73 protein-coding genes, 1 tRNA gene and 1 pseudogene (1 of these 75 only partly in view) are annotated in these 94,744 nt (G+C 43.2%); 60 read left to right on the forward strand and 15 right to left on the reverse strand.

Features of this window, described 5'->3' with window-relative positions; all coding sequences use genetic code 11:
• Window positions 1–3,382: the 5' portion of a hybrid sensor histidine kinase/response regulator transcription factor gene (locus BLW31_RS09150; protein WP_010535910.1), read on the reverse strand. It extends 650 nt beyond the left edge of the window; the window shows 3,382 of its 4,032 coding nt (coding positions 1–3,382); its start codon is at window positions 3,380–3,382; its stop codon lies beyond the left edge, outside the window.
• 177 nt (window positions 3,383–3,559) lie between these two features.
• Between BLW31_RS09150 and BLW31_RS09155 the strand changes: the two genes are divergently transcribed.
• From BLW31_RS09155 to BLW31_RS09195, 9 genes are all read left to right on the forward strand, one after another.
• The gene (locus BLW31_RS09155; protein WP_029425150.1) at window positions 3,560–5,989 is read left to right on the forward strand and encodes a glycoside hydrolase family 95 protein; all 2,430 of its coding nucleotides are present in this window, start codon (window positions 3,560–3,562) and stop codon (window positions 5,987–5,989) included.
• 440 nt (window positions 5,990–6,429) lie between these two features.
• On the forward strand, window positions 6,430–7,791 hold the full coding sequence (locus BLW31_RS09160; RefSeq protein ID WP_010535912.1) for a DUF4998 domain-containing protein: 1,362 nt from the start codon (window positions 6,430–6,432) through the stop codon (window positions 7,789–7,791).
• A 19-nt stretch (window positions 7,792–7,810) separates the two neighbouring features.
• Window positions 7,811–9,184, forward strand: coding sequence for an IPT/TIG domain-containing protein (locus BLW31_RS09165; RefSeq protein WP_010535913.1), 1,374 nt, complete (start codon window positions 7,811–7,813; stop codon window positions 9,182–9,184).
• Window positions 9,185–9,213: 29 nt separating this feature from the next.
• Window positions 9,214–12,336: a SusC/RagA family TonB-linked outer membrane protein gene (locus BLW31_RS09170; RefSeq protein WP_010535914.1), complete on the forward strand. Its 3,123-nt coding sequence runs from the start codon at window positions 9,214–9,216 to the stop codon at window positions 12,334–12,336.
• Window positions 12,337–12,341: 5 nt separating this feature from the next.
• Window positions 12,342–14,345, forward strand: a complete 2,004-nt coding sequence (locus BLW31_RS09175; RefSeq protein ID WP_010535915.1) for a RagB/SusD family nutrient uptake outer membrane protein — start codon at window positions 12,342–12,344, stop codon at window positions 14,343–14,345.
• 30 nt (window positions 14,346–14,375) lie between these two features.
• Window positions 14,376–15,326, forward strand: a complete 951-nt coding sequence (locus BLW31_RS09180; protein ID WP_010535916.1) for a BT_3044 domain-containing protein — start codon at window positions 14,376–14,378, stop codon at window positions 15,324–15,326.
• A 21-nt stretch (window positions 15,327–15,347) separates the two neighbouring features.
• Window positions 15,348–17,891, forward strand: coding sequence for a glycoside hydrolase family 3 C-terminal domain-containing protein (locus BLW31_RS09185; RefSeq protein WP_029425151.1), 2,544 nt, complete (start codon window positions 15,348–15,350; stop codon window positions 17,889–17,891).
• Window positions 17,892–18,146: 255 nt separating this feature from the next.
• Complete coding sequence (locus BLW31_RS09190; RefSeq protein ID WP_022301313.1) at window positions 18,147–18,824, forward strand: SGNH/GDSL hydrolase family protein; 678 nt, start codon at window positions 18,147–18,149, stop codon at window positions 18,822–18,824.
• A 34-nt stretch (window positions 18,825–18,858) separates the two neighbouring features.
• Window positions 18,859–20,883 (forward strand): glycoside hydrolase family 97 protein, encoded by a 2,025-nt coding sequence (locus BLW31_RS09195; protein WP_010535919.1) that lies wholly within the window; start codon window positions 18,859–18,861, stop codon window positions 20,881–20,883.
• A gap of 155 nt (window positions 20,884–21,038) precedes the next feature.
• On the opposite strand, the gene nadA is transcribed toward BLW31_RS09195, so the two are convergent.
• Window positions 21,039–21,977, reverse strand: a complete 939-nt coding sequence (nadA, locus tag BLW31_RS09200) for a quinolinate synthase NadA (protein ID WP_010535920.1) — start codon at window positions 21,975–21,977, stop codon at window positions 21,039–21,041.
• Window positions 21,978–22,469: 492 nt separating this feature from the next.
• Between nadA and BLW31_RS09210 the strand changes: the two genes are divergently transcribed.
• Entirely contained in the window at window positions 22,470–22,997 is a 528-nt protein-coding gene (locus tag BLW31_RS09210) for an RNA methyltransferase (RefSeq protein ID WP_010535922.1), read from the forward strand.
• 391 nt (window positions 22,998–23,388) lie between these two features.
• On the opposite strand, the gene BLW31_RS09215 is transcribed toward BLW31_RS09210, so the two are convergent.
• Window positions 23,389–23,964 carry a DUF4294 domain-containing protein gene (locus BLW31_RS09215; protein ID WP_010535923.1) on the reverse strand — a complete coding sequence of 192 codons (576 nt, stop codon included), beginning with the start codon at window positions 23,962–23,964 and terminating at the stop codon, window positions 23,389–23,391.
• A 145-nt stretch (window positions 23,965–24,109) separates the two neighbouring features.
• Between BLW31_RS09215 and BLW31_RS09220 the strand changes: the two genes are divergently transcribed.
• The 3 genes from BLW31_RS09220 (at window position 24,110) to BLW31_RS09230 (ending at window position 31,188) form a co-directional block, all read left to right on the forward strand.
• The gene (locus tag BLW31_RS09220; protein WP_010535924.1) at window positions 24,110–26,158 is read left to right on the forward strand and encodes a helix-hairpin-helix domain-containing protein; all 2,049 of its coding nucleotides are present in this window, start codon (window positions 24,110–24,112) and stop codon (window positions 26,156–26,158) included.
• A gap of 80 nt (window positions 26,159–26,238) precedes the next feature.
• The gene (locus BLW31_RS09225; protein WP_010535925.1) at window positions 26,239–27,012 is read left to right on the forward strand and encodes a radical SAM protein; all 774 of its coding nucleotides are present in this window, start codon (window positions 26,239–26,241) and stop codon (window positions 27,010–27,012) included.
• 291 nt (window positions 27,013–27,303) lie between these two features.
• Window positions 27,304–31,188, forward strand: coding sequence for a TIM-barrel domain-containing protein (locus BLW31_RS09230; RefSeq protein WP_010535926.1), 3,885 nt, complete (start codon window positions 27,304–27,306; stop codon window positions 31,186–31,188).
• 238 nt (window positions 31,189–31,426) lie between these two features.
• Here BLW31_RS09230 and BLW31_RS09235 read toward each other — a convergent pair whose 3' ends face one another.
• Both BLW31_RS09235 and BLW31_RS09240 read right to left on the reverse strand, forming a co-directional pair.
• Window positions 31,427–31,723: a hypothetical protein gene (locus tag BLW31_RS09235; RefSeq protein WP_010535927.1), complete on the reverse strand. Its 297-nt coding sequence runs from the start codon at window positions 31,721–31,723 to the stop codon at window positions 31,427–31,429.
• An 897-nt stretch (window positions 31,724–32,620) separates the two neighbouring features.
• On the reverse strand, window positions 32,621–34,054 hold the full coding sequence (locus BLW31_RS09240) for a sialate O-acetylesterase (RefSeq protein ID WP_010535928.1): 1,434 nt from the start codon (window positions 34,052–34,054) through the stop codon (window positions 32,621–32,623).
• 261 nt (window positions 34,055–34,315) lie between these two features.
• Between BLW31_RS09240 and BLW31_RS09245 the strand changes: the two genes are divergently transcribed.
• Window positions 34,316–35,446, forward strand: coding sequence for an acyltransferase family protein (locus BLW31_RS09245; RefSeq protein WP_010535929.1), 1,131 nt, complete (start codon window positions 34,316–34,318; stop codon window positions 35,444–35,446).
• Between the two features lie 251 nt (window positions 35,447–35,697).
• Here BLW31_RS09245 and BLW31_RS09250 read toward each other — a convergent pair whose 3' ends face one another.
• The gene (locus BLW31_RS09250) at window positions 35,698–37,377 is read right to left on the reverse strand and encodes a SulP family inorganic anion transporter (protein ID WP_010535930.1); all 1,680 of its coding nucleotides are present in this window, start codon (window positions 37,375–37,377) and stop codon (window positions 35,698–35,700) included.
• Window positions 37,378–37,622: 245 nt separating this feature from the next.
• Here BLW31_RS09250 and rbr point away from each other — a divergent pair, with 245 nt between their 5' ends.
• A complete protein-coding gene (gene rbr / locus BLW31_RS09255; protein ID WP_010535931.1) occupies window positions 37,623–38,201 on the forward strand; it encodes a rubrerythrin in 579 nt (192 codons plus the stop codon).
• Window positions 38,202–38,282: 81 nt separating this feature from the next.
• Here the strand turns inward: rbr and BLW31_RS09260 are convergent, their stop codons facing one another.
• Both BLW31_RS09260 and nadB read right to left on the reverse strand, forming a co-directional pair.
• Entirely contained in the window at window positions 38,283–38,558 is a 276-nt protein-coding gene (locus BLW31_RS09260; protein WP_029425154.1) for a DUF4884 domain-containing protein, read from the reverse strand.
• Window positions 38,559–38,560: 2 nt separating this feature from the next.
• Window positions 38,561–40,132 (reverse strand): L-aspartate oxidase, encoded by a 1,572-nt coding sequence (gene nadB / locus BLW31_RS09265; protein WP_010535933.1) that lies wholly within the window; start codon window positions 40,130–40,132, stop codon window positions 38,561–38,563.
• 106 nt (window positions 40,133–40,238) lie between these two features.
• Between nadB and BLW31_RS09270 the strand changes: the two genes are divergently transcribed.
• The 7 genes from BLW31_RS09270 (at window position 40,239) to BLW31_RS09300 (ending at window position 47,456) form a co-directional block, all read left to right on the forward strand.
• Window positions 40,239–40,634 (forward strand): PH domain-containing protein, encoded by a 396-nt coding sequence (locus BLW31_RS09270; protein ID WP_010535934.1) that lies wholly within the window; start codon window positions 40,239–40,241, stop codon window positions 40,632–40,634.
• 11 nt (window positions 40,635–40,645) lie between these two features.
• Entirely contained in the window at window positions 40,646–41,989 is a 1,344-nt protein-coding gene (gene lpdA / locus BLW31_RS09275) for a dihydrolipoyl dehydrogenase (protein ID WP_010535935.1), read from the forward strand.
• Window positions 41,990–42,128: 139 nt separating this feature from the next.
• Window positions 42,129–43,529: a D-alanyl-D-alanine carboxypeptidase/D-alanyl-D-alanine endopeptidase gene (gene dacB / locus BLW31_RS09280; RefSeq protein WP_022301305.1), complete on the forward strand. Its 1,401-nt coding sequence runs from the start codon at window positions 42,129–42,131 to the stop codon at window positions 43,527–43,529.
• Between the two features lie 148 nt (window positions 43,530–43,677).
• Window positions 43,678–44,859: a hypothetical protein gene (locus tag BLW31_RS09285; RefSeq protein WP_010535937.1), complete on the forward strand. Its 1,182-nt coding sequence runs from the start codon at window positions 43,678–43,680 to the stop codon at window positions 44,857–44,859.
• A 21-nt stretch (window positions 44,860–44,880) separates the two neighbouring features.
• Window positions 44,881–46,221: a hypothetical protein gene (locus tag BLW31_RS09290; protein WP_010535938.1), complete on the forward strand. Its 1,341-nt coding sequence runs from the start codon at window positions 44,881–44,883 to the stop codon at window positions 46,219–46,221.
• Window positions 46,218–46,808 carry an RNA polymerase sigma factor gene (locus BLW31_RS09295; protein WP_010535939.1) on the forward strand — a complete coding sequence of 197 codons (591 nt, stop codon included), beginning with the start codon at window positions 46,218–46,220 and terminating at the stop codon, window positions 46,806–46,808. The genes BLW31_RS09290 and BLW31_RS09295 overlap by 4 nt, the downstream gene beginning before the upstream one ends.
• On the forward strand, window positions 46,809–47,456 hold the full coding sequence (locus BLW31_RS09300; protein ID WP_010535940.1) for a hypothetical protein: 648 nt from the start codon (window positions 46,809–46,811) through the stop codon (window positions 47,454–47,456).
• Window positions 47,457–47,564: 108 nt separating this feature from the next.
• On the opposite strand, the gene BLW31_RS09305 is transcribed toward BLW31_RS09300, so the two are convergent.
• The 3 genes from BLW31_RS09305 to BLW31_RS24445 all read right to left on the reverse strand — a co-directional run bounded on the left by BLW31_RS09305 (window position 47,565) and on the right by BLW31_RS24445 (window position 50,352).
• A complete protein-coding gene (locus BLW31_RS09305) occupies window positions 47,565–48,290 on the reverse strand; it encodes an energy transducer TonB (protein WP_010535941.1) in 726 nt (241 codons plus the stop codon).
• A 3-nt stretch (window positions 48,291–48,293) separates the two neighbouring features.
• Complete coding sequence (locus BLW31_RS09310) at window positions 48,294–49,793, reverse strand: butyryl-CoA:acetate CoA transferase (protein ID WP_010535942.1); 1,500 nt, start codon at window positions 49,791–49,793, stop codon at window positions 48,294–48,296.
• Window positions 49,794–49,896: 103 nt separating this feature from the next.
• Complete coding sequence (locus BLW31_RS24445) at window positions 49,897–50,352, reverse strand: hypothetical protein (protein ID WP_010535943.1); 456 nt, start codon at window positions 50,350–50,352, stop codon at window positions 49,897–49,899.
• A 334-nt stretch (window positions 50,353–50,686) separates the two neighbouring features.
• Here BLW31_RS24445 and miaB point away from each other — a divergent pair, with 334 nt between their 5' ends.
• Window positions 50,687–52,054 (forward strand): tRNA (N6-isopentenyl adenosine(37)-C2)-methylthiotransferase MiaB, encoded by a 1,368-nt coding sequence (gene miaB, locus BLW31_RS09320; protein WP_010535944.1) that lies wholly within the window; start codon window positions 50,687–50,689, stop codon window positions 52,052–52,054.
• A gap of 127 nt (window positions 52,055–52,181) precedes the next feature.
• Here the strand turns inward: miaB and BLW31_RS09325 are convergent, their stop codons facing one another.
• A complete protein-coding gene (locus BLW31_RS09325) occupies window positions 52,182–52,892 on the reverse strand; it encodes a helix-turn-helix domain-containing protein (protein WP_010535945.1) in 711 nt (236 codons plus the stop codon).
• Between the two features lie 440 nt (window positions 52,893–53,332).
• Between BLW31_RS09325 and BLW31_RS09330 the strand changes: the two genes are divergently transcribed.
• The 17 genes from BLW31_RS09330 to folK all read left to right on the forward strand — a co-directional run bounded on the left by BLW31_RS09330 (window position 53,333) and on the right by folK (window position 72,881).
• Window positions 53,333–53,653, forward strand: a complete 321-nt coding sequence (locus BLW31_RS09330; protein WP_029425157.1) for a hypothetical protein — start codon at window positions 53,333–53,335, stop codon at window positions 53,651–53,653.
• A 61-nt stretch (window positions 53,654–53,714) separates the two neighbouring features.
• Window positions 53,715–54,773, forward strand: coding sequence for a DUF4373 domain-containing protein (locus BLW31_RS09335; RefSeq protein ID WP_010535947.1), 1,059 nt, complete (start codon window positions 53,715–53,717; stop codon window positions 54,771–54,773).
• Between the two features lie 179 nt (window positions 54,774–54,952).
• Window positions 54,953–55,447, forward strand: a complete 495-nt coding sequence (locus BLW31_RS09340; RefSeq protein ID WP_022301302.1) for an HU family DNA-binding protein — start codon at window positions 54,953–54,955, stop codon at window positions 55,445–55,447.
• Between the two features lie 170 nt (window positions 55,448–55,617).
• Window positions 55,618–56,133: an N-acetylmuramoyl-L-alanine amidase gene (locus tag BLW31_RS09345; protein WP_010535949.1), complete on the forward strand. Its 516-nt coding sequence runs from the start codon at window positions 55,618–55,620 to the stop codon at window positions 56,131–56,133.
• A gap of 5 nt (window positions 56,134–56,138) precedes the next feature.
• Window positions 56,139–56,234 (forward strand): smalltalk protein, encoded by a 96-nt coding sequence (locus BLW31_RS24450; RefSeq protein ID WP_149931992.1) that lies wholly within the window; start codon window positions 56,139–56,141, stop codon window positions 56,232–56,234.
• 103 nt (window positions 56,235–56,337) lie between these two features.
• On the forward strand, window positions 56,338–57,027 hold the full coding sequence (locus BLW31_RS09350) for a hypothetical protein (protein ID WP_010535951.1): 690 nt from the start codon (window positions 56,338–56,340) through the stop codon (window positions 57,025–57,027).
• A gap of 2 nt (window positions 57,028–57,029) precedes the next feature.
• Window positions 57,030–63,164: an FG-GAP-like repeat-containing protein gene (locus BLW31_RS09355; protein ID WP_083377997.1), complete on the forward strand. Its 6,135-nt coding sequence runs from the start codon at window positions 57,030–57,032 to the stop codon at window positions 63,162–63,164.
• Window positions 63,165–63,343: 179 nt separating this feature from the next.
• Window positions 63,344–64,066: a hypothetical protein gene (locus BLW31_RS09360; RefSeq protein WP_109115110.1), complete on the forward strand. Its 723-nt coding sequence runs from the start codon at window positions 63,344–63,346 to the stop codon at window positions 64,064–64,066.
• Window positions 64,067–64,286: 220 nt separating this feature from the next.
• Entirely contained in the window at window positions 64,287–66,059 is a 1,773-nt protein-coding gene (locus BLW31_RS09365; protein ID WP_074759530.1) for an RHS repeat domain-containing protein, read from the forward strand.
• 1,239 nt (window positions 66,060–67,298) lie between these two features.
• Window positions 67,299–68,198: a methyltransferase domain-containing protein gene (locus tag BLW31_RS09375; protein WP_010535954.1), complete on the forward strand. Its 900-nt coding sequence runs from the start codon at window positions 67,299–67,301 to the stop codon at window positions 68,196–68,198.
• A gap of 3 nt (window positions 68,199–68,201) precedes the next feature.
• Window positions 68,202–69,083: a cell division protein FtsX gene (locus BLW31_RS09380; protein ID WP_010535955.1), complete on the forward strand. Its 882-nt coding sequence runs from the start codon at window positions 68,202–68,204 to the stop codon at window positions 69,081–69,083.
• A gap of 49 nt (window positions 69,084–69,132) precedes the next feature.
• Window positions 69,133–69,375 carry a DUF3098 domain-containing protein gene (locus tag BLW31_RS09385; RefSeq protein WP_010535956.1) on the forward strand — a complete coding sequence of 81 codons (243 nt, stop codon included), beginning with the start codon at window positions 69,133–69,135 and terminating at the stop codon, window positions 69,373–69,375.
• A 2-nt stretch (window positions 69,376–69,377) separates the two neighbouring features.
• On the forward strand, window positions 69,378–70,232 hold the full coding sequence (locus BLW31_RS09390; RefSeq protein ID WP_010535957.1) for an undecaprenyl-diphosphate phosphatase: 855 nt from the start codon (window positions 69,378–69,380) through the stop codon (window positions 70,230–70,232).
• Window positions 70,232–70,954 carry a tRNA pseudouridine(55) synthase TruB gene (gene truB, locus BLW31_RS09395; protein ID WP_010535958.1) on the forward strand — a complete coding sequence of 241 codons (723 nt, stop codon included), beginning with the start codon at window positions 70,232–70,234 and terminating at the stop codon, window positions 70,952–70,954. The genes BLW31_RS09390 and truB overlap by 1 nt, the downstream gene beginning before the upstream one ends.
• 17 nt (window positions 70,955–70,971) lie before the next feature.
• On the forward strand, window positions 70,972–72,030 hold the full coding sequence (gene queA / locus BLW31_RS09400) for a tRNA preQ1(34) S-adenosylmethionine ribosyltransferase-isomerase QueA (RefSeq protein ID WP_010535959.1): 1,059 nt from the start codon (window positions 70,972–70,974) through the stop codon (window positions 72,028–72,030).
• A 14-nt stretch (window positions 72,031–72,044) separates the two neighbouring features.
• Window positions 72,045–72,374, forward strand: coding sequence for a hypothetical protein (locus tag BLW31_RS09405; protein WP_010535960.1), 330 nt, complete (start codon window positions 72,045–72,047; stop codon window positions 72,372–72,374).
• A gap of 12 nt (window positions 72,375–72,386) precedes the next feature.
• Entirely contained in the window at window positions 72,387–72,881 is a 495-nt protein-coding gene (gene folK, locus BLW31_RS09410) for a 2-amino-4-hydroxy-6-hydroxymethyldihydropteridine diphosphokinase (RefSeq protein WP_010535961.1), read from the forward strand.
• Here the strand turns inward: folK and BLW31_RS25055 are convergent.
• On the reverse strand, window positions 72,843–73,034 hold the full coding sequence (locus tag BLW31_RS25055) for a hypothetical protein (RefSeq protein WP_022302414.1): 192 nt from the start codon (window positions 73,032–73,034) through the stop codon (window positions 72,843–72,845). The two genes, folK and BLW31_RS25055, sit on opposite strands and share 39 nt — an antisense overlap.
• A gap of 266 nt (window positions 73,035–73,300) precedes the next feature.
• On the opposite strand from BLW31_RS25055, the gene metK reads away from it, so the two are divergent.
• The 3 genes from metK to BLW31_RS24065 all read left to right on the forward strand — a co-directional run bounded on the left by metK (window position 73,301) and on the right by BLW31_RS24065 (window position 76,427).
• A complete protein-coding gene (metK, locus tag BLW31_RS09420) occupies window positions 73,301–74,593 on the forward strand; it encodes a methionine adenosyltransferase (RefSeq protein WP_010535962.1) in 1,293 nt (430 codons plus the stop codon).
• A gap of 364 nt (window positions 74,594–74,957) precedes the next feature.
• The gene (locus BLW31_RS09425; protein WP_010535963.1) at window positions 74,958–76,091 is read left to right on the forward strand and encodes a Fic family protein; all 1,134 of its coding nucleotides are present in this window, start codon (window positions 74,958–74,960) and stop codon (window positions 76,089–76,091) included.
• Between the two features lie 159 nt (window positions 76,092–76,250).
• Window positions 76,251–76,427, forward strand: a complete 177-nt coding sequence (locus tag BLW31_RS24065) for a hypothetical protein (protein ID WP_010535964.1) — start codon at window positions 76,251–76,253, stop codon at window positions 76,425–76,427.
• Window positions 76,428–76,522: 95 nt separating this feature from the next.
• On the opposite strand, the gene BLW31_RS24455 is transcribed toward BLW31_RS24065, so the two are convergent.
• Window positions 76,523–76,675: a hypothetical protein gene (locus BLW31_RS24455; protein WP_010535965.1), complete on the reverse strand. Its 153-nt coding sequence runs from the start codon at window positions 76,673–76,675 to the stop codon at window positions 76,523–76,525.
• A 1,624-nt stretch (window positions 76,676–78,299) separates the two neighbouring features.
• On the opposite strand from BLW31_RS24455, the gene BLW31_RS09435 reads away from it, so the two are divergent.
• The 17 genes and pseudogenes from BLW31_RS09435 (at window position 78,300) to BLW31_RS09520 (ending at window position 93,042) form a co-directional block, all read left to right on the forward strand.
• Window positions 78,300–79,955, forward strand: coding sequence for a tetratricopeptide repeat protein (locus BLW31_RS09435; protein ID WP_010535966.1), 1,656 nt, complete (start codon window positions 78,300–78,302; stop codon window positions 79,953–79,955).
• A gap of 126 nt (window positions 79,956–80,081) precedes the next feature.
• The gene (locus BLW31_RS09440) at window positions 80,082–80,462 is read left to right on the forward strand and encodes a DUF3244 domain-containing protein (RefSeq protein ID WP_029425159.1); all 381 of its coding nucleotides are present in this window, start codon (window positions 80,082–80,084) and stop codon (window positions 80,460–80,462) included.
• A 33-nt stretch (window positions 80,463–80,495) separates the two neighbouring features.
• Window positions 80,496–81,035 carry a hypothetical protein gene (locus BLW31_RS09445; RefSeq protein WP_010535968.1) on the forward strand — a complete coding sequence of 180 codons (540 nt, stop codon included), beginning with the start codon at window positions 80,496–80,498 and terminating at the stop codon, window positions 81,033–81,035.
• Window positions 81,028–81,243: pseudogene (locus tag BLW31_RS09450) on the forward strand (DsbA family protein); the annotation flags it as partial. The gene BLW31_RS09445 and the pseudogene BLW31_RS09450, both read left to right, overlap by 8 nt.
• Window positions 81,244–81,266: 23 nt before the next feature.
• A complete protein-coding gene (locus BLW31_RS09455) occupies window positions 81,267–82,268 on the forward strand; it encodes a DUF4249 family protein (protein ID WP_050544905.1) in 1,002 nt (333 codons plus the stop codon).
• 15 nt (window positions 82,269–82,283) lie between these two features.
• The gene (locus BLW31_RS09460) at window positions 82,284–84,548 is read left to right on the forward strand and encodes a TonB-dependent receptor (RefSeq protein ID WP_010535970.1); all 2,265 of its coding nucleotides are present in this window, start codon (window positions 82,284–82,286) and stop codon (window positions 84,546–84,548) included.
• A gap of 110 nt (window positions 84,549–84,658) precedes the next feature.
• The gene (locus tag BLW31_RS09465; RefSeq protein ID WP_010535971.1) at window positions 84,659–85,246 is read left to right on the forward strand and encodes an LOG family protein; all 588 of its coding nucleotides are present in this window, start codon (window positions 84,659–84,661) and stop codon (window positions 85,244–85,246) included.
• Complete coding sequence (locus BLW31_RS09470; protein WP_010535972.1) at window positions 85,243–85,965, forward strand: DUF4271 domain-containing protein; 723 nt, start codon at window positions 85,243–85,245, stop codon at window positions 85,963–85,965. The genes BLW31_RS09465 and BLW31_RS09470 overlap by 4 nt, the downstream gene beginning before the upstream one ends.
• Before the next feature lie 4 nt (window positions 85,966–85,969).
• On the forward strand, window positions 85,970–86,716 hold the full coding sequence (locus BLW31_RS09475) for a uroporphyrinogen-III synthase (protein ID WP_010535973.1): 747 nt from the start codon (window positions 85,970–85,972) through the stop codon (window positions 86,714–86,716).
• A 5-nt stretch (window positions 86,717–86,721) separates the two neighbouring features.
• Window positions 86,722–87,111, forward strand: coding sequence for a ribonuclease P protein component (gene rnpA / locus BLW31_RS09480; protein WP_032836609.1), 390 nt, complete (start codon window positions 86,722–86,724; stop codon window positions 87,109–87,111).
• Window positions 87,112–87,143: 32 nt separating this feature from the next.
• Window positions 87,144–87,383 (forward strand): membrane protein insertion efficiency factor YidD, encoded by a 240-nt coding sequence (yidD, locus tag BLW31_RS09485; protein ID WP_373169247.1) that lies wholly within the window; start codon window positions 87,144–87,146, stop codon window positions 87,381–87,383.
• Window positions 87,384–87,410: 27 nt separating this feature from the next.
• The gene (locus BLW31_RS09490; RefSeq protein WP_010535976.1) at window positions 87,411–88,067 is read left to right on the forward strand and encodes a TatD family hydrolase; all 657 of its coding nucleotides are present in this window, start codon (window positions 87,411–87,413) and stop codon (window positions 88,065–88,067) included.
• Window positions 88,068–88,151: 84 nt separating this feature from the next.
• A complete protein-coding gene (tyrS, locus tag BLW31_RS09495) occupies window positions 88,152–89,444 on the forward strand; it encodes a tyrosine--tRNA ligase (protein WP_010535977.1) in 1,293 nt (430 codons plus the stop codon).
• A gap of 108 nt (window positions 89,445–89,552) precedes the next feature.
• Window positions 89,553–89,623 (forward strand) — tRNA-Gln (locus BLW31_RS09500).
• A gap of 336 nt (window positions 89,624–89,959) precedes the next feature.
• The gene (kduI, locus tag BLW31_RS09510) at window positions 89,960–90,802 is read left to right on the forward strand and encodes a 5-dehydro-4-deoxy-D-glucuronate isomerase (protein ID WP_010535978.1); all 843 of its coding nucleotides are present in this window, start codon (window positions 89,960–89,962) and stop codon (window positions 90,800–90,802) included.
• A gap of 39 nt (window positions 90,803–90,841) precedes the next feature.
• Entirely contained in the window at window positions 90,842–91,645 is an 804-nt protein-coding gene (locus tag BLW31_RS09515) for a gluconate 5-dehydrogenase (RefSeq protein ID WP_010535979.1), read from the forward strand.
• Between the two features lie 152 nt (window positions 91,646–91,797).
• Window positions 91,798–93,042, forward strand: a complete 1,245-nt coding sequence (locus BLW31_RS09520; protein WP_008762841.1) for a BT3233 family polysaccharide utilization protein — start codon at window positions 91,798–91,800, stop codon at window positions 93,040–93,042.
• Between the two features lie 278 nt (window positions 93,043–93,320).
• Here the strand turns inward: BLW31_RS09520 and BLW31_RS09525 are convergent, their stop codons facing one another.
• Complete coding sequence (locus tag BLW31_RS09525) at window positions 93,321–94,523, reverse strand: hypothetical protein (RefSeq protein WP_032836613.1); 1,203 nt, start codon at window positions 94,521–94,523, stop codon at window positions 93,321–93,323.
• Between the last annotated feature and the right edge of the window lie 221 nt (window positions 94,524–94,744).

Below are 94,744 nucleotides of genomic sequence, written 5' to 3' on the forward strand. Positions count from 1 at the left end.
TTACAGGCATCATGATATCACTGATGATCAAGTCTATATGGCTGCTCCGCAATATTTCCAGCGCTTCTACCCCGTTCATCGCTGTCTCTACGGTAAAGCTTTCCTGCAAGCGTTCGTGAATAAAGGTCAGCATGCTTTCATTGTCTTCCACCAGCAGGAGGGTATATCCATATATATCTGTCGTGACGGGGGTATGTTCATCCAGTTCGACAATGTCCTTCTGTATGGTTTTATGGTTTTCCAGTTTCATGCCTTCCATATTCAAAGGAATGGTCAGTACAAAAACATTATTCTCCTGATTGGTATCCAGATAGATGGTACCTTTGTGCAATGACGCCAACGAACGTGCCAGAGACAATCCGATTCCCACCCCGTTGCGAGGCTTTTCTTTTCTGTCCACCTGATAGAAGGGTTCGAATATATACTGGCTGACTTCTGCCGGAATCTTGTTTCCGTCACTGGTGACACGAATCGTAAAGCTGCCCTCTCCCTTTTCCAGTTCCACAAGTACATTCCGGCTGGCATATTTCAACGCATTATTGAGCAGGTTGCTCAGTATCTTGGTTATCGCTTCTTTATCCACAGCTGCCCATACCTGCTCTTCTGTCGATTTCAACTGCAATTCTTTGCGGTTCAAACTGAACGTCACTTCAAAGCGTTCCACGATTCCGGCAAGAAGTTCGGTAATGTCCACACTCTCAAATTTCATGGTCAGCTTGTTGGCGCCAATCTTCTGGAAGTCCAGCAGTTGCCCGGTAAGTTCCAGCAGGCGTTTGGTGTTCTGAACCATCACACTGATATATTTCTTCATCTTGGGTTCCTGTATTTCCATTTCCCCAATGGCTTCAAGGGGACCGTTGATCAGGGTCAAAGGAGTGCGTACTTCATGCGCTATCTCTGTGAAGAAGTCTACTTTGGATTCGTACAGTTCTTTCTCCTTTTCAATCTCGAACAGCTTTTGCCGCTCTTCCAGTTGTTTCTCCTTGCGGCGTTTGTACCATAAGATGACACCTACCACAATGAGGATAATACATACGGTATATACAACGTACGCAATGACAGACTGCCACCACGGAGGAAGAATGATAATAGACAGAGAGCGTGTGGACGACTCGGACTTATTGCCGTGAGTAGCCTGCACCCGGAAGGTATATTTTCCCGGCGGAAGTTTGGCATACGAAATATTCTGGTTGCTGGCTGCCCGTACCCAGTCCCTGTCAAGTGGTTCCATACGATAATAGTATTGGTTGGACTCGGCAGTAGAGTAACTGAGCAAAGCCACGTCAAAACTGATATTGGACTGGTCGTAAGGCAATACAATTTCATCCGTATGTACGATGCATTGTTTTAAGGGTGAGGCGGGAGTATGAACCGTTACCTCCTTATTATATATACTAAACTTGGAAATGTAGACAGGAGGGAGCGGCTTCTCTTCTTCCTGAACCGTAGGGTCAAAAGCGATCAATCCGTCCACCCCGCCAAAATAGAATCGTCCATCCTGAGCTTTCAACGCCGACTGATAATTGAACTGGTTGCCCAACAGCCCGTCTTTGTTGGTAAAAACACGTATATCCTTACTCTCGGGATTAAACTTGACCAATCCTTTATTGGTGCCAAACCACAGATTTCCGGCATCGTCCTCCAAGATGTTATAAGCGACATCGTCCGGTAGTCCGTCTTCGATACTGAAAGTCGTAAAGTCATCCTGTGCTTCATTATACCTGCATATACCGCCACGGTCGGTAGAGAACCATATATTCCCCTTGCTGTCCTGCATGATGGAGCTGACGGAGTTCGAACTTAGAGAGTTGTCCACTCCTTCTTTATAAGAATAATTCTTATAAAAATTGGTTTTAGGATCACATTTCCATACACCATTTCCCATAGTAGCAAGCCAAATTATGCCATCTTTGGACTCCATTATATCAAAAACCCAGTTATATCCTACTTCTTCCACACGACGAAACTTCCTTTCCTTAGGTTGTGACACATATAATCCCCATCCAGGTCCTATCCAGGTACGACCTTTACTATCTTTTAAAAAACTATATACACTTCCTTCTTCAATATTCAATTCCTTATCACTGATATATTTAAGATGTTCACCAGGTATACTGATATCATTCATTCCTTGTTTAAATAATCCAACATATATATGATTTTCATAATGTTTTACTGATAGTGTAATGAGACGACCTGGAACATTATCATGTATCTGATGTACTTTACCTGTTCGAGGGTCCAATACATTAACACCATTATCTTCAGTACCTATCCAAATACACCCATTATTATCCTCTGCTAATCCACGGATACGTTTGGTATTCAAAGAATGTGAATCGCTCCCCGGTACGTATTTATCAAAAGTCAAGATACGATTAGGCAGATAGTTGACACCTCCAAACATTGTCCCGATCCAAATTCCTCCTTCATGATCTTTGTAAATAGAATAAATACTATTATCCGACAGGCTAAATGAACGCATCAAGTCTTCTTTCAAATGAATAACATTATTTTCTTTCTCATTAATAATGAAAATTCCATGAAGAGAGCCTACCCAAATTTCATCTCCGAAACACATCACATCTCGCAAAAATGTCTTTTTCTCACCAAGGAACGAAACTTCACTCAATTCATCTGTTCGAGTATTATATTTCAGCAAATCTCCTTCATGTATTCCCAAGATAGCATTCTCCTTCTGAAAACAAATACTTATAATTGTTTTGCCAATTAACGAACGTCCCATTCGGTCTGCCAGATATTGTTCAAACTTATCATCCCGATAATTATAATTGAATAAACCCACTCCTGAAGTGCCTACCCATACTTCACCCTGCTCATTGATACAAATACATTCCGGATTATTATTTTTTAAATTGTCTTTATCTAACAAAGAATAATGATGAACCTTTCCGTCTTTATAACGAAAAAGTCCCTGATCAGGAATCAACACCCAAATATTATCTAGTGAATCAGATAGGATTTCCGCTACCCAGTTATCAAGAGTTATTCCTTCTGATGAAGCTATTTTGAAACGTTTAAATACATCGACCGCCGGATTATATATATAAACTCCTCTGTCTGTACCAACCCATAAATTCCTTTCTTTATCCTCAAAAAGAGCACCAATATTATGATTACCCGTACCCTCCTCCAAATCATCACAATCAAATTGAAGAATGGAAGTTCCGTCATAGCGGTTGAGTCCGTTTTTTGTCCCAAACCACATAAATCCATAGCTATCCTGCAAGATTGCTTTTACATTACTTGCCGACAATCCATTTTCTCCATTGACATGAGTGAAATAAAAATCGGAACGTTCCTGCGCACGAACGACACAGATAGAGAGTAACAACAAATAGTTCAGGAGGAACAATCGCATCAGGTGTTTTTTCATATATTATAGAGCTATTATATTTGCTATGCGGGCAAATATACGCCAAAAAATGGTACACAGAAAGCAGTTGACGCATTTGTTTCAGTAATAGCCGCATTTGTGCATTTTTTAAATAACCTTCCCGGATACCTTTGCAGCATCATTGAATAACTATTTTATAACATGAGAAACATAACGAGATCATTAGGCCTGATTATCGGGGCCGCACTTCTGTTTAGTGGTTGCCTGCCATCGGAGGCGACCGAAGATACGATGAAATTATGGTATGACAAACCCGCCGACAAATGGATGAAATCTCTTCCTTTAGGAAACGGTCGTCTCGGAGCAATGGTATATGGTGGCGTGGAAACGGAAACCATCGGCCTGAACGAATCGACTATGTGGTCGGGAGAGTACGACGAACATCAACAACGCCCGTTGGGAAGAGAAAAACTCGACCAGATACGGAAGCTGTTTTTTGAAGACAACCTCGCCGAAGGCAACCACATTGCCGGAAACACGATGGCAGGAAGTCCTCATTCCGCCGGAACGCATCTTCCGATCGGTGACTTGAAACTGAATTTCACCTACCCGGAAGGAGAATTATCGGACTATCATCACGAACTGGACTTAACTACCGCCACCAATACCGTCACCTACAAAGTAGGCGATACAGAATATACCCGCCAGTGCATCGCCTCCAATCCGGATGACGTAATTGCGATGCATATAAAAGCCAGCCGTCCGGAATCCATCACAGTGGAACTGGAACTGCAGCTACTCCGGAATGCGGAAGTCGTAGCTTCCGGCAATCAACTGATTTATACCGGCAATGCCGAATTTGAAAAACACGGCAGAGGAGGCGTATTGTTTGAAGGACGCATCGCCGCAGAGATAAAAGGAGGGACCATCAAAGCGGACGGAAAGAAACTTCTCATCGACAAGGCTACGGAAGTACTCTTACTGTCTGACGTACGTACCAATTATAAGAATACGACATTTGCAGGATACGACTATCAGCAAAAATGCAAGGAAACAATTGAAGCAGCCTCCAAAAAGAGTTTCAAGACACTGAGAAATACACATGTAGAAGACTATACCCCACTTTTCTCCCGGGTAGCCCTCTCGTTCGGAGAAAATGGAAAATTCAGCCATTTACCAAACGACCAGCGCTGGGCACGAGTGAAAGCAGGAGAATCTGATCCGGGACTGGACGCTTTATTCTTCCAGTATGCCCGTTATCTGCTGATTTCGTCTTCACGTCCCAACTCTCCGCTACCCGTAGCACTGCAAGGGTTCTTCAATGATAATCTGGCTTGCCACATGGGCTGGACGAACGATTATCATCTGGATATCAATACGGAACAGAACTACTGGATCGCCAATGTAGGTAACCTGCCCGAGTGTCATCTCCCGCTTTTCGACTATATCAAAGACCTGTCTGTACATGGTTCAAAAATAGCTCAGGACTTATATGGCTGCAAAGGATGGACCGCCCACACTACATCGAATCCGTGGGGATACGCAGCCGTATCAGGCAGTATTCTCTGGGGACTGTTCCCGACCGCCTCTTCGTGGATCACTTCTCACGTGTGGACACAGTACGAATATACACAAGACAAAAACTTCCTGAAAGAAACCGCTTATCCTTTATTAAAGAGCAACGCTGAATTTCTGCTGGATTATATGGTGACAGATCCCCGGAACAATTACCTCGTGACGGGTCCCAGCATCTCACCGGAGAACAGTTTCCGCTATCAGGGGCAAGAGTTTTGCGCATCCATGATGCCGACCTGCGACCGTGTACTGGTTTATGAGATATTCTCCGCATGCCTGAAATCTACGGAAATATTGAATGTCGATGCTGCATTTGCCGACAGCCTCCGTACCGCCATCAGCAAACTCCCTCCTTTCCGCATCAGTGCCAACGGAGGAGTACAGGAATGGTTCGAAGACTACGAAGAAGCACATCCCAACCACCGTCACACCACACACTTGTTATCGCTCTATCCTTATTCGCAGATTACATTAAATAAAACACCCGAACTGGCGAATGCAGCCCGCATCACTATTGAAAGACGTCTGGCCGCCAAAGACTGGGAAGATACGGAATGGAGTCGTGCCAATATGATTTGCTTCTATGCCCGCCTGAAAGATCCGATAAAAGCATACAACAGTGTAAAGCAGTTATTAGGACCATTATCCCGCGAAAACATGTTCACTGTCTCTCCTGCCGGAATTGCCGGAGCAGGTGAAGATATCTTCGCCTTCGACGGAAACACAGCCGGAGCCGCAGGCATCGCAGAAATGTTGCTGCAAGGCTACGATAACCGGATTGAACTGCTTCCCTGTCTGCCGGAAGAATGGAAAAACGGAAGCTTCAAAGGACTTTGCGCCCGCGGTGGAATCGAACTGGATGCAAGCTGGAAAAATGCTCAGATAGAACAGACAGAATTAAGGGCATCCGTCCCGGCTGAATTCTCTTTCCGCATTTCAAATGCAAGTGCATATAACTGGAAAATGAACAAGAAAACATTCACACCGGAAATAAATGCGGACGGTTCGGTACAGATCAGTATGAATGCGGGAGATAAACTCACTGTTTCGCTGTAAAGGGAGTACTTGATCAATTAGTTTCTAGTACCGGAGTTGTCCGTTCCTAGTATGCGACCAAACGGAACAAAGTAACAGCCTTGCTTGTGCCAAGCCTTTGGCACAGTTATGCCACCCTATTGGCACGGTTATGCCAAGCCTTTGACACAGTTGTGCCAAAGGGATGGTACAAGCAAGAGCATACTATAAACTAATTTCAATAGCCTGTCGGCTACTCTTTAAAAAGAGCTTTTGCGGCAGACAATAGCGCGATATGGAAATAGTACGAGTTAAAACCTGCAGGACTCATAAAATAACAGGTATTATTCCCTATTTTGGCGCATTCTGACTAAAGTTTGCAGCATTCGTACTCAGATTTAAACCAGCTTTATCGTACGTTTGCAACACCAGATAACTAAAAAAAGAATAGATTAACCTTAAAAAATTAGGAGGAATTTACTATGAGTAAATATGTAAGTAAATTATCGAAAGTGGGTATATCGCTGTTTGCAGTCTTTTGCATGATGGCATGTCACACCGGAGAAATCGATCACAATTATGAGAACATGGTTTATGTCAATCAGAACTCATTGAACCTGTTCTTCGGAGATACGGAGCAACTGACCGCAAGCCCCACCGAAAGTACGTTTGAATGGACAAGTGAAGACCCATCTGTCGCCACAGTAAACAATAAAGGACTGGTAACCGCTACCGGAGTCGGCAACACACAAATCATCATTACGCAAGGAGAATGGACCCAAACAGTAGATGTAACCGTAAGCTTGCCCACATCCAAAGAAGTACTGGCACGCGCAGGAAATAAACGTGTTTTGATAGAAGTGACTATCGACAACGAAAAAGTTCAGAAGATGAACGTCGTATGCAACAACAACGACAGCTCTATCGAAGAAGATGTAAACTACAAAAGCGGCGTATTCAAATTCTATTATGACGACCTGGAAGAAAATAAAAAGTACGACTTTACAGTGACCTGTATAGACCGGTATGGAAATCAATCAAAACCGATCAATGTCTCTGCCAATGTGTACGGCGAATCATTCCAATCTACGCTGAGCAACCGTACGGTAGAAGTAGCTACCCGCTTCGGTAACGGACTGGTGGTGAAATGGAAAGACAAACCGGGAAGCTGTGTACTGAACTACAAAGACGAAGCAGGAAAAGAAGTAACCAAATACATCACTTCCGGTGAAGCAAATTCTTATTTATTGGATTTCGGTTCCGACTTATCATACGCAACTTATGCAGTTCCCGAAAGTAACGCCGCAGATACATTCTATGTGGCCCCTGCCATACTGGACAATTATGAGGATCTGCGTTCCATCCTTTCCGCTTCTGAAACCCGCGAGATTTCCGTTTTCAATTTCGACTTGGGAGGTGAAGGCATAGGTTATCATGACAACAGCGCTAACAATGAAGCCGGCTACAACTACCGGTCGGAAAAAGGTGATGACAACAGTCCCGGTGTGGATTTGGAATTCGGTATGAACATCGGATACACCGGCGAAGGCGAATGGCAGATGTTTACTCTCGACGTACAAGACGCAGGTACATATGCGTTCGACCTGTTCCGTTCTGTCAACAACAGTAACGGCGGATACTATTCGCTGGAAGTGGACGGCGTGCCAACCAATTCCGTATATATGATAAATGACAATGACTGGAGCGCCTTCAAATGGCAACATGATACTTATCCCGAAAATCAACCCAAACTTCACTTCACGAAAGGAAAACACACAGTGAAACTTGTCATTGGCGAGGGAGGTAACTTCAACTATAAATTCATACGTTTCACTTACGAATAATTAATGTTATATCAATATTATGAAGAAAAATTTAATACACCAAATTCTTTTTTTATTGTGCATAGGAGGATGTGCCCTGACAATCATCATCGCATCTTCCTGTGAAGATAAAACATCGGCTCAGGTACACAATCCCAATGAACCGATCACAGTCACTAATTTTTATCCGGACTCAGGTGGCATCGCTACGCAAGTGATTCTGAACGGGGAAAACTTCGGAACTGATTTGGAAAACATTGAGGTTTATTTTAATAATAAGAAAGCGGCATTAGTCGGCTCCTTGGGAAATAAGCTTTATGTCATTACTCCGCGCCGTCCGGGCGACGGTATGCCGGATGACGGTGATCCGGATCACGATCAGGTGGAAATCACCGTTAAAGTAGGCGAACAGTCGGCTGTATACGATAAGAAATTCGATTATCACATTCAGACGGTAGTTACCACATTGTGCGGACGTCCCGGCACAAGTGGCGTCAAAGTAGGTACACTGGGCGAAACGGAATTCCCTGAAGTCGGTTTCCTGGCTATTGATGCCGAAGATAATCTCTTTGTATGTCCGCGCGAACTGTGGGGAGCCAACAAACTGATTCTGATCAATGAAAAAGAAAACCAGTCTTCTATCATTATCGACAACGCAGGCCAATATCCGCTGAACCAGCCATGTATCATAGACAACGGATTAGGATTAGTGATTCCTACTGACGGTGGTAATACATTCTGGTCGGTCAACTCGATAGACTTCTGGACGCCCCGAAGAAGGGATTACATGGCAGCCGATGGAGAAGATGCAAGTAAAGTGAACACTACTTACAAACACTCATTCGCTTATTGCGAACTGGACAATCACTTCTACTGCCGTACCAAAGATGCCAACTTCTTCCTGAAGATTGACGGAAAAACAGGATATGCCTGGGTAATAGAAGTAGGCAATAATGATTTGTTAGCTACCTCTGACTGTTATATGACTTTCAGCCGGAAAGATCCGAAAAAACTCTACATGGCATTTACCAACCAGCATTGTATCGGTGTGTTTGAAGATATCACCGACCCGACCCGTGAAGGAAACTTCAGAATATATGCAGGAGACAAAGGACGTGCAGGACACGCTGACGGACAGGAGACAGAAGCACAGTTCAACAGCCCCCGCCAATTAGTATTGGACGAAGAAGAAAACCTTTACATTGCTGACTCCGGAAATCATTGTATTCGTAAAGTGACTCCCGAAGGTGTAGTCAGCACAGTAATCGGTAACCCGAACAGTTCGGGATATAAAGACGGAACGCCGGAAATCGCACTCTTCACCGAACCGTGGGGACTTGCCATCGACAGCGAAGGTACTATCTACATCGGCGACAAGGACAACCGTTGTGTCCGCAAACTCTCTATTGAATAACGCAGTAGGTCATTATAAACAATAACACTATGAAACATTTATATATTATAACCGCTTTTCTGCTCTGCTGCCTCTGCATCAAAGCACAAGAGCCAACCCAAAAAGAAAGTACAATCACCATTTCAGGTACGGTACTCGATGAATTCAACGCCCCGATTCCGGGTGCCAACGTCTTTTTGAAAGACCGTCCCGGTGTAGGTACCGTTACCAACATGGACGGTAAGTTTACCATCAAAGGAGCACAAATGGGCGATGTGATCACTCTGTCATTCCTTGGCTATGAAAAACAAGAAGTGAGAATTGACTCCAGACTGGACCGGAAAAACGCACAATTCAAACTGAAGCCTTCGACCAATACACTGGAAGAAACGGTGGTTGTCGGACTCGGCTCACAACGAAAAGTCAGCGTAGTAGGTGCCATAACGAATGTAGACGTAAAAGACCTGCAAACACCGGCTACCTCTATTCCCAATATGTTAGGCGGACGTGTACCGGGTATTATCTCCCTGCAAAACAGTGGTGAACCGGGAAAAAACATCTCTGAATTCTGGGTACGTGGTATCGGAACTTTCGGTGCCAACCAAGGTGCACTGGTACTGATTGACGGACTGGAAGGCAGTTTAAGTCAAATTGATCCGGCGGATATTGAGAGCTTCTCGGTATTGAAAGATGCTTCCGCCACAGCCGTTTACGGTACACGTGGTGCCAACGGTGTCGTACTGGTCACTACCAAACGCGGTGAAGTGGACAAACTGAAAATTACGGGACGTGCCAACCTGACCGTTTCCCACTTACAGAATATGCCCGAATACCTCGGTGCCTATGACTATGCAACGCTTGCCAACGAAGCAAAACTGGCTCGCGGCGAAGAAGCACTTTATTCGCCGATGGCGCTCGACCTGATCAAGTATCAGCTGGACCCCGATCTTTACCCGAATGTAAACTGGCGCGACCAGATTCTGAACAAGAATTCCCTGCAACAGACCTACTATATGAGTGCCCGTGGCGGCGGTAGTGTGGCCCGTTATTTCTTCAGCTTGGGTATGTCCAATGAAAACGCTGCCTACAAACAGGAAAAAAACTCTAAATACAGTACTGACGTAGCTTATCGTACTTATAACTATCGTAGTAATATCGATGTCAACCTGACTAAGACAACTACTGCCTATCTGGGTACGGAAGGTTATCTGTCTGAAAAGACCGAACCGGGAAACGTTTCGACTGACGCACTCTGGAGCGCCCAGCAAAGACTGACTCCGTTGACGATTCCTCTGCAATACTCTACCGGAGAACTGCCGGCATGGGGAGCAAACAACGAATACTCTCCCTACGTCATGCTGAACCACACCGGAAAAGCGAAATGGCGCAGATTCACAAACAAAGTGACACTGGCTGTTACTCAGGATTTGCCTTTCATCACCAAAGGACTGAAGTTAAGGGCACAGATTGCTTACGACTCGGAAAGTTATCTGAAAGAAATACGTAAAGTACTGCCGGAAATGTACTATGCCAGCGGACGTACTGTAGATGGTACTTTAATTATGCGCAAAGTAGTAGATGCCCAAACTGCCACCTATAATAAGGATGAAGAGTCACAATGGAATAAGCTGCATTTTGAATCTACTCTAAACTATGACCGTGCATTCGGTGATCATCGTGTCGGCGGTTTGGTTTACTATTATATGAGCAGCTATCAAAGCACATGGTGCGATATACACGGTTATAATTGTAATGTAAATGTAGATAATGTACCTAAACGCTACCAAGGCTTATCCGGTCGTTTAACATACGGATTCCGTGATACATATATGATTGATTTGAACTTCGGTTATACCGGTTCCGAGAATTTCCAGAAAGGACGTCGTTTTGGCTTCTTCCCCTCCGTTGCCCTTGGTTGGGTACCGACCAATTATGATTTCGTACGCGAAACATTGCCTTGGTTGAGTTTTTTGAAAATCAGAGGATCATGGGGTTCGGTAGGTAACGACCGTATTACCAACAAACGTTTTCCCTATCTAACTATTATGAATGAAAATGCTAATAAAGGATGGAACGGAAGCAGTGGTGTAACGGAGCAGTCAGTCGGTGCCGATAACCTCCAATGGGAAAAAGCTATCAAACTGGATTTGGGTATTGAAGGAAAATTATTCAACGAACAGGTAGACTTTACAGTAGACTTTTTCCGCGATACCCGCAACGACATCTTCCAACAACGCACGATGGTACCCGACTATATCGGATTGGCAGAACAACCTTTCGGAAACGTGGGTAGCATGGTCAGCTACGGAGCCGACGGAAACATTTCATTCACACAGGATATTGGTAAAGACTTCTCGTTTACCCTTCGTGGTAACTTTACGTACACAGCCAATATGGTGAAAAACTGGGAAGAAGCTTTCCAAAAATATTCTTATCAGGAAAGAGCAGACAAACCTTACGAATATTATGCCGGCTACATCGCATTAGGATTGTTCCGCGATGAAGACGATGTGAAGTTCAGTCCCGACCAGAGCGGAATTGCCGGACGTAAAGTACTCCCGGGTGATATCAAATACAAAGATGTGAATGGTGACGGTGTTATCAACTCCGACGACCAGGTGCCTCTTTCTTACAAGGCGAACTATCCGCGTCTGATGTACGGATTCGGTGGAGAAGTACGCTGGAAAAAACTGACACTGGGATTCTTATTCAAAGGAACAGGCAATGTAGACAACTTCTGTGTGGATGGCTACAAAGCATTCGGATTCCTCCCATTCTCTTCCGGAGAAACAGGAAATACACTGGCTATCACCGCCAATCAAGCAAACCGCTGGACACCGCGCGAAATATCGGGCGATGCGTCCACCGAAAATCCGAACGCTATGTTCCCGCGTCTTTCTTACGGAAATGACCACAACAGTACACAGCCTTCTACGTTCTGGAAAGCCAATGTCCGCTACTTGCGTTTGCAGGAAATCAACCTCAACTACAACCTGAGTGCCGGCAAGATTCTGAAACAACTGGGTGTTTCGTCACTCGACTTACAGTTTGTAGCTTCCAACATCTGCGTATGGAGCCCATTCAAACATTTCGATCCGGAACAGGCATATTACAACGGAGGAGCCTATCCTATACCGGCCCGCTATGCTTTTCAGATGTATATTAACTTCTAAAAATAATGAATCGTATGAAAACCAAAATAAGCCAGATTATATCGAAGGGGCTTCTCTTCGCATTTATCGTCCTGTTAGGCTCTTGCAATTACCTGGACGTAGACCAATATTTCGACGATACACTGAAGTTTGATTCCGTATTCACACAGAAACGTTATTTTGAAGCGTACCTGTGGGGTGCAGCCGGACAATTGCCCGACGAAAGCAGAATCTTCGGTCACGAATATGCACCGGGCATTACTGCCGGCGATGATATCTTCACTGTAATGAGCAGCGACATCTTCCGCGGATCAGCTTTTGCACTGGGATATGTGAATCCTGATAATCTGAGAGGTATGAACGTCTGGAGTGACATGTACAAAGTAATCCGTAAAGCCAACCTGATGCTGGCACGTATGGACGAATGTCAGGATATGACAGCACTCGACCGCCGTAATTATACCGGCTATATTCACTTCCTGCGCGGTTACGCCTATTATCATATTCTGATGACTTGCGGTCCTGCAATTCTTGTAGGCGACGAAATATTCGAAAGTAACCTGGACGGCCCTGCTTACAACACTTATCGTGCCACTTATGACGAGACAGTAGAATACATCTGCTCGGAACTGGAAACAGCAGCGGCATACCTTCCGTTAAAAGCCTCTATCGCACAGTTTGAACGCCCCACAAAGGGAGCCGCTTACGCGCTGATAGCCCGTCTCCGCCTGCATGCCGCTTCACCGCTTTTCAACGGAACATCCACTGCCCGTCTCTACTTCGGCAACTGGAAACGTACTTACGATAAAGCATATTACATCAATCAAAACTATAGCGAAGAAAAATGGGCATTAGCTGCTGCTGCCTGCAAACGGGTGATTGATATGAATGTCTACGAACTGTTCACAGTGAGCAAAGACCAGAACACTCCGCAACTGCCGGCAGGTGTTCCTACAGAAAACTTCCCGAATGGAGCCGGAGGCATCGACCCGTTCAAGTCCTATTCTCACATGTTCACAGGAGACGAACCGTTCAAGAACAATAATGAAGTTATCTGGGGACGTATCTCCGAAGAGGTAAAAGGATATACACAACAATCGTTCCCGCAATATATGGGTGGATACAACGGTATGGGGCTGACACAGAAAATGATCGATGCTTACCGTATGGAAGACGGAAAAACAATCGAAGAAGCCATGGCAGTCGGAGAATATAAAGAAGGCCCTAACGACTTTACTTCCGGACCTCGTGATTTCTCGGACTATCATCTCAACGGCAATATCTGGCAGATGTATGCCAACCGTGAAATGCGTTTCTACGCCTGCGTAGGTTTCAACGGATGTTATTGGCCTGCTACATCGACTACCGACGGTTCTTACCGTCTGCAAACCGTGAAATACTGCATGGACGGTAATGCCGGCAAATATGCAGGTACAGTGGGTAGTGACAACTACACTCCTACAGGTTATGTGATCAAGAAATACATTTCTTCTTATGACGCATGGCGTGGCAACAGCAGCGAACGTTACGAAAAAGGATTCCCTATCATCCGTTATGCTGAAATATTGCTGTCGTATGCCGAAGCATTGAACCAGTTGACCACCACTCATGCCATCACACTGCCTACCGGCGAATCATACAGTTTGTCACGTGATGTGGACGAAATGGCCAAAGCGTTTAATCAGGTACGCTACCGTGCCGGATTACCGGGACTTACTCAGGCCCAACTGGAAAGTCCTACGGAAATGTTCGAGCAAATCAAGCGTGAACGTATGGTAGAGTTCCTGGGTGAAGGACGCCGGTTCTACGATGTACGTCGCTGGGGTATTTATGAAGATGTGGATTCAGAACCTATCATGGGCCTCAACATCGCAGCCAACGAATTCGGTGGTTTCTACCAACGTACTGTTGTGGACGAGAAAAATTACCGTGACCGTGTAGTACACAGAAAACTGTTGTTCTTGCCTATCAGCAAATCCGAATTGAGAAAAGTAGAATTACTAGACCAGAATCCGGGATATAACAACTAATTTTGAATCATCAGTAAAACAGATAATCAAATGAAAACAATGATAAAAAAAGCCGGTTATTTTCTGGCATTGCTTGCCCTGACAGCCTGCGAATCTTTCGACTTTGAACAGGAAATGGGACAAAAGATAATTTGTATCATCAGTGACAACGATCTGGTATATACCGGTATGCACGACCTCAACGAAACAGAAAGTACCGGATATATCTCCATCAACTGCGGCGGTTCCCTTCGAATCGACCGGGATGTGGACGTAACACTGGAATATGCTCCGGAAGTATTGCAGAATTATAATAAAATAAAGTACGACATTGACCAGTCAAAGTATGCCAAAGAACTTCCTTCAAAGTATTACTCCATCGCTCAGATGGGAGTCACTTTGAAAGCCAGCAGCCCTGACACATATAATGTGATGCCGATTCAGGTAAAACCTGAAGGGCTGTCACCCGACTCGATTTACCTTATTCCAATGCGTATCAAGAGTGTGTCGGCTTATTCTGTCAATCCGAACAAGTCTCAGGTACTTTATCAGGTACAGATGAAAAACCTCTATGCACGTACTGACGAATCTACTATCTACAATGCTGCCGGAAAGCTACAGAAAGAAGGGGAATCGCAACGTGACGCAGCCGCTTCACAGACATTCCACCCGCTTACGAAAAACTCATTCCGTATCTTTGCCGGTATCAAGGGATATGAGAAAAATGAAGAAGTCATCAAAAAGAACGGTATCATAGTTACAGTGAACGAGGACAACAGTCTGACCATGAAACCATACAACGCAGACTTTATCGAAGTGGCTTCCATCGATGAAGAACAACCCGATTATTATGGAAATTATGAATTGTCGGATGTTTACGGCGGAAAGAAACGCCAACGTTTCAACTTCAAATACAAATACCGTTTCAAAGGCGAATCAAAATGGGAGATTGTCGATATACGTTCTTTACGCAGTGTCACACTCGACTTGATAAACGAATAAATAACACTAAAATAACATAGAATGAAGAAACTAATTTTACTTTTAATTTTCATGCAGTTAGGGGCGGCAGTATCAAAGGCTCAGGATTTATATAAAAATATGAATGCCCCCATACACGAAAGAGTACAGGATCTGTTATCGAAACTGACAATAGAGGAAAAGGTCTCTTTGCTTCGTGCTACTTCCCCGGGAATCGAGCGTATGGGAATTGATAAATATTACATGGGAAATGAAGCGTTACACGGAATCATCCGCCCGGGAAAATTTACAGTTTTCCCGCAGGCAATCGGACTGGCCAGTATGTGGAATCCCGAATTACATCATATCATTGCCGGCGTCATTTCGGACGAAGCCCGTGCCCGCTGGAATGAACTGGAACGGGGAAAGAAACAAAAAGACCAGTTCAGTGACTTATTAACATTCTGGTCACCGACTGTCAATATGGCTCGTGACCCGCGTTGGGGACGTACCCCGGAGACGTATGGAGAAGATCCCTATTTATCCGGAGTATTGGGTACCGCTTTTGTGAAAGGATTACAAGGAGACCATCCGCGTTATCTGAAAGCTGTAGCTACTCCCAAGCATTTTGCCGCCAACAACGAAGAACATAATCGTTTTTATTGCGATGCAGCTATCACCGAAACGGACTTAAGGGAATATTATTTCCCGGCATTTGAGAAATGTATCCGCGAAGGAAAAGCGGAATCCATCATGACAGCTTACAATGCCATCAATGGGGTGCCATGTACTGCCAACAACTGGTTATTGAATAAAGTATTGAAACAGGACTGGGGTTTCAACGGATACATCGTATCCGATTGCGGTGCTCCCGGACTGTTAATGACTGACCATCGTTATGTGAAAACTCCGGAAGCGGCAGCCATGATAGCTATCAAAGCCGGACTGGATGTAGAATGTGGAGACTATGTTTTTGCCAACCCACTATTAAACGCTTACAAACAATATATGGTCAGTGCTGCCGAAATAGACAGTGCAGCCTACCGTGTACTGCGTGCACGTATGCGTTTAGGCATGTTTGATGATCCGGAAAAGAATCCGTATAATCACCTGTCCCCTGAAATCGTAGGTTGTAAGAAACATCATGACCTGGCTCTCGAAGCTGCCCGTCAGAGTATTGTATTGCTCAAAAACCAGCAAAATACTCTCCCGCTGAATGCACAGAAAATCAAGTCAATAGCTGTGGTAGGTATCAATGCCGCCAACTGCGAATTTGGTGATTACAGCGGAACTCCGGTCAATGCTCCGGTATCTGTGCTGGATGGTATCCGCAACCGGGTAGGCAATGAAATAAAAGTAGTACATGCACCATGGGTATCTTCGGAAGAAGGTTATCAGCTTATTTCTCCGACCCATCTTCCTAACGGACTAAAGGCTGAATATTATGACAATCCTACTTTCCAGGGAACTCCTAAAACCCGTGTAGACAAAGGAATCAACTTCGAACCGAAAAATCAGGCTCCGGACCCGTTCCTGCCTAAATCTCCGCTTTCTATTCGCTGGACAGGTGAATTAGTTCCGAATATATCCGGTGAATACGTGTTCAGCTTCACCAGCGACGATGGTTGCCGGTTGTACATCGATGATCAATTGGTCATAGACGACTGGAATGTACACAGTGTACGTACAGAAAAAGGTTCTATCTCACTGGAGAAAGGAAAGAAGTATCAGTTGAAAGCCGAATATTTCGACAATGGAGGTGAAGCGATCGCCAGACTTCATTGGCGTGTACCCAGCACAGATCAGTATGACATGCTGAATATGTATGGAGATGCCTCAAAAATTATCCGTGAATCTGATGTTGTCATCGCAGTAATGGGTATCAACCAATCCATCGAACGTGAAGGACAGGACAGAAACTCCATTGAATTACCCAAAGACCAGCAAATCTTTATCCGTGAAGCTTATAAAGCCAATCCGAATACAATTGTTGTATTGGTTGCCGGCAGTTCTATGGCAATAGGATGGATGGATCAGCATATTCCGGCTATTATTGATGCCTGGTATCCGGGAGAACAAGGTGGAACGGCTATCGCTGAAGTTCTGTTTGGAGACTATAACCCGGCTGGTCGCCTGCCGTTGACTTTCTACAACAGCATTGAAGATCTTCCTGCTTTTGATGATTACAATGTAAAGAACAACCGTACTTATATGTATTTCGAAGGCAAGCCTTTGTATGCCTTCGGCTATGGACTCAGCTATACTAAATTTGATTACCGCAATTTGAATATCAAGCAAGATACTCAAAACGTTACTTTAAACTTCTCTATAAAGAACAGTGGTAAATACAATGGTGACGAAGTAGCTCAAGTATATGTGAAATTCCCCGATCAGGGAATCAAGACTCCATTGAAACAACTCAAAGGATTTAAACGTGTGCACATCAAGAAAGGAGCTACCGAACAAATATCCATAGAAATTCCGAAAGAAGAATTACGTCTGTGGGATGACCAGAAGAAACAATTCTATACACCTTCGGGAACATACCATTTCATGGTCGGCAAATCTTCTGATAATATCTGTTTGCAAAAGACAGCGGAACTATAATTGTTCCATAAGAAGGCAGGCTGATAGTATTAATAGTCACCTCAATACTGTAAATGCGGAGATACTGATTCTAAATAAAGAACGGTATTCTCCGCATTTCTCTATCATCACAGTCAGATTAAAAATAGATACTGTAAAACGCGGAAATAAACCGTTTGCTGCAAATGTTTCATTTTTTGCTCTGTTTATATATACTTTCCAGCTTATTCTTGACTACTTTTGACACATCAAATTTATTCATTTATTCTAATTATCATGAAACACGTAATTACATTCATCCTATTGTTTTTGTGTATCCCCGTATTTGCCCAACAAAAGATTGCACGCGAATATATCGAATGGTCTGACATCTGGATTCCCGGAGCCAACAAAACAGACCTTCCCCATGTATTGCTTATCGGTAATTCCATCACACGCGGATATTACGGAAAAGTAGAAGAAGCACTGAAAGAAAAGGCATATGTAGGACGGCTTTCCAATTCGAAAAGTGTAGGAGATCCGGCTTTAATCGACGAACTGGCAGTGATACTCAAAAACACCAAGTTCGATGTTATCCATTTCAATAATGGCTTGCACGGATTCGATTATACCGAAGAAGAATATGATAAAAGTTTCCCTCAATTAATCAAAGTCATCCGTAAATATGCCCCTAAAGCAAAACTGATCTGGGCAACTACCACTCCTGTCCGCACTGGAGAAGGTATGAAAGAATTTGCTCCCATCACCGAACGATTAAAAGTCCGTAACCAAATTGCACTGAAACATATCAATCGTGCCGGCATAGAGGTGAATGACTTATGGAAAGTGGTCATCGATCATCCCGAATATTATGCAGGCGGAGACGGAACACACCCGGTCGATGCAGGATATTCAGCTTTAGCTGCCCAAGTCGTTTCCGTTCTGAAAGACAAGTTACAACAAACTCATAAATAAACAAACTATCTGTCATTGACTAAAACCGAATCATATGGATAAGAAAAAAATCTGTTATTTAATACTCCTTTGTTTATTCTCTCTGAGCTGTACACTACAGGCTGAGAAATACGAAACTGTTTCTCCTGACGGAAAACTGAAGATTAAACTGAAAATAGACAACGGTACCCAATATGAAGTATGGTACGATCATACACAACTGATACTCCCCTCTTCCATCGGCTTACATCTGGCTGACGGCAGAGTAATCGGTAACGGAAGTGTAAAGTCGGCTAAGAAAAGAAAAGTCGATCAGACCATCGACGTACCTGTCGGGAAAAATAAAGTATTACAGGATGCTTATAATGAACTGACCATTTCTTTTACTGATAACTACGATCTCGTGGTACGTGCTTATGATGAAGGAGTAGCCTATCAGTTCGTTACCCGTCTGGACGGAGAAATAACGATTATCAGTGAAGATGCCATTTTCAATTTCGCTTCTACTCCGACTATCTATTATCCGGAATGCGATGCTAATTATTCCGGCGAAACAGACCAGTCCGGTCGCACCCACCAGATACATCAGGGATACAGGAACTTCGAAAGGCTCTATAAAGTGTACAAAGGTCCGTTGGAAATACCTTACGAACATTTCGCTGTTTCTCCGGTATTATACGAATATCCCGATTCTCCCTATAAAGTAGTCATTACAGAATCGAATACCTATGATTATCCGGCTCTGTACATGGAATCCAACGGCTACAATTCCATGCGGGGAAAGTGGGCTAACTACCCGAAAGAAACAATGGATTCCGATCCGTCAAATCCTTATTACTGGTACTCCAATCATCTGGTTATCTCCAGAGAAAATTACATTGCAAAAACGGACGGAAACCGTAGCTTTCCCTGGCGGGTAATCATTGTCTCGGAAGAAGATAAATCATTGTTGAATAATGAACTGGTATATAAACTGGCCGATCCTTGCCGTCTGACCGATACTTCCTGGATTCAACCGGGCAAAAGTGCATGGGAATGGTGGCATAAAGCAGTTCTGGAAGGGGTTGACTTCCCCAGTGGAAATAAGCAGCTATCGTTCCAGTTATATAAATACTACGTAGACTGGGCTTCAAAGAATCATATCGAATATATGACTTTAGATGCTGGATGGTCCGAAGACTATCTGAAAGAACTATGTTCATACGCCAAAGAAAGGAATGTGAAGATTATCGTCTGGACATGGGCCAGTTGTGCCAAAGAAAATCCCAGCGACTGGATCGCAAAAATGCACAGTTACGGAGTATCCGGAGCAAAAATCGACTTCTTCGAACGAAATGACCAGATAGCTATGCGATGGGGAAAAGAGTTTGCCGAACGTCTGGCGGAAAAGAAAATGGTAGCTGTTTTCCATGGCTGTCCCGTTCCTACCGGATTGCATCGTACATATCCCAACATATTGAATTATGAAGCTGTAAGAGGAGCGGAATGTAACTTCTGGGAAAAGACGTTAACTCCCGAATATCACACCCGTTTCCCGTTCATCCGTTTATTGGCAGGACCGGCGGATTACACTCCGGGATCGATGAGAAGTGTCACTCAAAGTGAATTCAAACCAATGGATATAGATAATACTCCGCCTATGAGCATGGGAACACGTTCGCACGAATTATCCATGTTTGTTATTTACGATCAATGGATGGCTTATTTGTGCGACTCACCGACCGAATACAATAAATATCCGGATGTGCTCGACTTCCTTTCTAAAGTTCCTGCCGTATGGGATAAGACCTTGCCATTGCAAGCAAAATTAAGCGAATACATCGTGACAGCCAAACAAAAAGGCAATGACTGGTATGTGGGCGGAATGACCAACTGGGATGCCCGTTCCACGGAAATAAACCTCAACTTCCTGAAAGACAATCTCTCCTATCAGGCAACTATCTTTAAAGACGCTCCAAATTCCTATGAGCAACCTAAAGAATATATGGTAGAGAAAAGAACAGTGGATAATAAAACTATATTGAATATGGATATGGCAAAAGGCGGTGGATTCGTTATCCGTCTGGAAGCAGAAAACTAATATCGCTATGAATGAAATTTAAATGAGATAATTACATCTCAAAGAACGGTACCATCTGATGCACGGAATGGTACACTTCAATACATTAAACGGTACCTTCCGACATACTGGATGGTACCGTTTGATGTATTGGAAGGTACCGTTTGTATATCCTATCATAATCCCAACTTTGCAGAAATCTCCAGCATCCGCTGAATAGGCTTTACCGCCTTCTCCGCTATCTCAGGATCAACGGTAATCTCCGGTGACTCATTCTTCAGACACTCATAGAGCTTCTCTAACGTATTCAACCGCATAAAGCTACACTCGTTACATCCGCAGGTACTATCGTTCGGCGGAGCAGGGATAAACGTTGTTTGGGGACACTTCTTCTGCATCTCATGCAAGATACCTGATTCGGTAGCCACAATATACGTATTTTCCGGATGGTTCACTGCATACTTCAGCAGTGCAGCTGTAGATCCTACCACATCTGCCAGTTTCAACACAGTACTTTTGCATTCGGGATGTGCCAGAACCAACGCTTCCGGATGCTGCGCTTTCAGTTCCACAATCTTTTCCACCGAGAACTGTTCGTGCACATGGCAGGCTCCGTCCCAAAGCAACATATTCCTGTTCGTAACTGAGTTGATATAATTTCCCAGATTCCGGTCCGGACCAAAGATTATTTTCTCATCTTCGGGGAAACTTTCCACGATCTGCCGTGCGTTGGTGGAAGTCACCACCACATCCGTTACCGCTTTCACAGCAGCTGTCGTGTTAACGTATGAAATAACGGTATGCCCCGGGTGCTCTTTGACAAACTGCGCAAACTGGTCCGCCGGACAACTGTCCGCCAACGAACACCCTGCTTCCATGTCAGGCACCAGTACTTTCTTATCCGGACAAAGCACTTTCGCCGTCTCACCCATAAAGTGAACGCCACACATCACAATGATGTCCGCCTCCGTCTTGGCAGCCAGCTGGGCCAACGCCAGACTGTCACCAACGTAATCAGCGATATCCTGTATTTCACCCTTCTGGTAGTAGTGCCCCAGAATGATTGCATTCTTTTCTTTCTTCAGCTCCTTAATAGCCTTTATGAGATTATTCATAATAATATTCTTTTATTTCTTCCTTTTAAAAAAAAATCCTTTGTTAGTGATGATAGCCTGTTAATAATGTTAGCAAATAAATACGATTTTCCTTGCCGGATAAGTTATTAGTCTATCCTTCTGTTTTATGAGTCCGTTATGAACGGATGTAAAGCAGAAGATTTACTATTTATTATCTTCATTATCAATGTAAGCCTTGTCAAATGGGAGAATACTATTAACTCCCTGTTGATAAAGTGCAAAGTTAAAAACTTTATGGATATAAACAGGCAGATAAGTGCTGAAAAATATGTTGATGGATGCATAGAAAGTTTAGGCTTAGTTTTTTGGAATGTTCATAAGGAGTGTCCCTTATACCTTCTTTTGAATAATGCAAGAATTATTTTTCAAATTCTTTCCCGATTGTTTTGACAGGTTTTAAACCGTTATCAACACCTCTGTTAACAGAAAAGAACTACCTTTGCAACCGAAATGTAATAGAAGGAAGAACGTATGCGAAAACTGAAAATAACAGAGCTGAACCGTATCAGTGCCGAAGAGTTTAAACAGGCAGAAAAACTGCCTCTGGTAGTAGTGTTGGATGATATTCGTAGCCTGCATAATATAGGTTCCGTGTTTCGTACCTCGGATGCTTTCCGTATCGAGTGTATCTATCTGTGTGGAATAACGGCTACTCCTCCCCACCCCGAAATGCATAAGACGGCTTTGGGCGCAGAGTTCACTGTTGACTGGGAGTATGTTAATAACGCTGTTGATGCTGTTGATAACCTCCGCAAAGAAGGATATATTGTCTATTCGATAGAACAGGCGGAAGGCAGCATTATGTTGGATCAACTCGAACTGGACAAGACGAAAAGATACGCTATCGTAATGGGAAATGAAGTGAAAGGGGTGCAACAGGAAGTGATTGATCATTCGGATGGCTGTATCGAGATTCCCCAATATGGTACCAAGCATTCTCTGAACGTGTCTGTAACAACGGGTATTGTCATCTGGGATTTGTTCAAAAAGCTGCGTTGACAGTATAAAATCAGTCGGTTAATAATTAGTTAATAAGTGGTTGATATCGTAGTTAACTTGCTATTAATCAATATTCTTTTTCTGTTCATAATTGTGTGGGACGATAAGAGAGTATTGTAGCAACCTACTCTTAGATGAGTCTGATTGATTCAGTGTTTATTAACCATCCTGTTTCAAGCTGTTATCAGATGGCATCACAGCTATTAATAGCTGACTTCTCAGCTGTTAATACTTGTCATGCAGTGTATTAACACCTGAGAAGTCAACTGTTAATACCCTGAAAGTCAGATAAAGCGGGGTAATTTTCCTATGGTGATAGTGGAATTAGATTTAATAGAAATATGATGGTTAATAAGGACGTTGATAACCTTATAACTTATAACAAGGTGAATCAGATTTGTCCGTTCTCTACCAGCAGCACGACTCTTTCCGTCAGTTTATCTTCTCCCAACGGATCATATTCCTTTTTCAGACTGGCACCGAACAGTGCAGCGAACGTCTGATAGAATCCTGCTTTGAAAGGTCCCATAAAGGCTTTCACCAGTTCATAACTGGTGGAATTACTTTGTCGGTCTATCAATTTAATCAAGAGTTTACCCTGTGCAAAAGAGAGTTTCTTCATCCGTGCGGTATATTGTTCTTTCAATCCTTTTTCCACACGTTTCAGATGTTTCTGACGTGCCTTCTCGTTGGGTAATGTCTGAAGATATTCGTAAGTTTCGATGATAGCCTGGTTAATTTCTTTGGAGATAGGATATACCTTCTTTACGTTACGTACCAGCCGATAGTATTCCAGACGTTCTTTTTCATTCTTGAATTTAAGTGGGCGGAAGATATAAACAGTTCTTAACTGGATACATGGAATGGTATCTCCGTTGTAGATACACATAGGAACCAGGTATCCGTTGATGCTTTGCTTGTCCTGTGCCTGTATCTTCGATGAACAGACCATAGCAAACGCCATCATTATTACTATGTTAAGCCTCCTTTTCACATTACAAAAATAGAATTAAAATTTTATTATTCAGATATTTCTTTTAGACGTTAACCTATTTAAAGTATCTTTGCGCCCTTGTCTGTAAAAACGTAAGGTACAAACAAATAATTTATTAATGAAAACTACTCAACTATTTCGGTTGATAAGTATTATAAACAGCCTGTTCATTATTCCTGCTTGTAGTGCTCAAAACCCTTCTCAAAGTATTATAGAAGATATTTTTGAAGATTTATCTGTTAATAATAGTGTTGATAATGCTGTTAATGAACCCAACTGGGAGAATGAATTGGAAGAACTGTCCGTCCGTCTTCACGAACCTGTAGATTTAAACCGGGCTACCCGTCAACAACTGGAACAATTTCCTTTTCTCAGTGATATTCAGATTGAACATCTGCTGGCCTATATATATGTGCACGGGCAAATGGAGACCCTTTATGAACTTCAGTTAATAGAGGATATGGACAGGCAGACCATTCAGTATCTATTGCCTTTCGTATGTATCAAAGCTATTAACAATGAGTCGCCTTTTCGGTGGAAAACTATGTTGAAAAGCGCTATGAAGTATGGGAAGAATGAAGTTCTAACTCGCATAGATATACCGTTTTACAAGCGGAAAGGTTATGAACATACCTATTTGGGACCTTCTGTTTATAACTCTGTTAAGTATGCTTTCCGTTATCGCGACCAGCTCTATGCAGGTCTCGTTGCGGAGAAGGATGCCGGAGAACCTTTCTTTGCTCTGCACAATCGTCAAGGGTATGATTATTATTCTTTTTATCTCTTACTCAAAGATTGTGGGCGGTTAAAAACATTGTCTGTTGGTAACTATCGGTTAAGTTTCGGACAGGGGCTGGTGATTAGCACGGATTACTTACTGGGAAAGACCGTATATGCCTCTTCTTTCAACACCCGCAGCGGAGGAATCAAGAAACATTCTTCTACTGACGAAACTAATTATTTTCGGGGAGCGGTGGCAACTGTAAGCATTACAAAACAATGGAGTGTATCCGGCTTTTACTCACACCGTTCGCTGGACGGTGTGCTGACCGATGGCGAAATAACTTCTATCTACAAAACCGGACTACACCGCAGTCAGAAAGAAGCCGATAAGAAGAATCTATTCACCATGCAGCTGACCGGTGGAAACGTAAGTTATCAACAAAACCGTATCCGTCTGGGTATCACCGGAATTTACTATGTTTTCAACCGACCTTATGAACCGCAATTAACAGGTTATTCCCAATACAACATTCATGGAAATCAGTTCTACAATTTGGGGATAGACTATGCCTGTCGCTGGCATCGTTTTTCTTTTCAAGGAGAGACGGCTATGGGAAAACAAGGCAGTGCTACTTTGAACCGTCTTCAGTATTCACCGGTGGAAGGAACTCAGTTGATGATCGTACAACGATACTATTCATATAATTATTGGGCTATGTTCGCCCATTCTTTTGGGGAAGGAAGTACGGTTCAGAATGAACAGGGGTATTATCTGGGATTGGAAACCTCTCCTTTTCGGCACTGGCACTTCTTTGCTTCCTTCGATCTGTTTTCTTTCCCGTGGAAGAAATACCGGATCAGCCAGCCTTCCCATGGCGTAGACGGATTGTTTCAGGCTACGTTTACTCCGCACAGTCATCTGACGATGTACTTAAAATATCGATATAAACAGAAAGAACGTGACTTGACAGATAGCAAAGAAAAACTAACGCTTCCTATTTTTCATCACCAACTCCGATATCGTTTGAACTATTTTGGGGGAGATGTGTTTAGCAGTCGTACAACTTTAGATTACAACCATTTTCATTCTCAAGACAGGGCTGCTAGTAAAGGATATCAAGTTACACAAATGATATCCTCCCAACTGCCTTGGACCAGGCTGTTTGCTGACGTTCAAGGCAGTTATTTTTCTACAGACGATTATGACTCGCGTGTTTATGTATCAGAGAAAGGATTGCTTTATACATTTTACACTCCGTCCTTCCAGGGGCGTGGATTCCGTTGTGCCGTCCGTCTGAGATATGAACTGAATGAACATTGGATGTTGATAACTAAGTTCGGAGAAACGATCTATCTCGACCGGAATGAAATAGGTTCCGGCAACGATTTAATACAGGGAAATAAAAAAGCAGACGTACAAATGCAACTTCGTATTAAGTTTTGAAGTATCTTTGCCCTGCATAGGAGAATATCTGAATAGTGTACATTTAATTGTTAATACTAAATCGTCAAATCGTAAATAAAATGACTATTATTTTTCCTTCCCCCATTTTCGGCCCTGTTCATTCCCGCCGTTTGGGCGTATCTTTGGGAATCAACTTATTGCCGGAAGATGGTAAAGTTTGCTCGTTCGACTGCATTTATTGTGAATGTGGCTTCAATGCCGACCATCGTCCGAAAAAACATCTGCCTGCTCGTGAAGAAGTACGTACCGCTCTCGAAGAAAAGCTGAAAGATATGCAGCAGAACGGTCCTGCTCCCGATGTTCTGACATTTGCCGGAAACGGTGAACCGACTGCTCACCCTCATTTTCCGGAAATCATAGAAGATACACTGGCACTTCGGGATCATTATTTTCCGAAAGCAAAAGTAAGTGTATTGAGTAATTCCACATTTATCGACCGCCCTGCCGTATTCGATGCACTGAACAAGATAGATAACAATATCCTGAAACTGGATACGGTAAACGAAGAATATATTCATCTCCTCGATCGTCCCAATGGAAAATATTCCGTAAGGAAGATTATCGAAAAGATGAAAGAATTCAAGGGCAACTGTATTATTCAGACCATGTTTCTGAAAGGAAGTTATCTGGGAAAAGATATGAATAACACATCCGATGAGTTTGTACTTCCTTGGCTGGAAGCAGTCAAAGAGATTGCCCCGAGGCAAGTAATGATCTATACGATTGACCGGGAAACTCCCGACCATGATCTGCAGAAAGCCACTCACGAAGAGCTGGACCGGATTGTGGATCTGATAAAAGAAACGGGAATTCCGGCAACGGCATCCTATTGACAATTTAACCTGAGAATCATTTTTTAACACGCCTAACAACTAATATTATGAAACACACGAATTTAGTCTTTTATCTTGGCAGGTATTTCCTGAATGCCTGTCACCTTGTTACCCGAATAAAGTGCCATGCTATTGCCCTCCACTTATCCTGATGGGATTTGTGAATAAATAATAATAAAACAGCTCCCGTTTTAGGGTAACTGGAAGATAAAGTGTATTTATCACCGAACGAGTAATATTTTATAATCTGATATTAACAATCTTAATGTCTAATACTTAATAAATAGAATCATGAAAAAAGAAACCCCCTTCTATTTGCGACATTTCAGGCATATTGCCGTTTTACTATTTTTATCTTTGTTTTCCTTTTTATCTATACAAGCATCCGTAACTTCGGATCAGAGTGACGTTTCTTCGGCAGCCGTCCGGCAGGAACAGACATCGGGCATTCTCCGTGCGGAGAAAATAAATCCGACGACGGTTGATGTATTGTTCTCAAACCGGCAACGGATGACTATCGACTTTTACGGAGAAAATATTTTCCGTGTCTTTCAGGACAATTCCGGCGGTGTCATTCGTGATCCCGAGGCAAAGCCGGAAGCACAGATACTTGTCGACCAGCCCCGGCGCAAAGTTTCCGGACTGACGGTGGAAGAGAAAGGAGGAGATATCACCCTGACTACCGCCAGAGTACGGATTGAATTGAATAAGCAGACCGGACTGATGAAAGTCTTTAATCTGTTGACAAATAAATGCGTCATCGAAGAAGTCGCTCCGGTAGCATTCGGTCCTAAAGAAGTGACCGTGACATTGAAAGAGAATCCCGAAGAATACTTCTATGGAGGTGGTGTGCAAAACGGACGCTTCTCTCATAAAGGCAAAGTCATTGCCATCGAAAACCAGAATAGCTGGACAGATGGCGGAGTGGCCTCTCCTACTCCTTTCTACTGGTCCACCAATGGCTACGGAATGATGTGGTACACTTTCAAAAAAGGCGGGTACGACTTTGGAGCAACAGAAAAAAACAAAGTGAAACTATCTCACAATTCTTCTTACCTTGATATTTTTTATATGGTCAACGACGGAGCCGTTTCCTTGTTGAATGATTTCTATCAGTTGACGGGGAACCCCGTTCTGTTGCCCAAATTCGGTTTTTACGAAGGACATCTCAACGCCTACAATCGTGACTACTGGAAGGAAGACGAAAAAGGAATTCTCTTTGAAGACGGAAAGCGTTATAAGGAAAGCCAGAAAGATAATGGCGGTATCAAAGAGTCTCTGAACGGCGAAAAGAACAATTACCAATTTTCGGCACGTGCTGTGATCGACCGTTACAAGAATCAGGATATGCCTCTCGGATGGTTACTTCCGAATGACGGTTACGGAGCCGGATACGGACAGACGGAAACACTGGACGGCAATATTGCCAATCTGAAAAGTCTCGGAGATTATGCCCGCAAAAACGGTGTGGAAATAGGGCTCTGGACACAGTCGGACTTGCATCCGAAAGAAGGTGTAAGTGCCTTGTTGCAGCGTGATATCGTGAAAGAAGTCCGTGATGCCGGCGTGCGTGTACTGAAAACTGACGTGGCATGGGTAGGAGCCGGTTATTCCTTCGGATTGAATGGAGTGGCGGACGTAGGACATATTATGCCTTATTATGGCAGTGATGCCCGTCCATTTATCATCTCTCTGGATGGCTGGGCAGGCACGCAACGCTATGCCGGAATCTGGTCGGGCGACCAGACAGGCGGTGTCTGGGAATATATCCGTTTCCACATCCCGACCTATATCGGTTCCGGTCTGTCCGGCCAGCCGAACATTTGTTCGGATATGGACGGTATCTTCGGTGGAAAAAACGAAGTAGTCAATATACGTGATTTCCAATGGAAAACATTTACTCCTATGCAGTTGAATATGGATGGCTGGGGAGCCAACGAAAAGTACCCCCATGCTTTAGGCGAACCGGCTACATCCATTAACCGCATGTATCTGAAACTGAAATCCGAACTGATGCCTTACGCTTATAGCTTTGCCAAGGAAGCGGTAGACGGAATGCCGCTGATCCGTGCCATGTTCCTGGACTATCCGAATCCGTATACTTATGGTACGGCTACCTGTTACCAGTATATGTACGGTACGGATTTTCTCGTAGCACCTGTCTATCAGGCAACCAAAGCCGATAAGGAAGGCAATGATATCCGTAACGGCATCTATCTGCCCGAAGGTACATGGATTGATTATTTCACCGGTGAGAAATACGAAGGCAACTGTATCCTCAACAATTTTGAAACACCTATTTGGAAGTTGCCTGTATTTGTAAAAAGCGGAGCGATTATTCCCATGACTCATCCCAATAATAATGTCAGCGAGATAGATCCCTCCCTCCGTATCTACGAACTTTACCCGAACCGACACATGGCAACCGTGGAATACGATGACGATGGTGTGACCGAAGCCTACAAACGCGAACAGTCAGTTTCCACTATCATCGAGTCCAACGTAGATAAAAAGAACCGCCTTACCGTTACCATTCACCCGACTGCCGGAAACTTTGACGGCTTTGTGAAAGAAAAAAGGACGGAACTGCGTATCAACGTCACAGAGAAACCGAAGAAACTTTCTGCCCGGATCAATAACAAGACGGTAAAACTGACAGAAGTAAACACCCCCGAAGATTATCGTAAAGGTGAGAATGTGTACTGGTATGAAGCTGCCCCTGACTTGAATAAGTTTGCAACCAAAGGCAGCGAATTTGAAAAAGTAGTCATCACAAAGAATCCGCTGGTGCATGCTAAATTAGCGTCTGTCGATGTGACCGCCAATCAGGTGGTACTGAACATGGAAGGTTTCCGCTTCGAACCGGCTGACCGCCATCGTGTATCGACAGGGGTGCTGACTGCCCCGCAGAATTTCCGTATAACGGAAGAAAATAGAGAAGCATATACCTTGAAACCTACTTGGGACAAACTGGCTAATGCTGATTTCTACGAAATCGAGTTTAACGGAATGCTTTATACTACCATACGTGATACGGAATTGCTGTTTGAAGATCTGGAAGCGGATACCCCCTATTCTTTCAAACTCCGTGCAGTCAATAAAGACGGCGTTTCCGACTGGGCGGAACTCCAGGTGAAGACAAAGACGAACCCGTTGGAATTTGCTATTCAGGGCATTGAAGGAGAATCAACGGCAGCTGCACAAGGCGGAGCCGGTGTGAACCGCTTGTTCGACTTTGCAGAATCCGGAGATAACTGGCACACGAAGTATAATGTAAGTGCAGTTCCGTTCGATTTGATTATCGACCTCAAAACGGTTAACCAACTGGATAAATTCCATTATCTGCCACGTACGGATGCCGGAAACGGTATACTGCTGAAAGGTTCCGTATCTTACAGCATGGACAAGGAACACTGGACGGAAGCCGGAGCATTCGACTGGAAGCGGGATGCTGACGTGAAAGTCTTTGAGTTTACCGCTCATCCTACGGCACGTTACATCAAACTCAGCATTACGGCAGGTGTAGGCAATTATGGTTCCGGTCGTGAGCTGTATGTATTCAAAGTACCGGGAACGGCAAGTTATCTGCAAGGAGACATCAACAATGATGGCAAGATCGACCGCAACGACCTGATTTCGTATATGAACTACACGGGCCTGCGTCGCGGAGATTCGGACTTCGAAGGATACATCAGCAAGGGAGACATCAACCTGAATGACTTGATAGATGCCTATGACATTTCTGTCGTGGCCACTCAACTTGACGGTGGTGTCGACAGGAAAGCTACGGAGAAAGTATCGGGTTCTCTGTCCATCAGTACTCCGAAGAAGCTGTATCAAAAGGACGAAATCGTTGAAATCCGTGTGAAAGGCAATGAGCTGAAGTCGGTGAATGCCCTTAGTTTTGCTCTGCCTTACGACCAGAATGACTATGAATTTGTAGGTGTGGAACCGTTGAACATGAAAGCCATGGAGAACCTGACTTACGACCGATTGCATACGAATGGCGTGAAATCTCTCTATCCTACTTTCGTCAATATGGGAAAACAGGAATCACTCGAAGGTTCGGAAGATTTGTTCATACTGAAACTGAAAGCGAAACGGAAAGTGAAGTTTGAACTGACTTTGAAAGACGGAATGCTGGTTGATAAGCGACTGAGGATGCATTCATTTTAAAATGTGCTTCATGTAAAGCATTGATATATAAAATAAAAAGAGGATGCCTGTGGGGAAACTGTGGGCATCCTCTTTGAGAGACAGACGGGAAGGAGTACTTTCACAAGCAGTCCTTCAGTCTGCTACCTCCACATATTTAATCTGGTTAGGATTATTGAATGGTCTCTTTTATTAATAAATGTATTGAACATCTCTTCTTGGGGGAGTGAGCATCATCTATTCTCTTGGATAATAATCTTTATTCAATTGCACGCAAACTGATTAGTTCCAGCCATTTATTCATACTCAGGTCAATACCTCCTTTGGCTAAATATTGAATAGCTTTTTTATAATGCGGGTTGTCTTGTTCTCCAAATAAATTGTTACTTAGTTCCCCAAGATTATAATAAAGACGTGCCATCTGCATATAGTCCAGCATGGTATAATTTTCATCGACAGCTCCGTCAACCAAACGGTTCAACAGGTTATAAGCAATTCCTTTTTCTTCTTCCGATAATTCGGAGAGTGGAGACTGAAGGAGTTTAGTGGATTGCATTAACCGAATAATGTCCTTTTTGAAATCTGATTGCATGTTTTGTCAGGTTGCCGCATCAGTTTCCTGTTGGTGCGTGATTTATAAAAAAGAGGACGTGGAAACTATCTACTTATGCCACCATAGGTATCCACTACGACCCTTCCACGACATAAGTGATAGTCCCACGCCCAATTTGGTATATAACAAAGTTTATATACAATTGTGCGCGAGACCCGTCACTCATTGTCACTCGTGGATAAAATTAGTGGATTCTATGGTGAGTGCAATAAATAACCGTTCTCAATACAAAATTTAAAAGCTTTCTTTCTACAAGCGAAAGTAAGCATGTGACAAAAGTAGTAATAAATATTTGTAAAGCAAATAATATTGTTTTATAATTTGGGTGTAATAATAAAGAGAAATGATAGTCGGTGTCATTCAATTAATTGATTCTCATTTCAATTTTACTGCAATAGCGGGCAAAACTTTATGGTTCATTGAGCGAAATCATGAGGACGATTTACTTGTTTCTTCCGTATGAATTAATGATTTCTCCTTATCTATTTAGTCATTTCTTCTTCATCTATTCATGTGATGCACTTGTGTAACTGTCGTGTTGCAGAAGTGTAATCAATCAGTTGCACAAGTCTGTCTGAATGATTGCTTAAGTAAAAATAGATACTATCCAGGAATAAGTAATTAATGTGCTGATATCTTGTTTGTTACAGGAAAAGTGCAGTTTTCTCATAGAGAAAGATAAAAACGTCCTATAGTTTTTTGTGAACTTCTCTTAAAAAAGAGGACTTTTGAGGGATAAATAATTGATTAGTAGCTCTGTGACATTTTTGTTTTTCCCTGTATAATACTTAAGATAAAGACAAAAATGTCACAGGTTATTGGAGGCGTTCCGGAGAGTTCTTATTTTACATCATCCCATGTATCCGTCCGGAATGGGAAAGCAGCTATACCCAACGTATTACGTAAGGTGATATGGTCAACATAATTGCGGAAAGCATATCGAACGGCTACCGGTTGGGTAACTTGGTCACTCCATACCTCTACGTTTCTTGTGCGGCCTGCAATTCGTGCTTTTGCCGGATAAAACTTCTTATCGGCTCCTGCAATCTCAAAACCTTCCAATTCACAGTTGCCCGGTGCAAGTCCGTAGGGAGCATTGTCAAGTGTAACAATGGCTTTATTGCCGGAATATTCTACCTTTGTCATCATCGGTCCGGTAGATGGTAATTTATGGAGACCGTATGTTTTGGTCAGTGCGAGATTAGCCAATCGAAGTCCTACTACGTTTTTCTGAGGAGGATGAATGCAGAACTCGTCGCCGACATCTATTGTAGGAATCATTCCGGAGTTGGGAATAGTCTTCAATGCTTTCATTTGTGCTTCCTGCAATAAGGCGGAATTTATGTTCCGGCTGTTTCCGTATTTGTGCGGGGCAATCTGGACATAATAAAAAGGCATATCCGGTGCTTCCCATACATTTCTCCAGAGCTGAACCATTGCTGTCATCATCGGGGCGTAGAGCTGATAGTTGAATATATTCGATTCTCCTTGATACCAAAGGAAACCACGTGCTGTATAGTTTTTCACGGGCAATAACATAATATTATACAGGCATTGTAGCCGGCTGTTCGTATCCAGTTTGGGATTTTTGGCAGCTTCTATGTTTGCACCTTCCACAGAAGCCAGCGTTTCTTCCGTCATCCATGCCTCAATCCGTGAACCTCCCCAGCTATTGATGACCAGTCCTACAGGGAGATGGAGCGTTTCAGTCAATTGTTTGGCGAAGAAGTAACCCGCGGCACTACAATCCATCGTTGTTTCGGGCGAAGAAACTTCCCATTTTGCTCCTTCGAAGTCTGCCCGTTCTTTCACTCCTTTTGTTCTGGGAACGGTGATAAAACGGATACGGTCGCGATAGTTGCCTGCATTCAGAAGGGTTTCTAACGAATGGTCGATAGGTTGCCCCATATTTCCTTTCATAGTCATTTCCATATTGGACTGACCGGAGCATATCCATACTTCCCCTATTAATATATCTGATAGAGTGGTGCGAGTGCCGTCACTGATCGTGATGGAATAAGGCGTGTAACTCCCGGCAGGAGTGTCGACCTTGACCAGCCAGGCCCCGTCCTTGTCTGGTGTTACCTTGTAAGTCCGGTTGTTCCAGGAAGTGGTGACAGTCACTTTTTTACCGTCTGCCCATCCCCATAGTTTGACAGAACTGTTTTGTTGGAGTACCATGTGATCTCCCATCATGACAGGAAGCCTCACTTTGCCTTGTGCAAGTGAAAAGAATAAAAGAGAAAGTGTAAAAATCAGGAAATGTTTTTTCATACTATTGTTTCATTAATTAGAATTTGATAAATACTTTATTTAGGTATGGGACAAAATTACAATCTAATTTGAATATGGAATAATACTATTTAGTCATTCTCTGACAGATTTTGGTCGATTTATTCAAATCTTGCTTTTCTTCCACTGATTCAATTTCCTTCCCCATAGGCTTGCCGGAGAAAGAAGTTTTGAATACATTTGTATTAAGATGCGTTACAGTCCATGTTTCCTGGGATACTAATTGAATAATATATTAATACTATGAGTAAAAAATCAGAGAATAACACATCCAGACTTGCTTCTCTGGATATTCTTCGCGGTTTTGATTTATTTCTTCTTGTCTTTTTTCAGCCGGTGTTTGCAGCATTGGTGCGACAGTTGAATCTGCCATTTCTCAATGATATCCTTTATCAGTTTGACCATGAAGTGTGGGAAGGGTTCCGTTTCTGGGACCTTGTGATGCCGTTGTTCCTGTTTATGACGGGAGCTTCGATGCCGTTTTCACTGTCTAAGTACATCGGGACTTCCGGCAGTTACCGGCCTGTCTACCGGAGGATTCTGAAACGGGTATTTCTGCTGTTTGTATTTGGGATGATCGTTCAGGGAAATCTGCTGGGACTGGATGGCAAGCATATTTATCTCTATTCAAACACCTTGCAGTCTATTGCTGTCGGCTATCTTATTGCGGCAGTCATCCAGTTGCATTTTTCGTTCAAGTGGCAGATAGGAATAACCTTGTTGTTGCTTTTCGTGTACTGGATTCCTATGACATTTTTGGGTGACTTTACACCGGCGGGAAACTTTGCGGAGCAGGTAGACAGATGGGTATTGGGTCGCTTCAGAGATGGTGTCTATTGGAATGAAGACGGAACCTGGAACTTTTCACCCTATTACAATTACACATGGATATGGAGCAGCCTGACATTCGGAGTGACTGTCATGCTCGGAGCCTTTGCCGGAAAAATAATGAAAGAAGGAAAGGCGGACCGTAAAAGGGTGGTGCAGGTATTGTCGGTCGTTGGAGTGCTTCTGATAGGGCTGGCGATGCTCTGGAGTTTGCAGATGCCCGTCATCAAACGTTTGTGGACAGGTAGCATGACGTTGCTGTCCGGTGGTTATTGCTTTTTGCTGATGGCCCTGTTTTATTACTGGATTGACTATAAAGGACACAGCCGTGGGCTGAACTGGCTGAAAATATACGGCATGAACTCTATCACGGCTTACCTGCTGGGTGAAGTGGTAAACTTCCGTTGTATAGCTGATTCGGTTAGCTACGGGCTGAAACAATATATAGGAGATTATTATCCCGTATGGCTCACGTTTGCTAATTATCTGATTCTTTTCTTCCTGTTGAGAATGATGTATAAACGTGGTCTGTTTTTAAAAGTCTGATGAGGTAATGGGTACACAAAAAAGACAGCTGGGTGTCGGGTTGCATTAGCGGATAAATCGGGCGAATGCATTTTTATGGAATAGAATTTTAGTATATTCTCATTCCGGGATGTATTAGTAGAGAAGGTCCGTCTAATAAACGAACCTGACTGTGCAGCTTATAACTTGACACCCCCTCAAATAAAAAGAGCCATCTAACCCGGTCATCAGGTGTAAAATGGCTCTTTCTTTATTTTATCATCTGTCGTTTTTTACTGCATCACTTCTTTGGCTCTGTCCAGTGCTACATAGATATTCGGACAAATGTTCTCTTTTCCCAGCAATTCATAGAATCCTGATTTTTCCAGTACTTTGTGTACCTTTTCATTGACTCCGGAAAGGATGACGGTCGTCTTTTCCCTCTTTGACATTTCGCATAGCGTAGTCAGGTTGTGGATACCGGTAGAATCGATGAACGGTATTTTACGCATACGGATGATACGCACATCCGGGCGGTCGCCCAGTTGCGACATGGTTTCTTCAAACTTTGTGGCGATGCCGAAGAAATAAGGCCCGTTGATTTCATACACTTCCACCCCTTTGGGGATGATGATGTTCTCTTCATTCACGGCAATATCCGATTCCTTGTTCGGGTCGATTTCGTCTGTGATTACGGAGATTTCTGTAGTCTCCATGACACGTTTCATGAAGAGGACACAGGCAATGATCAATCCTATTTCGATGGCGACTGTCAAATCGAAGATAACGGTAAGGAAGAAAGTGATCAGCAATACGGTAACATCCGATTTTGGATTTTTCAGTAATGCCTTGAAGACTCTCCATCCGCTCATATTATAAGATACAATCACCAGTACTCCGGCCAGACATGCCATCGGAATGTATTGAGCCAGCGGCATCAGGAACAGAAGAATCAGCAACAGTACTACTGCATGGATAATTCCGGCAATGGGAGTTTTACCTCCGTTGTTGATGTTGGTCATTGTGCGGGCAATCGCTCCGGTAGCGGGAATACCTCCGAACAAAGGAGCTACGATGTTGGCGGCTCCCTGTGCGATAAGTTCCGTGTTGGAGTCGTGGCGGTCGCCGATCACACCGTCCGCTACGGTGGCGGATAACAAAGATTCGATAGCTCCCAGCACAGCGATGGTAATAGCTACCGGAAACAATTCTCTGATAGCTTCCCAGTTGAGGGCAGGCACTACAGCATCGGGCAACTCCGACTTGATAGTAAACCGGTCACCGATAGTCTGGATGCAGTCGATTCCGCCATAGGTCTTCATCAGATAAACGGCAAGTGTCACCACTACAATGGCGATCAGCGAACCGGGAATTTTTTTGGAGAACCGGGGAGTAATCGCTATAATAATGATACTGACAATGCTGACAATTGTATTCCACCAGTTTATTGTGTCGAAATGGTGGAAATAAATCATCCATTTCCCGATAAAATCCCCCGGTACCTTTTCACCTCCGAAGGACAATCCGAAGATATCGGCGATCTGCGTAGTGAAAATAGTAACGGCGATACCACTGGTGAAACCGACAATGATGGGATACGGAATAAACTTGATGACCGCTCCGAGTTTGAATACACCTAACAGTATCAGGATGATACCTGCCATAAGTGTAGCTACAATCAGTCCGGCTTCACCATATTGCTGGATGATGCCGTAGATGATAACGATAAAAGCTCCTGTCGGTCCGCCGATCTGGACCTTGCTTCCTCCCATCAGAGAGATGATGAATCCGGCAATGATAGCGGTGATAATACCTTTTTCGGGCGATACTCCCGAAGCAATACCGAAGGCAATAGCTAACGGAAGTGCCACGATACCGACGATGACACCTGCCATCAGGTCTGCCATAAACGTTTCTTTCGAATAATTCTTTAAACAAGAAACCAATTTGGGTTTAAATTCAAATAACTTCATTTCTGTGAATTGTTACATGTGCTTTTGCTATTTTGTAAAGTAGAGGTTGCAAAATTACATAAAATAATCGAGATAAGTATGTTTAGCAACATGCTATTTGATTGTTGATAGGTTTTGTCTATGAGTTGATAGTTTTTATTCATTAAGAAAAGGAGACTTATTACGAACAAATCTCTTATATTTGCGTTATAAGTAGTACGACAAGTTACGTTTGGTAATAACCAATTTTAAAATATAATAGAATTATGACTAAGAGTATCAAAGGAACCCAGACAGAGAAAAATCTGTTGACTTCATTCGCGGGAGAATCACAGGCAAGAATGCGTTACACTTATTTTGCAAGTGTTGCAAAGAAGGAAGGTTACGAACAAATTTCAGCAATCTTCACAGAAACAGCTGATCAGGAAAAGGAACACGCAAAACGTATGTTCAAGTTCCTGGAAGGTGGCATGGTTGAAATTACTGCCAGCTATCCGGCTGGTGTGATCGGCAATACACTCGAAAATCTTCGCGCTGCCGCTGCCGGCGAACACGAAGAATGGTCACTGGATTACCCTCACTTCGCAGATGTAGCAGAACAGGAAGGTTTCCCGATGATTGCTGCTATGTATCGTAATATCTCAATCGCTGAGAAAGGTCATGAAGAAAGATATCTGGCTTTCGTGAACAACATCGAAAATATGACTGTATTCGCTAAAGAAGGCGAAGTAGTATGGCAGTGCCGTAACTGCGGTTATATCGAAATCGGTAAGGAAGCTCCTGAAGTTTGCCCGGCATGTCTGCATCCGCAAGCATATTTCGAAGTGAAGAAAGAAAACTATTAATAGAAGCGTTTATTAGATAAAAAAATGCCACTTGCGGAAATTCTGCAAGCGGCATTTTTTTTATGGTTAGAAACTTGTCTTTTATCTGACAGTATCTTCTTTGTGGAACGTTACAGTCCTTTCAGCCGTAGAATCGTTTTTGATGCTGGTCACATCGCCTTTTGTCGTAAAGTATACATCGTTTCCCCTATCCGTAAAGCGATAGACTTTGACTCCGTCATGCTCGAACAGATAACTGATTTTGTAAGTTTCATTATTTTCCGCTTTTCCTTGTTTCAAAGGAATACTGGGAGGATAGCAGGAAGATATCCCTGCCATAATGATTAAAAGAATAAATAGTTTAGTTAGTGTTTTCACGATTACTTTTTTGCATGTGGATAATCAATCGTATAATGTAATCCGCGGCTTTCTTTGCGTTCCATTGCCTGGCGCATAATCAGATAGCCAACATTGACCATATTACGCAATTCGCAGATCTCTCTGGAAGCTACGCTGCGTTTGAACAAACTTTCAGTCTCTTCGTAGATAATATCCAGTCGGTCCCAGGCACGCTTCAGACGAAGATCACTGCGGACAATACCTACGTAGGTACTCATAATCTGGTTGACTTCTTTCATGCTTTGTGTGATCAGGACCATTTCTTCCGGTGAGCGTGTTCCCTCATCGTTCCATTCGGGGATAGCTTCGTTGTAAGCATACTGGTCTACCACTTCCAGGCTATGTTTGGCGGCGGCATCGGCATATACGACAGCTTCGATCAGTGAGTTGGAAGCCAGACGGTTGCCGCCGTGAAGTCCGGTGCAAGAGCATTCTCCCACGGCATAAAGGCGTTCGATGGAAGATTGCCCGTTCAGGTCTACGAGGATACCGCCGCAAAGATAATGGGCAGCCGGAGCTACCGGGATATAGTCCTTGGTGATGTCGATACCCAGGCTGAGGCATTTCTCGTAGATATTGGGGAAATGTTTCTTTGTTTCTTCCGGGTCTTTGTGGGTAACGTCCAGATAGACGTGGTCGTCTCCCCGGTTTTTCATTTCGTTGTCGATGGCACGGGCGACGATATCACGCGGGGCAAGTGAAAGACGTGGATCATATTTCTGCATGAATTCTTTGCCGTCCATTGTACGGAGTACACCACCGTAGCCGCGCATTGCTTCCGTAATCAGGAAAGAAGGGCGGTCGCCCGGATGATAGAGGGCGGTAGGGTGAAATTGTACGAACTCCATGTCCTTTACCGTGCCTTTGGCGCGATAGACCATGGCGATACCGTCTCCGGTAGCGACCAGCGGGTTGGTGGTTGTTTTATAAACGGCCCCTACTCCACCGGTGGCCATTAAAGTCACTTTGGCGAGGTATGTATCTACTTTTCCGGTTTTCGGGTCGAGGATGTAAGCACCGTAACATTTGATGTCCGGTGTCTGGCGGGTAACGGTCACTCCCAAGTGATGCTGTGTCAGGATTTCAACGGCAAACTGGTTCTCAATCACTTCGATGTTCGGATGCCGCTGTACGGCTTTGATCAGGCTGTCCTGAATTTCTGCTCCCGTATTATCTTTATGGTGAAGAATGCGGAATTCGGAATGCCCTCCTTCGCGGTGCAAGTCAAATTCGCCTTTCTCGTTTTTGTCGAAGTCTACCCCCCACTTGATAAGTTCTTCAATTTGCGCAGGCGCTTCGCGCACTACTTTTTCTACTGCTTCACGGTCACTGATCCAGTCTCCTGCAATCATCGTGTCTTCAATGTGTTTGTCGAAATTATCTACCAGAAGGTTGGTGACAGACGCCACCCCTCCTTGGGCGAAGTACGTATTGGCTTCTTCCAGCCCGCTTTTACAGATAAGAGCAACTTTACCTTTGTGCGCTACTTTGAGCGCAAAACTCATACCGGCAATTCCGGAGCCGATAACGAGGAAATCGAATTTTCTTACCATAGTTTTGTTATTTCTCACCGCAAAGCTACAAAATAAGTTACTTCGTTGTTCTTTTCGTTGTCACTAATTCATAAAATTGCTACCTTGCAGGCAAAAAATTGACAAAATGAATCGAATTTTTCATGCCCGCATTGCCTGGTACCACTATTTTCTGTTGCTGGTGCTTACTGTAAATGCCGTCGGCGCTTTGTGGTGTAAATATATCTTGCCGGCAGTGCTGTTGATGCTTCTGCTTATTGTAGTGATCGAACAGATTATTCATACGGTTTATACCGTGTCTGCCGATGGCAATCTGGAGATATCTATGGGACGGTTTATCCGTAAAAAAGTAATCCCCATTGCCGAAATTACCGCTATCAGGAAGTATCATTCCATGAAGTTCGGAAAGTTTTCGGTGACGAACTATGTGTTGATAGAGTATGGAAACGGGAAGTTTGCCTCGGTAATGCCTGTCAAGGAACATGAATTTGTGGAGTTGATTAAAAAGAAAATGGAACAATAAATTCTATATCTATGAAATACCAAGTTATTATCATCGGTGGCGGTCCCGCAGGATATACAGCTGCCGAAACTGCCGGTAAAGCCGGTTTGAGCGTATTGCTGATCGAGAAAAACAGTCTGGGCGGTGTCTGCCTGAATGAAGGATGTATCCCGACAAAAACATTGTTGTATTCGGCCAAGACTTATGACAGTGCGCGGCATGCCTCGAAATATGCGGTGAATGTTTCCGAAGTTTCCTTCGATTTGCCTAAAATCATTGCCCGTAAAAGCAAAGTAGTGCGCAAGTTGGTATTGGGTGTCAAAGCGAAGCTGACTTCCAATAATGTAACGATGGTGACGGGAGAGGCACAGATCATAGATAAGAACACTGTTCGCTGCGGTGAAGAAACCTATGAAACGGAAAATCTGATACTGTGTACGGGTTCCGAAACTTTTATCCCTCCTGTTCCCGGTGTGGAAACGGTGAATTACTGGACACATCGGGATGCGCTGGATAGTAAGGAACTGCCTGCTTCTCTGGTTATTGTCGGTGGTGGAGTAATCGGTATGGAATTTGCGTCATTCTTTAATAGCCTGGGTGTGCAAGTGACGGTGGTAGAGATGATGGATGAGATTCTGGGGGGAATGGATAAAGAACTGTCCGGCCTGCTCCGTGCCGATTATGCGAAGCGGGGTGTTAAGTTTTTGCTCAGCACTAAAGTTGTCGCTTTATCACAGACGGAAGAAGGTGCGGTGGTTTCGTATGAGAATTCGGAAGGAAATGGTAGTGTTACGGCAGAGAAACTATTGATGAGCGTCGGACGTCGTCCCGTGACAAAAGGTTTCGGACTTGAAAATCTGAATCCGGATAAAACCGGGCGTGGTGCTATCAGGGTCAATGAGAAGATGCAGACTTCATTGCCCGGTGTCTATGTTTGCGGTGATCTGACAGGGTTCTCTTTGCTGGCTCATACAGCTGTTCGTGAAGCGGAAGTGGCTGTGCATACTATTCTGGGTAAAGAAGACGCTATGAGTTATCGCGCTATTCCGGGAGTGGTCTATACAAATCCGGAAATTGCCGGAGTCGGTGAGACGGAAGAATCGGCCTCATCAAAAGGCATTACTTATCAGGTAGTGAAACTTCCGATGGCTTATTCCGGTCGTTTCGTTGCAGAGAATGAAGGAGTGAACGGGGTTTGCAAGGTACTGCTGGACGAACAGGAACGGGTGATTGGTGCACACGTACTGGGTAATCCTGCTTCGGAGATTATCACACTTGCCGGAACAGCTATCGAGCTTGGGCTGACTGCTGCCGCATGGAAAAAGATCGTTTTCCCTCATCCTACGGTAGGGGAGATTTTCAGGGAAGCGTTATAATGGTTGCATCGGTTTTGCCGCAAGTTATCAGGCACGGGGGGATTCTTCATTATGTGCTGATAGCTCCTGACGGCAAAAGCCAGGGCATATAGGGGTGGTTATGGAAAAGGACCACCTTTATTGCCATAAATTGTTTAGCATGAAGAAAAGTCTTTTATTAGCTGTTTTGTCAGTATGCCTTCTTCCCTTGTGGGGACAGGCAAATCTTTCCCAAATAGATTCTCTGGTTCGGAAAATGCTTCCCGAAGCGTCCGAAGTCGGCATATCCGTATATGACCTGACGGCAAAGAAATCCCTCTATACCTATCATGATACGAAACTTTCCCGTCCGGCTTCTACCATGAAGTTGCTGACTGCTGTTACGGCGCTCTCCCGTTCCGACGCGGACAATCCTTTCTGTACGGAAGTATGGTATGATGGCGTGATAGAACATGACACGTTGCAGGGCAACCTGTACGTTGTCGGCGGATTCGATCCGGAATTTGATAGTCTGATGATGGATTCATTGATAGAAGAAGTAATCACCTTCCCTTTTTCGGTCATCAGCGGACAGGTATATGGTGATGTTTCGATGAAAGACTCTCTTTATTGGGGACATGGATGGGCATGGGATGATACTCCGGAGGCTTATCAGCCTTATTTATCTCCATTGATGTTCTGTAAGGGTGCTGTAGAGGTGACGGTAGTTCCCGGTTCCCAGCAAGGAGATACGGCGAGTATATCCTGCAAGCCGGCATCTTCTTATTATACAATGACGAATCGGACCAAGACACGTACTCCTTCTGCCGGAAAGTATTCGTTATCGAGAGATTGGCTGACTAACGGGAATAATCTGACCGTAACAGGGAATGTTTCTACGTTTAGGAAGGATCTGGTAAACGTCTATGATTCAGGAAGTTTCTTTATGCATGCCTTTCTGGAACGTCTCCGTGCGAAAGGAATCGTAGTCCCCGAATCGTATGGTTTTACTGAATTACCGGCGGATGGAGTTGAACAAATGGCTCGTTGGGAGACTCCGGTACAGAAAGTGCTGAACCAGTTGATGAAGGAAAGTGATAATCTGAATGCGGAAGCGATGCTTTGCCGTATTGCGTCACAAGCCACCGGAAAGAAACATGTGACGGCGGAAGATGGTATTGTCGAAATTATGAAGCTGATCCGTAAACTTGGACACGATCCGAAGGACTATAAGATTGCGGACGGTTGCGGACTGTCTAATTATAATTACCTCTCTCCCGCCCTGTTGGTCGATTTCTTGAAATATGCTTATTCGCAAACAGATGTTTTTCAGAAACTGTATAAGTCTCTTCCTGTTGCCGGGATAGATGGAACGTTGAAAAACAGAATGAAGAATACTTCCGCATTCAGAAATGTCCATGCAAAGACCGGCTCATTTACTGCTATCAACGCGCTTGCCGGATATCTGAAGATGAAGAACGGACATGAAGTGGCTTTTGCTATTATGAATCAGAATGTGCTTTCGGCAGCTAAGGCAAGGGCTTTTCAGGATAAGGTTTGCGAGGTCATTATCGGGCGTTAATTCCGGTGAATGAAAAAGGCTGTTGATAGAAAAAGTGAATACCTGCTTAAAATAATGCTCTTTTATTTGAACGTTTGCTTTATTGGCGTGTATGCTTTGTCAGAACGGTTCTAATTAAGCAATGTTGAATTAAATAAAAGAGTAAACAATGAAAGCTATCAAATATCTGTTACTTATTATGCTGTGTTTTTACGGCGAACAGATTTATTCTCAAAAAAAAGCGGTCTGGGTGCCAGACTCTATTGCGTCTCAAATTTCTGTGATTCAGAATCAGGCCCGCGAGTGGAAACAGCACACCGATGAAAATCCAAAAGATGAGAAAGCATGGATGCGCTATGTACGAACGATCCAAACACTCAAATCGCTTACTCCCGGCGATAGCATCGAAAAGGAAATCAATGAAATGATGGTCAAAGTGAAGAAATACATACCTAATACTGCTACTTATGCTTTGATACAAAATATGATTTTGCCTTTTAGTAAAAGTGATATGAGTTTCGATGAAATCATGGATAAGTGGCCTGATGCTGTTATGCATTATCCTACTTATATGGCTCTGTCCTTTCATAATAAGAATAGGTTGAAGGATGTTTCTATCCGATGGTATCAATCAGGTACGTACCCTCTCCAGTCTTTGAATTATACCTATAATGAATTGATTTCTGCAGAAAAAGATGCGTTAATATTTACTGATGCTAATTGGACGTTGTTTGCAAGTTATCTGCTTCAATATGGAAAGGGATTGTTTAACGATAAGAAAGTGATCTTCTCTGCTTTGATGCTTACTCCGTTCTCAATGAATGAGCTGACAGAGGAACTGGGCATACCGGAATTCAAAGATGCTGATCCGGAGTTTTATAAAAGTAAAACTCCAACAATGACATTTGCCAATGAAATGAAAAAACGCATAGAACATATTGCCAAATATACCAAACGTCCCATTTATATCTCTGTTTCAACCAACGAAGCTGTGAAGAATTTATTGAAAGACCATTTATATGGTGAAGGGCTATTAATGAGATATTCTTCCAAACCTTATGATAATCTGGCTGTCATGCGTCGTAATTTCGAGAATACCTATTTATTGGATTACTTATATGAAACGTTTTATCCGGAGACACTGACAGATGTTTGTCTTGATCTTAAAGGAGTAAAAATGCTTAGCATCTATTATGTACCGGCTTTCAAATCTCTTCTTCAGTTTTATAAGGAGTCTGGTGATGTGACTCATTATGATAAGCTTTATTCTTTGCTGGAATCTATCGTTAAGAAAGCAGATTATTATAGTGATGAAGTGCGTGAGCGTTATCTGAAAAGTATTAATTTCTAAACTATCCCCATTAAAAAGATTGTGAAACAATTCATTTATATATTATTCCTGTTGGTAAGTTTTGGGCAGGCTTTGTTTGCTCAGTCTGTTGAGACAGAGCTATTAGAAGTTCGTTTGCTCGAAAGAATGCCTTTCCCGTTAGGAAAAGACTGGTATCAAGCTCAAAAAGAAGGTTGGAAAGCAGAAGTGATGAAGGATAAGAAAGATGTGCGGGCATGGGAAAACTATTTGTCTGCATGTGATGCCGAATATTGGGAAGAAACGGATTCACTACAGAAGCAGAAGCTGGATAAAGAACGCCACAAAGCTTTCAGAAAAATGCAGAAGTGTGTGCCCGATACCCGATTTTGTTACCAGCGTTTGCTGGATCAAGCAAAGGATAAAAAGAAGGAAGAGGTTCTTCTGCAAAAGCTTTTTTCTTTGAAGCGTACAAGTGAACTCGATTATGTGAATGATATTATACGTTGTCAGCGTGCAGGTCAGACAGATAAAATAAAGGAAATATGTAAAGAGTGGTACTCTAGCGGTTTATATTCTCATGATCTTTTGTCTTACTGTTATAATGAACTTGTCGGATTGCAGGAAAATGCAATATTTGTTTCTGGTGCTTATGCTACTTTATGTTATCATTATCTGCTTCAATATGGGGCAGGACTTTTTAAGAATGTTCAGATTGTAGATGCGGACGATTTTAATCATCCTTCTTCAGAAAGTGAATTTTGGAGAGAGATAGGAATGGATTCGGAAGAACTTCCTGATTGGAAAACAATGGCAGGTGGAAATTCTAAATCATGTTCATGGGATTCGGAAACTTCTCCTAAGTGGAAAGGAAGAAATAATCCGGGAGCATGGTATCTGACTGTTAAGAAAAACCGTCCGGTATATTATCCGCAGTTTACCTCAACTTCGTATTTGAAAGAACTGAAAGACAGCCTTTACTCGGAAGGACTAGTATTTCGATATTCTACAAAACCTTATGATAACTTAGCTGTGATTCGGAAGAATTATGAGCAGAAATATTTGTTGGACTGTTTGCGGCAACCTTTGGTTCAAAATTCCTCGGTCTATTTTTCCGGCATTAATTATTCAAAAAATTACATCGTATCTCTTTCTCCGCTTTTGCGCTTTTACGATGCAAGTGGCGATAAGAATCAAGCAATAAAGTTGCGGCACTTGTTACAGGGAATTTTAGATAGAAGAGAAGAAGACGAGATTGTGAGTGTGGAGAGAGCTGAGTTTAATAAGTTAATGAAGGCAGTTGCTGATCGTATAAAGAATATGATAAAACAGGGAACTGCTACGGTTACTGTTAACAGTATTAAAGAGGAATACCAGCAACTAATTGATCCAGTGGAACCATGACATTATTCAGTTCTTTCAAACGCGACGAAACAGATGAACAGCTGATGGAACGCTTTGTATTCAGAGACAACGAGAAAGCATTCGAAGAGCTTTATTGTCGCTATGCTCCCCGCTTCAAAGGTTTCTTTATACGGATGCTGTCGGCGGACGGAGCATTGGCAGACGATTTCCTGCAAGAGTTGTTTCTCCGGATTTATGAAGCCAGAGGTAGTTATCAGCATGGAAAGCAGTTTTCTACATGGGCTTTTTCGATGGCATATAATCTTTGCAAAAATGAGTACCGCCACCGTGACATAGTAGACGAGTACCGTTTGCAACAGTCGTATACGAATGAAGAAGATAGTTGCTCTTCACCTGAGTTTGAGGCTGTGCACGATCGGCAGGTTTTCGACCGGCAGTTGAAGAAAGCGCTTGCAGGATTGACAGACGAACAACGGGCGGCATATACGCTCCGTTATGAGGAAGAACTTCCGGTACAGGAGATTGCCCAAGTCCTGTGTTGTCCGGAAGGTACAGTAAAATCTCGCTTATATTATACTTTGAAAGTATTGCAGCGTTCTTTATCAGATTATAATCCCCAAAAATAGATGAATATGAAAAGTGATGATTTAGAAAGATTGGAAGAATCGCAGGAGATGCAACAGTTGATTCGCTCTGCTAAAGAGCAGTATGAGCAGGAAAAGTCTGCCCAGCCTCCGGTTCCTTATTCTGTCTTTGCACGGACTCTTAAAGAAAGGCAGAAAGGTGAAAAGATGGAAGTGAAGCAGAAGCCATTCGGCAGGGGCGTTCTCGGGGAGAAGCATAAATATGGAAAACGTTCGGAGATTTCTCCCTGGTGGTTGGTAGCTGCCTGTTTGCTGGGGTGTATCATTGGTTATGGTGTTTCCAATACCCCGGATAGTCGGGAGACCGATACGGACAGGCTTGCTGTAACAGATACGGTGATCATTGTGCATGAGCGGGTGGATACCGTTTATCGGGAGGTAAAAGTGCCTTCCCAATCTTTGGTCGCTTCGCAAGCTGCCCCAAGATCTAAGGATACAAAACTTCCGGGAGAGCGTGTCAAGCCGGATCGAATAGAACGGGAATCAGAACCAGCTTTTATCTCTATCGAGTTCTTACAGCAACAACGAAATCTGCCGGACCCGGATAGTGAATGTTATGCTGCAAACGGAATGACGGTTGCCGAAGGCAACTATCCGTTTCACTTGTTGGCAACTGTTCCGTGCAAATAGTGTTTTCCTGTTGGAAGGATGATGTAGATATTATTTAGGTCCGGAGGGGGATGGCTTAAGAGGTAAAAGGAGCTCTATAGGTCCATGTTTCTGTTTGCCGGCTTTTGCTCAATCAATGACTTGGTAGTCTTGCTCAATGACAAAGTTTATAGGAACAGACATACAGACTGCTACAGGACGCCCCAGTTGCATACCCGGTTTCCATCGTGGCATCGATTCGATGATGCGTAATGCTTCTTTATCTAAGCTGGCAGATACGCTTTTGGTAACTTTTGCATCGCTGACATATCCGTTTACGTCGATAGTAAATTCTACGGTGACTTGTCCCTCTTCTCCTGCCTGAAAAGCTTCTTCCGGGTATTGTATGTTTTTCTTGATAAATTCATCGAGCCCGCTTAATCCTCCCGGGAAGTCGGGATTGTTGATTATAACATTAATGAGCGTTTGCTCAGGCATATCTTCGGGCTTCACCTTAATAACTTGCTTTTTTCGAATAAATATATTATGAATTTGAAAAGTGTCCGGCTCCATTCGCACAAAAAGTTCCGATGGAAAATCTTTATTCAATTGTAACAGCACATCTTTCATACCTATATGTGAGAAATGGAGCGTCTCTTTATGTTTGGCTTCAATAGAAAAGCCTCCATTTATATCGGAAGAGGTGCTTCTGTCAGCTCCCGGAATATAGATACTGACATTGCGCACAGGTTCTCCTTTCAGATTGATTACCTTACCTGTGAACTGCTGGAATTCCCTTTTTTGTGCAAAAACGTCGTTTGTATTTGCAACGCAAATACAAACGACGAATGAAAGTATGAACGACAGACGTTTCATGCCTTATCTGGCATATTCAGCCCAATTCGTATTCTTCATATCCCCACTTTTGGCCAGTTCGGCGTGCATGCCAAGTGCAGCCTGAATAGCGTGCGGAGTTTGTGCTTTGCCACCTGCCAGTTTGAGATAATCCCAAAGTAACTGTTTGTAGTCCGGGTGTGCACAGTTTTCGATGATAGCCTGTGCGCGTTCTTTCGGGCTTTTGCCACGAAGATCGGCTACACCTTGCTCGGTGATGATGATGTTCACAGAGTGTTCGCTGTGGTCGAGGTGGGACACCATCGGTACGATAGCGCTGATTTTTCCTTCCTTAGCCACAGACGGACAAGTGAAGATTGAGATATAAGCGTTGCGGGTGAAGTCTCCCGAGCCGCCGATACCGTTCATCATCTTTGTACCGCCGATATGAGTAGAGTTTACGTTTCCGTACAGATCGACTTCGATTGCCGTATTGATAGAGATAATGCCGAGTCGGCGTACCACTTCCGGATTGTTTGAGATTTCCGACGGACGGAGAACCAGCTTGTCACGGAAGAAGTCCATATCATTGTAGATACCTTCCAGACAGTCATTAGTTACAGTCAGCGAACAAGCACTGCCAAACTTGATACGTCCTTCACGGATCAGACCGATCACAGAGTTCTGGATCACCTCCGTATACATTTCGAAAGCAGGAATCGTTTTGTCACGTCCCAGTGCACCGAGTACAGCGTTCGCAATGTTTCCCACTCCCGATTGCAAAGGAAGGAAGGTAGACGGGATGATGCCGCGCTTCATGTCGGCAGCAAGGAAGTCGGCAACGTTCTGGCCGATTTTGTCAGTCAACGGATCGGCGGCAGCGAATGAACGTGCTTCGTCCGGCCAGTTGGTTTCTACTACACCTACAATCTTCTTCGGGTCTACCTGGATATAAGGCAATCCGATGCGGTCACTCGGTTTGTAGATAGGAATTTCGCGGCGGTAAGGCGGGTCGAGCGGTTCGTACACGTCATGCAGACCCATGCAGGATTTGCTGTGTGCGGCGTTCAATTCAACGATGATCTGGTCGGCAAGGCGGCAGATAGTCGGAGAGATACCACCGGCAGCGGTCAGATAAATCTTTCCGTCCGGAGTCAGCTCACAGGCTTCGATGATTGCTACGTTTACCTTGCCCATAAAGCCATAACGTACTTCCTGTGCCATTTGTGACAGGTGAATGTCGTTGTAGGCGATTTCCCCGTTGTTCACGGCTTTACGGAAGTCGGAGTTGGTGGTATAAGGAGCGCGGTAGCGGATCGCTTTTGCACGTGACATAACGCCGTCGCAAGATTCTCCGGTAGATGCACCTGTGAAAATTCCTACTTGAAATGGGTTTCCCTTGGCATGTTCTGCTTCTGCAATTTTTGCGAGTTCAGCTGTAACAGCCTTTGCCGTTCCTGCCGGAGTAAATCCGCTCAGACCGATGTTGTAGCCATGTTTGATCAGGCTTGCAGCTTCTGCTGCCGAAATACGATTGAATGACATAAATAGTATAATTTCGCGTTAAATGCGGTTGATATTTGTTAGTTAATACTCAATGTTCAAAATACTTAAAAACTCATTACCGGTAATCTGGAAAGTTCATTACTTAATACTTGCGTTGCAGGATTTCTCCCCAGATAATAGCGCGTCGGGCTTCTTCTGCAGAATGGATTGAAAAATCTTCCTGGTTGCTGTTGTCCGTTTCGGGATGATCATAATGAGAACCTTGCTTCGTGTTTCGTTTATCTTGTGCGGAACTGTTCGCTATGGATGCGGCTACAGATATTTCTTCTTTTTTCTTCTTGGGTGTCGGTTTGGGAGCCGGTTTGGGAGCGGGCTGTTCCACCGGAAGTGATTGGAGGAAATCGTCCAAAACCTTGCTGCCTCTCCCCCAAAATTCGGGTATGGGAGTAGCATCGGGATCTACTTCGACCGGAGATGGTGTGGGTGGGACGGGGCGTTTATTCTGAGTCTTTTTCGACTTGTTATTTTTGCTCACCTCTTTGAATATTCCCACGAGGATGACACCTGCTATCAAGAGAAATTTCAAAAAATCTTCCATTCTGTTTCACTTCTAAATAGTTATCCGCCAAAGGTAGGCAATAAATCTGATTCGAGCTAACATTTTGTTATGAAAAAAGGGCAGCTTCACAGCTCCCCTTAATTTTTTTAACCTAAACCTTAACTATGAAAAAATCTAATGTTTCTTTCATTGCACAAATGTGAAAAATAAAATTAAATTTAGCAAGGATATGCCCCTCAAATGTTTATTCCATTAACATTAATTACCAAAATAATGCCTGAACTACAAGTTTTTGCGTTATTTTCGTACCATTTTACCACTTATTGAATTCGAAGCCGTATCTTTGCGGACAAATTTAAAACGAGATTTGAATATGAACGAATTAACGGGAGCGGACTTTAAATCCGCAACTGCTGATGACAACAAGAAGTTGTTTATCGAAACTTATGGCTGCCAGATGAACGTGGCAGACAGTGAGGTGATTGCTTCGGTAATGCAGATGGCAGGCTATTCGGTAGCCGAAACGCTCGAAGAAGCCGATGCTGTGTTTATGAATACCTGTTCGATCCGCGACAATGCGGAGCAGAAGATTCTGAACCGTCTGGAGTTTTTCCACTCACTGAAGAAAAAGAAGAAGAATCTGATTGTAGGTGTGTTGGGCTGTATGGCCGAACGGGTGAAGGATGACCTGATTACGAATCATCATGTCGACCTGGTGGTGGGCCCCGATGCTTACTTGACGCTACCCGAACTGATTGCGGCGGTAGAAGCCGGAGAGAAAGCGATCAATGTAGACCTTTCGACGACTGAGACCTACCGTGATGTGATTCCTTCGCGTATCTGCGGCAATCACATTTCCGGATTTGTGTCCATCATGCGCGGCTGCAATAACTTCTGCACCTACTGTATCGTGCCTTATACCCGCGGACGCGAACGCAGCCGTGATGTAGAGAGCATTCTGAATGAGGTGGCGGATCTTGTGGCGAAGGGCTACAAAGAAGTTACCCTGCTGGGACAGAACGTAAACTCTTACCGGTTTGAGAAGCCGACCGGTGAAGTCGTTACCTTCCCGATGTTGCTTCGTACCGTAGCTGAAGCTGCTCCGGGCGTACGTGTCCGTTTCACGACTTCCCATCCGAAGGATATGAGTGACGAAACGCTGGAAGTAATTGCCCGGGTACCGAACGTGTGCAAGCATATCCACCTCCCCGTGCAGAGCGGCAGCTCCCGCATCTTGAAACTGATGAACCGCAAATATACCCGTGAGTGGTATCTGGACCGGGTAGCCGCTATCAAACGTATCGTTCCCGATTGCGGCCTGACAACCGATATCTTCTCGGGCTTCCATTCCGAAACGGAAGAAGATCATCAGCTCTCGCTTTCTTTGATGGAAGAATGTGGCTACGATGCCGCCTTTATGTTTAAATATTCTGAACGTCCGGGGACGTATGCTTCGAAGCATCTCGAAGATAATGTGCCCGAAGATGTGAAAGTCCGTCGCCTGAATGAGATTATCGCTTTGCAGAACCGTCTGTCCGCAGAGTCCAACCAGCGCTGTATCGGAAAGACGTATGAAGTATTGGTAGAAGGTGTTTCCAAGCGTTCGCGCGATCAGTTGTTTGGCCGGACGGAGCAGAATCGTGTGGTGGTGTTCGACAGAGGTACGCATCGTATCGGTGATTTTGTCAATGTGCGGGTGACGGAAGCCAGTTCGGCTACGTTGAAAGGCGAAGAAGTCTAGTATATCATTCTCTATTTAGGCACGGATTTCACGGATTAACACGGTTTCAATAAACTAAAGCCGTGTAATCCGTGAAATCCGTGCCTAAATAATATTATTTGGGGAGAGCCGGAGAGTGGTTGTCAAACTACATCATCATGTGCCTGCGGATGGAGAACTTCACGATTGCCATTGCGTTGATGGTGCTGAAGGGGATATCCATTGGGTCGTGATGAGCGTTGTAGCTTACCAGCTTGAGGTATCCCTCCTTTTCCGAGCGGTTCACATATTTCACTGCCAGATACTCATCCCCTTCGATCGTAAACGAAACCAGGTACATTTCACCGTAAATGAGATTGCTGAAACTGTTGATCTCTTTAAACCCTACAATGTCTCCCGATTTCAATATCGGATACATACTGTCGCCGCTGATATAAACGGCTCCGTCGCATAGGGGAATGCTTGGGATCTGTATCTTTCCTACCATATATTGTTGCTTGTTGGTGAGCAACGTTTTCAGGTTGGCAGCAGCTGTAATATCATATAGGGTAACGCTGCGGTCATCCATTGCTTCTGCTGTTTTAGGATTGTGAATCATCTGAACCTCGCCGCTTACTAAATCGCTTTCACAGAACTTGGTTCGATGTCTGGGGGTACCCTTCCCAACCAGCAGCCAATTAAGGTCTACATCTCTCATTTTGTTGAGCAGCAGATGAAAGTCAATCCGGTTTCTGGCGCACCAGTTGGATAATGTTGCACGTGAAACACCTAAGTAACTGGCCAGTTCACTATCCTTTTTAAAGTTGAGCGCCTGCTTGGCGCGCTTTACTATTCCCGAAACATCTAGAAATGTATCCATATTATTCTTGTTATATTTTTAGTGGTGTGAATAATGTTTATATTATATTGATCTTCAGTTTATTTATTGTTTTAACATTCTTAATTTTAAAAACTATTTGTTTTATGTATAAAACATGTATTATATTTGTGACGATTTAAAATTTAATATGTTTCAAAAATAGGCATAAATTAGGTAATAACTATGAATATGAAGGAGAATTTTATAGAAAATTGTAAAATGGCTGTTTTCAATAGCTCTTAGACAAGGTACACATCGCCTGCATGAATGGTACTTGCCAACCTGTCGGAGGGTACCATTCGGCAGCTTGACCGGTACCGGCCAATAGCCTGACCGGTACTTGCCGGCAAATTGACCGGTATCATTCTAAATAGCTGTTATAGGGGAACATACAAACATACACACCGTCAACATTATGTAATATTTTGATTATGGATAACATGAATAACTTAGAAAACGCCACCGCTCACTACTGCGGACAATGCAAACGCAAGCTCCCTTTGGATGCTTTTTACTTCAACAAACGCCGGCAATGTTTCGACCGCTACTGCAAAGATTGCCGCAAGGAAAGAAGCCGTATCTACTACCAAAAGAAAGAAGATACACAATATGTAAATGAACGTACCGGCTATCCGGTGATCACCCGTACGGAAGATCCTGAAAAGAGAACTGAACTCATTCTTCACGCCATGCAGGTAGTAAGGGCGAGCGTCTTGCAGAAATGTAAGAAGCAACGGGAAGAAGAAGCGATGAGAGAATGAGGAGAAAAGTGATAAGTAACAAGTAATAAGTAACAAGTATAACAATTTAAAACTCGCTGATATGCCACGAATAAAAAAACAGGGACTAGACTATTTTCCCCTTAATACCGATTTTATACACGACCGCCTGGTGCGTCGTATCATGAAGCGCGAAGGTGACGCTTCGCTTTCCGTACTGATAGAGGTACTTTCCTATATCTATTCGGGCGAAGGTTATTATGTGTGTGCCGATGCGCTTTTCTACGAAGATCTGTCGTCCAATCTATACGAGAAAACCAGTGATGATATCAGGCGCATTGTCTCCTTAGCCGTGGAGTACGGAATATTCGACGCTGCGCTCCACGCCAAGTATGGCATTCTGACTTCTGCCGATATACAGCGTCAGTACCTTTTCAGTACCAAGCGCAGAAATGTTTCGCATCTCGACCCTGCCTATTGCTTGATAAGCGAAGAACTGCTTGCTCGTCCGTCCGGGAAGAACGGAGCGGGCAACCGGAGTAGCCAATCCCGTGAAACTGTAAATTCTGTTAATGAAACAAGTATGGAATCATCCGTTACTGCCGATGAACAAGGGAGATCGGACGAATTGGAAGTAAATGTTAACAGGGCTGAAAATGGATCGTTTATCCCCGAAAATGTAACATCCGGTACACATAGCATAGCACAGAATAGCATAGCAGAGCATAGCGTAGCAAAGAATAGAAAAGATTCCCCCTCTCCTTCCTCTCCCGAGGCGGAGTGCGGGAATACGGAAAGCGGAAACCCGAAAGGAGAAGAAGAAAAGGAAAAAGAAGAAAGAGGAGGGAAGGAAGGAGGAAAGGAGGAGAATTTTCTCGAAAAGAACACGGAGGCGCCCCTCCCGTCCAAACGTCGGGAATGGACCAACGAAACCCTCTCCGAACTGCAACCTCCCACTGATGGTATCGGGCGAAACTATGATGGATTACTTTACAACATGCGCCTCTACGGTATACCTCCTATGGAACAGTATGCAATCATCCGAAAAAGCAACTTCGGGGCAATCGGAGAACCTGTCTGGAAAGGATTTTGTGCGTTGCGTGACAGTTGTGGCAAAATCAAGATGCCGGGACGGTATTTGCTAAGTGTGATGAATCGGTAGGACGATAGTTGATGAGTTTAAATATTTGATATATAATGAATTAAATAAAAATATTCATTTGTTTAAGACGGTTCTTGAAAATAATTTCTTCATGTAAAACCATTCCCTTATCTTTGTAGTGTCATTAAGCTTGAGGACAACATAACACAATTTTATTAACAACAAAAACTATTACAATTATGACTGTATTATACAAACCGTACCAATCGAGTGTGGTAAGTAAAAGTGGTAAAAAATTATTCTACCCAAGAGTGGTCCGTACCGGTAATGTCGGTACATCGACCATAGCCGAAGAGATTGCTGAATACTCATCCCTTTCCCGGGGAGATGTAAAGAACACCATCGATAACTTGATTACCGTCCTGACCCGGCATCTGCAATCTTCTCAGACCGTGACACTTGAGGGACTCGGCACCTTCCGGATAGTGATGATAGCGGGTGGCAGGGGTGTCGAAACCGCTAAAGAAGTGTCTGCCTCCCAAGCATCGCTCACAGTTCGTTTCCAACCCTGCACTACCAAGAATCTGGATCATAGCGTAGCCACCCGCTCCATGGTGACAGGGGTGAAATGTATGCGCTTCGATCTTGCTGATGCTGCCGCTCCGGGTGGAGAAGTAAATCCGGACCCGAATCCCGACGATGGCGATGAGGAAGCGCCGGATCCGACAGTATAACGAACCGCCACACGCAACACACATAACGGACGACTAGACTATACTGCATTATGAATTTTTAGAAACAACGACTTAACTAGAAACAACAATTAGACTAAGGCAGTGACTTAACTAAGACAACGACTTAACTAAAAATAATGACTTAACTGTCTGATAAATTATCAATTCACATGAGAACTATCAATTTGATCGTGGTGCATTGTTCCGCTACGCAGGGGAATCGTATGCTCTCTCCGGAGGCTCTCGACCTGATGCATCGCCGCCGCGGTTTCAACGGAACAGGCTATCACTATTACATCCGCAAAGACGGAACGGTGCATCTCACCCGCCCTGTCGAACGTATCGGTGCACACGTGAAAGGCTTCAATGCAAACAGTATCGGAATCTGCTATGAAGGTGGTCTGGACTGCCGGGGACGCCCGGCAGATACCCGGACTCCGGAACAGCGTGCTGCACTTCGGCTACTTGTACATCAGCTGCTTGAGAAGTTTCCGGACTGCCGGGTGTGTGGGCACCGGGATCTCTCGCCGGATAAGAACGGTAACGGGGAGATAGAGCCGGAAGAGTGGATGAAAGCGTGTCCGTGCTTTGATGCTGAAGAGGAATTTAAAGAACTTGTGGCAGAAGGTACGGTAGAAACACAGAGTAAACTAAACTATTTAAAGAACGAGAAAGGAGGTAAATGATGGCAATGAAGAAATCTGTATGGGACATGATCCTGAAGGTGGTTATCGCGATAGCGTCGGCTGTGGCAGGCGTGTTGGGGGCTAATGCGATGAATCTTTGAAAATAGCTTGAGTCAAGATACTCAGTTCCCCGCCACGAAAGTGTGCGACGCTCTCGTGTAGCGGGGATCATTATACATTAATTATTAAAATAAATAGATAACAATGAAGAAACGAATTATATTCTTTATAGTGATGGCATCTCTCATTTATTCCGGATTATTTGCTCAAAGTCCCCCAAAGAATGGAATTGGATTTCTTGACGCAATACCTGTGACTTTATCTGCGGGGCAGTCATCTTTTACTGATACGCGAAATACGAGTGAGCCTGCTTATGGGCAATACCGGTATTTTTCACCGAGAACGGGGTCATATGAGATTACTGATGGGTGTGCAGTGTATTATAGGCTACAAACGACTGCGAGTGGCGATATTAGAATTCATAACTGGGATTCGGAAACTGCATTTACCACTTTATTTTTGGTAGCTCCGCTCCACCCGGGTGATGAGTCCGAATGGGGTTACAATAGCGATGCAATGTACACTGTAGCTATGTTTGATAGAGGAGATACTTATGACTTTGATGAAGCGGGTATTCCCGAATATGCTTCGCACGGAGCGGCATATCTCCATATCCCTAATCTTCCGGCAGGCACTTATTTTCTTATAGCTGCCGGATATAAGGGAAGCAATGGGTCGGTGCGGAACGGAAAGATTAAAACGACTATTATAGCAGATCTAAGTTCAGGTATCCCGGAAGAACCGGATATGAAACCTGAAGAAATTAATACCTGTCCGATACAATACCAATACGATCAGTCAGGAAATCGAATAAAAACTATCAAAACGAAATAATTATGAATATAATATCAAAAATAAGGATTATAGTGGCAGGGCTATTAGTGACTCTACCAATGCAAGCGCATACATCTGTGTCTGAGGATAATACGGATGTGGGAAAAATCCCTGTTCAGTATGCTTTAAGTCCGACAGGTGCCGTTACCTATCAGGTACCTATAAATGTTCATTCCGCCCCGGATGGTTTTCAGCCGCAACTGTCATTTAGCTATAACAGCCAGCAGAATGAAAGCGCACTAGGGTATGGATGGACTATTGGAGGGTTGTCTGCAATCAACCATGTTAGCGGTAGCATTTATTATGATGGAAAAGCTACCCCGTTGTCTACTTCAGAAGATAAATTAATGCTGGATGGTATGCGACTGATGAAGAAAAGCACGGATACCTGGCAATCCGAACAGGGATTTGTCAAAGTGAAGAAATTGGCAGATGGCGCATTGGAAACTCGCTATCCGGATGGAAACACTGTCCTGTTCAAGACTTTTCCGCAGGCTCCTTTCAGCTATGTGATGACTTCCTGTGTAAATCGCAAAGGACAGTCTATAAAATACGAATATATGCAAGTGGATAATATGTCCTATATTAGCAAGATAATGTATGGTGAAACTGGAGGAGTATATAATGACTCTGTTATATTTACCTATCGGAATGTGACTGATGATATCACGCGTTATGCTGACGGAAAGCCACTTAAATATAGCCGTCTGTTAGAAAAGGTAGAGTCTTATTATAAAGGTAGGCTGTGGCGTCGTTATCGACTTTCTTATCAAAACAGGGGAGTGAATCTGCCCGTACAGTTGGATTGTGAGACCGAAAGCCGCAAACTTGCTCCTTTATCTTTCAAGTATGGTGACGGACGGAGCATCGAGTTTTTAAGCGGAAATACTATTTATTTGGAACGGTATTTTCCGAACTCTGCTCAGGGAGGCAGTTCTTACAGGTCTCTTGCCTTGTCGCGCGGCAAGTTCAGCCGGACATCAAAGAGTGACGGACTGATCTCGTATCCGGTATTTTATGGCGAGTATAGTGAAGACCAGCATTTGCTTATATATAAAGATTTATCCGATTATCCAGTTTCTCCCGTAGTTTTTACGGCTGGAAAGGGTTTTAAGCAATTAGTTGCGGCTGATGTAAACGGAGATGGTCTGGAAGTCCCGGTAAAAGTGAATTATTATGAAGAAAACGGTACGGATAGGCTGGTGGCTTCTGTTTATGGAAACGACGTTGATCCCAATCGTCATTCAGACTACGTATATTCGGAATGGGGTGGATATGTGCACGAACGCCAAGTGCTTTTTGGTGACTTCAATGGTGATGGTAAAACGGAGTTGCTGGCTATATCCAGTTGTCATGATTCGGATCGAAACAAATATCTGTCACGCGCCTTACTGGTCGACCTGAATGGCCGAAAGGCTATTTACGACGGAGAATGTTTCGACTTTACACTGTATCAGACGGACAACAAAGCATTGTATTCCGATCGAATGATCCCTATGGATTATAACGGTGATGGCAAAACGGATATCTGTTTGATTAACATAAACGGTCTTTATGTATATGAGTTTACCGGAGACGGGTTCAGGCAACTGGCATATTCGAGTGCTATCAATATCATGTACTTCAACTTTGAAAGTCCTACTATCAAAGATAGAGAACTGATGGTGGCGGACATGAATGGTGACGGGAATATGGATATTATTCTGGGGCCCCGCCGTGTACATTGCAAGGAAGGATTCAAGCATTTGGGAGACGGTATCTGTCATGGCGCATGTAATAGTGAAAGCAATTTGAAAAGCACCAGTGCGGCTGGATACAAGCATTATGTACACTCCTCCGGACAGGAATGTATGGTAGATCCAAGTGTGACCGAACGGGATTTGGTTGTCTTTGACTGGAATGTGGAAAACGGCAAACAATGGAAGTTTCTGATATCTACCGGAAATTCATTTTACAGTGATAGTAATCCGGGATTCAAGGTGCATACAGAGGAGTTGTTCTACAGTTTCTACGAGACAGTGGGAGATAACTTTATGCTGATAGATGTAGACAGCGACGGCCGGCCGGACTTGTTGCGTAACGTGTGTGGAAAAATAGATCTTTATCTGAATGTGAATGGAAAGATTAGTCAGACTCCTAATATACGTTCCTCATTGCAAATGGATAATCTGTCGGCACAGTTTGCTATGGCTAATGTGGCTAAATCTTATTACTGGTCGGGAAGTCTGATTTGTGTGGACAATGAAAAACTCCATGTGTATGATTATACACATAATGAGTCGGAAGCGCGTATGCTGCATGACTTGACCGATAGCTACGGAGTTACTTCGAATCATTATTATATGGATATTATGAAAGTGCCTGAGAGTCGCTATGTGAGTACTCCGGACGCATCGTTGGGATATGTCAGATATCCGTATACCGTAATGACTCCCCATTTGTATGTGTCGGGATGGCTGAAGAAGTTGAAAGGGAATGAGCAGCTTTCGTGGGAATATTATAATTATACGAATGCCGTATTTCACCGGACGGGTTTAGGTTTTCGTGGTTTTAGGAAAATAGAGACAGAAGACATCGTGAATAAACGCACAATGACTTCCGTGTTTGATCCGGAATTGCTGAGTGCCGAAGTGAGAAAAGAAACTCCTACCGATACAATTGTACGCAAATATGTGTTAGAAAAGGCGCAAGATAAGACTGTGCTCCTGAAATTAGAGAGGGAGACAGTAAAGGATGCTCTCAACAAGACGGAAAAGAGTACTGCGTATGAATATAATAATTATGGTCAAATAGTTAGTGCATCTATCTCCTATGATGCCCATAATACGGAAAAGAAGTCATATGGTTATCAGAATGTAGATAGGAGTGATCTGTATCTATTGGGACTTCCGTATTATGCCCATACGAAGAGTTCCCGTAATGACTCAATCATCTTTCAGGAAGTAAGAACGGACTACGACGATCGGTACTTGCCTGTAAGAAAGACTAATTTTTTCAATGGGAATATTACTTCTCAAGAACTCTGTGAGTATAACGATCGTCTGCAATTGACTAAACAGGAGCAATGTTCTTATGAATCAACAGATTGGTTGTCGAAAGAATTTGTTTATAGTTTGGACGGACATTTATTGAGAGACAGTACTTCTATGGGACTGTTTACCGATTATGTTTATGATCCGGAAACCGGTTTTTTACAGAGTAGTACTGACCATAAAGGACGTGCTACCCGCTATGTATATGACGATTGGGGGAACCTTGTAGGAACCCATAATCCGGATGGCAGTGTAAAACAGACATCAGCTGCATGGAGCAAAGAAGGAGAGCCGGGATTGTATGTAATAACTACTGTTGAGACCGGAAAACCTGTGTCTAAAACGTATTATGACTTTTTACAACGGGAAATTCGTATATCACAGATTCGCTTTGATGGTCAGGAAATGAAAACGGATAAGGTATACAATACCAAAACTGGTCTGCTGGAAAAAGAATCGCTGCCCACTACAGGCAATGTGCCTTCACGTTGGAACGATTATACGTATGATAAGTTCGGTCGTCGTACTTCTATACACTATGCATCCGGAAAAGTAGACTCATGCGCTTACGGTGCTTTGACCGATACTGTTATTGAAAATGGTATTCGTCGTATCCGCAAGTATGATGTAATGGGACTGATGACGCAAACTACGGATGCTGCAGGAAGTATTGTCTATTATTATCGTCCTGATGGACAACCAGTGCTTGCGGTGGCTCCGGGAGATGTTCAGACTCGTTTCTATTATGATAAGTACGGTCGCAGAATCGCTATCAAAGATCCAAGTGCGGGAATCAGACGTACAGCTTATGACGATGCGGGAAACATCTGTAAGGAAACGGATGCAGACGGTCGTGAGATAACGACAGAGTATGACTGCTATGGTCGCCTTACGAAGCAAACGACACTGGATTTGACTACTGTTTATACTTATGATGATACAGAAAATGTGTTGCTTTCGGCTGTATCAAATAATGGCAGTGCTCTGCTCAATACCTACGATGAATATGGAAGGTTGAAAATACAGCGTGAAGAGGCTCCCGACGGAAAATGGTTGCAGAAAACATATGCCTATACAGATGATGGAATGCCGGCTTCTGTTTCTTATACATCGCAAAACGGTACTTTGGCTACCGAACAGCTTATCTATCGAAATGGTTTCCTGACGGAAGTCCGTCTGGCAGATGGTACAATAGTTTATCGCCACGATGAAGAGAATCCGCAAGGTCAACTGACGAAGCTTACTTCCGGAGGAATGCAACGCAGTTATACTTTCAATGATTGGGGATTACCTGTGAAGCGTAGCATTACTCGGGCTGACGGTTCTGTCCTTTTCGATTACAGCTATCATTTCAATGCCTCGAATGGTAACTTGGAGAGTCGTATCGATACAAAAAGAAATCTAGCTGAGAACTTTGGTTATGATGCCTTAAACCGCCTTACTAGTTATGGAGGGAAAATAGTGGAATATGATAACCTTGGTAATATTCGTCAGAAAGGTAATGCTGGAGAATTAATGTATACGAATCCTAACCATCCTTATGCAGTGACGGGGTTGACTCCTTTGGCAGAAAGCCCTGTTAAGTCCCATCTTGATATCGTATATACCGCTGCTGAGCGTCCTTCCATCATTACCCACGGCATACAAAAAGCTGTATTGACATATAATGCCAATCATGATCGTATACGTATGCAATATTCCGATAATTCTCGGAATCTGTTGACCCGTTACTATCTTGGTGATAATTATGAACTGGATGTTGACAGTACAGGTGTGCATGAACGTCTTTATCTTGGTGGGGGGTATTATGACGCTTCTGCTGTGTTGATGAAGAAAGGAGACACATCATTGGTTTACTTCATTCATCGTGACTATTTAGGTAGTGTTTTGCAAATCGCAGATGCACAGGGTAACATTGTGGAAGAAAACAATTTCGATGCCTGGGGATGTAGACGTAATCCTTCAACGCTAAAGGCTTACGCTATTGGTGCAGCTCCGAAATTACTGCTGGGCAGAGGCTATACGGGGCACGAGCATTTGGAAATGTTCGGAGTGATTAATATGAATGCCCGGTTGTATGATCCGGTGTTAGGGCGTTTCTTGACTCCTGATCCTTATGTGCAAATGCTGGATTTCACTCAGGCTTTCAATCGGTACAGTTATTGTATGAATAGTCCGTTGTGCTATGTTGATGAGAATGGTGAGTTTTGGTGGGTTGTGGCTGCGGCTGTTATTGGTGGAGTAATCAATGTAGCTACTCATTGGGATAGTATTGATAATGTTTGGCAGGGGCTTGGGTATTTTGCTGTTGGTGGTGCAGCGGGTGCTATTGGTGCAGTTACGGGAGGTGCATTCGCTGGTGGCGGATTTATCGGAGGAGCTATTGGGGGGTTCGTTGGTGGTGGGACATCAGGTTTCGTCCTTGGTTCCGGAAATACATTAATGGGCGGAGGAAATATTGGTGATGCTTGGTCTAATGGATTTAAGGGGGCATTGAATGGTGCTGTAGCGGGGTCCGTCACAGGTGGATTGATTGGCGGTGGTATGTCGTTTGTTAAAGGTCAGAATGTATGGTCTGGACAAGATATTGCTCAAGGAAGAAATGCATTCTCGTTGAAGAATACACCGATAAATGTGATTGAGCATCCTGAAGCTTTGTCTCTTTCTCCTAGTAATGTACTCCAATCATTACCGGATGATCCTTTACTTAATAACATGAATGGCACTTCTATGAGTTCTTATAATAAAGGGCAACTCGGTGTAAAAGAAGCTATGAAAGAGTTTGTAGAAGATGGTGGAACTGTATATCAGACAGAAGTTAGCGTGGATTTACCTCATACTCTTTCTAATGGTAAAACTATTATGGTGCGTAATAGGTTTGATTTTGCTGGTGAGCTAGATGGTAAGTTACATTTGTTTGAAGTTAAAAATGGTGCTAGTGCAGGGTTTACTCCTAATCAGAAAATTAATCTTCCTAAAATGATTTTTAATCATCCACAATTCACGCCTGTTGGACGAAATGCTTTGCAAGTTCCTCATTTTCAGAATAACATAGGAATACCATATACAGGTAACTATGTAATAATAGTAAAACACTATTTCTAATATCCTATACTCGGTCAGATACTTTTTTGTGAAATGTAAAGGCTTATTTGTTTATTGTTATTTGCAAAGAACTTCTGGCTGAGTGTAAATAATAAATGGAAGTATATAAGTTTTGTATATAATCTTCCATGATATTGAAAAAAATAATTATATTTGTAATATTTTATTAGATAATTGATATGAAAGAACAAATGACAAAAATTAAATCTATATTAAATGAGCGTTTAGTTAAATATGGATTTAAAAAAAGGGGGTATGACTATTTTGTGAGAATGGCTGATGAGGATATTATTCAAAATATAGGATTTGGCATTGCTACGTATGGAGAGAAGCATGTCCGATATTTGAATCCTTCTATTGGTGTTATATATAAGGATGTCAACAAATTGGAATTACATCTAAGGAATTTGGAAAAAACAAAATATCCAGAATATGTTGGTCTTATGGTTGGATCTGCTCTTGGCTATTTGATGCCGGAAAATTCTTATAGGGAATGGCGCTTTTCTGATAATGAAGACGTGACAAAAGAGGCGAACAGTATGGCTGATGCCATTATTAACTACGGTTTTCCTTATCTTGATTTACTGTCAGATAGAACAGAATTGATTTATGGTTTGGAAATAGGTAAATATAGTCAAGGAGATGGCTACTTATTACCAATATTTCATTATCTGAATGGTAATAACAAGCGCGCTTTGGAATGCATAGATGAATTCATTAAAAAACTTTCTGCTTCTTCTTACCTTGAAGATTATGAGATAGATATATTAAAAAAATTATCGGAAGAGAATGGAGAGGCTCACATAGTTAATAATAATGGACTAAAGTCTTATCTTGAGTTTGCTGATAATTTTAGACAAATGATAGGGCTTCATGAAAGTGGAATTTCAATGAGCGAATAATAATGAGTGTTTTTACTCTGGTATTCGTTGGCTATTGGGGGCTTTTAGTATTATCTTGGCATGAAGAAACTTTGTTTTCATGCTGAATGATATTGTATATTTTGTTTGTTTTTCTGTCGTTTCTAAAGGTAGTGGCTTGACAACAGAATAGTTATTTGGCTAGAACGATTGCACGACTAAAGTCGCCCCTTGGATAGATCTCATCTTGAATGTTGAAAAAATGTCACTGGAGGAATGCGGCGCAGTTATTCGTTCAATTGTAACAAGAAGTCTGGTCGAGAGCTTTGGTTATGATGCCTTAAACCGCCTTTCCACTTTTGGGGATAAAGTGGTGAAATATGACAATTGTGGTAATATTCGTCAGAAAGGTGATGCGGGAGAATTGGTGTATACAAATCCTAACCGTCCTTATGCAGTGACGGGACTGGCTCCTTTATCGGAAGATCGTATTAATTACGGTATTGATATTACATATACCGCTGCCGAGCGTCCTTCTGTCATCGCACGTGGCACGCAAAAAGCTGTTTTGACTTATAATGCCAATCATGACCGCATACGGATGCAATATTCTGACAATTCCCGGAATCTGCTGACCCGTTACTATCTTGGTGGCAACTATGAACTGGATGTTGACAGTACAGGTATGCATGAACGTCTTTATCTTGGTGGGGGGTATTATGACGCTTCTGCTGTGTTGATGAAGAAAGGTGACATATCATCGGTTTACTTTATTCATCGTGACTATTTAGGTAGTGTTTTGCAAATCGCAGATGCACAGGGTAACATTGTGGAGGAAAATAATTTCGATGCCTGGGGATGTAGACGTAATCCTTCAACGCTAAAGGCTTACACTATTGGTGCAGCTCCGAAATTACTGCTGGGCAGAGGCTATACGGGGCACGAGCATTTGGAAATGTTCGGAGTGATTAATATGAATGCCCGGTTGTATGATCCGGTGTTAGGGCGTTTCTTGACTCCTGACCCTTATGTGCAAATACTGGATTTCACGCAGGCTTTCAATCGGTACAGTTACTGTATGAATAGTCCGTTGTGCTATGTTGATGAGAATGGTGAGTTTTTCTTTAGCATTTTTCTTGGTCCGGTAGGAGCAATATTGGATGGTATTTGTTGGGGAGCTGTTATCGGAGCAGGAGCATCAGCGGTTACTTACTCAGTATCAACCTTGATAAGTGGGCAGCCATGGAATAGTGGAAATTTTTGGAAGTCCGTAGGTGTCGGTGCAGTTGGTGGTGCAATTGGTGGCGGTTTCGGTGCTGTTGGAAGTTTGTCGGCTTTAGGTACTTTTGGAAACTCTGTTGGGTATAATATGCTTAGCGGTGTAGCCAATACTGCGGCGACCAATGCTATATTTGGAAATGATATGAATTGGAGTGATATTTATTCTGTCATAGGTGGCTCTGCTATTGGTATTGTAATTCCTACCTTTAAGGGGGTAAATGGTGGTAAGCTTGCAAACAGTTTGGCTGAAATAGGCTATAATTCAATGAGAGGAACTGCTACGGGGCTTACTTCCGGTGTGGTGAATGCTATCGCATATAAAGACCCGGATCGGATTTGGCAGGATGCTGTTGGGGGAGCTATCAGTGGCGTTAGTAGAAGCATTGCGATGGATGTGATATTTGGTGCTCCGTATAAAGTTGAAAAGTCCTATGGTGCCGAAGGATTATATAGAGGTGGAGGATTATCAACATTACTCATGAAAGGTGGTGGAATCACATTAGGTAGGAATATGTATGTTAATTCTAGAAACGACGAAGAAGGTACTCGTTTCCATGAGAATTATCATATACAACAACAAAATCAAATGGGATGGGCCAACTTTTATGGACGCACCATTCAAGAATACAGTCAATATGGATTCTTTGACCCGATGGACAATGTATACACAACAAAAGGGACATTAGAATACAAAGCTGACGAGTATAGAAATAGAATGATGAAGATTCCTTGGAGAAGTTCTTATTATAAGTAAGAATAAGGAGGAGAAGGAAATTAATTTTATTCTCCTCCTTTTTTTATGAGAAATATATGCTTTATTTGCGAAACAATTATTGATAATCAGCACAAATTGGAAATGAAAGTATTTTTTTATCTTATATTAGTTTTAACTCTAATGAGTTGCATCCAATTAACGAGTATATCACTTGTCAATACAACAAATGAACCTATAAAACTTTGTTGCTATTATAATGCTAATAATTATGCAGACTCGGTATATATTGATAAAAGAGATACTTCGTTATTGATTTTTCGATCCGCATGGTTTCATAGTAGTAAAAAAGTAAGAAGAGCATACATTAATCACATGGATAGTTTAATCATTCAAAGTTTGAGTAAAAGGATTGTTTATCGAGATAATAAATCTATTTATGAATTTCTTATCAATAATAATGATACAGCCGATATGGTTGAAACAAGAGTTAATTAAATAAATTTTATGCGCAATCAAATAGCTGGCAGATTAGGAAGATGTACATGAATGAGTTATGTCCTATTTTTAAGATTATCATTGAAAGAAGATTGTTTGAATCCATTCTAATAGAAAAAATACTGCATAAAACACTGCAAGAATATGCATAAATGATCTTGTTTTTGGATATAGATAGGTGAAATATGCATGATAACTAGCAATGTTAGGAGGCGTTTCATTTAAAGAAACACCTTGTTGGTTTTAAAGGAACGACTCGTTGGTCGGTGAGAAACATTTCGCTTCATTTAAAGGAACAGAATAAAAGGTACTTTGGATGTTTGTTTTGCTCTGGATATTGTCAATTGTGGGATGGACTGAGAATGTTAGATTGATACTTGAGACGTGACACATGCGTTCTATTTTCATGTTTTATCCTTATTTTCTGTCTTGTTGATTCTTATAACGTAAAATATGTGTGATTTGAAAATATGCAGACTGTGATTCCTTCCGTTTTTCCAGTTCAGCCCGTACTTGTGTTGTATATTTCTGATTCTGCACAATGATTCCTATCCATTTTTCATGTACTAAGAAGTTTTGTTCTGATTGCGGGAAGTTGCTTCACATTTCATTTCATCTCCCCGTTTGGGAGTACACTTTGAAATAAGTGTCAGAGTAACGTTATATTATTAAAAGTACTTAACGAAAGCCCGTTACGTCACTTTTTATTTGTTTCTTTGCACCAAATTCGGGAATAGTGTTGTCTTGTGAATCGGGGCAGCACTTAATTTTGCTTAGAAATTAATGGAGAAACTCATTATAAATGCTTGTCCGGTGTGTGGCAGTACGCACTTGAAACGCGTCATGACTTGTACGGATTTTTATGCTTCGGGCGAACAGTTTGAGCTGTGTTCGTGTGAAGACTGCGGATTTACGTTCACGCAAGGTGTGCCGGTAGAAGCAGAAATAGGCAAGTATTATGAGACTCCCGATTACATCTCCCACACTGATACGCGCAAGGGCGCGATGAATACCATTTACCATTACGTACGTTCCTATATGCTGGGCCGCAAGGCGCGTCTGGTAGCCAGAGAGGCACACCGAAAAAGAGGGCGTTTGCTTGATATAGGTACGGGAACCGGTTATTTTGCCGACGCTATGGTTGGCCGTGGCTGGAAAGTGGAGGCAGTGGAGAAAAGTCCGCAGGCGCGTGCCTTTGCCAAAGAGCATTTCGATTTGGACGTAAAGCCTGAATCAGCTTTGCAGGAGTTTGCTCCCGGCAGTTTCGATGTGATCACCCTCTGGCATGTGATGGAGCATCTGGAACATCTCAATGAGACATGGGAGATGCTTCGTGAGTTGCTGACAGAAAAAGGGATGCTCATTGTGGCGGTACCCAACTGTTCCTCTTACGATGCGGAACGTTACGGAGAGTATTGGGCGGCATACGATGTCCCCCGCCATCTCTGGCATTTCACTCCCGGCACTATTCAGCAATTAGCTTCCCGCCATGGTTTCATAATGGCGGCGCGTCATCCGATGCCGTTTGATGCATTTTATGTGTCGATGCTGAGTGAGAAACATCGTGGCAGTTCGTGCAGTTTCCTTAAAGGGATGTATGTAGGGACGCTTGCCTGGTTCAGTACTTTGGGACGGAAAGAACGGAGCAGTTCGATGATTTACGTATTCCGGAAAAAAAGATAGCACATGGGAAATAAAAACAGATATAAGTCGAAGTCACTGTTCGACATGCAATTTATAACGTCCAGTATCAGTACGACATTGGTGTTATTGCTGTTGGGACTGGTCGTGTTCTTTGTGCTCACGGCGCACAACATGTCTGTGTACGTGCGCGAGAATATCAGTTTCTCCATTCTCATCAGTGATGACATGAAAGAGGCGGATATTCTGAAACTTCAGAAGAAGCTGAATCAGGAACCTTTTGTGAAGCAGTCCGAATACATCTCCAAGAAGCAGGCGCTCAAAGAACAGACAGAAGCGATGGGGACAGATCCCGAAGAATTTCTCGGATATAACCCTTTCACGGCCTCACTTGAAATCAAGCTACACTCCGATTATGCCAATTCCGACAGCATTGCGAAGATAGAAAAACTGATAAAGAAGAATTCCAATATACAGGATGTGCTCTACCGGAAAGAGCTGATTGATGCCGTTAATGAAAATATACGGAATATCAGCCTTGTGCTGCTGGCACTGGCGGTGGTGCTCACCTTCATTTCCTTCGCTTTGATCAACAATACAATACGACTTGCCATTTATTCCAAACGATTCCTTATTCATACCATGAAACTGGTGGGTGCCAGTTGGGGATTTATACGGGGGCCCTTCCTGCGTAGAAACGTGTGGAGCGGGATATTGGCGGGTATGCTTGCCGATGCCATATTGATGGGGACTGCCTATTGGGCGGTGACCTATGAGCAGGAGCTGATTCAGGTGATTACTCCGGAAGTCATGCTGATTGTATGCGGCAGCGTATTGGTGTTCGGGGTGATCATAACCTGGCTGTGCGCTTACCTCTCTATCAATAAATATCTGAGGATGAGAGCCAACACGCTGTATTATATTTAGGAGAATAACATATAGTTGGGAATTTAGTAACTTGTAACAAAATAAGCTTATGTCTGACAAACAGAAATTTGCCTTCGATAAAGTGAACTTTATCTTGCTCGCAATAGGAATGGCGATTGTCATTATTGGATTTCTATTGATGACGGGCCCTACATCGTCCGAAACGGTTTTTGAACCGGATATTTTCAGTGTACGCAGAATCAAGGTGGCACCTGTGGTTTGCCTGTTTGGTTTTTTATCAATGATATACGCAGTGTTGCGTAAACCTAAAACACAAAAAACAGAAGAATAAGGATGGGGGATTTAACGACATTTGAGACGATTATTATTGCTATTGTAGAAGGGTTGACAGAGTTTCTTCCGGTTTCTTCTACCGGGCACATGATTATAGCGCAAAACGTACTGGGCGTAGAAAGTACGGAATTTGTAAAAGCGTTCACGGTTATCATTCAGTTTGGTGCGATTCTTTCGGTAGTTTGCCTTTATTGGAAACGTTTCTTCCGGCTGAACCATGCACCGGTGCCGGAGAATACACCTGCCATCAAGCGCTTTCTGCACAAATTTGATTTCTATTGGAAGTTATTGGTCGCTTTCATCCCTGCTGCCGTGCTGGGTTTCTTATTTAGCGATAAAATAGACGAGATGCTGGAAAGTGTAGTGATAGTGGCTGTGATGCTGGTTATCGGAGGCATATTCATGCTGTTTTGCGACAAGATATTTTCGCAAGGAAAGGAAGATACGGTATTGACGGAAAGAAAAGCGTTCAACATCGGTTTGTATCAGTGCATAGCCATGATACCGGGGGTATCCCGCTCCATGGCTACCATTGTAGGAGGTATGGCGCAGAAGCTGACACGTAAGGATGCCGCCGAATTTTCGTTCTTCCTGGCAGTACCGACCATGTTTGCGGCAACCGGATATAAGGTGCTGAAACTCTTCCTCGACGGTGGTACGGAAATTCTGCTCAATAATATGCCGGCACTTATCATTGGCAATGTCGTGGCTTTTGTCGTGGCTTTGCTGGCTATCAAGTTCTTTATAAGCTTTGTGACAAAATATGGCTTTAAGGCATTTGGCTGGTACCGGATTATTGTAGGCGGAACGATCCTGATCATGTTGTTGCTGGGATACAATTTAGAAATTGGCTGATGAATTTTAAAAAAGGAGAAGTACTGTTTTTCAATAAACCTCTCGGCTGGACTTCGTTTAAGGTAGTAGGACACGTCCGTTACCATATCTGCCGCCGGATAGGAGTGAAAAAGCTGAAAGTAGGCCATGCCGGAACGCTCGACCCTCTTGCTACGGGAGTGATGATAGTATGCACCGGTAAGGCTACGAAACGAATAGAAGAATTTCAGTATCACACCAAGGAATATGTAGCCACGCTCCGGCTGGGTGCTACTACTCCCTCGTACGATCTGGAACATGAGATAGACGCCACCTACCCTACCGAACATATCACGCGGGAGCTGGTGGAAGAAACGCTGACGCACTTTCTGGGTGCTATCGAGCAGGTGCCCCCTGCCTTTTCCGCCTGCATGGTGGACGGCAAGCGCGCTTACGAGCTGGCACGTAAAGGCGAGGATGTGGAACTAAAGGCGAAGCAGCTTGTTATTGATGAGATAGAGCTGCTGGAATGCCGTCTGGACGATCCGGAACCGATGATCCGAATCCGTGTGGTGTGCAGCAAAGGGACGTATATCCGTGCTCTTGCCCGTGACATTGGCGAAGCCCTCCACAGCGGAGCTCATCTGACGGGACTGATCCGCACACGTGTAGGAGACGTCCGTCTGGAAGATTGTCTGGACCCGGAGCACTTTAAAGAGTGGATAGACCGGCAGGAAATAGAAAACGACGAAGATAATAATTAACGTAATAAGGAATAGATATGAAGCTATCACAATTCAAATTTAAATTACCCGAGGATAAAATCGCTTTGCATCCTACGAAGTATAGAGATGAGTCGCGCTTGATGGTGTTACACCGTCGTACTGGAGAGATTGAACACAAGATGTTCAAGGATGTTTTGAACTACTTTGATGATAAAGACGTATTTATATTCAACGATACGAAAGTATTCCCGGCACGTCTGTATGGTAATAAAGAGAAGACGGGCGCACGTATCGAAGTATTCTTATTGCGTGAACTGAACGAAGAACTCCGTCTGTGGGACGTACTGGTAGACCCGGCACGTAAAATTCGTATCGGTAACAAGCTGTATTTCGGTGCTGACGACTCGATGGTGGCGGAAGTAATCGACAATACCACTTCCCGTGGACGTACGCTCCGTTTCCTTTATGACGGGCCGCACGATGAGTTCAAGAAAGCTCTTTATGCATTGGGTGAGACTCCCCTGCCCCATTCTATCATCAACCGTCCTGTAGAGCCGGAAGATTCGGAACGTTTCCAGTCCATCTTTGCCAAGAACGAAGGTGCGGTGACTGCTCCGACAGCCAGCCTTCACTTCAGCCGCGAACTGATGAAGCGTCTGGAAATCAAAGGGATCGACTTCGCCTATATCACCCTGCATGCCGGTCTGGGTAACTTCCGTGATATCGACGTAGAAGACCTGACAAAACATAAGATGGACTCTGAGCAGATGATTGTGAATGCAGAAGCCGTAAATACAGTCAATAATGCCAAAGATAAGGGTAAAAACGTGTGCGCGGTGGGTACTACCGTGATGCGCGCTATCGAAAGTGCAGTGAGCACGGACGGCCACTTGAAGGAGTTTGAAGGATGGACCAACAAGTTTATCTTCCCTCCGTATGAGTTTACCGTAGCCAATTCGATGATCTCCAACTTCCATATGCCGCTTTCTACACTGCTGATGATTGTTGCCGCTTTCGGTGGTTACGATCAGGTGATGGATGCCTATCATGTAGCGTTGAAGGAAGGCTATCGCTTCGGTACCTACGGTGATGCGATGCTGATTCTGGACAAATAAGGAAAGGCACAGCCATGAAAATCTGTCCTAAATGCCACGAAGAGGTAGAAGATAGCTTTGAAATCTGCTGGAACTGTAACTACAGTTTCCCGGATGATAAGATATTGGACCTGTCTGCTGTAGAAGAAGCGGACGATAGCGGACGTTCCATCGATTGCCTGCGTTGTCAGGTGAAGATGATCTATTCCGGCAAATATGAGTTTCATGAGGGAATGAATACGGGAGTCTTCGGAAACCTGTTCGAATTGTTCCAGAATCGTGAAGCTTTCGATCTGTATGTCTGCCCCAAGTGTGGCAAGGTAGAGTTCTTTGTTCCATTGAACGAAGAATACCGTTTAAGGTAGAATAGATTTCTAATGGCAAGAGTATATATGAGTCTCGGCACTAATCTGGGAGATAAAGAGAAGAATCTCCGGGATGCCGTGCATAAAATAGAGGAGCAGATAGGGAAAGTGATTTCCCTGTCTGCTTTTTATATGACAGCTCCCTGGGGCTTTGAGTCGGATAACAGCTTTCTGAATGCAGCCGTATGCATAGAAACGGAGTTGCTGCCTCTGGAAGTGCTGCAGAAGACGCAGGAGATAGAGCGTGAACTGGGACGCACGCATAAATCAACAGGCGGTGTGTACAGCGACCGCTTGATTGATATCGACCTTTTGATGTATGACGATCTGATACTTTCGGCTACTTCTCCCTCTGGAGCAGAACTGAACCTCCCCCATCCCTTGATGGCGGAACGTGACTTCGTGATGAAGCCGATGGCAGAGATTGCCCCCGAACTGGTGCATCCGGTGCTGGGAAAGACAATGAGCCTACTTCTTTCTCTTCTTATCGGCGATAAACTTAGGTAGATAAGCGATACACCCTACCAATACTGCATATAACAGGTGAATGTCTTGAAATTCAATTTTCAAGAAGTGGCATACAATGGCGTAAATGGCAATCGTAAATCCGATGTAAAGAGCCAATACAAAGATTGTTTTTAGCTTATTATTTAGAATCATGACTTTTCTTGTTTCAGGTAAATAATCCGTTTTATTTCCTGTATATATGTGTTAAACATTGCCCAAAGATAAATATAATCTCCGAATAATACTTATCTTTGTCCCCGAAATGAAAGTGTGGACAGATTTGAGTAGCTTGCAACCACGGAAAAAAATGCTAAAACACGTCTTGTTGACGCCTTTTCGGCAGCATTTCCGCAGCACTCACCTCTTCTCCGTCTCTTCTCGTTTCTAGTTCTTAATTTTTAATTCTTAATTTAAGAAAGATGGGATACTTATTTACATCCGAATCGGTGTCAGAAGGACACCCCGACAAGGTAGCCGATCAAATATCGGATGCCGTGCTTGACAAACTGTTGGCTTACGACCCCAGTTCTAAAGTAGCTTGCGAAACACTAGTAACTACCGGACAGGTAGTATTAGCGGGTGAGGTGAAAACTAAAGCGTACGTTGATCTCCAACTCATTGCACGTGAAGTTATTAAGAAAATCGGTTACACCAAAGGAGAGTACATGTTCGAAAGCAACTCTTGTGGTGTTCTTTCCGCCATTCATGAGCAAAGCCCCGACATCAACCGTGGCGTAGAGCGTCAGGACCCGATGGAACAGGGTGCGGGCGATCAGGGTATGATGTTTGGTTACGCTACGAATGAGACGGAAAACTATATGCCGCTTTCACTCGATCTGGCGCACCGTATTCTACAGGTTCTTGCCGACATTCGTCGTGAAGGAAAGGTGATGACTTACCTTCGCCCCGACGCCAAGAGCCAGGTAACGATTGAATATGACGACAACGGAACTCCCGTTCGTATTGATACGATTGTAGTTTCTACCCAACATGACGACTTTATTCAGCCGGCAGACGATTCTGCCGAAGCTCAGCTCAAGGCTGACGAAGAGATGCTGTCTATCATCCGTCGTGATGTTATCGACATCCTGATGCCTCGTGTCATCGCTTCCATCCACCACGATAAAGTGCTGGCACTGTTCAACGATCAGATTATCTATCATGTCAACCCGACCGGGAAATTTGTGATCGGTGGTCCTCATGGAGATACCGGTCTGACAGGCCGTAAGATTATTGTTGATACTTACGGTGGCAAGGGTGCTCACGGTGGTGGTGCTTTCTCCGGAAAGGACCCCAGCAAGGTAGACCGCAGCGCAGCTTATGCAGCCCGCCACATTGCTAAGAATATGGTTGCAGCAGGTGTTGCCGACGAAATGCTCGTACAGGTGAGCTATGCCATCGGTGTAGCGCGTCCTATCAATATCTTTGTCGACACTTACGGACGCAGTCACGTGAATATGACTGACGGCGAAATCGCCCGTGTCATCGACCAGTTGTTCGATCTTCGTCCGAAAGCTATCGAAGAACGCCTGAAACTTCGTAACCCGATCTATCAGGAGACTGCCGCTTATGGTCACATGGGACGTGAGCCGCAGGTGGTATCGAAAACGTTCTTCTCTCGTTATGAGGGCAACAAGACCGTAGAAGTAGAACTCTTTACATGGGAGAAACTGGACTACGTGGATAAGATCAAAGCTGCTTTTGGTCTGTAATTTGTTTGAAATCAGCTTATAGCTTTACAGCTATTTAGTCCATAGTGAGCCGCAATATCATCTCTTCTTAAGCGGGAGAGATGGATTGCGGCTTTTGTTGTTCGGGAGGTTTTACAGGGAATATAGTTATTTGCTGTTTGCAAACAGCAAAATTCAGTTTTATTTGCTGTTTGTAAACAGCAAATGACTATATTTGTATCCCTTTCCGTGAGTTTCTCCTGTTTTATAAGCAGTTGGGGGTTACCTATATAGGAAAGAAAAGCGAGAAAAAATGCTTCAAGAATATATGTCAACAGAAAATGATGTATTGGTGATGACATCAAACAATATATAAAAGCATATCAACTCTGATATATTACATAAAATGCCAAACTTCGACGAATACATCCGTAACGGAGAACCTGACAAGAAAGAAAGGGCTTCGGCTTGGAAAACCGCTATCGGTCTTCAAGCTGTAGATGGTTTGCAGACCTCCGATTATCTGAAAGATACTGCGGTCAAACATATTGAGGGTGATATCAGCATTGATGAAGTGAAAGCACTTATCAATGGATATTACCAATCCAAGACTGTACGCACTCCAAATGATGAAGATACGGAGGAAGCGGACAAGGTTTCTGCCAACATTGCCCGAATCTTGAATGAAAAGTCATTTGCTTTTTCTGTAACCGGATTCACTTCAATTCATCGAAGGCTGTTTGAAGGTGTATTCAAATTTGCAGGTAAAATCCGAGACTATGACATCACAAAGAAAGAATGGGTGCTTCGTGGCGATACCGTATTGTATGTCAATGCAGAAGATTTACGTAGGGCAATAGAGTATGATTTGGAACAGGAAAAAAACTTCTCTTACAAAGGATTGTCTTTAGATAAAGTAGTTGAGCATATTGCAAAGTTCGTTTCAAACCTTTGGCAAATACATCCTTTTGGCGAGGGAAACACCAGAACAACGGCTGTTTTCACCATAAAATATCTGAGGAGCATCGGCTTCGATGTAAACAATGATCTATTTGCCGAACACTCTTGGTATTTCCGCAATGCGCTGGTTCGGGCCAATTACCGCAATGTGCGTAAAGGTATCGAACCGGATATGAGTTTTTTGACTCTGTTTTTCAGAAACTTGATGATGGGCGAACACAATGAATTAAAGAATCGGTATATGGTTGTGAATCCTCCATCTGAATGGGCGGAAGGGCAAAACCCGACAAGTAGCCGACAAGCAGCCGACAAGTACCCGACATGTTCAGCAACAGTACAAGCATTGATTGAAATATTGGCAAAACAGCAACTATCAATCAAGGAAATGCTTGCGGCTATGAATTTGAAAGACCGAGAGAACTTTATGGCAAATTATCTGAATCCTGCAATGAAAGAAGGTTTTGTTGCGATGCTCTACCCTAACAGCCCAAAACATCCTCGTCAGAAATATTTGCTGACAGTAAAAGGATTGACCGTTTACAATTCTAAGAACGAAGAGAATGACAGAAATATGATTTAATGCGACTGGCCATTTTAACCGTTTGGTTAAAATTGAGCTGTTTATAAGCTATGATTGATAAAATCGTTATATTTGTAGTATTACGTTTATGTAGGGCAACATGAACAGCAAGAAATTGATTTTGTCGGAATAAAACAAGGAAAGCGTGTATATATTCAAGTGACCTGTTTGATAGCAGACGAGAAAACAAGAGAACGTGAGTTCGGAAATTTGGTGAATATTCCCGATAACTATCCTAAATATGTGGTCAGCTTGGATGAGTTTAATCAGGGAAGCGAAGTTGCCGGTATCGCACATTTGCATTTACTTGATTTCTTGCGGCTGACAAACCTGTAAGCGAATATTTACTTGTTATATTGGAGCATAAATGGTAAATGGCTATGTTTTCATCTGATTAATTCCTTCCTGATTTCAGTTAACTAAGCCGGCTGTTATTTCGGCAGAAACCAGGCATTATGAAGGGATTGAAGGTCCGGCTTATCAGATTGCTTGCCGTACACCTCTGCCCACAGACGGGCTTCTTCTTCAAAAAAGAGTTCATTGAGACTTTCTTCTGCGGTAGTCAACGTGTTTTCTGTTTCCATAGGATAAAAGTATTAATAAAGGGGCAAAAAAGAACGTTTTCGCCTTTCCCTTTGACTAACACATATAAGGATGCTGGAGGTACATTACATACTCCCCACGGGGGTACGAAACCGCCTATGAGAAGAGTCACAGGCAAAAAGATGCCTGCAACTGGTCAAGAGCAGGATTCCCTGCGCCCCATCATAAAATGTTAGTCGTTGCAAACGATACTATTTTTCAGATCTAAGCAAGAAATGACCGGAGAAATAATTTTCCCGTATCTTCTACATAATGATTAAATATGGATTTCTATTGTCATCTGTCAGCTTTTCACATATAATAGTCTCATAATAAACAGATTACTTCCTGACAATAAGCCCTGACAATAAGCTGACAATAGCAAAAGTTTCATTTTACTGTCAGCTTATGGAGTGAGGGAAGTTTCCGATATATCTCACATTAAAGTGTATCAATATATTTTTTTGCCATCATTTGGCTCTGTCATTCAGACGAATGCCAATGAGAAATGGTCGGCTATGTCATTCAGACGACTGTAAGGAGGAAGAATCTCCTCTTTTGTGTGCGAGAAGAGCCTTCATTTCACACTGTCACCAACACTTCTCCTTTCGTTGTTTCCCGTTCAAGTATACATACGGTTTGTGACAAGCTATCAGAACGGTTGTGCCACCTACGGAAATGATTGTGCCAAACCTCTGAAACGGTTGTGCAAAGTGCTTGGCACAGTTGTGCCAAAGGCTTGTCACAGTCGTGCCAAAGGCGTGGCACAAGCATGCCAAAGGCGTGGCACAAGCATGCCAAAGGCGTGGCACGAGCAAGGCATACTTACAAAGGGACTCTTATCAAGTAGTCAAGCTGGAATAACAGCATGATACGGCTGACAATAGAATGGACGATTGCTATTGTCAGCCGTATTATCAGGGTGTATTGTCAGGCGATAATTATCTCATTATAAATACTTTGCCTACTAAAACCTGACAGATGACAATAAAATATTGGTTTTAATCATTATGAAGAGGTTTTAAATGAAGAATGAAAAATTACTGGGTCAGTCCGAAAACCCGGTTTGAGCTCCATACTGAATCGAAATGAATAAATCTCATAAGTCGATAGTAACTCAAATTCCCCTCCCTTCGGGAAGGAGGGGTGCCCAAAGGGCGGGGTGGTAGGTATACGAACAGCATTGTAAATGAAAGCTTTATGCATTCACCTACCACCTCCCCCTACGGGTACTCCTCCTTCCCGAAGGAGGAGATTTGAGATACTAACGACTTTTCTGTCGGCCCCAATAAAGATACTGCCTACTTTTAATTTAATTCATTTCTGTTCGGGTTTGAGGCAAACTCGAACAGTTTTGCGGCAAATGTATCTGTCATCCAGAGGAGTAAAGCGACGAAGGATCTCCTCTCCTATACCCACAAAGAGGAGATTCTTCCTCCCTTTGGTCGTCTGAATGACAGACAGATACGCTTCTGAATGACAGCTACGGTTAATACTTAATATCTTATCGGTTTTTGCTCAAAACTCATATTTATAATGTGTCCGGTTAATCTTTATTTTTAGCGGTAAAGGTTGTCGTTGTCGTAAAAAAAGATTTTCTTTGCATAACCATAATACAAAACGATAATGGCAGATACACAAATCTATTATTTATTCAAACGTGTGGCTCTCCGATTCTCTATTTTTATCGGTCTTCTTCTGTTATTTCTTTTCTCTTGCACTTCTCAAAAAGAAAATCAGCTGCTGTTGCATGCCGACTCTTTAATGGCTGAGCATCCTGATAGTGCACTGATTTTCCTTGAAAGCATTCCGTTTCCACAAAAGTTATCACGTGCTGATAGAGCATTGTATGCTTTGTTACTGACTCAAGCACGATATAAGAATTATATCACATTGGATGATGACTCATTGATAAAAGTTGCGGTGGATTATTATGGTAAAAAGAAAAGTTTGCGAGCTGCACAAGCTCACTATTACTGGGGAGCTGCCTATCGGGATATGGGGAATGTGCCTTTTGCGGTAGAAGAGTATTTGAAGGCTATTGAACTGATGCCGGAAAAAGATGATTTTTTGGCAATGATATATGATAATTTGGCGGAGTGTTATCTGGAGGAAGATTTATATGATGTAGCTATGGAGGCTTATAAAAAAGCCTACCAAATTCTTCATAAAGATAAAGAACATGCTTATTATCCGCTAAGGGGTATGGCGCATGTTTTTTTGGTGCAGAATCAATTGGATAGTGCATTGTGCTATTTCCAGAAAGCCTATGATTGTGTATTAGTTACGCAGGATTCGAGCCAGTTGCCAATACTCTATAATGACTTTGCGATAGTTTATAAGCAGAAGAAAGAGTATGTTCGAGCAAATGAGTATATTTCAAAAGTAATATCAATGTTGAAGTCGGATGAGTTAGATAAGGTTTATCGCCATAAAGGAGAAATTATGTTTGCTCTGAATCAACCTGATTCTGCTCGGTATTATTTTGATTGGAATAAAGATGTATATGATATTTATGGAAGAGCTGCGCGTTATAATGGACTTTATCAAGTGGAGAAGAAACTAGGAAACTGGGAAGCTGCGGTACAGAATGCTGATGCTTATATGGTTCTTTATGATTCTATTCAAGAATTATCTGATAAACAGCAACTTGATGAACTAATGGACAATCATCAACTTGCTGAACAAAAGCAATTCTTGCTTCATCGTGGGAGACTAATTATGGGGAGCTTGATTGCTATATTTATTTTTCTTGTGTTTACTGGAGGACTCTTGTTTTTGTGGATTGATAGAAGTAGAAAAAAACATTATATTTTATTACAGCAAGAGTTGGTTCAAAATCGTGTAGATACAATGTTGTTGCGGGAGAATAAAATTGCTAAGTCGGAAGAAGAACGTATAAATACACTTTCTGAGTTGAGGGATCAGCAATTACAAATATGTTTCTCTATGTTTCAATCGACTGAAAGTTACAAGAAGCTGCAAGGGATGGAAAATGCAAAACCTAAGGAATTGATTAAATTGCGTGCCTTTAAACCTGAAATAAATGCAACGATTCGTAAAACATTTATAGATGTAATGTCGAATTTAGGAGAATGTTGTCCGGCTTTGACTAATGATGATTTGTTCTACTGCATACTTTCCTTGCTTGGCTGTTCAAAAGCTATCATAATGGAGTTGATGGACGCTTCTTCTGATGCTCTTAAATCACGAAAAAGTCGTATTAAGAGTAAAATGTATTTAAAACTGTTTGATTCTATATTTATATCTGATAATCAATAAAATACACTCTTTTTGTTACTGGCTGTTACTTTCTAAAGTCGACTGTTACCACTGTTACCACATAAAAATTGTTGCTATTATAATAATCGTGTATTTTTGGACTATAGTTCTAAACACACAATTATTATGAAAACAAAATTTCTAATCTTATTATTAGTAGTGGTGTCACTTCCACTAGGTATAAATGTAGATGCAATGGAATTGAAAACACGGCAGAAGATTATTTTGAAAGATAATATACTTTCGAGTTCTCACCGTTCAATGCCCATTCTTCCTGCTGCTTTTATTGACGGCTCATTGTTATTAGTTGACTTTCCTTTTGCTGTTGCTTCAGTAACGGTCACAGTGAAAAATTCTGCAACAGGTGAAGTAGCCTATTCATCTGTAGAAATGAATGTAACTACACTTCGGATTGATCTCACAGGAAAGAGTGCCGGCGAGTATTCTTTAGAGATTGGTATCGGCGATACGATTTTGTCAGGTGATTTTCTTCTTGAATATGAATAAAAAACTTATGGTGGTGGTTAACCGTACAACACGATGAAAAGGAACATTTTTATCGCATTAGCTGCATTCGCAATATGCAGTTCATGTAGCGACAGCTATTATTTACCGGAAACTGAGCAGGATTTGGCTCAATTGAATAGCGAGTATGATGACGTTAAGGCTAAAGAGGCTGATGACGAGGGAGAAAAGATCGAGACTTTGGCTAGTGAAGCTGAGATTCAAGCATCTATGGATGAGTATAAGGCAGAATTGATGAATCGTGAGTCTGTGGCTAAAGAGAGAGTGATGAGAACTGCATATGCTGCTGCAACTAATGTTGTTGGTGTCTTTAAAATTAGTAGTTGTGGTACATATAAAGAATTGAGAATATCTATGGATTGTGAAGATAAGAGAGACAATTCATATACTACGGGAAATGTAGGTGCTACTTATATTGAGAATGGTAATGTTAATTTTGTTTTTTGCTTGACGAATGCTAATCGATATTATCCAGGTGGTGTATTGCTTGTAGATCACATTAATTATAGTTTACCGCTTACTCAGGGAATTTATACTAAAGCTCGGAATATTTAATCTTGCTAAGACTAAAAACTTAGATATTACTCAATTCAGGAAAGATTTGCACTCTTCCGAGAACTATAAGAAACTGGATAAAACAATAAATGACTTAGTAAACCGGGGAGTTTTTGCAACTCCTACGATCATTGTTAATGATCGTTTGGTATATATGACAAATTCGTATGAAGAACTATCTAGACTTTTAGAATATGAACTGAGGTAGAAACAAAATAAACCTTTACTAGTATGAATAGATTCCAGTGTTTTAATCATTCCATAAGATTAGTAGTTTTGTTCTTTTGCTTACTCTTTTTATCCTGCGAAGAAGCATTTGATGTCGACATGCCCGACAATCTTGCTAATGGGATTGTATTTCAAGGGGTTATTTCAAACGATTCCCCTCCTTACTTCTTTCAGCTGACTAAACCGGCTGCTATTTCGGCAGCAACCAGGTACTATGAAGGGATTGAAGATGCGCTGATCGTAATAGAAGATGTGACAGCAGGAATCAAAGATACACTTACTCTGATAGTGCCTCAAACTGGAGAATATTCTGGAACGTATTTTTATTATTATAATTATCATAAGAAAAAAGAAGATGAAGTAATTTTGAGTGATAATGTATTTCCTAAGAGCCGGGGAGTATATGCAACAACCAAAATATATGGTATAGAAGGTCATACATACACACTTGATATCTATTATAAAGGAGAACATCATACTGCAACAGAGACGATGATTCCTAAGACTCCGATAATAGATCTAAAGGTTCAGGAATTCGATTTGGATAATGGAAAACCTATACCTTGGACTCCGATAATTAGTTTTGTCAATCAACCGGATGTCGATAATTATTATCTGTTTTATATAGAACAATACTCCTTTCCTGTTGCATCCATTGGTAAATTATTGGATACCCGTGAACAATGGGCTTATTCCATATTGAGTGATAAATTCTTGGGTGATGAGGTGGTAGACCTCCTTGTCAGTGAAGGTGAAAGTGTAAAGAGGTTATATCCTCAATCAGGTTATCCTGTATCAGCGGATACCATATTTGTCACCTTACAATCTTTGTCCAAGGCATGTTATGATATATATGATAAGGCTATTGAGCAAATGCGCACAGATGGAGGAGCCTATTCACCTACTCCCACCAGTGTAAAGAGCAATATAAGCGGCAATGTCTGGGGGATGTTCAGGGTTAGTGCTTATTCTAAGAAATATGGGTTGATAGATAGAAAAAAATAATGTAACCTTGAAAGTATGAAGAAACCGGTTACCGCCATATTGTCATTTGCATTCTTTAGTTGTATCTTCCTTTCGGAACTCTCTGCACAGCAGACGTTGATTTTAAGAGGTCGGGTGGTAGATGAACAGACAGGGGAAGCATTGTCTGACGCCAATGTATTCGACCTGACTTCGGGCATTGGAGTCTCGACAAATTCGTATGGAGTATATTCTTTAAGTCTTGAGAAAGGGAAACGAATCATCCGATGTTCTGTACTGGGGTATATCACACGTACGGATACGTTGGATATTACTTCAGACAAGGTACTGAACTTTGCACTTAAGCCTGGCAACTATCAACTGAAAGATGTAGAGATAGTGGCGGATCGCAGACATAGCGGTCAGTTCCGGCTGGGACAGCAAGATATACAGTCAATGCCGGTAGTAGGTGGTGAGCCGGATTTGATGAAATCTTTGCAGTTTCTTCCCGGAGTGGCAAGTGGAAACGAAGGAGCCAACAACATCTCGGTGCGAGGTAGCAATCAATGGGGGAATCTCGTTCTGCTCGATGAGGCTATTGTCTTTAATCCGAATCATGCCCTTTCTTTCTTCTCGGTGTTCAATAATGACGCAGTGCACAATGTAAATTTGTATAAGTCATATTTTCCCTTGAATTATGGCGGAAGAGCTTCTTCCGTGATTGATGTACGCATGAAAGAGGGGAACAATAAGGAATCAAAAAGAAAAGCTACTGTAGGACTGGTTTCTTCAAAAGTGATGTTTGAGGGACCGCTGAAGAAGGATAAGAGCTCTTATCTGGTTGCTGCAAGGTTTGCCTACCCGGGAGTGACGTGCAGCTTGCTTGGCAATAATGATGATGTGCCCAATCCGGAAATGTACTTCTATGATGTAAATGCAAAATTCAATACCATTATCAACGATCGCAACCGGATTTATTTTTCGCTCTATAGCGGAGGTGATCATACTGTCTTCGATGAACTGGTGAGAGGGTATGGGATGGACTGGGGAAATGCTACTTCTACTTTCCGCTGGAACCACACACTGAATCAGAAGACTTACACCAACCTGAGTGCAATTTTCAGCAACTACTATTATCGTTATAAAAACTATGCGGACGGACTGCATTATTTGTGGAAATCGAATATGCAGTCTTATCAGCTGAAATATGATATGGAGCACAATACTTCACGGAATCTAAGAATAAAAGGAGGTGGAGCCTTGCACTTTTTCACTACGATACCGGGGAGCATAGATAATTATGGAGTTTTTACACATGTAGTCCCATATAGGCTTAATAGAAGAAAAATGCTAGACTTCGCGCTTTATGGTGAGGTAGAATATCGGTTTGCTTCTCGTTTTCAGTTGAATGGTGGCATTCGTTTGTCTGCGCTTCGTACACCTTCCGGTCCCGATTATGGAGCATCAACATTTATTGTGCCCGAACCACGAGCAGAGCTTTCCTATGAAGTGAATCGCAATCATCGCTTGAATATTTCTTTCAATCAAGCTTCGCAGAACTTGCACATGCTTTCTAATTCTTCTGTCGGTATCCCGTCGGACATGTGGGTGCCTGCCAATGAAAAACTTAAGCCGGAAATAATGAGACAGTTTACTGCCGGATATGAATGGAATCAATCGGATCGCAACTATACGTTCTCACTGGAAGCTTTCTATCGTAAAACAGATCATATCATTGATTTTAAAGATGATGTAAATCTCTTCATGAATAATACGATTGAGAAAGAGGTGGAACAGGGAGAGTCCGAAAGCTATGGAGTAGAATTTTATCTCTCCAAGAACCGGGGAGCATTGACCGGATGGGCAAGTTATACTCTTTCGCATGCTCGCAATCGATTGGCTAATATCAGGGACACAGAATATAGGCCAGTATACGACAGACCCCATAATCTGAAATTGTTTTTAAACTATAACATCAATAAACGATGGTCGTTGTCTTCTACCTTCTCCTATAGTTCGGGCATGAACCTAACGTTGCCTGTTGGCAAGTATGAACTTCATGGGGCTGTTTTATATATTTATAGTTCCAGAAATGGCTATCGGGCGCCTGCTTTCCATCAGCTGGATTTGTCGGGCACTTATCGCATGAGGAAAGGAACGCTTACCTGTTCGATTATCAATCTCTATGGCAGGAAGAATGTGTTTTCTATCTATGCGGGGCGTGGAGGCGAAGAATATTATAAACCTATGGATATAGCGCAAACATATAAGATATATCTTTATGGTATAGTTCCCTCCATAACCTATAGCTTTGAGTTTTAGAATCGCATGTTCTTGTCCTGTTCCTCTATATAAATTGCACATTCATTTTGATATGTATATGATTTCTTTGTACTTTTGTACCCATTCATCCAGTAAACTTGCAAAAGATAATGAATCAGATACATTCCGTATGCGTGTACAGCGCATCCAGCACTAAGATAGCCTCCGTATATTTTGAAGCAGCCGAAAAGCTCGGCAGCCTGCTTGCCAAACAGCATATCCGTCTGATAAATGGTGCCGGAAGTATCGGACTGATGCGGTCCGTAGCCGATGCAGTGTTGGAGAATGGCGGTGAAGTGACCGGAGTTATCCCCCATTTCATGGTAGAGCAAAACTGGCATCATACAGGTCTGACGGAACTGATCGAAGTCACTTCCATGCACGAACGCAAGCAGAAGATGGCGAATCTGAGCGACGGCATCATTGCGTTGCCGGGTGGATGCGGCACTCTGGAGGAGTTGCTTGAGATTATCACATGGAAACAGCTTGGACTGTATCTGAACCCGATCATCATTCTGAATGTAAACGGCTTCTTTGACCCGCTGCTCGAAATGCTCGAACGGGCGATAGAAGAAAACTTCATGCGCCGGCAGCACGGTGATATATGGAAAGTAGCACGAACACCGGAAGAAGCGGTGGAGCTGCTTCAGACAACTCCCGTATGGGACGCTTCTATCCGTAAATTTGCAGCGATATGATAGCCGCTATACTAAACTCCGGATTTGAGGGAACCCCCATCTCCTACTCTCCCCGCACGGATGATGTGATTGCGCTGACCTTGCTCGCCTGTTTCTTTCTGTCCTCCATCGCTCTGGCACGCGGAAAGAAGTTTCTCACGCAGCAAGTGAAAGACTTTGTGCTGCATCGCGAACGGACAAGCATTTTTGATAGTTCTACGGCAGCCGATGTGCGCTACCTCCTTGTGTTGGTAGTACAGACCTGTGTGTTGACGGGTATTGTGTTCTTCAATTATTTTCATGATACTTGCCCGATGCTCATGACCAAGGTCTCCCCTCTCCTACTATTGGGGATTTATGTCGGCTTCTGTCTGGCCTATTTTTTACTAAAATGGTTACTTTATATGTTCCTTGGGTGGGTGTTTTTTGACAAAAACAAGACAAATATGTGGCTGGAGTCTTACTCTACACTCATATATTACGTCGGATTTGCCCTTTTTCCCTTTGTTCTTTTTCTGGTTTATTTCGATCTGAATCTGACCAATTTAGTGATAATCGGACTAATTATTCTAATTTTCACTAAAATATTGATGTTTTATAAGTGGATAAAGCTTTTTTTTCATCAATTAAGTGCGGTTTTCCTATTAATTTTGTACTTTTGCGCTCTTGAAATCATACCCTGTCTGCTACTCTATCAGGGAATGATTCAGGTAAACAATGTATTGCTAATAAAAATTTAGGACGTTGAAAATTAAAAAAGTACTAGTCTCGCAGCCTAAGCCTGCGTCAGAGAAATCTCCCTATTACGACATAGCAGAGAAATATGGCGTAAAAATAGATTTCCGACCGTTTATAAAGGTCGAGAGTCTTTCGGCGAAAGAATTCCGGCAACAGAAAGTTTCAATTCTTGATCACACTGCCGTTATATTCACCTCCCGTCACGCAATCGATCACTTCTTTAATTTGTGTACGGAACTGCGTGTAGCTATTCCGGAAACAATGAAGTATTTTTGTGTCACGGAAGCGGTTGCATTGTACATTCAGAAATATGTGCAATATCGCAAACGTAAAATCTTCTTCGGTGCTACCGGAAAGATTGAAGATCTGGTGCCATCTATCGTAAAGCATAAAACGGAGAAATATCTCGTCCCTATGTCGGACGTGCACAATGATGATGTGAAAAACCTGCTTGACAAGAATCATATACAGCACACAGAAGCTGTGATGTATCGCACCGTGAGCAACGACTTCACGTCGGATGAGGAATTTGATTATGACATGCTCGTGTTCTTCAGCCCTGCAGGAGTGACTTCTTTGAAGAAAAACTTCCCGGACTTTGATCAGAAAGAGATCAGAATCGGTACCTTCGGATCGACTACCGCGCAAGCTGTACGCGACGCCGGACTCCGTCTGGACCTTGAAGCACCAACAGTGCAAGCTCCCTCAATGACGGCTGCGCTCGACATGTTTATCAAGGAAAACAATAAATAAACAGAGTGAGCGTATATACTTTGCGTAAAGCCGAAAGGCTGAATAGTAAAATATTGATCGGAAAGATGTTCGAAGGCGGCAATTCCAAGTCGTTTTCCATCTTTCCGATACGTGTTGTATATATGCCCATAGAACAGGGTGAAGCACCCGCCACGATACTGATCAGTGTTTCGAAGCGGCGTTTCAAACGGGCTGTAAAGCGCAATCGGGTGAAACGGCAGATACGCGAAGTCTACCGGAAGAACAAACTGCAACTGCTGGACGATCTTCAAAGCAGAGGGCAGCGTCTCGCAATCGCCTTTATCTATCTGTCGGACGAGCTTGTTGCTACTGCCGAACTGGAAGAGAAAATGAAGATAGCGCTTTCGCGCATTTCTGAAAAGTTATCCTCATGAAACCCCATGTCTGCCGGATATCCGCCTGCGGGATGTCCTTGAGAAGCATTGTGAGGAAGGTGTTGTCATTCTTGCTACTGATTCCCATCTATTTTTACCGGGCATGTATTTCGCCCCTTACTCCTCCCTCTTGTCGGTTTACGCCTACCTGCTCGGCTTATGCGGTCGAAGCCATCAAGAAACACGGACCCTTCAAAGGACTTTATCTGACTGTCCGGCGCGTTCTCCGGTGTCATCCGTGGGGTGGTTCCGGCTATGATCCGGTACCTTAGAAACGATTTACCCAAAGAATGAGAGAGATGGAGAAAAATACAAGTCATATTCTGGATATTCATACTCACAAGTCGGAGGAGGCTTCTCGCGGCAGGGCGATTATCAACTATCAGTTGCCGGTAGGGGGCGCATTGTGCCTGTCGTCCTTCTATTCGGCTGGCATTCATCCCTGGCAACTGACAGAACGGGATGCGGAAGAACAGCTTGCGTATCTGCAGAAACTGTTTGTGGAAGAGCGGTTGGTGGCGGTAGGAGAGGCGGGGCTTGATAAGCTGACGGCTGCTCCGATGGAACTTCAGGTCAGGATGTTTGGAAAGCTGGTGGAATTGTCGGAAAAGTACCGGTTGCCGTTGATTATTCATTGTGTGAAGGCGATGGAGGAATTATTGGCGGTAAAGAAGGAGTTTCGACCGGTTCAACCCTGGATTTGGCATGGCTTTCGCGGAAAACCACAACAAGCAAGGCAGTTGATGGAAAATGGCATGTATCTTTCTTTCGGCGAGCATTATCCGGAACAGACAGTGAGGACGATGCCTGTCGACCGTATGTTTCTGGAGACGGATGATAGTCCGGTTGACATTGAGGAAGTGCTGCACCGGGTAGCAAGAACACGAGGCACAGATGTGGAAGAGTTGCGGCAGGCGATTCGGGAAAATATCCAAAAAGTCTTTTTTAGGCGTTAAGAGTTGTATCTTCCGAGAAAGAGTCGTACTTTTGTCGCACATGGAATTGAAAGACAATAAAAACTTAATAAAAAGAGTAATACGATGAATTTTGTAGAAGAATTGAGATGGCGTGGCATGCTGCAGGACATCATGCCGGGAACGGAAGAGTTGCTGAACAAAGAGCAGGTGACTGCCTATTTGGGTATCGACCCGACTGCCGATTCACTACACATTGGTCACCTTTGTGGAGTGATGATCCTTCGTCATTTACAACGCTGCGGCCATAAACCGCTGGCACTCATCGGTGGCGCTACAGGTATGATTGGCGACCCTTCCGGAAAATCGGCAGAACGTAACCTGCTGAATGAGGAAACATTGCGTCACAATCAGGCATGTATCAAAGAACAGCTTGCCAAGTTTCTCGACTTCGAGTCGGATGTGCCTAACCGTGCTGAATTAGTGAACAACTATGACTGGATGAAAGAGTTTTCTTTCCTTGACTTTGTTCGCGAAGTGGGCAAACACATCACTGTAAACTATATGATGGCAAAGGACTCTGTAAAGCGTCGTCTGAACGGAGAAGCACGTGATGGATTGTCATTCACCGAATTTACTTATCAGCTGCTTCAAGGCTACGACTTCCTTCATCTATATGAAACCAAGGGTTGTAAACTTCAGATGGGAGGCTCCGACCAGTGGGGAAATATCACTACCGGAGCGGAACTGATCCGCCGTACCAATGGGGGAGAGGTGTTCGCGCTGACTTGCCCGTTGATCACGAAAGCTGACGGCGGTAAATTTGGTAAAACCGAATCCGGAAATATCTGGCTGGACCCCCGCTATACGTCTCCATATAAGTTCTATCAGTTCTGGCTCAACGTGAGCGACTCTGATGCTGAACGCTATATCAAGATTTTCACTTCAATCGAGAAGGAAGAAATAGAAGCACTGGTTGCCGAACACCAGCAGGCTCCGCACTTGCGTGCTTTGCAGAAACGTCTGGCGAAGGAAGTGACTGTCATGGTTCATTCCGAAGCAGATTACAATGCAGCAGTAGATGCGTCTAATATCCTGTTCGGTAATGCTACTTCCGAATCGCTGCGTAAATTGGACGAAGATACGCTGCTGGCTGTATTCGAAGGGGTGCCTCAGTTCGAAATCTCTCGTGACGCTCTGGCGGAAGGAGTGAAGGCTGTTGACCTGTTTGTTGATAACGCGGCTGTATTTGCCTCGAAAGGTGAAATGCGTAAGCTGGTTCAGGGCGGTGGCGTATCGTTGAATAAAGAGAAACTGGAAGCCTTTGACCAGGTAATTACGACTGCTGACCTGCTTGACGAGAAATACCTGCTTGTTCAGCGTGGTAAAAAGAACTATTATCTGCTGATTGCGAAGTAAAATTCAGCAATTTGCAGGGTGGCAAAGTAAAAAAGTAAACGAAATATTTGGAGGTTTGCTCGCAAACCTCTATCTTTGCACCGCTTTTTAACAGAAAGCACTTATGTTTGTCCTATGGTGTAATGGTAGCACAACAGTTTTTGGTTCTGTTTGTCTAAGTTCGAATCTTGGTAGGACAACAAAAAGAGGCTCCGATAGTCATTGATTATCGGAGCTTTCTTTTTTTGTATCATTTTATATCGTCGAAATGGCTGTCAAACTATGCGTATGCCGGCTTGTTCTTTCAGAGAAAAAAGGTAAGAGTCTATTTCTATTCTGTTAGGTGAAAAACTCCTTCGAAACGTATTATAGTTCGTTAAAAAGATGTACATTGCATCAATTCTGGACATTTTTGGTGGATAATTGGAACAAAATTGCAAGGTTAACCCGTTTTCTTTTACTATTTTTGCATCGTGTACGTAAACGACGTGCATTTGAGAAAGAGAGCTTATTCAATAACTATAAATAAATAAGGTATGAAAACGAACTATGAAATTCGCTATGCTGCGCATCCCGAGGATGCAAAAAGTTATGATACTGCAAGAATCCGTCGCGATTTCTTAATCGAAAAGATATTTGTTCCCAACGAAGTGAATATGGTGTACTCCATGTACGACCGTATGGTTGTAGGCGGCGCGCTTCCGGTAGGAGAGGTGCTGACACTCGAAGCGATTGACCCGTTGAAAGCTCCGTTCTTCCTGACCCGTCGTGAAATGGGTATTTACAATGTAGGCGGACCGGGCGTAGTGAAGGCCGGAGACGCGGTTTTCGAACTTGACTATAAAGAAGCCCTTTACCTTGGTTCGGGCGACCGTGTAGTGACGTTCGAAAGCAAAGACGCTTCCAATCCTGCCAAATTCTATTTCAACTCACTGACCGCACATCGCAACTACCCCGACCGTAAAGTGACGAAAGCGGATGCCGTAGTAGCTGAAATGGGCTCGTTGGAAGGTTCCAACCACCGTAACATCAATAAGATGCTGGTCAATCAGATATTGCCCACCTGTCAGCTACAGATGGGTATGACGGAACTTGCTCCGGGAAGCGTATGGAACACGATGCCTGCACACGTGCACAGCCGTCGTATGGAGGCTTACTTCTACTTCGAAATCCCCGAAGAGCACGCTATCTGCCACTTTATGGGTGAGGTGGACGAAACTCGTCACGTATGGATGAAGGGCGATCAGGCGGTTCTGTCTCCCGAATGGTCGATCCATTCGGCTGCGGCTACCCACAACTATACCTTTATCTGGGGTATGGGCGGCGAGAATCTCGATTATGGCGATCAGGACTTCTCATTAATTACAGATTTAAAATAAACAACTACAATAGTTTTCATCATTTAATAACAAAAAATTATGAATCAGTATTTGAATTTTTCTTTGAAAGGTAAAGTGGCTCTCGTTACAGGTGCTTCTTACGGTATCGGTTTTGCTATCGCTTCTGCTTATGCAGAACAAGGCGCTACTGTTTGTTTTAACGACATCAACCAGGAGTTGGTGGACAAAGGCATGGCTGCTTATGCTGAAAAGGGAATTAAAGCTCACGGTTATGTATGCGACGTAACAGACGAACCGGCTGTTCAGGCAATGGTTGCTACTATCGAGAAAGAAGTAGGTACGATTGATATCCTTGTTAATAACGCCGGTATTATCCGCCGTGTTCCTATGCACGAAATGGAAGCTGCTGACTTCCGTCGTGTGATTGATATCGACTTGAACGCTCCGTTCATCGTTTCTAAGGCTGTGTTGCCTGCCATGATGAAGAAGCGTGCCGGTAAAATCATCAACATCTGCTCTATGATGTCTGAGCTGGGTCGTGAAACTGTATCGGCTTATGCTGCTGCCAAAGGTGGTCTGAAGATGTTGACTCGCAATATCTGCTCTGAATATGGTGAATACAACATTCAGTGTAACGGTATCGGTCCGGGTTATATCGCTACTCCGCAAACTGCTCCTCTGCGTGAGAAACAAGCAGACGGAAGCCGTCATCCATTCGATTCATTCATCTGCGCCAAGACTCCTGCCGGTCGTTGGTTGGATCCGGAAGAACTGACAGGTCCTGCTGTGTTCCTGGCTTCTGAGGCTTCTAACGCTGTAAACGGTCATATCCTTTACGTAGACGGTGGTATCCTTGCTTATATCGGAAAACAGCCGAAATAACGATAACAAGAAATTGCTATAAGGTGATAGGGTGGTGAGGAGATTCCTTACCGTCTGTCACCTTATCGTTTTTCTGTTGAATAGTTTACGGTTTACATTTATCCCCTTTCGTTTTTTTACCTGATTCTATCCCCTTATTTGTTGTGTATAATATGAAGAAGATATTTATTCTGGCTGCTATTGCCCTGATGGGTTTTGCCTCTTGTGCTGACAGCAAGCAGTCAATGACGGTTACAGTAACCAATCCTCTGGCGCTGGAGCGCACAGGTGAAATGGTTGAGGTTCCGATGAGTGACGTTACAGCCAAGCTGCAGCTGGCTGATACGGCCCAGATCGTAGTGCTTGGTGAAGATGGTCAGCAAGTACCTTATCAAGTGACGTATGACGAGAAAGTGGTTTTCCCGGCTACGGTGAAAGCAAATGGCACAGCCACTTATACTATCCAATCCGGTACTCCCGACCCGTATAATGTAATTGCCTGCGGCCGCTATTATCCTGAACGTTTGGACGATGTGGCATGGGAGAATGACCTGGGCGGATACCGTGCCTATGGCCCTGCCTTGCAGAAGCGTGGTGAACGTGGTTTCGGCTACGACCTCTTTACGAAGTATAACACTACGGAACCGATTCTTGAAAGCCTTTACGCTGAAGAGCTGGATAAGGAAAAGCGTGCCAGAATTGCCGAACTGAAAAAGACAGACCCTAAAGCGGCTGCCGAACTGCAAAATGCCATCTCTTATCACATTGACCACGGCTACGGGATGGATTGTTATGCCGTAGGTCCTACGCTGGGCTGCGGTACAGCCGCTCTGATGGCGGGTGATACGATTATCTATCCTTATTGCTATCGGACACAGGAAATCCTTGATAATGGCCCGCTGCGTTTCACAGTGAAGCTGGAATTTAATCCGTTGACTGTTCGTGGCGACTCTAACGTGGTGGAGACGCGTGTCATCACATTGGATGCTGGTTCTTACCTGAATAAAACCGTTGTTTCGTATACTAACCTGAAAGAAGCGATGCCTGTGACTACCGGAATCGTTCTTCGTGAACCGGACGGTGTGGTTACAGCAGACGCTGCAAACGGCTATATCACCTATGTAGACCCTACAACCGACAGAAGCGGGGGTAACGGTAAGATATTTATCGGCGCTGCATTTCCTTCATTGGTAAAAGAAGCAAAGACGGTTCTTTTCCCGGAAAAGGAGAAGAAGGAACTGCGCGGTGGAGCTGACGGTCATGTACTGGCAATCAGCGAGTATGAACCGGGCTCGGAATACACTTATTACTGGGGTTCTGCCTGGGATAAGGCTGCTATCAAGACGGTTGATGCGTGGAATGCGTATATGGCTGAGTATGCGCAGAAGGTGCGTACACCGTTGACAGTGACTTACTAAGACGGTAGTTAATAAACTCTGGTACAAACGTTCTAATATGTCACGACAGGTCTTAATATCTGACTTCTCAGGTATTAATACTTGTCGCGTCAGTTATTAATACCTGAAAAGTCAAGTGTTAATGGCTGATAACCCAGTTATATAAGGCTCTCCTTATTTCATTCGAAAGGCTGAAAATAAGGGGAGTTTGTTGTAAGGTAGAATGTGGGTATAGCAAGAGAAACGGTTTTTTAGAGAATTTCCTAATGTGAGTATTATACAGGCGAATAAAATAGTAGCTAAAATGTATATCCTATCACTCCTGACCAGCCATTAACGAGGGCGGATTTCTCCATTATATCTCTTAAACCCTTGAATTGAGCACGCACACATATCATTTGCTTTTTCTTTTGCGAAAGTTTGAAATTTATTCCCGCATTAGCATAATAGCCTGGATAAACACCATCCAGCCATCTCTCGCTTTTATCATTAGTCTTTATTTTAGCATTGACCATTCCGCTGACGTCCAATCCTAATTCGGCAAATGGTCGTACTATTCCTTTCGGATAAGTATAGCGTATTCCCAGTTTGCCTGAAAGCATTGTTCCGCTATGTTTGTATGTATAATATGAATTATTATAATCGCTAAATGATTTTGCAGAAGATGCGATGCGTGAAAAAGACAGATCAAAGCAGCCACTGAGCGAACTCATCCACCGTCTGTTGCTGATAGCTAAAGTAACTCCTGCCAGATAAGATAAATCGGGTGAGCTATAGAGTCCGATCGAACTGCCTGATGGAACTTTGTATTGTATGACTCCTGCATAAGGAGTAACGTCCAGTTGTATCGAGCGTTTATCTTCTTTCGCTTCAAACTCGATGCACTCTTCGTTGCTGGTGCACATTGCATAATGATATTCCTTAGTAATTCTCATCATTTCCTTGCGATTGAAACGTGCCCGGTCAATCTTGGGTGCCAGGCTCGGACAATCCTTGAATGCGTAGTGCAAAAGCGGGATATATCGGTCGGTCTGGTCTTTAAACTGCATACTGGTAGTCTGTCTGGATAGTTTGGGTGCATCTATTTTTACAAGAGTATTATGGTCTTCGACAAAGTAGACAGGTATGTCATCTTCTGTCTCATAGTAGTACAGGCTTTTCATTCCTTGTAGCAGATATTCGAGGAATACGGGCTTTGGGATGCCATATTGCAATTCCACGTTCTTGGAAACATAGTACTTACCATCATCTGTAAAACGGTATCCTAGAATATCAAAAGGGTGATAAGTAATAGGTTTGTCACCACTATTATCTTGTGGAAGAAAAACGCAGCGTGTTGCATTTATTTTATCCGTACGGTAGTCAATAACTCCGTATACTGTATCTTTTTGAAGGGTGATGATAAATCCCGGGCGATAATTGCTTTGGGCATATATTGTGGAGATCAATAGTAGGAATGCGTTTAGCAGTATAAGTCGGTATAGAATTGTTTTCTTATGCATAGTTTAGATATTTGATTTTCTTATGTGGGTGCAATATACCAATATTTCGAGGAACATAATTCCAAAATTGGAATTTTTTACTTGCAATATGTAGAAACAGAATGGGGCTGTGTCAAAACTAAGTCTCATCCCCTTCTTTTTTTAATATAAAATAGTCGTTCCTCTTTTTTGTCTATGCGACTATTTTTTCAGTAATTAGGTAATAAGGCTTAATATTCGTC

This window comes from Bacteroides faecis MAJ27 (genome assembly GCF_900106755.1).
Lineage (GTDB): Bacteria > Bacteroidota > Bacteroidia > Bacteroidales > Bacteroidaceae > Bacteroides > Bacteroides faecis.

Coding starts and splice junctions, on each gene's coding strand:
- BLW31_RS09340 (WP_022301302.1), top strand. CDS start 54,953: ATGACTGTATTATACAAACCGTACCAATCGAGTGTGGTAAGTAAAAGT.
- BLW31_RS09210 (WP_010535922.1), top strand. CDS start 22,470: ATGCGAAAACTGAAAATAACAGAGCTGAACCGTATCAGTGCCGAAGAG.
- BLW31_RS25055 (WP_022302414.1), bottom strand. CDS start 73,034: ATGATTCTAAATAATAAGCTAAAAACAATCTTTGTATTGGCTCTTTAC.
- BLW31_RS09465 (WP_010535971.1), top strand. CDS start 84,659: ATGAATCAGATACATTCCGTATGCGTGTACAGCGCATCCAGCACTAAG.
- BLW31_RS09425 (WP_010535963.1), top strand. CDS start 74,958: ATGCCAAACTTCGACGAATACATCCGTAACGGAGAACCTGACAAGAAA.
- BLW31_RS09365 (WP_074759530.1), top strand. CDS start 64,287: ATGTCACTGGAGGAATGCGGCGCAGTTATTCGTTCAATTGTAACAAGA.
- BLW31_RS09350 (WP_010535951.1), top strand. CDS start 56,338: ATGAAGAAACGAATTATATTCTTTATAGTGATGGCATCTCTCATTTAT.
- BLW31_RS09345 (WP_010535949.1), top strand. CDS start 55,618: ATGAGAACTATCAATTTGATCGTGGTGCATTGTTCCGCTACGCAGGGG.
- BLW31_RS09375 (WP_010535954.1), top strand. CDS start 67,299: ATGGAGAAACTCATTATAAATGCTTGTCCGGTGTGTGGCAGTACGCAC.
- BLW31_RS09470 (WP_010535972.1), top strand. CDS start 85,243: ATGATAGCCGCTATACTAAACTCCGGATTTGAGGGAACCCCCATCTCC.
- BLW31_RS09440 (WP_029425159.1), top strand. CDS start 80,082: ATGAAAACAAAATTTCTAATCTTATTATTAGTAGTGGTGTCACTTCCA.
- BLW31_RS09325 (WP_010535945.1), bottom strand. CDS start 52,892: ATGGATACATTTCTAGATGTTTCGGGAATAGTAAAGCGCGCCAAGCAG.
- rbr (WP_010535931.1), top strand. CDS start 37,623: ATGACTAAGAGTATCAAAGGAACCCAGACAGAGAAAAATCTGTTGACT.
- BLW31_RS09165 (WP_010535913.1), top strand. CDS start 7,811: ATGAAGAAAAATTTAATACACCAAATTCTTTTTTTATTGTGCATAGGA.
- BLW31_RS09335 (WP_010535947.1), top strand. CDS start 53,715: ATGCCACGAATAAAAAAACAGGGACTAGACTATTTTCCCCTTAATACC.
- BLW31_RS09455 (WP_050544905.1), top strand. CDS start 81,267: ATGAATAGATTCCAGTGTTTTAATCATTCCATAAGATTAGTAGTTTTG.
- BLW31_RS09225 (WP_010535925.1), top strand. CDS start 26,239: ATGACTATTATTTTTCCTTCCCCCATTTTCGGCCCTGTTCATTCCCGC.
- BLW31_RS09285 (WP_010535937.1), top strand. CDS start 43,678: ATGAAAGCTATCAAATATCTGTTACTTATTATGCTGTGTTTTTACGGC.
- nadA (WP_010535920.1), bottom strand. CDS start 21,977: ATGAATAATCTCATAAAGGCTATTAAGGAGCTGAAGAAAGAAAAGAAT.
- BLW31_RS09360 (WP_109115110.1), top strand. CDS start 63,344: ATGAAAGAACAAATGACAAAAATTAAATCTATATTAAATGAGCGTTTA.
- truB (WP_010535958.1), top strand. CDS start 70,232: ATGAATTTTAAAAAAGGAGAAGTACTGTTTTTCAATAAACCTCTCGGC.
- yidD (WP_373169247.1), top strand. CDS start 87,144: ATGTCCTTGAGAAGCATTGTGAGGAAGGTGTTGTCATTCTTGCTACTG.
- BLW31_RS09435 (WP_010535966.1), top strand. CDS start 78,300: ATGGCAGATACACAAATCTATTATTTATTCAAACGTGTGGCTCTCCGA.
- BLW31_RS09220 (WP_010535924.1), top strand. CDS start 24,110: ATGAAAACTACTCAACTATTTCGGTTGATAAGTATTATAAACAGCCTG.
- BLW31_RS09300 (WP_010535940.1), top strand. CDS start 46,809: ATGAATATGAAAAGTGATGATTTAGAAAGATTGGAAGAATCGCAGGAG.
- BLW31_RS09405 (WP_010535960.1), top strand. CDS start 72,045: ATGAAAATCTGTCCTAAATGCCACGAAGAGGTAGAAGATAGCTTTGAA.
- BLW31_RS09230 (WP_010535926.1), top strand. CDS start 27,304: ATGAAAAAAGAAACCCCCTTCTATTTGCGACATTTCAGGCATATTGCC.
- BLW31_RS09330 (WP_029425157.1), top strand. CDS start 53,333: ATGAATAACTTAGAAAACGCCACCGCTCACTACTGCGGACAATGCAAA.
- BLW31_RS09250 (WP_010535930.1), bottom strand. CDS start 37,377: ATGAAGTTATTTGAATTTAAACCCAAATTGGTTTCTTGTTTAAAGAAT.
- BLW31_RS09235 (WP_010535927.1), bottom strand. CDS start 31,723: ATGCAATCCACTAAACTCCTTCAGTCTCCACTCTCCGAATTATCGGAA.
- BLW31_RS09295 (WP_010535939.1), top strand. CDS start 46,218: ATGACATTATTCAGTTCTTTCAAACGCGACGAAACAGATGAACAGCTG.
- folK (WP_010535961.1), top strand. CDS start 72,387: ATGGCAAGAGTATATATGAGTCTCGGCACTAATCTGGGAGATAAAGAG.
- BLW31_RS09520 (WP_008762841.1), top strand. CDS start 91,798: ATGAAGAAGATATTTATTCTGGCTGCTATTGCCCTGATGGGTTTTGCC.
- BLW31_RS09185 (WP_029425151.1), top strand. CDS start 15,348: ATGAAGAAACTAATTTTACTTTTAATTTTCATGCAGTTAGGGGCGGCA.
- lpdA (WP_010535935.1), top strand. CDS start 40,646: ATGAAATACCAAGTTATTATCATCGGTGGCGGTCCCGCAGGATATACA.
- BLW31_RS09355 (WP_083377997.1), top strand. CDS start 57,030: ATGAATATAATATCAAAAATAAGGATTATAGTGGCAGGGCTATTAGTG.
- BLW31_RS09215 (WP_010535923.1), bottom strand. CDS start 23,964: ATGATGGCGTTTGCTATGGTCTGTTCATCGAAGATACAGGCACAGGAC.
- BLW31_RS09195 (WP_010535919.1), top strand. CDS start 18,859: ATGGATAAGAAAAAAATCTGTTATTTAATACTCCTTTGTTTATTCTCT.
- nadB (WP_010535933.1), bottom strand. CDS start 40,132: ATGGTAAGAAAATTCGATTTCCTCGTTATCGGCTCCGGAATTGCCGGT.
- BLW31_RS09305 (WP_010535941.1), bottom strand. CDS start 48,290: ATGAAACGTCTGTCGTTCATACTTTCATTCGTCGTTTGTATTTGCGTT.
- kduI (WP_010535978.1), top strand. CDS start 89,960: ATGAAAACGAACTATGAAATTCGCTATGCTGCGCATCCCGAGGATGCA.
- BLW31_RS09460 (WP_010535970.1), top strand. CDS start 82,284: ATGAAGAAACCGGTTACCGCCATATTGTCATTTGCATTCTTTAGTTGT.
- miaB (WP_010535944.1), top strand. CDS start 50,687: ATGAACGAATTAACGGGAGCGGACTTTAAATCCGCAACTGCTGATGAC.
- BLW31_RS09445 (WP_010535968.1), top strand. CDS start 80,496: ATGAAAAGGAACATTTTTATCGCATTAGCTGCATTCGCAATATGCAGT.
- BLW31_RS09160 (WP_010535912.1), top strand. CDS start 6,430: ATGAGTAAATATGTAAGTAAATTATCGAAAGTGGGTATATCGCTGTTT.
- BLW31_RS09515 (WP_010535979.1), top strand. CDS start 90,842: ATGAATCAGTATTTGAATTTTTCTTTGAAAGGTAAAGTGGCTCTCGTT.
- queA (WP_010535959.1), top strand. CDS start 70,972: ATGAAGCTATCACAATTCAAATTTAAATTACCCGAGGATAAAATCGCT.
- BLW31_RS09240 (WP_010535928.1), bottom strand. CDS start 34,054: ATGAAAAAACATTTCCTGATTTTTACACTTTCTCTTTTATTCTTTTCA.
- BLW31_RS09155 (WP_029425150.1), top strand. CDS start 3,560: ATGAGAAACATAACGAGATCATTAGGCCTGATTATCGGGGCCGCACTT.
- BLW31_RS09245 (WP_010535929.1), top strand. CDS start 34,316: ATGAGTAAAAAATCAGAGAATAACACATCCAGACTTGCTTCTCTGGAT.
- BLW31_RS09180 (WP_010535916.1), top strand. CDS start 14,376: ATGAAAACAATGATAAAAAAAGCCGGTTATTTTCTGGCATTGCTTGCC.
- BLW31_RS09380 (WP_010535955.1), top strand. CDS start 68,202: ATGGGAAATAAAAACAGATATAAGTCGAAGTCACTGTTCGACATGCAA.
- BLW31_RS09310 (WP_010535942.1), bottom strand. CDS start 49,793: ATGTCATTCAATCGTATTTCGGCAGCAGAAGCTGCAAGCCTGATCAAA.
- dacB (WP_022301305.1), top strand. CDS start 42,129: ATGAAGAAAAGTCTTTTATTAGCTGTTTTGTCAGTATGCCTTCTTCCC.
- BLW31_RS09390 (WP_010535957.1), top strand. CDS start 69,378: ATGGGGGATTTAACGACATTTGAGACGATTATTATTGCTATTGTAGAA.
- metK (WP_010535962.1), top strand. CDS start 73,301: ATGGGATACTTATTTACATCCGAATCGGTGTCAGAAGGACACCCCGAC.
- BLW31_RS09170 (WP_010535914.1), top strand. CDS start 9,214: ATGAAACATTTATATATTATAACCGCTTTTCTGCTCTGCTGCCTCTGC.
- BLW31_RS09490 (WP_010535976.1), top strand. CDS start 87,411: ATGGAGAAAAATACAAGTCATATTCTGGATATTCATACTCACAAGTCG.
- BLW31_RS24445 (WP_010535943.1), bottom strand. CDS start 50,352: ATGGAAGATTTTTTGAAATTTCTCTTGATAGCAGGTGTCATCCTCGTG.
- BLW31_RS09270 (WP_010535934.1), top strand. CDS start 40,239: ATGAATCGAATTTTTCATGCCCGCATTGCCTGGTACCACTATTTTCTG.
- BLW31_RS09175 (WP_010535915.1), top strand. CDS start 12,342: ATGAATCGTATGAAAACCAAAATAAGCCAGATTATATCGAAGGGGCTT.
- tyrS (WP_010535977.1), top strand. CDS start 88,152: ATGAATTTTGTAGAAGAATTGAGATGGCGTGGCATGCTGCAGGACATC.
- BLW31_RS09190 (WP_022301313.1), top strand. CDS start 18,147: ATGAAACACGTAATTACATTCATCCTATTGTTTTTGTGTATCCCCGTA.
- BLW31_RS24455 (WP_010535965.1), bottom strand. CDS start 76,675: ATGGAAACAGAAAACACGTTGACTACCGCAGAAGAAAGTCTCAATGAA.
- BLW31_RS09385 (WP_010535956.1), top strand. CDS start 69,133: ATGTCTGACAAACAGAAATTTGCCTTCGATAAAGTGAACTTTATCTTG.
- BLW31_RS24450 (WP_149931992.1), top strand. CDS start 56,139: ATGAAGAAATCTGTATGGGACATGATCCTGAAGGTGGTTATCGCGATA.
- BLW31_RS09525 (WP_032836613.1), bottom strand. CDS start 94,523: ATGCATAAGAAAACAATTCTATACCGACTTATACTGCTAAACGCATTC.